The sequence below is a fragment of the Acinetobacter sp. NigerLNRRAM0016 genome, from assembly GCF_054112845.1.
Genome location: NZ_JBSYVT010000002.1, coordinates 115,344 through 227,704, shown reverse-complemented (window position 1 = coordinate 227,704; position 112,361 = coordinate 115,344). Strand labels below are relative to the sequence as shown.

The following is a 112,361-nucleotide window of genomic DNA, read 5'->3' as shown; positions in this document are numbered from 1 at the left end:
CTGTTGATGTCACTCCACTATCTACAGCCAAAGCCGCTGCAGATGACATAGGGCCATCATTAGGATTAATACCCATCTGCTGTGAAGGTGTTTGGCTGGCTGGTGGTACAGAATTCAACAAATCATCAAAGGCTGCTTCACTGCCATAATCACCATCAAAATAATTACCATTCGGTGCTGGTGGTGTATCTGGGCTGACTGGATTACCAGTTGCTGCACTGCCATAATCAAAGCCATTATTGTTTAATAAATTATCAGCATCCATTGATGGTTGATCATAAACAAAAGCTGTGCGACCTTGGTTATCCCCCTGTGGCGCATTTTCACGTGGGATATATTCACCAGTCAATGCACTATCTGAACTTGAGCCTGATTGTGATGGTGCTGATGGTAAATTAGGTGAACCTGATTGTTGTTGGCTATCTTGTGGCCCTGTGTCAGATCGACTATTCCACCAATCACCAGTTTTACCCGCACCACTGACTGTACCGCCCATTGCCATACCAGCCAAAGTACCCATGACTGCTGCATTTTCAACACCATCATGCCAAGGCTTATCTAATGCCAAGTTTTGTAAAATTTGCTCTGAAACGGATTGAGGTAATTCTTCTAAGAAGCCTTCTGAAATTGCACCTTTGATCACAGCAGTTGGAATTGCCCTCATCGGTGTCTTAGCAATTTCTTCACCCACTTGTTGCGTGGTTAAACGCCCTGTTTGCATGGCTGTATCAACATCTGATAAGCCCATTTTCTGAGCAAGACGACCACCAGCATAGCCAAACAAGCCACCAAGGGCACCAGTAGCCACACTTGCTAGAGACTGATCTGCGGTTAATCGTCCATCTACAGTTTCTTGGCGAATTTGTTCAGCTTGGCTACCTGCCATAGCAACACCTTCACCTACAGAACCAGCCACAACAGGATTGGCTATACCAGAGGCACGACCTAATAGGCCACCAACTAGCATTGAAGGTAAAGATTCAGCAACGGTATTTGTGATAAGTGATGGGTTGTTGATGGCATTTTTTGTTATATCAACAGCATTGTCGAATTTTTTACCAACCTTTGTTGCGAAGTCGTCCCCTTCCTCAATTTTTCGATTGCCAATATTTGCAGAATCTTTTAATTGTTGTTGGTATTGCTCAGACTGCCAACCTGTCATTACATTTTTGGCAGCTTTTGGGTCGTAACCAAGTTTTTCGGAAAGTATTTTACCTGTGGCGCCATCGGACATCATGTCACTTAGACCGACTGCTAACTCACCTACGGCTACCGTACCCTTGCCAAGAAAGGAAACTGCATGATCTTTTGCTTGACCAAGAAAACCTTTATCTTTCTTTTCTTTAGGTTGTGAAATTTGACCATTATCCCAATCTATCTGATTTGGTTCTTGAATAGTTCCTTTTTCCCAATCGATTTGGTTTTGATCTGACATGACGCACTCCTAATTTTATGCGTCTATCATGGTTTTTATTTAGAATTTGGTCGAACCTTACAGGGGATAAAAAACCACCCTAAGGTGGTTTGAGAAATTTAGTCTTTTAACTGTATATAACCACCGCTATAAAGATCTATATTCTTCAAGTCATGGCCACTCTTAGAAGACTTAGCTGGTTTATTTTTAGCACAGCCTTCAACCTTTAAAGGAGGTAATAACTTGTTTCGACTCAACATTTCCACCTCCTTCTGCACATGACTTAAATTCTTCATGATCAATCAATCCCATTTAAGAATGAAACGATATCGTCATTACTTATATTTTTAATACAGTAGTCAGTAACTCTCTGACTTGTATTGGAAGTTGTTTTCATAGCTGTAGATTTGCCATCAACACTAACTTCTAATACATATAAATTACCCTTTTTATCTGTTTTTTTCCATCTTTTTATATCATCACTACCAATTGTATATTCCCAATCCAAGAGGTTAGAGTCGATATCTGCGATAGCATTGATAACATCTAAAGCAGATTGAAATCTTTTAGTTTTATCTACATGCATACACTTATTAATAACTTTTCTTAACTTATCTGGAATGTGGGGAAGATATTTTTCCCTGTCAGGAAAGGTTCCATTTTTTAAAGATTTTATGAAATTTTCTTGTGAACCCAACATATCCCATTGTTTATAAAACTCCGCATCCCCACAACACATTCTATAAAGCGATACCCCGACTTGATAAATATCAAAAGTTCTATCAAAGCTTAAATCCCCTTTAGAATACCCATCTATAAACTCAGGAGGAATAATTCTTGTATAAACTGATGAGACCCATGCAACTCCATCATCATTTACTAACTGTGTCAGTCCAAAATCAGATACCATTGCTTCATTTCGATCTGAAAGCATTATATTATCTGGTTTAATATCAAAATGAATTAATCCCTTCGAATGTATATTATGCAAACCACTTAAAAACTCAACCGCATATTTAATCACTTCCCTAGCAGTTAATTGTTTTTTAGCTAATAGACTTTTAATAGTCCCATTTTTATAAAATGGCATTGCTATATAGATATTTCTATCATCTTCACAAGCATAATAAAGCTGTACAACATTTGGATGAGAGCTTTTAAATAATTTTCTTGCCTCATCATAAAAATCGTTTAGATCTACAATTGTCTCATCATCTTTTCGATATTCAATTTCTTTAATTACCACTTCCCCATCAATATTTTTATCATGGGCTAAATAAACTTTTGAATTCTTACCTTCAGCACCAATTTCTCTAGTTTTTTGAAATGATACTATTGCTTTTTGACATGGATACATCATAGTGCTGCTCCATAGCCTACTAATGCAGCTTCTTTACTTTCAGAATTGGTACATAAAGCCCATCTGTTAATTTTCGCATATTGAGATTTACTTTTTAATAAGTCTCTATAAAGTTCTTTATTAATATCAAGTTTTTTTGAAATTGACATTAGCTGACCTGTAAAATAACTATTAACACTACTACTAGAAAATGCTTCTTGAATAACACCCTCAATATGTAGCCGATTAATGTTTACGTTTTCAGAGACTGTTTCAGCAATTCTTATACCTGCAACTTGAATATCATATTCTCGAATAATATCAAGCACGGTATTTCGGACATATTTTAATTTAGCTGGAAAGTCTAAAGCTAATGGTATCTTTATAGTTTCGACGTTAAGTATATCAGCCTCACTATCTGTATAATCAATAACTACAAAAGTAACTTTTTTGGGTTCAACCCTAATGCCTAGAGAATTCATACGAATTTTTAAATCCTATAACTTATAAAGTATTACGTTAACTTCGTAATTTTTCACATAATATCACCCAAAAAAACATTAGCAATCTGATTTATGGGTGATGTTCAATATTGAACTAACTCTAGTTGCTTACCGATATTTCGCAGGAACTTTATTTTAGAGGGTAGAAAATACAAGATATCCTATCGGCTGTTAGTTGAGCAATTCATACTCAACACAGTCATTTCTATTGCTGAACCCAATTTTCACCATCCCAAACAGCAGTCTTACCACCTACCTTTGAAATTGTACCCACCGCTCGTTGTGGAGGATTCCCTTGTGGCGTATCAACAAATTGCCGTGTCTGAGTATCAAACAAACGTTGCGGTTGAGTGAGTGTTCCTCCAGCTTTGTCATCCCATTCCTGACCACCACCCACAGTCATATAACGGTCTTTACCAGTATCTGCTTTATTACCTGCATAACGATTAATTTTTTCCTGAATTGATTTACGATCTTCATCCGATTTCGCAGAATCATATTGTTCATACAATTTCTCTAATCGTGCTGAGTTACGAATGCCAAAACCTTTTTCAGTGGCATTAAGATTAAATTCTCGATTCGCTAAATCATTGGTTGCTTGGAATTTTTGTGCATCAAAGCCTAAATTTGCATTAAATCGGTTATTAGTACCTTGCTCACCTAGTTCCGTACGATAGTTCTGTCCAGCTTGTCCCATGGCTTCACGCTGTAAAGCAGCAACGTTGTTCGCATCGGTGGTATAACGCTGATTAGCACGATTATCTTCACCTTGTTGTAGATCGGATAAAGTACGGACTTGATTAGCCGTTAATCCTCTTGCCCCTGCAACCGGTGTAATTGCTGCACGAATTACAGCTTGACGTTCTGCTTCCTGCGCTTCATTACGTTGAGGTGCTTGTACTGGATTATTGCCATAACCTCGCATACCCAAGCCTAAATTCATTTCGCGTTGAGCAATTGCATTTTGAATCTGTTGTTCAGTTGGTCCCATTTCTTGAGTATTGGCAAATAAATTTGCTACCCCACGCGGGTCATTCGCTGGCTCAACTTTGAATCCTAGTCTTTCACCCTCTCTAATGCCATTTGCACGCGCTTGGGCTGCTGCACTAGGATTAGCATAGCTAAAGCTGTTTCCTTTTTGCTGAATAGCATAAGGATCAGAGTTCTGTACAGAGTTTGATGGAGTCTGAGCTTCAGGCTGTGTTTGTGTAGTAGGTGGTGTTTTATTATTACCAAATGGATTGTTTACAACAGTATTTGGCTTATTTTGTTTGGTATTAAATTCAGGTTGAGCTGCCTTTGCTTCACTTGCAATACGTTGTTTATCAGCATAAAAGCGTCCAGCTTGTCCAAAAGTTAAGGCATTACCCAAATCTGATGCATAACCTAATCCTCTGATACCGAAGTCTTTAGCAAATCCTTTTGCTGTACCTAAATCTTCAGGTGACTGATCACCAAAACCAAAACGTTCTCGATAATCCTCACTTGGTGTAGCAGCATTTGCAAATAGAGAGGATGCAGCACCTAAATAACCAACACCTTTTACAAGCTTGCTATTGTTGACAAAGTTTCTTATACCTCCGCCACCCCCCCCACCTTGTGTTGGTGCTGGATTACTTGGACTTGCCGATGGTGAGCTGGTTGTTGAAGGTGTAGTTGATGTTGCTGGAAGTTGACGATTAATTGGTGTTACATCACGCATTTGTGGCCCACCAACTCTATTTTGTTGTGCACGACGAATATCATCTGCACTTGGGTAGGCACTTGGTACCAGTCCACCATTTGCAAAAAATAACTCAGGTTTATTTTGACCAGGTTTAAAACCCAATTGAGGTTGATCAACAGGCATGTGCGTCTGATCCTTCATGGCATTAAGTGTTTGCACACCAACTGAATGAACTTGGTCAGGCGAGAGTTGGAACTCACCGTTACTGAGATTAACTGGTGTGGGACTCCCCATATTTTTTAAATTATTGGTACCAATCTGCTGAGTAGAATCAGCAGGCATAATATAGCTACCTGCTGGAACATTTTTTTTAATATCATCAGAAGTGCCAGTACCTGCACCTTGAATTAGTCCATTTTCATCTTGCTTTGAACGTTTTTTTAAGCCGTACATGACACTTATTCCAATATAAATATCATGTATATTTAATCAATACAGGCTGTAAGCGTTAGCCTTACAGGGTTAGTAGCTATAGTTGTGGCTTTCACTCTTGGATTCAGATTCACTTGCGCTATAAGACAATGAACTTGAACCGCTTCCGCTGATACTTGCCGACACGTGCATGGCTGACATGGCACCTGCGGCAAGCTGGGTATTGAACTGTGCAATGCCTTTCATGCTTTCCGCTGCAAGTTCTGCCTTCTTAATTGCGTGACTGAGATCAACTTCATATTTTTTGATCTGCATTTCAGCATATGCCAGGTTGGTGCGGATATTCATATCGGCATAACGTGCCTGGGTTTCAGCATTTGCAACACCTGTACGCATTTTCATGTCTGCAAATCTGGCTTGAGTATCCGCATAAGCCAGATTAGTACGCAAATTCAAGTCAGCATATTTAGCCTGGGTATCTGCATTGGCCAGGGCCACACGTGTACGAGATTCAATATAGCGGTTGTAAATGTCGCTGTTGGCAATCGTGGTGCGTAGTGACAGATCTGCATAGCGAGAATGCGCTTCGGATACCGCAATAGAAGTACGTGAGCGCATATCGGCAAATCGTGCCAGGGTATCTGAATTAGCAATCCCGACCCGGATTTTCATTTCAGCATACTTAGACAAGGCATCGGCCAGGGCAATCCGTGTGCGTGAATTGGATTCAACCAGATTACCTTGCGCATTCATCTTCTCAATGGACAATTGAATCTGTGACTTCATAGCGTCCAGGTTGGCTGAATACGCTTCGGTTTCAAGCTGCAGTTTTTTGGTCTGCGCTTCCATTGAAGCCCGGTAGGATTCGGTATTGGCCTGGAACTCTGTAATTTTGACCCGAGCTGCTTCCAGTTTCATATCGCCTTCTTTTAGCTTGATATTGGCTTTAGACGATAAACCTTCAATGGTCGACGCATAAGTACGTGCTAAAGATTCATAAGCCTGGACCTTGGTACCTTCGGCCTTAATCTGTGAATCAAACAGATCAACCTTGATTCGTTCTGCCCCGACCTGCTCACTGTAGGCTTGCACTTCGGTTTTATAAGCGTCAAAGTGACTTTTCACCAGGTCAGCACGTGCTGTGGCTCCCTGGATCAAGGCTTTATACACGTCGACGTTGGACATAACCGCATCAATCTTGGCCTTGAAGATTTCAACTGTCTGTTGGTTGATCTGACCAATCGCCACCTGTGCTTCCACCTGGGAACGGAATGCGGTGATTTTAGCAATGGTGCCTTCAATCTTAGTCTTGTATACATCGATCATCGACTTGAATGCGTCATTTCGTGCATTAAAGATCGAGATCTGTGCATTAAATAGACTGATTTTGCTTTCAACCTGGAACTTGGCTGCATCCATGACGTTACCGACATAGGCCAACCAGAGATCTTGCTTTAACCGTTCCAGGGCAATGCCTTGTTCGGTGAGGTAACGGATATGCTCAAGCTGCTTTTCAAACGACTGAATCATTATGTCCCGATTCAGATCAGCACTTTTTAAACGTGCATCATCCCGGATGGCATCGATCTGCTTCTGTGTCGATCCTTGTGGCAAGCTATAACCGCGACTAGCCCACTGATCAATCACTTCCTGTACGGCGCGTTCTGTTTCACGGCTATTGCGTTCACGTGCACGATTAAATAGTGCTGTTTCAATTTCGGCAGGTAATCCACTACCGGAAGCAGCACCTTTCATCCAGGCACGAATTTCAGCGACTAAAGGCTGAATTGCGCTGTCCTTGTTGTAACTTTGATAGTCCGTTGCGGCAATCGCCTGGGCCTGGTGCATAATGCTATCAATATCGCTAGGTAGCTCCACACTAAATTCAGGTGGCAATTCATCGAATACCGGTAAGGATTCTGGCTCATATACTGGTAATGTAATCGCTTGAAGCTCTCCAATTTCAGGCAACACAATTTCAGGTGCGTCAGGGATTTCTACACTGCCAATATCAATATCTGGTCGCACTGGCAAATCAAAATTATCCAGGCTTGGCAATGTTGGAAAGTTTAAGATCGGATTTTCAGGTGCTTCCGGTAAATTCAGATCAGATAGGTCCAGACCACCTAAAAGTTCTGACACATCCACTGACTGCGAATCACGATGTACATCCAGGCCACTTAAAGTCAGGGATGGTAAGGTGCCAATTTCGATATTGGTATCGATTTCAGGCAGGGTGAAATTGGTGAGTTCTGACGGAATCTCAATATCATTTTGCATGATCGGTGCATCAGGCAGATTGATTTCCAGATTAGGAATTGCCGGTGCAGTCATGGCTGTAGGTCTTTCAATATCCAGATCCAGGATATGCGGTACTGGTGCAGTGACATTCAGTTCAGGTGCGTCCGGTGTTTCAATGTTTAGAAATTCTGCATTCTCAGGACGTGGCAGATCCGGCACACTGTCCACGGCATCCACAGTGACACCGGCCAGGGTCGTCATGGCATTGCTCATTTCACCGAGTAACTGATTACTACGCCCCTCAAAATATTTCATCTTGTCTTGGACTTCGGAAATCGCCTGGTCAACGACATTCAGTGTTGGAATAATCATGGTTAAATTCTCCGTTTTGTTTTGGTAATGTTCACAACCATGTCGTTAATGTAGGCTGTAGATCCTTCAATATTGACTGAAAATTCAAAATGCCGACCACGTATGCCACGGCCAAAGACCACCCGACCATTGGTTAAGTAGTCGCTTGGTTCTTTTCTGAGGACATAGTTAAATGTTTGTTGGTAGCCTGTTTGAGTGGTTCCCACATCGACCGACAATTGACCGTCCAGGCTATATTCCAGGATCATACTTTCAGGATGGACTAAGCCACCATCGCCTAGATCTAATCTTGCTGTCTTGATCTGTGCAGCGACTACGCCGGAACCTTGTTTAAGTTCTTCAATACCGGTAGCGGTTACGCCATAAAGCTGGCCATCAATCACAATCAATTCTTCATAAGGGAAATCATAGTAGCGGCTCATGTTCCAACCATCGGCCGTTGTGGTCCATGCTCCGATAATTTCTCTACCGTCGTGGTATTCATCATCCAGGAATAACAACTCGGTCACACTTGAGGTTGCACGTTTAATGCCGTCAATGGATTCTGAAAAACTTAAACTGGATTCTGCCAGGCTTCGCACCATCCGTTGCCCCGATACCTGATCTGAAAACACCAGGCTTTCAACCACCAGTTCAATGGTGCCGGATAGCTTTTTAAACTCATCCGATATTCTGAATGAATCCTCAACCGTATCCCGAACAAGCCGCACAACGCTATCACGCAACTTGAAGCTGTCTGATACCTGACTATGCACAAGGTTATATTGCTCAAGCTCTTGGCCAAGACCTAAAGTTTCAACAATCAGGGTTTTTAATTTGTCACGTGTGCTATCTGACAGGACCAGGCTTTCTTCAATCAGATCACTGGAACGTGACAGGGCATGTAGGCTATCGCTTAATTTCAGCCGATCACTGATACTTTGGAATGCAGTTTTATAGGTGAAATGTGCATCAGCGACTTTAAACGGCTCAATATGCACCGCCTTATAGGTCGCTTTCTCAATTTCTCCCAGGCCAAGATCCTCAGTGATTAGTTCAGATTGTTTTACAAAACCATGATCAGCTAGGATAAAGACTTCTTCAATCAGTTGAAATTTTCGTACAGAGTGGATCACCTGATCAGCGAAACCAAGCTCACTGTCTAATCGTCCTTTACGGCGTGATAAATCCTCATCCCCAAGCCGGATGATTTCCTCTACATTATGTCGAACTTTGCTAAGTATGGTTTCAGTGAAAGAAAAGTTTTCAATATCACCCGACCTTACTTTTCCAAAAGCATCGGAACTTAATACGATTGTTTCCTGAGTATCATCACGATAATTACTCATTGATCACCCCGATAAAATGGTAAGCCTTGCTATGATTGACTAGGTTGGAATAGCCTGTGTATTTAAAAAAGCCGGATTCATTGGTTTCACTAATATTGGCATACTTAGCATCACCTAGAAAAACCTTACTACTTGTACGCTCCATACCATATCCAAGATCATCCGGTGAAGGTCGGAAGTAACGTGATTCTGGTGCTTTTGTAGATAGCGTGATAATGCGATCATTCACAACCCATTTAAGATTGCCTACACTTTCAGCATCCTTTCTAGTGGAGTTGCTATATTCATTGACTGTAGGTGGACCGCCACCACCGTCACTTTGCCAGGTATTCGCATCGGGATGAATCAGCCAGGTATAGTCTGCAGGTAAGCCGGTAATCCATGGACCATTATCAGCAAAGTCTGAATACTCAGTCGGGTTATATTCATGAATCTCTACCCAAACTGGGTTACCGTCTTTCGGATAGGGTACGCCAGTCTGCTTATGTAATGGCGTGTTCCAGGCAAAGACAAAATCATAAGTCCAGAATCTATAGAAGTTCGGATCAGTGACTGCACCCAGACTGAGAGATTCACCAAAATCCTTTTGACCTGTAACACCGGATCTAGCGTGAACGACACAGCTTGTATTAAACATCGGCACAAGTATGGCTAGTTCAAATGACCTATTAGATGTGGTTTCAGTCTTGGTTAAATGGGTGTAATAGCGGTTACGCCATAATGTTCCCTGCATAGCGAAATAGTGCAGAAAGGAGAAATAAGGCTGACTGTCATAGCCCTGGTCCATTCCCTTAATAGTGGTATATCGTTCTGTTGGTGCAACCTCATCACGATCATCAATATCGGTCAGATAGAAATTACCCTCAATCCTGGATTTCCCAAAGGTTTCGTTCATATACCAGGAACCCACCGTCATATATTCTTCAAAATCGGTTTCGACCTGCTTGGTAAATGTTTCTTCACGGTAAAAGTATTTCACCACTTTCAATGAATCATCATCGTAATAGGCATACATGATGGTGTCACAGTTGGCTGAAACACCTGGATGAAGCGGTGTGAAATCAAAGGATACACAAAGCCCTAAGCTGTATTCTGGAAATTTTATTTCAGGTTGATTGGCGCGTTTATTCGGGTGATATAGTTTCCCGGTATAGAGTTTATGCACACGTCCAGTATGTGCTGCAATAGGTTGGCATTGGTAGTCCTCCCAATAACTCACCTCTGCACTGGCATTGCCGCTATAGCTACGTGCTCTATCTAGTAATTCTGTTTGTGTGATGTTGCGCAGTTTAAAGCGTAATGATCTGGCCATTGAACTATCACCACGTAAACCACCAGTGATACCTGTTAGATAATTTCCTAAAAGCTGCTTATCTGAATCATTGAGTTCATCACTTAATTTTACGGCATCAACGCCATAGTGCTTATCTGTTCCAATCAGATTCAAAGACAGACGAAAGGTCGAGCACTCAATCAAGCCACGATCATCGTACCGGTATCCAGTATTGTAAGCCGCATTGCCACGACTGTTGAAAGACCAGCCGCAAGCAGTAAACATGGCAATATGAGAATGAAAATCCGCTGTATCGCATATCTCGATAATTACACCGGCACGTACCCATTGCTGAAATTCAACTGGATCTTCAGGAAAACTTTCTCCAGAAGGAAATGCCTTAAATGTTTCAAGAACCGCAATCAGCTCATTATCTGACACCTGGTTGTAAATATATTCGTGAAATACTGGATCAGCCGTTAAAGGGATGATAGGTAAAGGCATTACCCATACTTTACTATCTATCTGGATCAGCCACGGCTTACCTTCATTATCAAAAGCGACGTTATGACTTTTGGTCCATCTATAATCGTATTGAAAGGTTCCATCTGCAGGTGGCAAACCTGAATACCCAGGCAAGCGCACGTCTTTATATTTTTCCCATAACTCGAAGCGTAGCTTTTCAGGCAATGTAAAACTTATACGTTCAAGATCATCTTCCGGTAACTGGTCGAAGTCCTGACGACCATAACCACCGACAAACTGTATGACTTTGGCCATGTTGCCACGGTACCATCCTGGATTCTGGCCAAAGTATTGCGTGTATTTAGTGACTTCACCAGAAGATACAAACTCAGGAAACTTGTTGTTTGCCAAAATGGTGAAGCGTTCCAATTCAAGCGTCTTGGCAAGTTTACGTTCAAGCTGACGTTCGAGCCGGTTTTTACATTGTTCAGTGATCTGGATAGCAACTTTTTCACCACGACGTACAGCTGCTTTTTCAATCATCCCACTAAAGAACATCGGGATATATTCTTTTACCAGGCCATCATGGATAAACTTAAATTTTTCTGGCTCTTGTTTGTCTGCAATGACACGAAACAGACCGCCGACATGCTGAACAATGAAGTAGCCACCATCAGGAAGATCATAAACCTGCTTTAAGTTTTCGAGTTGAGCTGCTTCTTTATAGGTAAGAAAGCGATGAATCACTGAATTGATACGTGCAGTATCTTGATCAGTGAGTTCACCGCTGATTACATGCAGCCCATAAGGAATAGGGCCAGTCATGTTTTACACCGTTGCGCTTAGACGATAACCAATTTCATAAACGTCACCATTCTGGAAGGTACGCGCTACGGCATACTTACTTGCAGAAACGAGCGTACCAGTGGTGCCACCCTTGGTTGAGTTAGTCAGTAATGCCGCACCAGTCACAGTTAAGGTTCCTGATGTTGCAATGGTCAGTTGTGCTGCTGCTGCCATGTTATCAATTGAATTACCATTGGTGTCTACAGGCACCCATTCAGGACGTGTAGCATTGGTATACCCTTCGGTACCGCTAACAATTTCACTGGCTACTGCTGCAAAGTTTGCTGCTGTCCATGTTGGTGCAGGTGCAGTGCTACCACTAAATAAAGCCAGGTAGTATTTTGCAGTTTTTGCCTTAGCACCTAATGCCACATTCAGGATATGTGCAATCCCCTCATTGACTACCAGGTTTTCATTGCGCTGCCATTCACCACCATTGACACGATCAAAGTATTCCCCCTTAAAGCTGATACCACCTAGCTTATTGAAAGTAATCTGATTGCCTTCTTCGGTGTATTCACCACGTTCTAATGCACCTAACAGTGCAGCTTGATTAATTTTTTCCATTGTCATGACCGGATTAGTTAAACCAGTCCTTACTGTAGAACAGTGACAATTCGATCATCAAACCTTACAGACTGTCCACCTTTGGCGGTGATGCCTTTTAATGTGTTGGCATGTGCTTCAACCAGATTTCCAGATGGTGTACCAATGCAGTAACCATTTTCAGCCAACCACAATACTGATTCTAAACCTGCAGATAACTCTCCAAGCAAATCACTATTTACACGTAAAGCCGTACCAGGCACTGGTGACTTGGCTCCTGTTTGCACTAGGCGCAAATCTCTAACATCCGAGCCACTTAAAAAAATCACACTGTTAGATTGGCCAACCCAAATACCAGATTCTACCGGCTCCACAAAGGTCACACGTTGTGGTAAGGCAATATAATCATAACGCTCATCACATAAATGAAAGTTTAATGCCTGGGAAAAATACAGCATGTTTTTATCTGCGGTCAGCAAGCGTCCACGCCATAACTTTAAAAATTTACCGGTGCGCATCGGTGAAAGGTGTTGAAACTGTGCAGCACGTGTCAGGTCTTTATCACTGCTGATTGTGAAAGTAGCTGTATTGACAGCAACAGCACCCACCTTCAACAGCTCAGATCCGTTACGCTCAGTCATATAAATCACGATCTGGTCAGCATCTTCGCTATAGTTATACGGCAAGATCAACTCAATACCGCCTTCAACATTTAAACTTAGACTTGTTGATAGTCCTGATTCACGACCATCTTTAGACCAGGCAATTGCAACGGTGTATGTTCCATCCAGTAGTGATCCAGTAGATAAACGCGCTATTGGTTCTGGTGGGGTTTCAATCGTCAGCTTAATTACACTTGCACCGTCATATCTATATAGGGAAAGTGTATCGGAGATAATAATAAAATTATTCACGACCAGGTAATTTACACTTCCTTTTAATTCAATGTTTAGGCTTTCGTGTGACCAGTCCACCGGATTGATTTTGACCAACTCACCATTTAATGTGCCAAAGGTATCACCGTGTAATGGACTGACCCATAAATTTTTATATGGTATCTCTGTAGCAATTACACCAGTATCACGCAACTGCAGCCGACCACTTGAACTAATATTGACGTTCACAGCATCACGTAGCTTTACGAAAGGTTCACGACCGAAACTCGACATGCTTTCATCATCTGAAACATTATCAAGACCACGCAATGGAGTTAATCTTTTCATTTTGGAACACCTTTTCTATATTGATCTGAGTTTCCATCAGGTCGAATGTAATGTGTTTTCAAGCGAATATCTGGAACACCATAAACTGCTTGATTGAATGACTGTATTTCAATTGTTTTTGGTTCAATCACTTCAGCCTTCTTAACCAACACAACTTTCAGGCGACCACCAAAAGCACTTATATCCATATCCCCATTGAAACTATCAAAACCTTGCGCATTCACATCACGTACACGTAAACCGATCACTGTTTTTCCGAATACCGAAGCGTCATAACCTGCCGGGATAGTCGGCATTGGTTCGCCTACCCAAAGCCCCTTCGGTTTATATGCCTGGTCGCCATTCAGCTTGGTCCCTAATCGTGATACATCTTCACCGACTGGATATATTTTCCTATGGAAAAAATCGACTTTACTCGAACCGATTACGCTTGCATCAAACCCTCTTACTGACACATATTGAGGACCGCGATAAATCGCCTTGACTATCGCCCCACCAAAACTGGTCATTGGCTTTTCATTGAACTGTATAATCGTTTGCGGAGAACCATCAAGCAGCTGATGCCATCCCATACGAAAGGCATTGATGGATGACACATTGATATAGCGTAAACGTAAATCGACAGTTGGTTGGCCTATGGTTAGACCATTAAATCCATTCGGACGCGCAAAACGGTGTTTATTCGTGACTACTGGTGCACCGAATACTTCAAAACTATTTACATAGTGTCTTTCACCACGTACCGGATGGTTGTTTATCGCCTGCCCAGGTGCCTCCATGACCGCATAAATCGTATGTGGTGATAATCTTGGCATACCTTTGACCGAACTTTGATCACCTAGACTTTGTACCTTGACAGTTCTGTTGCGTAAAATTACTGATGGATTACCAAAGTAAAGATCAAAAATACCTGAATCCAGAATGATGCCATTAGATTGCGCATGATGCTCACCATAGAGCGAAGCGACAAAGCCTTGCGGGAAGATCACATTTCCCTTAAACATCGGTACCGGCACCTGTCGCTCAGGTGGTGCAATACCATCTGCCGTGTAGGTATCTGGCTGAACATCGTTATCGTTTTTCGATACCCAATCCAGGGTAATTATTTGCAAACTATAAGGCGGTGCACCGGTCTTGGTGGCTTTGGTTAAGCCGATACGCATAGTATCAATACCGGATACGGTAATTAATCGGTCACGGTAGCCTATAGAATGCCGGCCAAACAGATCAGACTTAAAGCCATCAATGAAGTAACTTTCTCGATCACGGCGTAAAGATGGGAAGCCAAATTCCTCAGTGACATTGCCACGTTGACGCAATTCCGGTGTGACGTTGCGTACAGCCGGATCACCGAAGTAATGGCGCAACGTCCATCGTGGCGTAATGATATTCCACTTGATGAACAAGGACGGCCCACCAAAACGCATTAAATCAAAGCCAATTGGCTCGATATAGCGCGTATGCAAATCAAATTTAGGCAATGGGATATAAGGTGGATTAATCGAGTAGCGGCTCTCAATATTAAGGTTTCGCACCTTAAACGCTACCATTGGTGTACCTGACCGGAAGGAATCAAACGCACCGACCCAACGGTATTCACGTCGATTGTTGACTACCGTCGCATTACCCCAGGCATCATGCCTTGCTGCAGCTGCCTTGATTACTGCTGCCTTGTTGCGCAGGTTGGCCCATGTGGAAATATGCGGTGCTTCTATTGATTCTGGTCGTACCTGTCGAATACGGTCTGCAATCATGTTTCGGCCAAACACCACATGATCACGACCAGGGACAAGTATTGGACGTGCCTTGTTCTCTGGAAGATGATTCCCGAACCGCTGTACATCAAAGGATTGAACCCTGATTAATCGGTTACGGTTATTAATCGTAGTCCAGTAGCCAAAGCCACCAGGATTCAGGCCGTCATTCGGATCAAAGACCTGATAAACATATTGCAGGCTGTTCCAGACCTTTGCGGTACCGTAGCGATCCGATGCCTGGCTGCCAAAACTGATAAATCCTAAAGGTCGGATCCATCGTTTAAATAGCTCGACCTGGGCCAAGCCGAACTCCTGACCTGATAAACCTAGCGGATATAGGGACTGTCTTTCTGGAATGATACGGCTACCAAATTGTGTCGCTACAAAACCTGCAGGTGCAAGGTGTTGTGTGCCACCAATCTGATGATTACTTTCAAACTCCCGATAGATGCTTGCCGTTACCAGGTAACGCACACGGAACCAGATTTGCGGAGAACCTAGCGCAGCATAATCCAATCCCTTGTGTAGCAATGACCGATTGCCGTGAGTAATTGTTGCAGCACCATATCTAGCCTGGTCCGCACCATTTGGTTTTAAGTTTCTGTAGCGGAACCAGGTACGTGCATCACCAAGGGCCAGATTATCCCGACCAACAGTAAAAATGTATCTACGCTTGTTACTGATAACCGCAGCACCGATCAGCATCGAATCAAATGCTTTAGGGTTTAATTCTGGTGACTTGCTGAACTGATGACGACCAAAGCGTTCCTGTTCCTGGTAGCCAAAGCCGCGAACATTTAAACGTCTTACTCTTTCAGCGATTAAGTGTGAACCAAAAGCCGCTACATCAAAGCCACCAGGAATAAGGGATGGTGTTTTATTACGAATTGCTGTTGATCCAGTCACCAGTGAATCAAAACCGGATAACTGGATATTGATCAGGTTGGAATACAGACTGGTCCAGTCGCTTAAACTGGATTGGTCTATACCAATAGGAGAAATAATGCGACGTGTATTGCGTATTGCAATATCACCAAAGATACCACCGCTGATCTGTCCGGCAAACAATACCTTTTGTGTTGGATCGTAGGCTTTAGGGTAGCCAGATACAAAGCCTTCCACCCAATCTGGTGTGATAAATCGAGGGCTATGCGAAATCCATGCTGTACCGTAGAGGTCATTAGTAAAACCTTTCGGGGATGGGTTACGCTGTACAATTGGATTACCGGCTGCAAAACCTAGTATACCTTTAGGTGCCAGAAAACGTGGAGATACGTTCGGCTGCGGTATTGACTGTGCAGATAAACCGATGGCCTGAACAAACTGGTTCGCTGTGGTATTGACGACCTTTGGTGCAGTAAAGCCACTGGCATTCAGGCCGATTACATTGACGTATTTCACCCCTCCAATTAGGAATGGCGTACCAAATTTTGCACTATCCAGACCATTATATTTTACATATTGGCGTAGGTTATAAATCTTAGCTGAACCAAATTGCTGCGATACAAAAGAGCCTGGAAAGATCTGGCGTGATTTGTTGACAATTGCTGCTGTGCCAAAGCCTTGCGCATTAAATCCAGATAGCCTGGCGACTTGGGTTTTGTTGTAAAGTGTTGCTTCACCAATAGCAGACTGATCAAATCCACCGGGCTTTAAGAACTGGTCGTACTTGAGCACCGTCTGACCAAATTCGGTCATGCGCTCACCGAATGGTGATGTGTGCTGTGTCGCCGGTGCGAAATAGCGATCTACTGTGGCAGCATTCGGATAGGTGGTACGTCCGGTGATGCGTGTTGCAGGTAGCGATTCGTAATCAAAGAACCTTGCCGTGATAGCGTTACTTGTAGGTATTTCAGGTTTAATCTTTTCAGATAAAAAACCTTGCGGCTTAACCAGGAAGTTTAGATGGCGAATCGCTGAAACACCTAAAGCACATCCGTCAAAACCTTCGACCAGGATATATTTTTCTTTAGGCTTGTCGTGCTTAACCGCAGGTGTGCTTAGATAAACAGTACTGGCTGTAATACGAACACTATTTAAACGCTGATAGTCCTCAAATTTTGCAGTTACAGAAGTACTTGCAGGTGCTTGAGCACCTATACCATCTAAAAAGAAACCCTTGGCTTGAACGACTTGTGCTGAATTGTAAATCTCGCCATTTTGACCAAATGATTCAGACGAGGATGGCTGAGATACTTTTATCTTCTTCCAACGAACATCACTGTTAAAAATCGCAGTAATCTGGGTAGAAGGTTTCGATACAGAGGAAGGCAATTCACCTGTAACACCTTCACTGTGTGGTGCAAAATAAATATCAGCCATTCATCGTTACTCAGGTTGCACCCAATCTACAACCACACTGTTTTCCATATCGTTATCAGCCTGAAATAGCACAGTAAGGGGTTCTGATGCCGTCAACAGCGGAAGCTCATAACGCCCATCTACGCCGGACACGGCTTGCCCTTGAATAGCCAAAGTTACACGATTGAGCGCAAAAACCTTACGCTGTACCGGCACATTTAAAGCATCTGTGATAGGTGTGGTATCCTCATTGGAAATTGTGCCACCGATGGGTGGAGAAAAGACAATTGCACCGGGATACCCTGCAGGAATATCAGTAAACACTGTTTTCGCCCAAGTCGTTGTGTCATACGACATGAGATATGGTGTTTGATAAGTACCAACTACCAATTTACTTCCGTCTGGTGAAAAACCACACGCATTTGCAGCATAGCCCGGGTTAGTCGGGATTGTAATTTTAGTCCAGTTGACAGTTTCAAAAACCGAAAGATATGGGTAACTATCATGTGCAACAGCAACCAATGACCCGTCGGGTGAGAAACGTACACAATAAGCTGTACCGAAACCTGTAGCACCCGCAGGTGACATTCGGCTCATATCACTGAGATTGAAAATATATAAACAAGGCGCCTTGTTTGTGGTTACTGCCAGTTTGGTTCCATCAGGAGAATATGCACAACTCTGTGCTGTATCAGCAAGAGCAGGCGATATAGCAGTTTTTTTTGACCAGTCGGTAGTATTGTAAAATGTAAGATAGGGTGTACCTAAATGTGAAACTGCCAATGTTGATCCATCTGGTGAAAAAGCAAGACCGAATGCTGAATTTGTAGGATTACCTCCAGGTAAGACTTTCTTAGACCAATCCCCTGTGTTATATACAGTGAGATAAGGACTACTATCATGCCCTACTGCTAAGTATGAACCGTCTGGAGAAAAAGCAACAGACCGACCAATACCGCTAGGAAAGCCACCTACAAGTGTGATTTTGCTCCAATCAGATGTTCTATAAACATTTATATACGGATACGCATAATTAGCCACAGCAAATAAACTACCATCAGGAGAAAATGCACCTGCCATGTTATTGGAAGCGAAACTTCCAGAATTGGTTAGACCGGCTTGTTGCATTCTCGCTTTAGTTTTCCAGTCATATATCGAAAGGAAATTTGTTGAAGTTGTGCCGCTGCTAGGCACAAATAAAAATGTTCGCTTCATTTCAATTCACCAAATACCGTTTCGTTGTTCCAATAGCCTTTTTTATCGTGCCATTCGCTATATTGATGAAAGAATGTTTGTTCACCATTAGAACGTGACTGATCCTGTACAAAACCAACAATCCATTCCATTACGTTTCCATGATCGCCATAACGACCTGCCGACATCTCCAAAGCAAACATTTGAAATTTGGGTATGTGAATTAGATCATGCCAGGGGATCTTAACTTCATCACTTGCATATACATCGGCTTTAAATCCTTCTACACCCACGGATTGAGTGGGTGGCTTTTGGTTGTTTTCCATACACCACCTAATAAATTAAACCTTAAAGATTTTATTTGTACCGTTATCCCAGGTCACAATAATGTCACCGCCGTTTGGCGTGATCGGTAAGCCGGTTGCGGTGTCAATATATGCAATCAGTGGACTGGTGGCTTCCACACCTGTATCGGCATAAATAATGATGGCTTCAATGGATGCACCTGTAACGGATGTAAAGGTCACATCGGCCGCATCAGCGGCACCACCAGTGGTTGCTTTTGATGTGAGCGTGACCGGACCTGCAATACGTGCTGATGTTGGAATATCAGATAAATATTGGTGTACAGATGTTTGTGGTGTATATGCACCTGTATCAACCAAGATGACCTTAATTGTGTCAGTCATCCAGTTAATCTGTGCTTCTAAAAAACGCTGACGTGCAAAGTCATAGAGTGTGTTTGCCATGTGCTTGAGTCTCCGTAGCTGAATCGGAAGCACTCATGCGCTCATGTTTAATTTCAATGTGATTATCTGCTTCAACACAAATTCGAGCCAATTGTCCTGATTTTTTGATCAATTGAACTTTGGCACCGCCAATGTAAAGCGTATCTTCGGTCTTTAAATCAATTGTACGTTTGCCCATCTTTGTGCATGATTAAATAAAATAAGTAAGATTATTATGTAAAAAACCCCTGAAAAGCTTTAGCCTTACAGGGGTGCTTATGTCACAAGCAAGTCATGGCATGAATGGAATAACGTTATGCGGTATATCCTCACGAGTAATGCGTCGCAAATCACTATCAGGGCGAATACCGAAATAATCTGTAAACTCCTGCTCTGCTAATGCTGAACGATTTGGATCAAAGAATTCCGCATCTGGCACCTTAAACGCTTGGTGTAGTACCCAGTGAATCAATTGAACATGGTGAATTTGGTTAATTTCTGGAACATCGGTATCATTTTTCATTGGCAACAATGGCACACGATAGCCTTCTAATTGCAATTCACCGTTTACATCAGGAATTGGAACAAGGCGAATACCTGTATCATCCTGAATAATGTGTTCAGGTTTACCCTGTTTCACTCGCCAATTCTCACCATCATAATAATGATCAAGTAATTCAGCTGACATTAAAGTCAAGTATTGTCCTTTTGCTCCATCACTCGGCTGGAACCACACTCGAGTCAATTCGTATAACGATTCATGCAACTGATAACGAGACGAACCAATTAATACATTAATCTTACAAACATCATTGTTTTGGGATTCATGCAATAAACGACCACGGATACACGCTTCACTTACGGCATCATTAAGCCAATCAATGACACTGGCATCATCAATAAAATATGGTTCTACTTTATCGTTGGCCAGTGTACGAAAACGGCTGATCAGGTCATTTAGCTGCATTACACAACCCCATATTGATGAATCATTTGAGTAACTGATTCTTTTAATTCATCAAGATTTTTTTGTGGGCTAAGTTTCTGCTCATACTTTTCTAAAGCATATTGAACCAAGCCAGCCTTTGTCATTTTTCCAATCGTTTCAATTTCATCAAGAATTTTATTTTCTTTATCAATTTCTTCTTGCTGTTTTTCTTTAGAGCGATTGAGAATACTTGACGTATCATCATCTAAGCCTTGCTCAGTAGATTCACCAGAAATGGATTCAGGCTCACCATCATAACGAGTAAACTCAGGATGTTTTAAAAACTTGGTTGCCAAATCACTTGGAATTGATCGCACTTGACCTTGTTCAAAGGTTAAAGCTGATTCGTATAAGTGGTCGGTATATAGAGATTTATTTCCAATATACTGAATTGACACACCAGCAGATTTTTGAACAACATTGGTTGGGGTGATTGTCGCTGTATTAATTGCGACATTCTTTTGATGCTCAACCTTTTGGCGTAGATTCACAACTTCCGCACTCAATGCCAAGTAATCTTCAGGATCAGGCAAGTGCTTAACCAAATGAACTGTTGTACGGAATAAATAATCCTTTGCCTTTTGTTCATCTGGTAATTCTTCATAAGGTAAAAAACATGGATGCTCTTTCTTTTCCGCATCCTTGACGTCACCATATTTCCAGCCTTCCGCCTCTTTTTGTTTATACCAGCTTTCATGTGACTGTTCTGGTGTTGCATCTGGATTTGCCAAATGCATTTCTACACCAGCAATCGCACTGTTACGCTGCCAATCTGGCGCATCATCCCATGTTGGTTGGCTGTCATCACCCATAGATTGGCAGTATGCTGCATTAATCGCATGGCACATCATCGCTATTGCAATCGTTTTCATCTTATCACCGTAATAAGTTAAAAAATAAAAAGAATGGTGTAGGCTGTCTAAAACCTACACCATCAAAACATTAACGAGGACCTGTCAATTCACCACTGACAATAACCTTGATGTCGCTTGCCTTGGCATTCGCTGCACCACCAGTGGTTAAAATCAATCGTGCAGCCTTAGGCAAGGTTACCAATTTACCTGTATTAGCACGTAATCGACCTGCTGTTGCAAGATCACCAGCATTGATAAAATATGCTGCATCTTGTGGTACTTCTGTACTATCACCATCAACATATTTAAAGCCAAGTGAACCAGTAACGGTGGCTGTCATACCTGTTTTAATCAGGATTTGAGCATCATCAAGGCGCATACCTTCTGGTAGTTCACCTAAATCGATAACATCACCACTTGCTACTGCAACAGTTGTGTCTGAATCAATTACGGCACCTGAAGCATTCGTGGCAAGAAAAAATGCTAACGATGTAACATTGCCATATGGTGAGAATCCACCAAACTGACCATAACCACTAGGCTTCTTCTTAATTGTCGCCATTTTAAAAATCTCCAAGGATTAGAATAAGATGAGGTATGCCCATAACTGGACATACCCAAAACAATTACTGATTAGCACCAATGATTGGCACAGCGGTATCGACAACAGTTACACCATAGTCGGTAAATTCTGTACGCTCACCAGTATCAACAGCGAAACGGATTTTTGATGTACCACGAATGGCACCGATCAATAATTCCCATTTATCGCCATGATCAAGGTCTTTTTCAGACCAGAAGAAAGGCACACCAGACTTATCACTTGCAGCCATTGCTTCCGCAATTGCTTGTCCACCCAAAATAATTGAACGGTCAACAGCGAAAGTGCTACCAAAACTTGATGGTACGATTAAATCTGATTCAGCTTCACTGTCATACGAAGCACAATATTTAATTGTGTCACCTGCATAGAAACGAATCGGACGTGGCATTTTTCGGATAATAAATCCGTTCCATAAACCCACATCACCTAAGAAAAGCGGATGTTGTTTTGCCTGACTTGCTCGCGCAAATGCAGATGATTGGAAAGAACGGAAACCTGGTTGGGCAGCAAATCTGTTGTACTGTGCTGGCGATACAAGCCATACACGTAATGGTGAATCTTCCGCAGCAACATCACCTTCAAACTTACAAATAGGTGGTGGTAAAGCAATTTGATCCAGAACAGTTTTCATTGAATCAACTGAATCCATTGTAAATAGATCAGTTGTTGCAATATCAAACTCACCTGCATTACTTTTAACGCTCTGCACACCAGAACCATCAACAACATAGTGACGGTTTTTAGTTGGTGCTTTAACACGGTTTACCATGATTTCATTGAAGTTTTTATGATTATCTTTAGGAATAACCCATTCAATGTTGTTATGAGAACCACGTGCACCAGCCATATGCACCAGTAATGACTGATCACAATAGCGATCCATCAAGTTCTGAGCGACTGGACGACCAAGTTTGCGCAAATCAGCTGGGCTACGAATCTGTGACATCACGTTACCCAAATCAACAGGGAAACGAGCTTGGTTCACACGTAGGCGATCTTCATTCAAAGACATCCCCACACCACGACCTTCAGCATACGCACTACCCATAATTGGATATGCACCGACTGGATTTAGTAAGTGGAATGTCACTTCATCACCACGCCCTTTTCCTAAGTCCTGAACACGAACAATAGGCATATGGGATGTGGTTTGTTTACGGAGAGTCGCTTCCGCACCTGCTTCGCCCTTAGGCATTTTCCCAGCCAATAGGTTTAAGGTGCTGTTACGATTCATGTGTGTAGCGAACAGACCTACCGCTTGGGTAACTAAATTGGTCTTATCGCCATAACTTGCGTTAGTTTTAGTAGTCATGTTTCAAATACTCTCATCACGTATGTTTAAACACGTCTATTGAGAAATTGCTCCACTTGGTCGGGTGTCCATCCTTGCATTTCCTCTGCAAGTTGCGCTGGCGACATTGCTGCCAAACGCTCATCACGAGAAACACCAGCAGGACTACCAGCAGGCAAATCACTCAGACTGTTCGGTGGTGGTGTTTGAGCCTGACTCACAGCTTTTTGCGCTACTGCCTTTACTGCATCATTGGCAGGTTGAGCAGCTTGTTGACCTGATTGGGTATTCGACTTATACAATCCTAGAAGTTCTACCACCTGAGCAGCTGAACCTTTATCCAAAACTGTTTCATACGCATCTTTCAGAAAACTTGGTTGTGCATTCTTCCAATCATTAAATTCTTTCGATTCAACAATAGATTCTGCATCTGGGTGTGCTGTAAAGATTTCGTTAAAATGGGCTTGCTCTACACTGACCTGCTGTTGTTGCTGAATTGGAGCTAAAGCAGTTTGTAATTGCTGTTGCACCAAAGTTGAAACCTGTGAATTAACAAGTTTCTGAATACCAGCAGCCAAATCTTTCTCGCTAAAATCCCCAAAGATTGCAGGGTCTACACCCTGATCAATCGCTTGTTGTGCGATATTTGCTTGGTTGTCCTGTGTAGTTGGAGCCTGTCCGTTATCTTTACGTTCCTGTGCATCAGCTTGAAGTTGTGCCAACTGTTGTTGAGCTTCATCAAACTTTTGCTTCCATTCCTTTTCACCGTTACGTGCTTCCACTAACTTGTCATAGGGAATGGTGTGTTTTCCGTCTTTAGCTAAGATCACAGCATTTTCAGCATTTAACTGGCTTTCATCGACCTGTTGTTGCTGTTGTGCTTGTTGTGTATCAGCTGGTTGTTGCGTACCGTCTTGACCTTCAACTTTTGGGGTATTTTCTTCTGTAACTTGGGTAGTTGCTGGCTGACTACCATTTTCCGCATTTGCGGTATCGCCATTTAACGCTTGCTCTAAAAGCTGCGCTGCAAGTTCAGGTGATGCTTTACCACCGTTAGCTTCAATCAACTCATTTTGTTGCTCTGTAATATCCATGTCTGTCCTATCACTTATCGCTGTGACCGCAAAGGCGAATGGCTAGAGTTATCTAGCGTTTAGCTGTTGATTGCTCAACATGAGACAAGTGTCTAGGATTTATATATGATGTCGTTAGCCTTACAGGGGGTAGGATTAATGGCAGAATATTGTGCTCAATGCGCCAAGCAATATGGAATGAGTAATGGGTTTATCAATGAATGTAAGCCGAACTATCTAGCAAATGTTATTTGTGAAGGTTGTGGTGTAATTCAGGTGAATCACAAAGGTGAATGTGTGAGCCATGATTGCGACAATGGAAATCATGCCGTTGAATGGAAAATTAAGAAATAAAAAACCAGCATATTGATGCTGGTTTAAAGGTCTCGAATTCGATAGGTTTAAATCAATTCATCTAATAATGCAGTCATTTTGGTTTCAGCTTTTTTGCGTAATTCTGCACTGATTTTATTATTAGACAGTAACTGTGCCACGAGAAAAGCGTTATCACGTTTGGCATTGAGTTGATAACCATTAGAACTAGCACTACCACATGCTTGGTTATCATTTGTAGGATCGGTGGATTTAACAGCATCACTATATTTAATTTCTAATTCAGGCAATTCAGAAACTATAGGGCTGTCTTGCAACTTCCCAACATCCACACCTTGGCTTGCAAAATGTTCTTGGATTTTAATTTGATGGTTTAATTTTTCTTTCAGCAAATAACCCTCAAGCATCCATACTTTGTTGCGAGCATTTTCAAAGGCAATTTTACGGCCAATCTCTGCATCAAAGTTTTCAGGACTTGCACAAGCTGATTCACCTGTGACTGTAAATCCATTTTTAAGAACTAATACGCAAAATGTTAGCGTACCAAGTACACTATGAAACCCCATAGCATCATAACCATTACAATTATTCCCAACGCCTTGCGCTGCTGTAAAGTAATATTCGTCAACAATAGTGGCATCAATATCAGCAGGCGTTAAACGTGGCGCATTTAAGTTTTTAGATTGAATTTCTTGCTCAATTTGCTGTTCAGTATTTGACATGAACATAATCCTCAATAAAAAGACAGTCGATTGACTGCCTTAGTATCTGTGAACAATTAAAATTACTCTTGCCTTACAGGGGGCATGTTGTCACTGATTCGTTGAGTTTCAATCCCTTGCATACCTGTTGAGCCTTGCTGTGGTACTGGTGGGTTCATTGGGCTGGTGTTCTGTTGCACCTCTGCTAGTCCTTCACTGCCTAACTGCGCCCCTTCACCTTCTAAATATGGTGAACGTACATCACGTGCTGCTGTCTGTTCTGCGGTTGGGAAGTTAGGATCATCACCCATCGGATTAGGACGCTGATAACCTGCACCTTTCATAATCTCGTCAGCAATTGGCGCAATCTGCGGCATCATTGCCACCTGTGAACCACCTTGCATTGCTGAATATGCAGCTTGCACACCAATTTGTACTGAACGTGCGTCTATTTCCTTAATTTCACTTACTGCTTTACGCTCTTTAAGTTCAAGCTCTCGACGTTTTAGATCAATACCAGCATCGGCAAGTGCTTTATCAACAGCTTCTTTAATTTGTTGTTCCACTTGTTCTGGTGTCGGTGCCTGTGTAGCTTGACGAATAGATTCAATAATATCTTTCTTGAATGGAATGTCAGTCAAGGCCATCACATAAGGCAATACTGCAACTTGAACCTCTTGAGGTAAGGATTTAACAATCTCAGACAAGGCATTAAGTTGTTGTTCTCGGAAAGTGCTGGTACTTGGAACATCATCAAGTACAACTTTCAAGCGTGTACGTTGAACATCATTACTAACATAAGGATAACCATGTTCATCAACCTCAGGTTTATTGATAACAACTGTACGATCCTCACGTACCGCATCACCTTCAATAATGATAGTCTGCTGCTGAGTACCCATATCCTCAACGATCATTGATAGTAGCATTTCTCCCATGAGGGTACGTCCCTCACGGAAATTATCCATCATCTTCATTAAAGTTTGATTGGATTGCTCAACTTGAATCTGCTCTTGTTTACCCGAAGTAGCATTACCTTTTTTACCTTGGAACCCAGAAGTAATATTGCTTACTTGCTCAATAGCAGCACGATTATCACTGATCAGTTGGAAATGTTGCTGTGATAATTCATAGTCACGTTTAACATCAAATCTTGCACCAGGTCTAGCCATATGTGCTGCATCCAATACAATATCAGCATCAGGACGTGCAACTTGACGACGTAATTGTTCGTCTGTCATCGCCACTGCACCTTTGGTACGCTCAACACGTGTAACACTCATGCCCCAACGTAGCTTTGAGATACCAGAGTTAATACTGTCTTGACTGTACTTCATGCCACGAACAAAGCCATACGGTATGCCAGTATTATCTTCACGAAACCCAAAAAAAGGCACATAAGGGAAATAATGGTGTGAATATGGCGAAGGACTATCATGTAAAAGGTGTGGTCCAAGCCAATATGAACGGCGCAATTTTGATATGGTAGCCTGCTCTACACGTGCAACACCTTGATAAATTGCTAAGTCATGAGCCATATTATTGGCATCATACTCAACGATACGACCATCACTGAACTTTAAAACTGGTACACGCACCCAACGACGGTACCAAACCTCAGTAACGTTTATCTCTTTAGATGTAGGGTTATACCAGTAGTTTTCACTTATCGTCCATGAACGTGCATCAAGCCAAGCATTTTGTAAGCCTGTACTTGCTCCACCATCCAGCACATCAGGTTGTTGCCACCATGAACCACCATAACGACCAACTGTTTGGATTAGCTCCTTGTGTTCTGGGAAAGCACTCATTAAACGCTTAGGATGAACCCAACGAGTACGACGTAACCAGCGTGCATCAGATAAGTCTGGTTCTGTAGACTTCATATCCCAATGAATTTCATTACGATGAACTACAACACAACGATAAGGATATTTGAATGGGTCTTGCTCACGCTTTACCTCAACCCATCCTAAACCACATGAAATTTGAGGACGAAAAGCATCACTACACGCTTTATCTGCTTTAGATAAGCGTTCAGCTTGATTTAATTTGTAGTTCAAGGCATCAGCAACATCATCACCGCCAGTTTCACCATTGGCTTTTACACGCCAATCAGTACGAGTCTGTAGCTCATAACCCATAATCGACAATAAAGCTGGACTAATTCTGTCCTCTACTGCAGGTGGAATACCGATCTGTTGCATACGGTTAAGCAAATCTGTATCTAATTGATTGCCATCTGCATAATCCATCTCTTTATCTGCGATGTGACGCCAATGAGGTTGTTCCTCAATTTCGTGCATGATCTCCGTTAATTCTTCCAGACTGAGCGTATCATCATCGCTAATCTGCTCACTTGTAGCTGTATCTTCTTGAGTAAACATAGCTTTTCCTTATAAACGCCAATCTGTCGGAGGTGCTTCGACATAACCATGTTGATTTTGATGTGTTGTACCTTGATTCATACCAGTAAGACTAGCCGTATAGACGTAATCACCAAGCAAACCTGCATCTTTAGCCTGTGCCCATTGTCTAAGTGCATCTGCACCTTCTGAGCAACCATTGGATTTATCAGGCTGATCAATAAACATATTGGCTTGTTGGTTAAATTTCTTTTTATAGCCTTCGATCCGTTCGATACCCAGTTTGCAACGTTCTTCATCAAACCAAGCATTCTTTAAATGTCTACGAGTCTGTTGAATACCAGTTGTGAGTAACGTAATACGTGGAATGACCACAAAATTATGACCAGGTAATAATTCCTCAAGCATTTCTAATACTGACTTGTTGTAATCACCAAGCCTTTGATGTGCTGCATCGTGCGGTAAATAATGAGTATGATAGATATAAGGTTTATCTTTAATCAGTTTCACGTAATGACGTAAATCTTGAAAATGATCTTCTTCATAATCAATAAAGCGATCTTGCTGATTCATCATTTGATGGAACCAAATTGCACAACCATCATGGTTGCCAATATCCCAAAACGTACACGTCGGTACATCTAAAACTTCAATTTGAGCAATACCACTACGTTTACGCAACTCAAGCATATCTTTTGCGTAGTAGTTCCCTTCTGTACTGACCTGAAATGCTTCGTCAGGAAATGAGGGATACTCTTGCCACATTAAAGCCTGATCACCAGATAGATCATTATCACGTGTTGATACATACCAAGCACGTTGATCAGGATCAATTTTGATCTTCTTGCCTAAGTTTCTGGATACAACAATTTCAATGTGATCAAAAATATTATGATCTTTTTTTGAAATAATGACTTCAGTTGAGTCAATACGGTACTTAGGTTCTTCCCACCAACCATAAAAATGTAGTCTGAAATCTTTTGGCGTAAGTTTTTTGCGTGAAGCAAAGTTCTTCTGTGCGATCTGAACCTTATCAAAGAAGTCACCACCACGACCTTCAGCAGTAGATTCAATGACACATATACCTGTTGTTGGAACTGCTGGTAATGAACCTGTACGAACCTCTTTCGCTTTACCAGGTGATTGAGCGCAAATCTTACCGTATTCAGAAATAAGTAAGCGGTGCATGGTACCGCCACGGAATGATGTGGCCACTGAAATTTTAGAACCATTATGGGCGAATTCCATCTCAGTTCCATTATTGGTTTTGAGTGGAAAGCGTTCTAATATTTCAGGTGGTAAGTTATCGTACGCAAATTTAATCTTATCGCTAAAAATATCACCAACAGTTTCAAGGTTCTGTGCAATAACACCGCAATGCTGATTGGCGTTAAATAAAGCGTGATCAAGCCATAAAATACAAATCAATGTGGTGAAACCTAACTGACGTGCTTTTAAAATAATATTGCGGTACCACAACCGATTTAAGAATTTCTTCTGTGCATCATTAGGCTGGAATGGTAATTCAAATGTTGGAGCTTCTTCTACTTGCCCCAACTCATTTACAAAGTCATCACCTTTAATTTTAATCTTATATAAACAGCCACTAAAAATACGCCAAACAGGGTCTGCCAAGCAGCGTTCAAGCTCCTCGGCATTTGTCGGTAGTGGCTGTAAGTTAGTGTTATAAATCAATTTTTACTCCATTTTGCACAACATTGGTGCATTTTTGAAGCGTGTACGTGAATGAAATTGTTTTGGTGTGGGTGATTAGTCGTTCCATTCACGTACATGCACTAATATTCAGGATCATCTGCAATTGGTTTGAACGCAGAACTATTTCCAGTGCTCACTCGTTCAAGTAATGCAGTCAGTGCATCGACAGGTTTATTGTTCTCATCATCAAGTCCAAACGCTTGACGTTCTAAAGCAATCAATGTTTTGAGTGTGTCGCTTAAATCTTTCATAGACTTCACACGACCAGGCATTGAGATGATCTTCATATAAAGGTCATTTACTTTGTCATTGCCTTTATCATCAGGTGACCACATGAGCTCACCCAACATTTCCAGCAATTTGACATTCTCTTGACCGACCATCATTTCGAGCTCATCAAATAGGCTCATAGCAATCTTGCGTGAACGTTGAATATCCTTACGATGTGCTAATCGAACTGACGCTACTTCATTGGCATTTGCATCGATAGTGTCTTTTTCTGAAATGGTCGTTTTCGTGCGCACACTGCTGCGCACACTCTCCTTGCGCACAATGTCATCTGCTTTAGCTTTAATTTTTTCAGATAGATCACGAACCCATTCGTATTGCTTTGCTCTACGTCTAATGCCTGATTCTGCAATATCATGCTCACCTGCAATTTGACGTAGAGACTTAATACCTGCTCGATAATCGAGTTCGATCTTTTCCCAATCAATTACTTTTTTTTCAGCCATGATCACCAAACCTCATATTGGTTTAATGATCATGTATATATGTGGGGGAGGTCTAACCTTAGAGGGGGGTGAAGCCGTTTTGATAAATTACAACAGCTCTCCTTGCTTGCCTATATCCAATAAATCCCCTACTTGCTTCGATAATTTACGTACTTGACCTGAAACTTCACTCTGAAGTATTGCCATATGATGACCCATCTCAATATTTGCATATTGCATCGCTTCAGCAACCATGAGATTGCCAAGGTTACGTGCTTCACGTGGCGTTAATGTCAAAATCTGATCATCACCAATTTCAATTTTAACGGTACCATCAGGTAAAACCATCTTGGACATAATACGAGATGGGCGATGTTTAGGGGCTGGAATGAATACACCACGCTGTACACGGATAATCTGGCCACTATCGACAAGATGGCTTAAACGATCATCAACGATAGATAATTTGAAGCCTGTCAATTGTGACAAAGTTTCTCTAGTAACGATTTGCTCTTGATTATGTAAATCCTCAATGGCTTCAAGGATTGTTTCAGCGTTAGACTTCATTGTCATACTCCCCTAAATCGTTCTTAAACTTCAACTACGTCAATATTGTGAATTAATTTCATCAATTTACGTTTGATGATGTAATCCGCAGTTTTATGACCTTTGGCATCTTCACAGATGAACTGATCATCTTTGGTCCAATAAACAAAGTCTGCTATGTAATCTGTGCCACGTACTTTCTCACCACAAATTTTCTGTGCCGGTATCAGGTTGTATCGAACCTGGGTCTGTAAATCCTTGATCTCACCTGCACGTTGTAAGACCTTTAAATCATTTAAACGACGATATTCATGCTGTGAATCAGCAACTTTTTCACCATCAACGACAACTTTATGATTCCCATACTTTGGCTGTTTAGGCTTGTTGTCACGTTGATGGACCAGTCTCTTAATTTGAGATTGTGATAAATAATTTGTCATGCTCTACCTGCATTAGAATTTTTATTAATACCCTTCACCTGAGCCATCAATTCAGGTGGACAGGTGGTGATTCTTCTCCCATCTTCCTTAGGTGCTTTTAATGCCCCAACTGGATCAGTGAATGCTTGAACATCTCCCATCAATTTCGCATTTGAAACGATACGGACGTACATATCCTTGAATGCTTTTGACTGTGATTCAGCACGAGGGTTTAACTCATCAAAACCTTTCTTAAATTCTTTAAGGGTTTTGAGCACATGCACACTGATTGAGATCGTCTGATTCGATTTCTCGTATGCTAATGCTTGTTGCCATGCTTCATTTTCAGTGAGCCAATGTGAACCTTGTAAACACCAAATCTTAAAATCTTGAATACATGGTGGCCATGGTTCATGGAGCATACGGTTATACCCATTTTCCAGCTGCTGAACTGTCAATCCTGAAAAGTCCTCAATCATTGCCTGTTCAAGATCAGCTTCATCAACTGCTGCCCAAAAATCTGTAAATTTCTTACCGTAACGAATACGCATTTTGTCAATTAAACGACGTGCTTCAGTAATGGTGAACTCACGCATGACCCACCTCCTCAATCAGAAAGTTCTTTGGGGGTTCAGGTACTACATCAATTATTGATGATTCCTGATGTTGTTCTTCACGGACTTTTTGACCATAACGCAACCAACGATTTACATTTTCCTGTTTAGCTTGGTATGCAGATGGTGTTTGGATAGGTTTATTTCGTCCTGATTGCTCAGTGACGCTATTTTTCGCCTTTCGGTTGATAAGTTTATGCTTGTTGTTGTTTACCCATGTCAGGAACGCTACAGCCCACTTCTGTGCTGTCTTGAAAGATTGCTTACCGTAATCATTCGGTGATGCAAACCAATCTCCAAATTCATCAAACAGGTTTTCAAGATCGTGTTGATCAAGATCAGGGTGTCTAGGTTTAGACAATTCGATGAAATCAGATTTCAATGTTGAATATTTCTGACCAAGTTCGATCACTGAGATTTTTGCAAGATCAAAATTGTGGTACTGAACAAATTGAACTGGCGGTTGTGAAATTTTTTCTTCGTGTGTATTACTACTACGTTCTATTGGTTGTTCTATTGGTTGTTCTTGGTAGTTAGTATGACCCTGCGTCACTGCTTTTTGCACCAGAGTCACTGGTTGTTGCGTGAGAGTCACTGGTTCACTGTCGTCAGAGTCACTGGTATTGTTATCAGAGTCACTGCTTTCATTGTCCGAGCTGTGACCCTGCGTCACTGCTTTTGTGAGACCTTCTACATCAAAACGGTAATAAGATCGACGACCATTTGAACGATCTACAACCAATATTCCTAAATTTTCGATGTGTTTAATGTGTAAGCCCACTGCTCGATTTGATAGTCCAGTATCATCCATGAGTGTTTGAATGGATGGAAAACATTCACCAGTTTCATAATCAGCGTATGTAGCCAAAGTGATTGCCACTAACTTAGTTGTTGGTGGCATGGAAATTTGACGTACAGCTTTAACAAAGTTGAAATTGCTCATGCAGCACCTCGGTATTTTTTCTCATGGCTAAAGTTAGCTTCCACCAAGGCTCGTGCAAGTTGAGGGCAAACTGAATTACCCACCATTCTTGTCTGCTCTGTTTTAGTTAACTTGATTTCATTGCCTGTCTCGTCCAGCCCTTTTTCAAAAATATAAGAATCTGGAAAACCTTGTGCTTTAAAAAGTTCAACTGGTTGCAACATGCGAAAACCAATATCTGCAATTTGATATTGTTGTTGGCCAACAGTTACCAATCCAAACCGGTCACGAGTTGGGATTGTGCGCAGCGGCTCCCCAATAGAGTTCCCATCTTTTTCATTTCCGTAAAATGCAGTGAGGAATGCGCGAACTTCAGCAAACTGGTTTACAGTGGTCATGGTGTGGATCGGTTCACTAAGTTCCTGCCCAATGCAGTTATTCTTCATCTTTGATAGATGACTAACGACAAGTGAGTTGTGGTCCTTTGCTGTAATCGTATGCACAGGCTCTTTTGCTGAACTGCCCAATACACCAGTGTAATTCTTAGCAAGAAATGCACTTAATAAACCGAATCTATTCTCTGTTGTTACTGTACGAGTGGGTTCTTTAAGTAAAAAACCTCGTGTCTCTTCACCTTGTTTTTTGCCGTAGTAGGTCGAAATAAAAGGTGCAATCAATGCATGATGTCCACCTTTAGTTTGCGCACAGATAGTCCGCAGCGGCTCATTAATTGGCATTGACCGTTTGTTCGATGCATTTGCACACTCAGTTAAAACTGGAGCCATGCCATTAATAATGAACGGATCTGGATTATCAAAAACAAACTTCTTAAGTCCACCTGCAATACGTTCAAGTGTTGCAGGTGCAAGCGGACGTGTACGTGTGAAAATACTCGGACATTCAATTGACCAGTCAATACATTCCGCAGCGGTACGCCAAGGTTTTAAATTTCCTTTTTGCACCTGTATAGAATCAGGATGACCATGCGTTGGTTGTGGCCATTGAATTTTTAAACCATCACGCCTAGCAATGAGAAAGAATCTCTTACGGATAGTTGGTGAGCCATAGTCACATGCTCGTAATTCTCGATAATCAACTTGGTAACCTTGTTTTTTAAGTGCGTTCACAAATGATTTGAAAGTACGACCTTTATTTTTAGGACATGGTTTCCCATCTGCAGCAAGATCACCCCATGTTTTAAACTCTTCAACATTCTCAAGCATAATGACGCGTGGGCGAGTTTTAGCTGCCCAACGTAGTGCCACCCAAGCCAAACCACGAATTTTCTTTTCAACAGGTTTACTACCTTTGGCTTTTGAAAAATGTTTACAGTCTGGAGAAAGCCAAACCAACCCTACTGGTTGATTACCTGTAACTTGAATTGGATCTATATCCCAAACAGACTCACAGTAATGCCTAGTCTCAGGATGATTCATTCGATGCATCGCTAAAGCTTTTGGATCATGATTAATTGCCACATCCACAGGGCGATTAAATGCTTGCTCTAAGCCTGTAGATGTGCCACCACCACCCGCAAAATTATCAATAATTAGTTCATGAGGAAGTAAATTAAAATTCACGCTGCCACCCCCAACCCATTACCAGTAAGAGATATCTGAACTGCTTTAAATTCGCGCTGGCATGCCACGTTCTTGAACGCAGAAAAGCAGGTCACAATGTATGGCTGCTTTACAATTTTGAATCCCGGTCCCGCAACTTCATGGAAATATTCATCCATTAACTTGTTGGCACCTTTCCAGCGAGTTTTGACACCACATTCAACGATGTAAATCGGCTCTTGATCTTCTTCACAACCATTCAAAAACTGTCCATATGTCATGCGTTCAGGTACAGCTATTTCAAAATCGAGCTGTATAGATCGGCCATCTGGATGATCTGCGTATATGTCACAACTGATATGGAAGCTTTGCTCCCTGTCGATTAAATCCTTACGCATGGCAATTACAAGTGTACCCTTGGTCAAAGTTAGCAAATGGGCTAACTCAGGCGCTTGATCCTCAGATTTCCCATTTGTTAATTGCCAAAGTTCGAGAATGCGATTTTCTTCAATCGCTTCCCCAATAAGCTGAAACTTGCGTACAGGATTTAAAGCAGGTTTATTGGGGTTGTATTTTTTATTGCGTTTTTTAATCACGCCACACCCCCTAATCGAATTAAAGCAGCCCCAAAAAGCATGAAAATGAACAACAAAGTTTTGTGGAGTTCTTTCATACGGCACCGCCAGTGATCTTTTTTAAAGTTAGATACACAGTGAACATTTTCCCTGCCGAGTAATCTGCGACTCGAACATCTGTGCATTCAACTAAATGACGATGCTCACCAAAATGCACACGACTTCCTGCACGCTCTAAGGTCACGCGGTGCCATCCCTCTGGTGCTGGATCACATGAAAAGTGCTTCACATATTTCTCATCACCGCACTGGATGGAGCAAAGAGGTTCAGCAACCCATAAAACTTGATTAAGAAACTTCTTCACAGACAAATTTTTATTACTGAATCCTTGCTTCATGCGCATGTTTACGCTGATTTTGCATGTGTCGTTATCACGAATTTTTTTAGCTTGGTTACGATCAACAATTAATTTGTTTTTCAAGCAGCACCTCGCATCAAAACCAATTGTTTTGCAGTAACGGTACGTGCTGAGATATCAGTACCAAATGACCAACGGAACTTGGCATACACATGCACAATTTCACAGTTATCAATGCGTATAGTTGAAGCAACGCGATAAGCCCAGCCATCCAATCTGACGATCTGACCATGCTTAAATCGAGAACGTGTTTTAGGGCGACGTAGGTTCATGCTGTCACCCCATTCGCTTTTTGCTTTTCTTCGCGCTGCTTGAACACACACTCAGCATGGATGACACGAAAACCTTTAGCGTCTTGGCGCTTTTCAAAATGCCCTGCACCTTTTGCAACAAAGTGCGTGCAGTAATAGCAATAACCACTAAAGCGATTTCTCATGACTGCACCCCTTTCACCACATACTTAATTTCACCATCCAAAATGGCTTGAATTAAGCGTTTATGCTGAGGTGCCCAATACAGTGATTTAACGTAAACGCGCAGCTTTCCATAATCATGCTGCTTGCGCTTAATAAAACCGTCAGCTTCTTGGCGCGTTAAGAAAACACCAACTTCAAACCACTCTGTTTTGAAGCAAGTTTTGTAAAGATGTAGGTCGTTATCTTCAGAAAAACTTTTTAAAACATCATCCTGATCACGCTTATCAAGATCACTGAAAAGCTCTGAATGTTCTTCAATTGCCAAGCCGTTCAGTGCATGCTTATCTTCTGCATCAAGTTCATCAAAGTAATGTTGAGAACTTTCAAATTCAGTACCTTCTTCACCGTCAATCCAGCATTCTTTATCTGAATATTCTGAGTTCAGCCCATAGACCTTTTTTTCTTCTTGGACATGGAAAATAGGGCTTGCAGTACCAGCATTAAATTCAGTCTGTGATGATTTAAGGTCAGCAACCAATTGCAACCATTCACCTAAGGTAAATTGACTCATGCTGCACCCCCTTCTTCCACGTCATCCAACCCAGAAACAAACAAAGCCACTGGAGCTTCACCTTCAATAATCAAACAGTGATGACACTGTTCCCCTTTAAACTCTGGACATTTGCCAGCGCACTTATGTTCTGTTAAATTACTCATGTTCATTTACCTGAATGTTGATGAATACTAGAAGCTCGACCTGCAACGTCGGGCTTTTTTAATGCCTGCCAAAAACTTTTCAAATTTCTGCATACATTCTTGAATACGCTTGTAGACGTTGTATTCTTTGATTTTTCTATGTGCTCAGATGATGATTGACCTGTCTCCAGTTCGATCTTTTTATCTATGGCATCTCTTAACCATTTCGCACGATCACTACCTTGGCTTATCGCCAATTCATCAATGATCTCTTGGACTTCCAGCGGTACACGTGTTGACATGGGTGCCAACAGTTTTTTGCTGAATACAAACATTATTTTTGTTTCCATAGGTTCACCTATTGAATTTGTTCAGGCTCTCTTAGTTCAATCCAAATGTCCTGATAATCTTCTGGGAAAAGGTCTTTACGTGTGCAGATTCCACGATCTTCCGCAATCACAGCTAGGCGGATTTTTCTGTCAGTTGGAATAGCTTTCCAACCACTCACTGAAGGTCCTGTAATACCTAAAAGCCGTGCAACTGCATTACATCCACCAAGGGCTTCTATAAGTTGGTTGTCATTCATGTTGCTCTCCTATAACAAAAGCAATTATTAGGTATTCCTTATAAATAATCAATAGGCACACCTAATTTTATTCATGTTAGGATTTCCTAATGATTTGAGAGTTACTTATGAAGACACTTGCTGAAAGACTAAAATATGCAATGGAAGTTTTACCACCTAAAAAAATTAAGGGTGTAGAACTTGCTCGTGCTGTTGGTGTTAAGCCACCATCTGTTAGTGACTGGCTTTCTGGTAAATCTAAAACAATGGAAGGGGAAAATCTTTTACGTGCAGCACATCGCTTGAATGTAAATCCTATTTGGCTAGCTACTGGGAAAGGCTCACCTAAACAAGATGGTGAAATTAATCCTCAATTCACCCAGGTAAATGAATGGGATACCAATACTCCAGTAGATGATGACGAAGTAGAAATCCCATTTTTCAAGGATTTTTCTTTTGCTTGTGGCGGTGGTTCATTCAATGAAGCTATTGCTAATGAAAGACGTAAATTAAGAATGTCCAAAGCGACTTTACGCAATTTAGCAATCACAGAATCTAATGCAGTTGCAGCAACTGCATCAGGCGACTCAATGACACCAACCATTAATGATGGCGATACAATCCACATTGATCTTGGTCGCAAAGAGGTTAAAGATGGTCGTATCTATGTGATTTGTATAGGTGGGCTTCATTACTGCAAGCGTTTATATAACCTACCCTTTGGTGGAATCCGATTGTTATCTGATAATTCAGAAGAATATAAAGAAATTGAACTAACAGCAGAAGAAAGAATCTCTCAGCAATTTGAAATTATTGGTTGGGTTTGGCAGATTGCGAAATTGGAAAAATGGTAACACCTGAAGGTATAAGTGTTTTAAGCCCAAACGAGTAAGAAAAAGTTAAATCATTATAATTTAGGTATTTAAGAATGCATGACTTTATATATAACTTGGGCATTATTGGTTTAATAATTATATTTTTTTATATCGTTTTTTGGCTTGATCGCAGAAATAAGCCAAGTGAACTTGATTTACTCAGAAATCATTTACAAAGAGTCACGCACCCCAATTTAACAGTTAAGGGTTTTGGTAATTATCATATCGAATATGTGATAAGAGGACACCAAACTTTTGAATATTTTAAATTTTCAAGTCAATATCAACAAAACTTAGAAATAATGAAAAAAGACCCATCTATAAAAATTTTGAATCATGGCTTAACAGGGTACCGTGACTGGGAGAAATGGGGTAATTAAGGTGACAAATTTGGTATTACAAGCATTTTGATGATCTAACAGTATATCAATAAACACCACTCAACCTGCTATATGCAGGTTTTCTTTTATCAAAAACAAAAAATTAGGCATTCCTAAAAATAAATTAGGAATACCTATTGACTAAATAATTAGGTTTACCTAATATTTATCTCACACACTAACCCAATGTGAGGTAAAAATGTCTACCAAACCAACCAACGCACAGCAATTTGTTGCTGACTTAGGTGCAGGAACCTTTGCTAACCAACTCGGTGCAGCTATCAGCATGGTTTCTCAAGGTGCTGTTCAGCACAACAAAAAAGGGCAAATCAAAATCACACTTGATATTGCTCGTATCGGTGATTCAAGCCAGGTCGAAATTGCACACACACTCGCTTTTGTTGAACCAACAGCAAAAGGTAAACGTGCAGAGGACACCACCTCAAAAACTCCAATGCATTTGAATGCTGGTGGTGATGTCACTTTGTTCGCTAACCATACAAGCCAATTATTCACCGAAGACGCTTAAACAGCCCCCTTCTCATTACAACAATTTTACCAACCATCCATAAGGTACTGAAAATGGAAAACTCTGCTAAAGAAATCGTTGAACTTGCGTTACCTGTAAATGATTTATCTCGTGGTCAACTTGTTGCCATTCATGAAAATTTCAATGTTCATGATTTAGAACAATTTCAAGCTGGTCGTAACCGTGCACGTGGTGTTTTAAAAACCCCATCTTTTGAAGATTTCAAAAGTTATGTTTCAAGTAATACACAGTCTGAAAATTCTGTTCCTGAAGTAAAAGTTTATGCACCTGTATTTGTTGACCACAAAAATGTATCAGCAACGGCAATTTTAAACTTCAAAGTTGTTGGATTGGTTCAAGGTCATTGTGACCATAAAGCAGTCTTACAGCTTGAACCAACTGTAGTTTGGGAAAAGCTCAATCAGCTTAAAGATAACAAACTTAATCAAAAGCGTTTTGCAACATTACTTGAAGATTGGGCAAGTGTATTCGCTGCAACAAGTGAAACTGGTGAAACGATCCATATTGCGGAAGCAATTAATGCAGTTCGCAACATGAAAGTTGGCTCATCTTCAACTACTGATTCGTCAGTATCAAACATGCAAGAAACTCGCTCAGTCTTTGACAAAGTTGAAGCTTCAAGCACAGCAGGGAAATTACCAAGTTATTTTGAAATCATTGATCCAGCTTATGTCGGTCTTGATGACAAAACTATTCGCTTGCGTCTTGTAGTAAATAGCTCAGATGGTGAGCCATCGTTTGCATTGCAAATCGTTAAAGAAGAACTCTTGCGTAATGAAATTGTTCAAGAATTCAAGGAAAAAGTGATTGCCTTGCTTCCTGAAAACCCTGTCCGTATTGGTACCTTTTCCGCTTAAAACTAAAAATTAAGCAATAAAAAGCCCCGAAATTTTGATCGAGGACGGGGCTTCTTTAGGGGGTATAGCAATCGCTATAAGGAGATTATGAACATGGTTTCATTAAATTTCAAATCAATTTTGTTGGGTTTTGGTGGTGCAGTAGCGATGACAGCAGTTTTAGCGTCTGTGCAAATGTATCAACCAGCCAAGCTACCTGTTGAAGAACAGCAGCAGATCACAGTGGCATCAGACATCTACAAGGTGGATGAGCTCGATTTAGGACCATACAACGACTGTCAACATGACTGTCATGCAACCTTATTGACAGCAAATGACCAGTATTACATCGAGGTGAATTTTGACTATTCAGGTTTCGATGATGGTAACGGCTTTAATCGTGCTGTAGGCATTCAGATTGATCGCTTAGAACCTGAATTGGTCGGTGATGAAGATGGCGAAATCAATGCATATCTTGATCGTTATGAAATCGACAAGATCAATGATGCCCTTGAAGACTCTATCGCAGTGAAACTTCAAAAGTTAGGAGGTTCTCATGGGTGAACTTATTGAGATTAAACATAGTCCTAAAGGTCAGCGAAATGAGCTGCAAGCACTGGTTTATAGAATGCTCTGCCCTGTTGTCCCTAAAGATTATAGCGAAATCAACATTGGTAAATCGACTGTTTACGTGTTGTTGGAAGGCTTCCCTTGGCAAACCATTAAAACACGCGACCCTTTAAATAGTCACCTCAATGGTGAGAAATGGGGGTGGAATCCACTCAAAGTCAAAAGTTCTGGTCGATTTGGTGGTGGATGGGCTTTCAAATTTGGCATCACTTCAAATGAAAATTTTCGTGAATTAGTTATTGACGTGGGAATTGGTTCAATTCGTTTGGAAATCATGAATTCACGTAGAGGATTTAGAGCATGAATACACAAGTTAATCGTGACCAATTTCTTGCAGGTCGTAAAAAAGGTATCGGTGGTTCAGACGTTGCTGCAATCCTTGGTTTTAGCCCATACAAATCACCATACCAATTGTGGTTGGACAAAACAGGTCGTAGTGAGCGTAAAGAATCACAAAATGAGTCTGCGCATTTCGGCAACCTACTTGAAGATGTTGTTGCAAAAGAGTTCTCACGTCGCTCAGGCATGAAAGTTCAACGTGTTACTCAGCAATTATCTCTTGAAAACATCGGAGAGTCTTGGGCTATCGGTAACATTGACCGTGCTGTTGTTAACCCTGATATCGCAGGACGTGTTTTCTTTAAAGATGGGAAACTAACTACAGACCAAGGCTTGGAATGTAAAACAGCTTCGGAATATTTGTCCAAGTTATTTGGTGAAGAAGGAACAGATCAAATTCCAGACTATTACCTTACTCAGTGTCTTTGGTACATGAAACTTACAGGCTTCCAAGTATGGCATCTTGCCGTTCTTATTGGTGGCAACAAGTTCCGTATGTATCGCATTGAACGTGATGACGATTTAATTGAATCAATCTTTAAACAAGTTAAAGCATTTTGGTTCAACCATGTCATTGCTGATGTGCCACCAGACCCTACTTGTTTTGATGATGTTTTACATCGCTGGTCAAACCATGTTGTAGGTAAACAAGTCGAAGCTGATTTTGAACATATCAAACTCGCTGAAGAACTTATCACTGTTCAAGGTCGTCTAAAAGCAGATAAGGCTCGTGAAGATGAAATCAAATTAAAGATTGTCTCAACGATGCAGGATGCGGAAATGATGATTAGCCAAGGCAAGTCTATCTGCACTTACAAAGAACAATCCTCTACTCGTATCGACAGTACGCTGTTGAAGAAAGAAGAACCTGATTTATTTGCGAAATATAGCAAAACATCAAGCACACGTGTTTTCCGTATTTCAAACAAATTTAAAGAAACAGTTTAAGGAATTTTATTATGAACGCATTAACAACCCCACAAAATGGTCAGATTGCCCACTTAACTGCTTTTGACATCATGATGAATCCTGAAATTATGGATCGTTTTGAGCGCATTGCAAGTGTCATGGCTTCATCAAAATTTGCAGTGCCGAAACATCTTCAGGGCAATACTGGAGATTGTTTAGCCATCATTATGCAATCAGCACAGTGGCAAATGGACCCTTTTGCTGTAGCTCAAAAAACTCATCAAATTAATGGTGTATTAGGGTATGAAGCGCAACTTGTGAATGCTGTGATTACCAATCGTGCACCTATCACAGGTCGTTTAAATTTTGAATGGTATGGTGATTGGGCAAAGATCAACGGCAAGGAAGATAAATCATGGGATAGAGGCATTAAAGTTTGGGCAACATTAAAGGGTGAAACTTCTCCACGTGAAATTGATATTTCTATGGGACAAGTAGGCTCAGTACGCAATTCACCTTTATGGGTAAGTGATCCACGCCAACAACTTGCGTATCTTGCTATTAAACGTTGGTCACGCTTATATACACCCGATGTAATTCTAGGTGTTTATACCCCAGATGAAATTGCTGAACGTGAAGAACTTGATGTTACCCCAGTTCAATCAACGGTAAAAAAACATCAAGGTGCGAGTGGGCTCAAAGCTCAAATGGCTGAACGTGCACAAGTTCAAGAAACTGTTATTGATATGGCATCCGAGTTCAACACAACAGCTCTAATTGCAGAAATTTATGCAACTGAGACACTGGAACAGCTAAAAGAAGTCAGTAGCACAGTACCTACTGATTTGGGTGAACCTGCTCAAACTGATATTAAAAACGCCCATGGCTGGCAGAAGTTCTATCTTCAGTTGATTGTTGATCTTGAAGATGCAGCAGATGTTGAAACCATCAATAAGATTATGGGTGAGCGTTTTGAGCCACACACTTCTGGCTTAACTGATATTCAAATTGACAAGATCAATTCGATTTACGAACGCAAAGCAGCTGAATTAACAGCATAACTCTGGCATGTGGTGCCCTCATCGATGAGGGTACCAATAGTGAGACCAAAGATGAATCCAACTATTGAACAACAACATGCCATTGATATGGCATTACATGGTCAGTCTTGTAAAGTGACCGCATACGCCGGTGCTGGTAAGACTTCTACCCTTAAACTGATTGGTAATGCAAAGCATCACCAACATGGAATGTATTTGGCATTTAACAAGGCTATTGCAACAGAAGCACAGTCTAAATTTAACCATAATGTTAAGTGCAAAACATTTCACAGCCTAGCTTATAACTCAGTTCCACGCTGGCTGACCAATAAATTAAAAAATCGTCGCTTGATGTCAAACCAATTGGCATCTCGCCATGATCTTGAGAATTATCAAGTACCAGTGGCATTGGTTAAACAACGTGGTGAGGATGACCAGAAGCGTTTATTTAATTCAAAACGTATGGCCACATCTATGATGAATGCCGTTGGTTATTTCTGCCGTTCTAATTACAGCGAAATTCAACTATCACAAGTTTACGCTGCTTTACCTGATTGGATGGATGATACATATCGTGCTGAATTGGCAAATATCCTTTTACCTAAGGCACATGATTACTGGAATGACATTTTAAATCCTGCTGGCATTAACCGTCTCGAACATGACCATTACCTAAAATATTGGGCATTGAGCAATCCAGTGATTAATGCTGACTTTATTTTATTTGATGAAGCACAAGATGCTGATCCAATCATGTTAAATGTCTTAAGTAAACAACGTGCTCAGGTAATTTATGTTGGTGATCGTCACCAGCAAATCTATGCGTTTCGTGGTGCTGTCAATGCGATGCAATCCCTAGATATTGCTGAAACACGTTTGAGTCAATCATTCCGTTTTGGTGAAACCATTGCTGATCTTGCGAATAAAATTTTGTTCAATGTTTTGGATGAAGAAATTCCATTACGTGGTTTTGAACAAATTGACTCCAATGTTGGTGAAGTCACCGATATGGTTGCAGATGCATTTATCTATCGTACCAATGCTGCTGCCCTTTCCAACATGGTTGAGTTGGTAAAAATTGGACGTGAACCACGTTTGGAAGTTGATACAGGTTCTTTATTAAAAAACATTGAAGATGCCAAAAAAGTTAAGTCTGGAATAAAAGTCCATGATGGAAGTGTGTTTGAAGGCTTTAGCAATTGGGAAGAAGTCATTGAATATACAAATGAAGTCTCTGGAAATGACTTAAAAGCACTTGTTAGCCTAATCAATAAAGTGGGTGAAGAAGCTCTAATCAGCTCATTACTAAAAAGTAATTCTAGTGATTATGACTGCATTGTGACCACAGCTCATAAGTCTAAAGGCTTGGAGTTTAACAAGGTCAAACTTGGTGGTGATTTCTTTTATAAAGAAGCTGCTGCACCTGGTGAAAAAATCCTAACCGAAGATGAAGCTCGACTTTTATATGTTGCTGCTACTCGAGCTAAAAAGCAGTTAGATATTTCTGCATTGAACCCACTATTTAAAAAGATTGGATATAACACTCAAGCTGAGGTAAATGCCTTATGCGTCCAATAGTAAAACAGAAAAACTTCTTAGGCTTCAAAATCTGGTTAGAAAAACTAGGGTATGAGGTAAAGCAATTAGATGGTGGTTTTGTGGCACGAGCAAAAAGCCGAGAAGCACAACGAGCATATAAAAAGTCACATCATTATGTGCGTGTTGGCTCAGACCTTTCAGGTAATCAAGCAGCTTATGAGCTTGGGGCTGAATTTGAAAACCATCTTCGTGCACCTGAACAGACTTGTACAGCAAAAGCAGAAAAGGAAATTCTGCATATTGTTAAAGGTGAATCACATGGAATGGGTTATCTGGTGGCTTGAAGTTATGTTGGTAGTGAACGGATTTGTATTTATTAACTTTGAATTATGGTGGCTGTGATGCTTGATTTAAATAAAGAGCGTGAAGCGTTTAATGAGAATTTTGGATTACCTGAGTCTGACGATTGTTTTTTAGGTGAAACTTCTCCTGAGCAAAACAAATTGATGTTGAAATGTCATTGGCTTGGATGGCAAAGATGTGCCGAAACTAAACAAGCAGAAATAGACCAACTCAAATCAAAATTAGCTGATGCGGAAAAAGCTGTTGCACATTATAAAGCTATGAATGAAGCAAGTGAGGTGGAATGATGGGAGTAGCTATCAATCGAAATGACCAAATCGACACATCAATGATGTTGATTCTGCGTTATAAAAGACCTGTTGTTGCCTTAAAAGATATTGTTGAAGATTACATGCCACATTTAGATATGGCAGCTGCAAAACAACGAGCAGCTAAATGTAAACTACCTTTCCCAGCATTTAAGGTAGATGGTAATAAATCTGAATACTTTGTAAACTTAACGGATGTTGCAGTTTGGTTGGATTCACTGCAAAAAGAGTCTCAAAGAAATTGGAGTGAGGTGAATTGATTTCACCTCATTTTTTACGCCAATTCTACGCCATACGCCACGCAAAAAACACTAAGATATTGATTCCAAATTATTATTATAAATAGTCTAACCCACCTGCCATAGGTGCGACGATTAAATTATTTGACAGTTGATAGGGACCAATATACATATATATTCATAACTTTTAATCACCAGCATAGTATACTGCATCTGCTCTATTTGCTCATCCTTTACCGATTGCCCCGAGACTATGAGAAAAACTGCTTTTCCTGCATCCCTAATTCAATCACTCAAACCATTAAGCGTATTAGCACTCTCATTCAGCCTTGCGGCGTGTGGGGATCATTCGTGGTGGAAAGATGATGAGCCAACTTTAGACAGTGATCAAATTAAGCGCGTTATTCCGTCCCGCGTGAACGATCGCAGCTCATGGGCAAAAGATATTTTTGACATTACTGAGCAACTCGGTATTCCGCAAAGCAAAGAAAATATTTGCAGTATTGTGGCTGTTGTGGATCAAGAATCGAATTTTGTAGCCGATCCAACAGTCCCAGGCTTGGGTGAAAAAGCAGTTAAGGAAGTCCAAGATCGTCTAACTGAAAAATTTACTGATAAATTAGGTGAAACGATTGGCGGTACAGTAGCTGGTTATTTTGAGGAAGTACTCAAAACCCAACCGATCCCTGAAGATAACTACTTAAGCCAAATGCGTCGTGTAAAAACTGAACGACAATTGGATGAGCTCTACCGTGAAATTTTCGACTATATGTCGCAACATTACCATGTCAGTGCATTAACAGGTGCAGCTAAACTGGTTGGGCAAGATGTCGGTGAAAAAATGAATCCGATTACCACTTTGGGCTCGATGCAAGTGCATATTGGCTATGCCAAAGCACATAAACGCCAAGGTGGCAGTATTGCCGAATTACGAACGGATTTATATAGTCAATATGGTGGTTTGTATTACGGCATACACCGTTTAATGATGTACCCAGCCGATTATGACAAAGCCATTTATCGCTTTGCAGATTACAACTCAGGCATGTATTCAAGTCGTAATGCGGCTTTCCAAAGCATGCTCAATGATTTGACCACTGCTGATCTTAGCCTTGATGGTGACTTGCTGCTTTATAATAAGGATGGCTCAATTCGTTCTGCGAAGAGCGAGTCTGAACGCGAGTTAATTAATGTATTCGCTCAGAATAATGTTTTAGTCACTCCACGCCAAATTCGCAGTGACTTGAAGAAAGAAAAAGAGAAAGATTTTGAAGACACGGCAACTTATCGTGCAGTCACAAAACTCTATGAAGAAAAATCAGGCAAAAAGGCATTCTATGCCATGATGCCTCAAGTGGTCATTTCAGGACCTAAATTAAGTCGTGATTATAATACCAACTGGTTTGCCAGCCGCGTGAATGGACGTTATGAAACATGTATGCAACGGGCGAAACGCATAAAAATCTAGCATTATTCGACTTTGATGGCACTTTGTGTAAAAAAGACAGTTTTACAGGCTTCATTTTTTACGCGCTGTCAAAGCGACATATTGTCAAACAGGGCTTGAAACTGCTGCCATGGATTCAAGCCTACTATTTGAATGTCTACCCTGCTCATGCCATGCGACCAAAACTGTTTTATGGCATGTTTAAAGACACGGATTATGCTGAAATCAGAAAGATTGCTGAGGAATATGCACAGCATCTGATTCAAGAATTGGACCCTAAATTCATGCAGCAGTTGCAACTGCATCAAGCACTTGGGCATGATGTGGTTTTGGTTTCAGCCTCCGTCAATTTATATCTAAAACCGCTGTGTCAATTATTGGGAATTGATCTAATTTGTACTGAAACAGAAGTTCGTGAAAGTCGACTTACAGGACATTATCAATCTGCCGACTGTAGCCGAATGGAAAAGAAAAAACGTATTTCTCAGCAATATCCTATAGCTGAATATGCAAGCATTTATGCTTATGGCAATAGTGAAGAAGATCTTGAAATGTTTAGCCTTGCCCAATACACCTATATGGTGGGACGAGACCAGAAACTCCCAGCTTTGCCAGCTCATTTAAAAATGGCTTAAGCTCTAAGATCAGTTTTAATTCTCAAGCATAAAAAAAAGCCAACTTCATGTTGGCTTTTTTACTGGCAGCAGAAACAAATTAAGCTTCTGGTGCTGGGCTGTATTGTTCAACTAAAGGCTTTAACTCACCTTTTTGGAACATATCAAGCATGATATCGCTACCACCGATTAACTCACCATTAATCCACAATTGCGGGAATGTCGGCCAGTTCGCAATACGCGGTAATGTTGCACGAATATCTGGATTTTCTAGAATATTAACGTAAGCAAACGGACGACCAATTTGACTGAGTGCTTCTACCGCACGAGCAGAAAAACCACACTGTGGAAATTGCGGAGTGCCTTTCATGTAAAGAAGAACTGCGTGTTTAGCAATCTGGTCACGAATTAACGCTTCTGTATCGCGTGTTTGTTCAGTCATTGATGAATCCTCAACTAATCTGCCTTGCATTATACCCAAAACACAACAAAACAGTATGCTTAAAGCAATATTTCCAGTTTTATTTACATTCAGGCTTTAATTCTAGATGAGATTTTGCTTATATAGGGTTTGTTTTGCCGTTCTGTCCAGAATTGGAAAACCAATCCACTATCGTCTCCCTACTTTCGGTAAGCCGATGCTAGTGAAGTCTATTATTTCTTTTCAAATACGAGTTAGTTATGAATACCTTTACTCAAGCCCCTATACAAACTGATCAACCATCTCATTTGATGCCTGTGTTTGGCCGTCAACCGATCAGCTTTGTCCGAGGACGAGGAGCGTATTTATATACCGCAGATGGCACAGAATATTTAGATGCCTTAACAGGAATTGCAGTTTGTGGTTTGGGACATTCACATCCTGAAATCACTCAAGCCATTGCTGAGCAAGCGGGTACTCTGATTCACACCAGCAACCTATTTGAAGTGCCTTGGCAAACAGCTGCTGCGCAAAAATTGGCGCAAGTTGCAGGCATGGAAGAAGTCTTCTTCTCCAATAGTGGTGCGGAATCGAATGAAGGTGCGATTAAAATTGCACGTAAATTCGCACATTTACAAGGGATTCGTACACCAAAAATTATCGTAGCCGATCACTCTTTCCATGGTCGTACCTTAGCGACGCTCTCTGCGACTGGCAATAAAAAAGTCCAAGAAGGCTTTGAACCGCTGGTTGAAGGTTTTATTCGCGTACCTTTTGGTGACATCGAAGCGATTGAAGAAGCAGCTATTCAACATCCAGATATTGTGGCTATTTTGGTTGAACCGATTCAAGGTGAAGGTGGTGTCAACACTGCACCACAAGGCTTTAGCTATTTAGAAGATATCCGTCGCCTATGTAACCAACACAACTGGTTAATGATGCTGGATGAAGTACAAACAGGAAATGGGCGTACAGGTCAGTTCTTTGCTTATCAACATACCAACATTGTGCCTGATGTACTGACTACAGCAAAAGGTTTGGGCAATGGCTTCCCGATTGGTGCTGTCATGACTCAAGGTCGTGCTGTGGGTGTCCTGACTGCGGGGAACCACGGTTCAACCTACAGCGGTACTGCGTTAGGTTCTCGTGTAGTTTACACAGTGATTAACGTCATTCAGAAAGAAAACCTAGTCGAAAATGCTGCGAAAATGGGGAACTATATTGTGCAGCAATTGGCGCAGAAATTATCAGATCAAAAAGTCGCCGTTCGTGGCTTTGGTTTGATGATCGGTATTGATTTACCAAAACCGTGTGCAGAATTGGTTCACATTGCACGTGATGAACATCAGTTGATTATTAATGTCACTGCGGGTTCTGTGGTTCGTTTATTACCACCGTTAAACATCACTCAAGAGCAAGCAGATCAATTGATTCAACGTTTAGTGACAATGATTCAAGCTTATCTCGCTTAATCATCCACCTACAAAAAAAGCCGCGTTTAGCGGCTTTTTTATTTCAGCTTTTTATGAAGCTTCTTGATATATCCTGCCACCGGGTAATTGGCAAAAATATTGTTTCAATGCATCTAAACAGCGGTGAATTTTCATCGGCTGTTGTTCACGCTTAGATGTAATTGCATATAAATAGAAATTAGGTAATTTCCACTCTGGTAAGACTTCTACCAATGCACCATTGACTAAATCTTTTTGAACATCAAGATATAAAATTCGAGAAATTCCATGTCCTTGCAGACATAAAGACTTGGCAACCAACACATTATTGGTGGTTAAACGCGAGTTCATTTCTATACTCACTGTTTCACCAGACATGCCATGTTGGAAAGCAAAACTTTCATAGTTTTTCATTAAGTTAACGGGAATCAGATCATGATTCTTTAAATCTTCAGGACGCGAAATGGGTGCCGTCTGATTTAAATAACTCGGTGAAGCAACTAACACTTGTTCAACGCGGGCCAGTGGAACCGCATATAAACTTTGATCTTCAATTTTCGGACTCATGCGTAAAGCAATATCAATTCGACCTTCAATCAAATCAATATAATGATTGTCCGCTTCCAAATGAACAGCTAAACCTCGATGGGCCGACATCCAATGTGATAATGCAGGAATAACGTGATTTGCACCTAACTCTGGTGTCGTTGCAATACGCAACTCCCCCACTAGGTCATCGCGTAATTCGTTAATACGAATTTTCCCACGCTCTGCAGCAGCTAGCATCTCTTGGCAGCTATGAAAAAAAGCTTGTCCAGCTTCAGTCAAACTCAACTTTCGTGTCGAACGATGCAGAAGGATCACTTCCATCTCTTGTTCTAAAGAACGAATCTGCTGGCTTACAGCACTTGTAGTAATTCCTAACTCTCGTGCGGCTCCGCTAAACGAACATTTTTCCACAACACAAGCAAACACTCCCATTGCTCGAAGTTGATCTAACATAAATTTCCCTCTAAACTTATGAGATGCTCCTACCTTTCGATAAAAGCAACTCATTGGATTATACGGTGAAATTTTTAAGTTGTAATGATCTTAATTTAATTTATTGGTAAAACATTAGTCGGATTGATTGGTTTACCATTTAAGCGTACCTGAAACTCAAGCATGGTGCGGCTTGTACCCGATGAACCCATCTCCGCAATTTTTTGACCGGCCGTTACATTTTCTCCGCTTTTCACCAGCATCTTGCTGTTATGCGCATACGCAGTGATATAGCCATCGATATGTTTCACGAGAATCAAGTTGCCATATTCTTTCAATCCATCCGCGGCATAGACCACCTGACCATTGGCAGCAGCATAAATTGCATCACCGACATTGCCTCCATAACGAATACCTTTGACATTATTGGTCAAATTGAAGTTTTCAATCACAGCACCATTCGACGGCTTCACCCAACGTAATGCACTGGCTTGTGTCGGAGTAACTGGGACTGGGGCTGTTTTGGTTGTGGTCGTCGTTGTTACTGGTGGAGGATTACTTGGTAAAGTAATCGCCTGACGTTGGATTGGTGCAGTTTGGGTCACTGCCTGCGTGGTTGCTGTACGTTTATTCCCAGAACCTCTTAGTTTAATTGACTGCCCGACATAGATACGATACGGCGGTGCAATATCATTCATATCGGCAATGCTGATATAACTCAGTCCGTAACGTGCCGCAATTCCACTTAAGGTATCCCCTGAACGAACAGTGTAATAGTCAGGTGCCGTCGCGTAACGGGTCGGATTATTAATTTGAGGTTTGGATGCACATCCACTTAAAATGGCAGTGGTAACAATAGCAGTTGAGATCACTAGGGTTTTCAACAATGCTGTTGGCGTAGCAAAGATCCGATTTTGCGACATCGCAGGCATTAATCTTCCTCTCTATATGTCTTTATTGGTTTTCATGCGCGTAAGAGTAGCAAAAATATTTTGAAAAAATCCGCATTCACGGACTTTTTCACAAAGTTACAACATTTACATGGCTTTTAGCGGCACTGTTCATGCAAACTCTGCAAGATTTCATAATTGGTCGCATCCATTTGAATGGGAGTAATACTGACAAAACCATTCGCGACTGCAAAAAAATCTGATTCAATGCCTGTCATGCCCTGTTTAGGTTCGGCTACAGCTTCTCCAGAAAGTCCGATCCAATAAACTTGGCGGCCACGCGGATCGACATGACTGGTAATTGGTTTAGATTGATGACGACGACCTTGATAAGTAATTTTCTGTCCCTGAAGTTCTGCAACATCTGGAATATTAATATTCAAAATATGACGTGGCGGTAATTCTGGTAGTCCTGCTTGAATAAAATCATGTACCCATTGTGCTGCCGCTGCATAATCATCAGGGTGATCATAGCTACGTACATTACTACCTGCCAAAGATACCGCAATTGCAGGCTGTTTCATGAGTCGACCTTCAAATGCGGCACCCACGGTACCCGAATACAACACGTCATCACCCAAGTTCGCACCGCTATTAATCCCGCTAACGACCAAATCAAACTCAAAATCAAACAGTCCATTCATAGACAGATAAACACAATCTGCTGGTGTGCCATTGACCGCCCAGACATCTGGCGCAATCGAGATGGGTCTTAATGGACGGTCTAAAGTCAAAGCACTGGAAAAACCACTTCGCTCACTTTCAGGCGCCACAATGACAACACGACCTAATGGTTTTAACGCTCGTGCTAAAGCTTGTATCCCAGGTGCAAAAACACCGTCATCATTGGCAATTAAAATATTCACTATAATCTACTTGAATCTATATTAGTCTAAAAAATCCTTTACACCCCTTTATTTATCTATTTCTTTAATCTATTTTAGTCGGTATTGGTTCGCACTAATCTGTCAAAAAAACGGGTACTGTAGCGGGTAACTTATTTAATTGAACGGGTAACTTAATGCTCTCAGATACCAAGATAAAATCTTTAAAGCCTAAAGAAAAAATGTACAGAGTGCTTGATGCAGAAAGGTTATACATTGAAGTAAGACCCTCTGGCAAGAAGATATGGCGCTTTAAATACACCCTGAATGGCAAAGAAGGAACTGTAAGTTTTGGTGAATACCCTATCGTTTCACTTGCCGAAGCGCGTAAAAAGAAAGATGAATCTAAGGCGCTATTAAAGGATGACATCGACCCGGTAGACGATAAGAAGAAAAAGAAGATTGAGGCTGTGACCGCCACGACCAATACTTTTAAGGCTGTGGCTGAAGAATACGCTTTGGAACAGATGAAATATAAAAGCGAGGACTACATAGAGCAGTTCAAGCGATCAATGCGAAAGGATATTTACAAAGTTATTGGCCATAAGCCTGTAAAGGATGTCAATTCCTCCGACGTGCTCACTATTATGAAAGACACTATGGTTAGGGTGAAGAAGCTTAGTCATTACGGCACAGGTGAAGCAGCAGCCAATCAGAACCGCAGATTTGTCAGCTTAGTAATGAAATATGCCATTGTTACCCTTAGAGCAGATAACGACCCAACATACGCTGTTAGAAGCGCCATAGAAGCACCTGAAATTGAGCATGCACGACCATTAAAGAAAGATGAGCGTATCAAGCTGAGAACGCGCCTGGAGTTGTATGGTGGTACAACGACGGTCAGAAACGCCTGCTTAGCAATGATGTATTCTATGTTGCGTGCATCTGAAATTAGACGCATGCAATGGTCCTTTGTAGACTTTAAGGAAAAAGTAATTGAGTTCCCTAAAGCATCAAGACGACGCAAACAGGAGCGCAGCAACAAAAAGAACCATATTCATTTAGTTCCAATGTCGGATCAGTTGTGTGCCTTACTCAAAGAGCAGTATGAAATTTCTCAAAATGAGACTTATGTTTTTTCAGCGCCATTTAAAAATGATGAAATGTTAGCGAGAACAACACTGAATAGAGCATTGGTTTTTATTGGATTGCCAGAAGTCACTACACATGATTTTAGGGCGACCGCTTCCACTTTGTTGAATGAGAAAGGTTATAAGCCTGATTGGATCAATAAGCAGTTAGCGCATGTTGAAGAAAATAAAACAAGAGCGACATACAATCATGCAAAATGGTTGGATGATCGTAGAAAAATGCTCCAAGACTGGGCTGATATTGTTGATAGTTGGAAGGAGTGAGAATGAAAGGCTGGCTCTACTTCCACATTGAACACACAATCAAATATGGTGAGCCATTTTATAAAGAGTCTGGTTGGTCTTTGGGTTTGAAGAATAATTATGTGGTTTTGAGTGAGGTGTGGAGTTAGCCCAACTCAAAAGTCAGGCTTTCTATTAATTATCCTGAGCGGCATACTTCAAATTATCAGCCACCCGATTAGTCCAGCCTTTTCCATACTCCTTAAATGTACTGAGTGAGGTGTAGAACTTTAGGCGCTCAGCGGTCAAGGTAAGCAACACATCATTTAAATCCATGGCATTGGTGGCTGCAATTGTTTTAGGACCAATCATGCCATCAGCATTTACACCAACTGCCTGCTGCAATTCTTTAACTGCTCGGCTCACACCTGCGTTAATGGCAAAGTCCCATAGCTGAAAAACAATAGCTGAATGCAGGCCATGACCGCCTAATTTATCCCACCAGTCGGTTTTATAAATCTTCTTGGCTTGCTCAAGCGTGATGTTTTTAATATCAAGTGTTGGGTAGGTATTTGCGGCTAAACCAAATTTGGTGCCTTTTAGCTCCCCCACTCCTACTCGCCCACCAGTCCAGTTTCCAGGATCTCGTTTATCGCTAGAGTATCCACCCTCATGACCAATCAGCCTTCGGAATGCTTCATCAAAAGTGATGGAGTCAGCAGGGATGCTTGCAAAACCTAGAATGGTTGGCTTGGGATGTAATTCAGGCTGATATTTCTTTTTCCCGATATAACCAAGTGCAGGCAAAATCAATGTCAGAATTGCCGCATGGTACTCAGTTGGAATGAGCTGTGTATCCATGCCTTGCTGTAGTAAAACAGGAAGTACGCCCAATAAAAAAGCTCCCCAAATTGGAAGCTTTACGGAAAGAAATTTAAGTGGATTATCTTCAATGTAACTCATTTATTATCCTCACGATGACTTTGCATAATTGCCATGTCTTGCTTAAGTTGGTTAATGGAATTGATGGTCCATGCACCACCTGAAATTGCCACACTCAGCACAACGCCTAAGCCCCATTTGAGCATTGCGATTGCTCCTTGTGCTTTGTGGTTTTGCTGTTCAAGTGCTTCTACTTTTATACGTTGCTGATCAAGGGCTTGGTGATAACCCTTGTTGATAGCGTTTGCCTCAATGAGCTGCTCAGACACTTTTTGCAGCCGATCAGACACTTCATTTAATTTCTTCCAAAGTGATGCGCTCGGCTCATTCACTGGTGCCCCCTATATTTTTTGGCATAAAAAAAAGCACCATAAGGCGCTGTGAAATATTGGAATTTATACACCAACCATTTGAGCAGAAAAAGCAGACCATCCTGGTGCGCTCTGATAAGCTGCTAAAGATCCAGATGGCACCTTAAATACACATCCAGCTTTAAGCTGCCCAAATACTTGCGTTGCCAATGTTGGTGGAGTAGCTCTCAAGCATACAATTTCATTGCAGGCTTTTAGCCCGTAAAAAGCATATTCACCGATACTACTAATTGATGCAGGGAGTATTAACGATGGCAGAGCCTCAAAACCATAAAATGCACTGCCGCTAATACTTGTTATTGCATTCGGTAATGTTAAAGATGTCACTTTCTTACAGTTAGAGAATGCAAACTCGCCAATACTTGTTACTGAATCAGGGATGGTTAAAGATAATAAATTCCCCCAACCACTAAACGCATCATTCATAATGGTTGTGAGTGTGCTTGGAAGAACAAGCGATGTTGCATTAATCCATCCGTAAAATGCGTACTGACCGATGCTTGTAACAGCGCCTTTTATATTTAAACCAGTGGATTTTTTAAAAATACTATCAGCATTATTTGCAGATTGCATAGCGTAGTTTGATATTTGCCCGCTTATGCTAGACTCTAAAGATATAATCCCAATATTCGCTGGGAAATTAACTAAATTACCACTAAAGGTAATAGACCCACCCCCAGTCACACTGGACGGAGCAAACAGTTCAATTGTTTTTGTCGCTGCATCTTTTTCTGCTGTAACTGTTACTTTTTGACCGCCTATGTAATTAGATGAAAAAGGCACCATAAAGTCCCCGTTTGCATCTGCTGTTCCGGTATAAATAGCCATTATTCATTTACCTCAATTGTTATGACAGCCCCTGCTGGAGCTTTACCGCTAATACTTGAGCCATCAAATCTCATATTTGCACTTAATGATTCATCTACAACAACATTGATATTTGCGGCTGGAACAGTATTCCCGACAACGCTCGATCCATTTGTTGTTGCAGTCAATATTAAACTTGCAGCCTCAATAAAGAATGAATGCTCAAATTTTTGATGTGACTCATAACCATCACGAACTGACCAAAGTTTTAATGTGTGCGGTTTATTTGGCTTTAATACAGATGCAAGAATTGTCGCGGTATTTGCTGCAATATTTGACTGAGAATCTAGAACCACATTTTCAGAAATCAACTCATAAGCATATGTGACACTACTTTCTACAGTTACATCTCCATCATACCAGCCAATAATCTCACCACCTGTTTGCTGCGCCCGGTTGCGATGTGCCCAGGTCAAAACAATGTTATTTGTTACGATTAATGTTTCTGGAAAATAAGTATCGTTAAATTTCACATTCGCCGGCAGGTATGGTCTGATTGCACGTGCTTTCATTTCAATCGCAATTGAACCTTTTTGCTCAAGTACGCCTGATGGTGTAGTTGTGAGTGCAGAAACTAATACCTCTTCACCGGAAATATATTCAGTTTGATCATAAGAAACATCATTTCCACAGAAGTACATTTTTGTGCCTTCTCCCCACCCTTGTGGTTGAGTGTCTAGAGCACCACGCTTGACTGTAATAATGCCTGTGTACGGATCGACACCTTGAAATACCATCCATTCACCAGGAGTTCCAAGCCAGTCTCGGCCACATTTTATGAGTGTACCCGCTGGGGCATTGGCAATTTTCTTCCAGTTCTTCACTGTAAAACTTGATGAGTTTTTTGAAATGATTTGGTCTAAATCAGCAGTTGTTGAATACTGAATTGATCCAGCACGTACCCACTCATCTCCGTTATTTGTCATCATGATTGCATAAAGCGAATTTTCTTGTGGTTTTTCAGCAACAGTGCCAACTAACCCAAAATTATTTTCATATGCCAATTCTTCATCAGCTTTGCGCTGACCTAATGCCATAACAGCCAAATAGTATGGCATCTCGAAAGGTTCATATTGACATGCTTGAGGCGGTAACGGTTTATCCATCGGCTCGTCAGCAACAATGGTTGTATTCATCATTCCAGTAGACGGAACAACTTCAACCCACTCAATCGAAACCTCATTAGATGTTGGCCCGCCAAGTTTGATGTTCATGATCCGAACCAAGATTGTCCCGGTCCAGCGCTTAGACCAAGGTAACCTGATTAAGTCATATCGATTCCATTTCCGTGCTTCACGCCATCCTGTTGTGAATGAACCCTTTAAAACGCCTGTAGAGAGAATTTTAAGTTTCCAGTTTCCCACAATCTCAGCATTTCGCATGTTCATGAAATAAGGGAAATCGACAGTTTCAGCATTGACTCGGCCAAGCGTCTGAATTAGACCGCTTTCAGAAATTGAGAATGATGAATTTTTGATATTTTTTCGATCGTAGTAATTTACATTGACTTGGTTGATGACCTCATCAGCATTGGTAATTTCATATTGCATACTGCCTTTTTTAATCTTACTTTCAGAAATCGTGTGAATTTCACTTTCCTCAAACCAATCATCACGAAATAAGACCATTTCATAAAGGCCGGTTTGACGGTTCACGCGAATTCCAGCTTCGATGTGATAACAAAGCTCGTTAATGGCATCCATGCAGGATTTTTCAGTAATAGACCATGAAATCCCCAAACCTTCATCGTAAATGCGATCAGCTGCTTTTATAAAATTTTCATTATTTACAGATGATTCAGGCTTGTTCATTGCCGTGTCATCTGTGAGTACTTCACGAATTTTATGGATCGGATTTATATCAATATAAGTGACATCAACAACTTCTTCTGATAATTTTAAATCATAAACAGAAAAACCAAGTCCTGCGGATGTTCCAGTACCAGTACTCCCCCATATTGCTTTACCTTTAGCTGATACTGTTGCAGCTATTGACTTTGTGGCTGATAATTTATACTTAGCTTCATAATTTACATAAGTTACCCCATTTTCATCAGTTTCTCTCAACACCTCTTTGAGATCAAGAAGTCCAGAATCTAGTTTTATTTCAAAGTTTGTCTCAGCACCTATAAACTCAAAGTTAAATGAAACTGTAGCAATACCGTTATACTTTCCGTTAATGTCTATTGATTTATAAATTGATCTGTCAAGATCACCAATATCTCCAGCGCTTACTTGACCATTCCTTGTCATTGATGATTGATAAAATACAGAGCCACCTAGATATGTGTGTTGTATATTGTTGCCGCCTTCACTTCCCTCTGCGATTAATTTATTTATTCCATAAATTTCAACCCCTGTTTTAATAAAGCCATTACCGAAATCCTGCTCTAATCTATAAGCCCCAATCTCACAAACTACAGCCCCATCCTCCCGCACTTCATACCACTGCCTGCGGCCATCATTTCTAATGCGAGTGCGTTTTGGCCAAAGCAGCATTTCTTTCATGTAGCCTGAGTTGCCAACGTAAAAGGCTTCATTCATGTAGCCTGCCAATGCACCAACCGCGCCATCTATCCAGCCATTACCCGTATTAACTTCACCTAACCCGGTAAAAGCCAAATAAGATTGATATGGGTATGCAGAAGCCTGTAGTTCTTTTGACTCCATGTAGTCTTTATAAAATGGCAAAACTTCTTGATTTTCTGTGCCATATTGCACATGGACCACACCAGCGACACCACCCTCATTTTCACCAAATAAACTCGGTGAATTGATAACACCTTGCGCTAAAGCATTGCCATTTTCATCAACAAAAGGTGATAACCAGCCGCGCTTATCGAAGTTAATGCCGAGCATTTTTTCAATCGGATTACCAATGAACAAAAGTAAATTTGTGAAATATCGATATCCTGTAACCTGTCCGCTACTTCCGCCCATTTTCCACCACCTCTACAATCTGCAAAGCCATTGCATCATTTGTTGATTTCACAATTTCAAGATCAATGCCGTTCTCGAGAAAGTCCTGCCAATCCCAACCTTGAGACAAAAAAAATGCCCGCGATCCGCGAGCACACATTTTTGATTTCCGTATATCTGACATATAAATTTTCATTTGCCACCTTTGGATTTGATTGGTGTGGTGGACTGCCCCCAAAGGTGCGTAATATTTCCATACATATGTGGACTGCCAGCAATATCGCTAAATGAGGTGCCTTCATCTGCAATCGTTCCGTCCAACTGGTTTGCATTTTGGCGGTTTTTCTTCTGCATTTTTCGCATTTGCACGTAGTTGTAGATACCAACAATAACGGCAAGCACAGCAGCAATAATTAATCCAACGCCCATTGCATCACCTATTTAATTAATTGATTCATCACTGGGTTTTCACTCGGCATATATGGATGCCCAGCAAATCTGGCAGCGTTATCAAATTTTGTATGGCAGGTATTCAGAGATTGATCACACCCGGGTGCCAGCTGAATTACATCACCAACTTTCACACCTACATGCTCGCGGTACAAGGTGACTGTATTTGCTGTATTGCCAACAACAAATGTAGAAACACCGAGTTTTTTAAACAGGCCACGATTGAGATAACCCGCAGCATAAGTTTTGGTTTCCATGACTGGATCACCATCTGTATAAGTCGGCTGTCCATTTCCGTCTAAGACTGGTTGCCCTAACTCATCCAGAACAGGAACCTGCTCAAAGACCAGATTGCCTTCTGCATCTTTGACTTGAGTTGGATTTACCGTGAATGTGATTGTCAAACCATTGATTGCTGTCACAGTGACATCGAAAGCCCAGTCTTCAAATTTCAATCCACACCAACGGTCATAAATGGAATTTGGACAGGTTTTCTGGAATTTGCGTGTCAGAATGGTCCGGTTTAAATAGGATTCACCAGTTGAACACACCAGCCTCATGGTATCTTCTGAGTCATTAAACTTGGGCTGAGTCACACGCCCCATAAACAAAACCAGCGTTTCATTCTGTTCAAGTTCAAGGATGGTGAGATAAACAGACTCAAAATAAATTTTGTTTAAGAAGATACTGGTGAAGTTATCGCCAACTTCATTCTTAAAGTTACCTTGTGGGAAGGTGACTTCAATCTCGCACTTATCAATGTCTGCATCCTCAATGGCATCCCGATCTAAGCCAGGTACTTTCTTGTAGGTGATGCCGTTGTGTGTGACATCTTTGCGATGATTGGTGAAGTACCATGCTTTATCCCCGTGCTTGAACTGATAAAGCTCTATTTTGATATCCATTAACTTTCTAACTCCAGAATTGGCACCGTGACCTGACTAATACCCGCACCTAAAAATTGAAACTCGATCTGGTCGGCATCGAAGCGATAAAGGCCCATATAACAAATCGTTTGAATGTTATTTCGCTGGGCATTGATGGCTGGTGAAACCGTTAATGACCCGCCTGTTTTGGCAGTGATTTGGTGCGCTGTCCAGGTGTCGTCTTTGCGCTTAACCGCAATGTAATTCCGGCCAGCTTCAATCAGGTATTTGGTATTGGTACTTAAGCTGGTGGTGATATTTCCAGTGTTTAAAATATTCAGATGTTGCTCATATAGCGGCAACCAGAATGGACGATAACGACCACCACGCCGAAACAGGAACCGGCGAAATTCCTGGAACTCATCCCAGCTTCGAATCAGGGACTTAAACGGCTTGGACTGCTTGGCTTTGGCATGATGGGTAAATGACTGAAATCCACCAATACTGTTATCCACCACGTTTTGATGCTGGCTCATGGTGATTTCGATAGAGTCGCCATCGAGTAGCAAGGGCTTGAAGTAAATGTCATTGCCTTTGTATTGATCTGGAATATCGCCAGAATGCTCTGGCAAATCTTCAGCCAATACACGAAAGACCATTGAAGCATTGGACCAGAAACCGCCGGCATTGATTGAAGCATCACCATCAATAATGCAGATTCGTAACGGCATCATCACAGCATTGGTTACCGTGATATTCGCTGAAAGTCGAAAGCCGTCTTGATATTCAGTTTCTAAAGGCTGAATCACTTCATTGGTTTCAGGATCTCGAATCTCCTCCTGAGTAATGATGTAACGCCCAATCTCAGTGATTTCGACCACCTGAACACCTTCAGCACTCTCTATAAAAGCAAAACCGACTTTTAAGTCGGCTTGAGTACTTGATGTATCCAGGATAATGAAATCATCATCAGCAATATCAGGAATGCCTCGTTTCACCTGTCGCAGCGGAATGCCCCAGTTCTTGCGTAAATTTGCATACAGCATATGGAACATATCACCCATAGCTTTCTGCATTTGCACGTACTTAAAGCTTAGAATCTGACGCGGTGCATCTCGCAAAGCATTGCGCTCTTCACTGCCATCAAAAGATTCATGCACTTCAGTTAAGAATTCAAGCCGTTCTGTAGATTCAAGCAGAGGGCAATTTGTTAATACATGCACCTCACCGTATTCGGTTTGTATTTTCATTTTGTCCTCAAATGTTAGGCAATAAAAAACCGTCCAATTGGACGGTTATGTAATCTAAATTATTACGCTTCTTTTAATGTCTGCTTCGCATGGATGTTATCAAGTTTTTCTATTAACTCTATAACTCTGTGCTTCTCAGTAGTCATCAATAAAACAGCATGCTTGGAAAAACTATCTTCGATACGATAATCGGCATGAACCCTTATATCGTGAAGTTGTTTAAGCTTCATTGCTAGTTTTTTAAAATCCTTATCATCGAACTTTTCAGCCAAAAGCTCACAAGTTGTTCTCAACGCTTGGTGAGTACCTCCACCCGCACATTCAGACATCTCATTGAACTTCATATGTAACCAAGCACAAACTATATGAAACAAATGATAATAATGTCTGCTGCAACACAGTCTATCAATGCATTCTTTCGTTATTCCATCTAGTTCACTATTCTCTAGATATGTAGCAATTTCGCCTAATTGAGAAATATTCATGATTTTCCTCTTTAAACAAAATTGAAATATACTGTTATACGATCTTGCTCAGATCCTAGTTGAATTCCATGCTGTTCATAGATTTCTATCATAATATCTTGCAAGTTATCATTCATTTCAATTGAAAGGCCTATAAAATCTTCACACAATTCTATATTAATATCAATAACTTGTGATAGATTATCAAAATCAAAATATGTCACATAATCCACTTCGGTAGGTAGGGTGAAATATTGAAAAAAAACCTTATCAAGTGAACTTCTAATATCTCTATAGAATTCAACTGGGATATCAAATCTATTCAAATGCTTTTTAATTTTATTGAAATCTCTAATATCTCTCTTTGGACCTTCAGGCATATCCTTAGTCACATAAGATAACTCTAAAATGTTATTTAATTCTTCACTAAAACAGAAATCTGAGAATCTCTTTACAACTTGTTTAAATAACTCAACGTTGTTTTTATTATCACGAATCAAATCTGTGTAGATTGGTATAGCTGTTTCAAAGTAGCCATAAACAAATAAGGCATTTGCGTAATGTATAGCCTCGCTTGCACTACGGTTAGACTTCTCATAAGCTAGCTTAAACTCATTCAATGATAGGTCTTTAAGGTTTTCATATATATAGATAATTCCAAGCCCAGTATGTGCCTCAATAGGCTTTTTACTTAATAAAGCTTGCATTGATCTTTTTAATTCTGCCTTCTTTTTACCAACAACACTAAATGCATTCAAATTTTTTAAGCCTGGTGCTCCAAAAAACTGAATAACCTCATTTAATTTTGATGCTGGATTTAAAGCTGACATAAATTAACCTAATGTTATTTATATTTTTGGTGAAGTATACGTTAAAAACTACAATCAGTTAAATATTCATTTATATGATTGTAGTTTTTGTAAGGTAAAACACGAAATCAAGGCTACCCTCTCGCATAGCCCGTTCGTTTCATGTGATAAAGAAAGGCTTTCTGACCGTCTGGACTATATAGAAGGTCTTTGGCTTCATCTTCATTTTTGACCATAATCACACGCAACTGATTATCGATGATCTGAGCCTGAGCCGCCTGAACCTTCGCATTCGCTTGAGCCTGACGTTCTGCCTGTAAATTAGCACCACTCTGAATAGCATCAAGCTGACCTTTAGCCATGCGGTTGGTGTCCTTCTGATCAGCCAAATATCGGGTTAAATCGGTATTCTGCTGAGGGTTCAAGACACGTTCACCACCATCTAAAAGCCAAGTACCTTCGCGTGGGATGTTGTCGATACCGTTGTGAGCCATGCCGACAGGTGCTGCAACCGAGCTAATAATAGACGCAATCTGCGCGCCCTGAGCAAAAGCTCCAGCAATCATAGGTATGTTCTGAGGAAAACCTAACTTTGATGCTTCAGCGATATTCTGCCCCATAGCAAGTGCAGCCTGAGCCACAGCAAATGCCTTTTCAACCGCAAAAGCTGCTGCATATGCTTTGGACTTTTCTCCAAAAATAGCACCCATCATGGTGGACATGCTGGATGCCATTTGCTCACCATAACTTAATTGAAGTTGCATTGAAGATATTTGGTAGTCACCTTCAATCGCTTTTAATCGCTCATGATGCTCAAACCAGATTTGCTCTCGTAAACGTGCAATTTCTTCCAAGTCAGCATTTGGATCTTTCTCCATTTGATCAACTGAAGACATCTTAGAATCAAACAACTCTTGCGACGCATCAGTGCGACTAAAACGATCTTGCTCTAAACGCCATTGCTCGGTAGTGCCATTCATATCAGCTTGAATGGCACCCCAGTTCTGAACAGTGCGGTTTAAGCGATTTCTAACTTCCTCTTGCTGCTTGGCACTACTTAAAGTGATTTCAAGTTGCTTTTGATCTTGACTCAACTTTGAGTTTCTAAGAATTTGCTCTCTTTCAAGACGATACCGCTCCTCCATTGCCGCGGTTTCAGAAATGAGAGCTTCACGCATTTGGAATAAGCGTTGCTCCTTAGAAAGTTGGATTAGTTTTGATTCTTCTTGATATTGCTCATCTAAAAATTTTAATTTTGCCTCTTTAACAACCCCACTAATTCTAGTGTCATTTTCGGCAATCTCCTTATCTTGCTGATAAGCATACTCAAGTTTCTTTTCCTCCGACCATTTGTATTGATTTAGCTCTAAATTTAGTGACTTAAAGTATTCTGCCCGCTCCGCCTCAAATCTTTGTTTAGCTAACCCCTCATATTTGGATTGATCTGCTGCTGAAAAACCAGCCCCACCTATACGCTTTAATTCATCACTTTCTGCAAAATTAATGTTTTCAAAGTCGGTTGCATATAGATTTGATATTTGCTCACGGTCTTGTTTCTGCTGGTCTAGTAGATTTTCAGCTTCCCGCTTAGCTTTTTTACTGGCGTCAGATTGAACTTTAGATCGCTTGCTAATACTACTCGCATAACGCTGCTCAGCTCTTGATCTTTCCTCGGTCAAAGCTACGCTACGCAAAGCCTGATCAATCTCTTCTTGCGTAAGAATAGCGCTCTCGCCTTTAGCTTTCTGCAACTCCAATATTGCTTTTGCTTGTGCTGGTGTTCTACCTTGATTCATTAAACCAGTAGTGTAAATATCATCAAAAGCTTGAGATTGAATGTTTTTCAAATAATCTTGATGTGCTTTTGCAGCATTGCTTGCCGCAGCCGCATTATCATCTAGCGCCTGCGTGTTCTGATCAATTTGAGGTGCTGCATTGGATGCTGCATTTCCAGATAAGGCAACCTTAATTCCATATACAGCCTGCGCATCAGCTGTCTTTTGGGTTTTGACTCGCTGCTCTTCATATTTCTGATTTAGATCGGTGATTTGATTGATTTGATCTGGTGTTACAAAGTAAAGTTTATTGATCTGCTTAATAGCCTCGTCTTGGCTAATAATTCCCTGTCGAACCTTATTGGAAATATCTCTGATTTTCTCCAAGGATTCATAGCTAACTTGGTTTTTAGCTGCATAATTTTGCAGAGAAATTACGGCACTATTAAACTGCTGGTTTAAGTCATTAAGTGCTTTATTTTGCGACTCAAATGCAGATGCCAGATCAGACTTTGCGCTTTGACGCTGAGCACCCTCTAAAGCCAATAGCTCTTCTTTTGTTTTACTAGCCACCTGCGCTTGCTCTTCGAGCTTTTCGTTTGCCTCAGCAGCTCGACTACTGAAATACATATAGCCAGCAGCCAGTGCTGTAACTCCAAGTGTAATCGCTCCAATAGGCCCACCGACCAATGCCAGCATTCTTGCACCAACTGCTCGACTGGCATTAAGTGTATTTTCAGCAGCAGTTTGAGCTGCGATTGCTACAGTGCTGTTCTTCACCGCAATATTGTGAGCTATCTCTGCTTGAGTTAAGCGCATGGTCGCTGCTGCACGTGCTTGTCGTGTTGTTGCAGAGTTGAATTCAGCGCGAGCTAAATTTATTTCGGTGAGCGCTTGTGCTGCTGCTAAGCGTGTACGCTGAACCTCGACAGCAGCCAATTGAGTTTGCATTTGCAAGTCAGCAGTCATAGCCAAGCGCTTCTCAATGGTTGCATTGATCGAAGCTTTTACCGCGACCGTTTGAGTCACAATAGCTCTGGTGAGTAGTGCTACACCGCCAAGCATCCCAATATTTGCAACTGCTTCTAGGTTTTGACCTAACATCGAAATTGACGAAGTGAGGATCTGTGCCGCACCAGAAGCTTGTCCCGCTTCACCTGTAAATTTAGTTACAGCATTATTCAGTTGAGATAATGATTGGCTGATTGTGATATCAGTCTTTCCAAATAACTCATCAACACTGTCTCCAGCCTTTAATAAAGCTTCAGTGATAACATCTCCAGTTAATTTTCCATCAAGCATCATTTGGCGCAGTTCACCGCGGGTTACCCCAAGCCCTGTTGCCATAGCATTTAATAAGCCACCCGCACCATCAACAAGTGAGTTGAATTCTTCCGCACGAAGTACTCCGCCATCAAGCGCCTGACCATACTGGAATAATGCAGCCGCAGCCGATTCGGCATTTGAACCACTAATCGCAACAGCTTTAGATGTGATTTCTGTGAGTCGTGCAGTTTGCTCTTGGTTTAAATTTAAGGTTTTGGCGTTAGACATGTATTTCGAATACACATCATTCACCGCACTCCAAGATGATGCCGATCGTTGCGCAATGGCAAATGTATCAGCCATTGCTTGGTTTAATTCTTCTTGGCTTTTAGTCACCAATTTAAGCTTATTGTTTATCCCTGTGTAGGCATCCATTTTGCTAATAGCAGAGCCGACAGTAACAAGCCCTGCCATATAACCTGCAAGATTGCGCACAGATACGGACATGCTATCCATAGACTTTGTGGCAAACTCACCCTTCTTTTCTATGCTTTCCAGTTCTTTGGCGAGTGCCTGAGCATTTTGCTTGGCATAAATTGAGTCAATCTCAATGACTAAGCGGCTTTTTTGTTCAGGCATTTTACTTTCCTTTAGGCAATAAAAAACCCCGCTTTCGCGAGGTTTGAGTGTTTAAAAGTTGATTAAAGTGTCTTGTATTCAATCATCATTTGATCAAAAGCATCTTTAAAATTGTCTAGCGGCTCTTCATCATCTTTATTGGATTGATAGGGCCATTCTTTAAATCTTGTGTATGCAATTTTTCCAGATTTCATTTGCTCGATGGCTTTCCGTGGATTCTTTATACTACCTTCCGTGCCATAAAGAGTCTCGTTGCTGTCAACTTTTAATGCACTATTTGAGCTTGGGAAGTGATTTGAACCAACTTTCACTAGATAATTGCCATTAATTACACTGACTGTAATCTGTCCACGAAGTCTATAAAGGGTGCATTGTTTTGCATTATTAAATTTATCTTTCTTGCAGCTACTAGACCAATTCCCAAGTAAAGATGGATCGTGCGAGATAATTTGCTCTATTGATTGATTTGGCTCTTTAGGTGGTTTTGCTGAAAAAATCGTAGCACCTGTTTCATCTTTTAAAACATACAGGTCTTGAGCTGCTGCCAAGGTTCCTGAGAGAGATAATATTAGTAATATCAGTAATTTCATAAGTATGCCTCACGACACCAGCCAAATAAATGCAACTAAAATCAAAAACCCAACAATGCCGCCTACAATCCAATCGGATAACGGGTACCCTAAGACATTTGAGTCATCTTTAGCTTGATAATTAATAGTATCTGTCTTTAGATAACTTGGTTCGGGATATTTTTTTTCCAGATCTTTTGTTTTAGGCTCAACATATATAACGCCCTGATATTTTTTATTTTTAGCCTCTCTCTCTTCAAAAAACTTTTTGTTTATCTCATCAGAATTTGTTTCTGGCATTGGGCGAATATCTTGGCTATCAGCACTTTCTAGCTCACCATCCTCTAGATTCGGCATCATAGGAAAATACACTTCAACAAAATCCCTAATAGAAATAAAATCATCTCCTTGTAAGTGATTAAGCAAACTCAGAAACCTATTGAAATCAGAATCTTTGTAGGCTCGATTAAAATATGCGTTAAGCTTTTTCTCAAGTGTAATTAAAGGGCGATTAGCAGAGTAATGTGTTTTGTAGGTGTAAGCCAAATGGCTTAAAGCGTTCTTGTGCTTGCCTTCTATCCTGAGAATATTCGCCATATCCTCATGCGGAACGGAATCTAAAACTAAGAATTGCAAAGGCTTCCAATTATTAGCAACCGCATGCTTTTGATAATAATGCTTCTGCTGATGTAGATAACCCCATGCTTCATCAAATTTTTTGTCTTTTATCGCTTGTTTTGCTAAATCTTTTTGTTCAGCAGCTTCACCAAGGTAACCCTCAAAATCTCCAAGTTTCATATCCTGCTCTATTGATTGTAATTTAACACACAATACTAATTCTTCGGTCAAAAATAAACCCACCGAAGTGGGTTCATTATTAGAAGTTATAACGCAAACCTGCTTTGTAGGTTACGCCCTCATAATCTCCAACCGTGTAATTGTAGTGATCTATGCCACCATTGTGAGAGCATGTGCCACTACCCACACTATTACTTTGCGTACCATTATTACAGGTAGTAGATGATGAAACATCCCAAGACCACTTATAGCCAATCCCGCCATATAAACCAAAAGATGGGGTAAAGGTGTATCCAACCTCAATTCCGACAGGGAGGGTAAAATATGATGAGGTGTCAAACCCATCGACATCTAACACACTAAAGCCCATGCCAAGCGTTCCAAGCGTATAAAATCCATTAATGCCAACCAAATTAAGCTGCCCACCGAATGAAAATTCGTAAGCCTCGCCATCGTATTCGCTATTTTCTTGATACTCGAACTTACCCCACATGCCACTTCTATGTGGCGAAGATGAAAGCCCTATACCAAAGCCCTTTAAATCCTCATTAATATCATTTGCAAATTCTCCATCTTGCGAAGAATATTCGGCAAAAAATGACATTCTAGGAGCAGATTCAACTCTATATCTGACTGGCTGAGTTGGCGCATAGTATTGTGATTCCGCTACAGGTGTTTGAATCCCCCGCATTGGTACTGGCTGCCCCTGTTGAATCACTAAAGGTTGATCCGCATTAGATAATGCAGAAGTGGCACTTAAAACCCCGACTAAAACTAATTTTTTCATGAAGCCCCCTTGTTATTTTCGTTACCGAATCTAACAAAAGCTTCACAAAAAATCCATTATTCATGAGCCTAATCAAAGAAACCAACCTAAGCTGATTTCCGCTTCAAATTCTTATAAACCCCATCCAAATACAGATTATCCAGAGCAAATACACACGAAACCAAAATGTGTAATTCGCATGGCGCTTCATGTAGATCTAGGTAAGACCTGATGTTGTCAGCATCAATCGCCAGTGGTGTACCTTGTTGGGTGTACGGGCGTGCACGCGCAATCACATTGAAAGCAGAAAGAACGGCATTCGCCACATAGTTATACTCGGGTGCATCATCCAATTTACGCCCAAGCTTTGCACGGATCTTCTTTTGATGGTCGGTTAATCCACCGTCTCCTGTGTGCCATCGGTAGAGCTGGATGACTTTCCCAATGTTTCAGCCTCTAGTTTGTCTGCTTCGATCTGAATCAATACCGATTGAGCTTTAATGAAGTTCCAGATCTGAATACCTGTTTTCCCCATGCTTAACAGCTTGGTTGCATTTTCTTTTGAACATGGCGGCTCAATCTCTTTGCCTTTTTCCAAGAACACTACATCCTGCCAATCAGCAATCAAATGACAGCCTGCCGCTTCCATTAGAAGATCATGCCAGAGCTTGTCTTCACCTGTTGCTGAAGCCACATCATAGCCTTTAGATGCGATTTGGTTTTGAGCACGCTCCAGTCCAACCAAATAAGCCTGATGATTGGCTCCATTGATTTTGAACTTTGCTAGCACCTCACCTGTTTCAGCATCTTTATAATCTTTCCAAGCGGCTACATTTTTACTTTCTTGAATCGCTACTTTTAAAGCCATTTTCTAATCCTAAAAATAAAGCCCCATTCGGGGCTTAAGTTATGCTGTTGTGCGTGTAATGGTTGGTGCTTCTTTCACGTGACGGAACTCCATCGCCAGTGTGTGGTCATCATTGGCATTGGTGTCTGATAGACCGTCGTTATCAAGTTCCAATTTAGTGAAGTCAAAGCCGTATGCGTTGCCTAGCGTGTCTTCAATACCAATCTCAGCCGTCATGGTCTCCCGTGTTTCCACATATGGAATCCATGCTTTTGACGTTGTGGTCAATGCAAGTGTCACACTTAACGTGATTGATACTTTTCCTTCTGTATAGCGATTCGGGATCAAGCTTTCATTGCCTAAACATGGTTTAGCGGTCAGGTTGTTATTGATCGTAATCGTGAAGGATTCAGCACATGCAGATCCAACTGTAGTGGCACCATTAATCTTAAAGGTGTTCACGTTGATCGATGACAAGAATGGTGTTGTTGTTGGTGCCAATGGTGAAACAACTGGTGTGACGGCTGGGCTTGCATAACCTGTAGCACTGATTGAAGCACTGCCTGTAATCTTCCCTTCAGTATCACCTTGAATGGTCAACTGACCAATACGACAGCCCGAGAATACTTGAATCAAGCCAACTTTCTTATCGTGCTTAACAATGGTGTAGGTTGGCAATGTATCACCACCAATTTCCAAAGTTGCTACACCAGGAGTGCCAGAATCAACAAACATATTGCCTGCAACGCCTTCGAAGAACATATCTTGGCTGAGTGCCGATAATTCATATTCAATGTTGCCGACAGCTTCTGCTGATGTTGCCAAAGAACCTTGTTCAAATCGAGTATCAATACATTCATCCGATTGAGTGACTGAAACCGCTTTCTTTAGTGAATCAGAAGTTCGACGCAAGGTATGCCATACAGGTGATGCAGGCAACGTATTGGGACTATCTTCTTTTGCAATGTGGATAACCACATCGGTGCCTTTAGACATGGCATTTGCTCCTTATGGGTGTAAAAAAACCGCCATATCGGCGGCGGTCTGAAAGTTAAATTATTTAGTTAATACTGAACTCGGCTCTAATAATCTTGGCATAAAAATCATCATCATCCATGTTCTGTGGCGCGTGGACCAAATAGATTTCCAAATCACCTACTGCATACGACTGCAAGTGATTCGCCCAACTCTCACACAAATTTGTCATTGTGATGGTACCCGTGTTTTTAGGTGTGAAGCATTGGATTGCAATAATGCCGTACTTCCGAATACAAGGCTGATTACCCATCCCTACAATGTTGCTATCTGCATATTGGATTGATACACGGCACCATGGTTTATCTTTTGGTGGTTCGTATGGTTCGCCATTGTCATTGGGTTGGTTTGCAAGTCGTATATCTCGCTTATCCAAGCCGACAAAGGCAAATTGATTAATCCTTTTTTTAATCTCGGTTTCGGCTTGGATTAGAGTCATTTCGAATTTCTCATATTTATGAAGGCGATTGAGTAAACACCATTTGGCGCTTGTTTAGAGTGTCCAATTTCCAATGCATATGCGTGGCTGGCATTGGTCTGAATGAAAGCTTTGTCACCTAGTTTGAACTTCACAATTTGAGCAAGACCTTTCGATATAGTGCTTGCCCCACCAAGGTCATTATGGTTTGGATCGAATTGATAATCTTCTTGGCCTATTGATACTTTATGACTGCCCCTATAGGTTCCATCCATTACAGGTGAACCAAACACCACTGATTGAATGCCTATTGTTAGAAGCCGCTTAGCACGTTCTTCACCCTGCTTTTCGATCTCATGAGTAAAGTTCGTCGGTTTGTTTTTCCAGCCCATCACCTACTCCCGATATTCTACTGTCACCGCTCCAAATAGGATTTCATGTGCTAAATCACCATTAATTGATACAGGTTTGCATTCAATGTCTGTCTTAATTCGAATCAGGAAACCCTTTTCTATATCAACATAGAAGGCATCGCGGATACGCTCACCATTCAAGTACACAGCTTTAATATTGGTCGCTCGTACATCCGCATGGAAGGCTTGGTCGCTGTCTGCTGCGCGCTGAATAAGTTTTGAATCATCTAGATAAATCACATTCACACCTTTCTCAATTGAATTGAATAGGCAGCACCTACAGGATCAGCACCAACATCCAAAACCTTAAAACTGCCTTTTATTGTTACCCAAACATCACCAATCTGTGGTACCTGAGTTGCTTCATTTTGCAGCACCGTGGCTTTACAGTCAGTCACCTGATAATCATCAGGCTTCACCAAATCTTTCGCATATGAGCCAAATAACACACCTCTGCCGCTATAGGCTTCAACGATGGTTGTTGGATATGTCTCTGTCTCGAAGTCAAACTCGCCAGACCGAATCTCTTTAGAGCAAGTAAATGCGCTTACAGCATCGCCTAGTTTCTTATTAAAGGCTTGGGCTACTTTGGATTGGACTTTATTCTTAATCATGAACTTCACTTTCCTCATACATATTGAATAGATCCAAAGCAATTCGCTGAATAGAATACGCTTCAAACTCTTTGCTTGGTTCTTTCTCACCCATCAAGGCTTTTACTCGCTGCCAAATATGCACAGCCTCATGCAGTAAAAGTGCATGATTTTCTAGCAAGGTCCGCTCACCAGATTCACTAAGCTGAACTATGCAGTATTTCCCATTGTCATAGTAATCAACCTGAGCATCAGCTCCAGCAGATAAGAACTTATCCGTATCATTCATGTCATCGAACAACAGGTCCATGTGAAGCTGATTACGTGCCAAGGTGTATTTAACATGCTCAAATGGAGTGATATACCATTCGGGTACATAGTTGGTATTAATCATCCCCGATACACCTCAAATGCATAACCTTTGGGTTTTAAATCCAGTGAATCAATATAAGCCTTGGCGATCTGCTCATATTCGGAAATTTCAACACTACCTTCAGCATAGGTTTCACTGACTTGTACTGTGTCAGCCTTTACACTTTCGCTTGTGGTTTGGCGTGCAATGCCTGAATAAATGACACCTGCCTGAATGCCTTTAATAATCTCGCATGCGGCATCTTTTAAAAGCGGATCAATTGGATCAGGAACAAAGCTAACTTCATTCTTCATCCATGTGTTTGCCAATTTAATCAATCGAGCTTTATCACCATCTTCGGCAAAGTCTGCCCCAAGGATTGATTCAGCTTCGGCAACAGTAATAAAGCTCATGGGTTATTCCTTAAAACAATGTGATGCGTTTTGTTAATACATCGTTGTATGCATCCATGTGCTTATGCTGCTCTTGCAACAAAGCCCATTGCTCATCATCGATAAATGCTGGTTAACCTTTATCAAGGAAATTTTCCAGCGCATCTAATTTTTCATTAAGCTCACGCTGCTCTAGGCGTACACGATCTTGTGGGGTTTGTGATTGGTGATAAGACTTTTCAAATACATCACGAGGCGACCATGAGATATAACCAGCATGGCGTTCGTCGTTAGGCTTTCCGCCATCCACATATTCGACCAAGTAGCCTTGTTCGGCTGGATCTTCATTTTCTGGAATCTGCCAACCGCGATAATCGTTGTATTCACCGCGCGTCATTGATGTTGCTAATACTGATTTGGTGCCAATGAAAGCCACCATTGATAATGCGATTAATTTTTTTGACATTTTTATTTACCTGTCCAACTTTTAAGAATTAGTGCCTGAATGATGATTTGCTCATCAGTTAGAATGACCGTTGCTTTATCACTGGCTTGAGTTGCGCATTGCCATTAGGATTCGATAGGCACGTCCACCTTTGTGAGTGCAGGCATTGAAACCATCATCACCCTTCACAATCACCTTTGAAATAAAACCATCTTTCAACAATAAATCTCTTCCTGATTTACTTGGAACATCCCCGTCATATAGCGGACCATGTTTAAATGCAGCCATTATGGTGTCCTGCTCACCGCTAGACATTTCTTGAACACGAATAATAAATTCGATATTGCTTTTGATTTCTTCCGCGGAATCTAAGGTGACATCACTATGAATGACATCAAGAAGCTGTTTAACATTCATGAGTTATTCTTCCGTTTTTACTGGTTGCTCAAGTAGCGAAATCAGAGTGTCTTTATTGTCCCGCGCCAGATACTTGATCTCTTTTTCATCAAGCAATGCGCGTAATTGATCTGCGGTCATTGAGCTGTAATCAGTCGGCTTTGGTGTATCTGCATCTGCTGGTTCAAGCTCTGCAATACGTGCTTTCATAGCGCCAACATCATTTTTAAATGCAATCTGCTCGCCTTGTGCAGTACTCAATTGCTCTTTCGTGTTGCTCAGGTCGAGTGCCACAGCATCAAACTGCTCTACTGGGACCAGTCCGCTCAAGTCAGCAGGCTCACCTTGTTCAAGGTTATTTTTTGCCACTTCCAGAACTTCTACTTCAATATTAATCGCCTCATAATCGGCTTTGATTTTTGGGTAGTCGCCATAAATTACAACTGACTTTGCTTTTACTACAGGCTTGTCGTAATAATCAGGATTGTGAATCTGACCGTCGTGCTGAATTTTTTCGCCATTTTTCGCATAAATAATTTTCATGTTCTTCTCACAAAAAGAATGGGGCTTTCGCCCCACTCAATTAAGGTGTACCTGAAAGGTCTAAGTAAGTACCAGCAGTCATCTTGTTGCTAGTTGCATGCTTCAGCCAGTTTGCAGAAGCACCAAGTTGTGCAAGTGTAGGGTTTTCGCCTTTGGTTACATCCCAAGAGTAGCCAAGCAAATCAATGTTAAACACGCCTTCTGCACGTGCACCGATCGCAAGGTTTTCTTCGCCATTAATGTCATACAGACGGAAACCCGGTGCTTGAGATTCAGTAATTTTCACCGCACCTGCTTGCAGACCAAATGCATCGTTGTCACCAACCAAGTCAGTTACCAACACTGGTTTTCCAAGCGTGCCCGGTAAACCACCGTAGACCACGATTTCTGATTCACCGTAAATTTGATTTGTCAGTGCTTCATCCACTAAATCAAAGTAGGTGTCAGAGTTCATAACCCACAATGCGATGCGTCCAAACTTGTCACCCATTGGGCGCATTGCTTTGGTAAGGGCTTTACGACCATCTACTGCAATCGTGCCTGTTGCAACCATGTCAGTATTGCCAGAGATTGCGGCTTTTACAGATGCCAAACCATATTGCAAACGACCAACCATAAGTGCATCCGCAAGATCTTGACCTACAAGCTCAGCAAATTCTTCTGGTGTGCGCGCACGACGTTTGAAGGCTTCTTCTGTAGAAGCATATGGACCATATTTGTACGGAGTTTTTACACCAACCATTTCACCTGAGCCAATTTTTGATGGAGTCACAGGATTGGTTGAGTTCACATCACGGTGTGCAATAGAGCCACCGATTTTATAAAACGATTCTTGACTAAAGTTGCCTTTAATCATTTCGCTTTTATAAACAATTGCACCATTTGATGCTTGGTTGAATACATTCAGGTTATCTTGAATGCGCTCTAAATACGCTGTCTCAGCAAGCGTATTATAAATTTTCATATCAGAATTGACTGTAGTCGTCATCTAGCAAACCCCTTATTTTGGTAAATCTAAAAATGCTTCTTGACCGTGTTTGGAAATAAACTCAGCCTTTTGACTTGCATTCATCTCCCCACGTTTAAGTGATGCACCACCCTGACCACCATTCCCTTGGAAACCACCACCAGAACCTTGACCACCTTTTAAAATGTAGTCTTTATTTGGATAGGCATTGACCAATGTTTGAATGGCTTCTTCAAAGCCCGCAGGTTCACCAAACTTTTCACGTGACAAGATTTTTTGACCATCTGTGCCATATGCCACCAACTTGCCATCTTCGACCTTAAATGCACTGCCGAATTGGGCTTGTAGTAGATCAACAGGGACAGAAATGTTTTCCTGAATGTACTTAGAGCGACTAAAACCACCGCCAATAAGCTCGCTGTTTAATGCGTTTTGCGCTGCGCCAAGCTGATCTTGGAGTTGTTTAATTTGTGGGTCATACGTGCATTTTAGCTGCTCAGTTAATTGCTGACGCACTTTGTCCACTTCGCCTGCATCGATCAGTTTTTTACTGTCAATGTCGCCAAGTTTCTGAATTGCTTCACGTGCTTTTGCAGCGTCCAGACCCTCAAAGTCCTTCAATTGGTTGAGTGCTTGTTCTTTTGCTTCACGATGCGTTTTAGCTTCCGCATTTAGGCTTGAAATCTTGCTTAATGCTTCGCCAGCATCAAATACAATTTCTTTGCCATCATCGCCTACATAAACAGGCTTACCATCTTGCAGAACTGCGTGACCATTCGCGTCTAATTTCAGTTTCATAAGTTTTCCAACTCTTTGTTTTAAAAGGCATCCGCCCGATTGCGTCTACAGCTTCCACTTTCGACAGGTAATAAAAAAGCACCCTGTTGGGTGCTTTAATTTGCTTATTAATTAATTAAAAATAACATCTGGATTTCTTGAATAGGCTTCTATTATTTTTGGGTAATCAAATAACTGTTGGTTGCTTTGTGCGGCTACTTTATTGATTCCCCACCCATTATCCTCAATACGCTCTAAAATCAATAACATTACACTCGTCACAATATCTTTGCCTCTAGGACATAAAATATTCTGATTGCCATTACCGTCAGCGTAAAAAGCGCACTCCTCTGGTAAGGCAATTTTTTCCAGAGAGCAAGGTATTATTTGCGCTCTTGAAAGCATGACGAGATGCCCTTCTTCTATATTGCGCACCTCAATGGTAAAGTTGGCCTGAGAGTCTGTATTGAATTCCGAGTTGGCATCAATTAATAAAGATTCAATTGAATAATCCATAATTGTTTTCCTTAAATAGGTTTGAAAACAAGTATGCCTAAACTTTAAATTAAATCAATAAAAATCTTGTATATACAAATAGTTAAGCTCCGAGCACAACTTTAAATGTCTCCGCATCATTCACCCTCAATTCCTCCAGCGTATAACCCCGCTTATTCAACGGATCGGCGAACTTATCCAAGCTATATTCACCTTTTTGGTACAATTCAAACTTCGATTTACCCAACCACTGACGCTGAAATGATTCATCCTGATCATCAAACCAAGTCTTAAATGATGTGTTTGCATCAACCTGACCAATGATGCCGTCACGCTGATCCTTTGGAATGTCTTTGACCTTTCGTGCATCAGCCACAAATGGCCTTAAACCTGCGACATTGCCATCCTTATCACATGGTGCATAAGTTGTGCGGTTATTTGGATGAACTGGAAAGCGTGGTCGTTTCGGATCATCAATTGCATATACAGTCCCATCAATGGATGCACAGTATTTGCACGTGCGACCATCCAAGGTGGCCACAACCTTCACATAGTCATAGCCAAGTGCTTTATATGTGTCGATGTAAGTCGCATTACTGATATGGCTTCGGGCGGTTCTGACTTGGCGTTCAATCGAGCTTCGGCTTGATTCAAGCAGACCATCCTTGTAATCATTCGCCTTGCGACCTTTAATCCGCTGAATAATCTGCTGATTAGTCTGCCCTTGTGAAATACCATCACGAATGACATATTCCACTTTTTTTCTGAGTGAAGCGGCAATATCAGCAAACAGGTATTCAACCAACTGACCGCCTGCAAATGGTGTGCTTCTGACGGTCTTGTAGATTTTCTCTGCATTAACAACCGCAGCAGATCCAGCAATCAACTTTGCAGAATATGAGGCTTCATAGACTGCCAATTGCAAAGCAGATTTATCGAACTGCTCAAACAATTCCACATCTAAAGATTTGAACCACTCATTCAGAATGGTTCGAATCTCTTCGATATTTTTGCTGGTCTTGGTCTTACTTGAAAAGTTGATGCTTTGCAGTGCTTTCCGCTCAGAATCCGACAATTCACCCAAAAGCTCACTGAGTCGCATCAATTGCGCATCAGACAACTTGTTAAATGCTGCTGTCAGCTCATTAATAACTTGAGACGATGCTCGATACAGATACGCTGAATGTTGGCTCAGCGCATCAACTAAGGCTTTCTGCGCTGAAGTGTTCATAATTACTCACCATCACCAGGTGGATTATTAATCCCACCGTCTGTTTGCTGTTCAAGTTTCTTCACCACATCTTCCCACTTGTCTTCAGGAAGCGTGCCTGTTTGCTCGTAGTGATACCAAACATACCAAGGGATACTTCCATTCAAGCACGCCTCATAAATCAATCGAGAGCGAACAGGATCGTATTTAGGCTTGTTGAAATCTTGGGAAATCGAAAAGGTTAAATCATCAGACGTCCATTCTTTGCTTGGCAAGGCAAAACGCGCACACCAAAGCAATGCCATCTGAAGCACTTCACTGGTATTTGAAACAACCAGGGATAATACCGAGTGCTGAACAGAATCTTCATTGTCCGCCTGAGTTGCAGTCTTGTTGGCAGAACCAACTTCAACCAAGCGAGCACCCATTTCTTTCATCTGTACCCATTTATCAGCGGCAAGCTGCTTCACAAAACTGTTTTCATCTGCTTGAGCAAACTTAACCTCAGTTGGAAAGCCTGAGCGTGAACCAATCTTAAGCTTGTCCTCTTTGATGACCTTGTATTGCTCCATCGTCACATTCGGCATGCATAAGACAGCCTGACCAGTGATAAAACCTGATTCTTCAACATCAGCGCTATTTCGGTAGTGCGACAGATTGATTTCAGCCAATTCAAGCAATGGCGCATTATCGATTTGATCCGAATTGTCAGTTGCACCACAAAAACTAAATGGAATGAAGTCCCATGTTTTACCGTGATAGTCTTTTGGGATAACTTCACTGGTTTTGGTATATTCCCCTTTTTCGCCAGCAGTCCAAACCTCAACCACATAAACGAAAGACTCATCCTGCGGAATTAAGCGTAATACTCGGTATTGGCTTTCATTCTTCTTGGAGAATCCATCTTCACTGACCTTGGCAACTGTTTCCTCAATCACGATCAATGAATATTTGCGCTGATTGCCGACAATAATATAATCCCAGTTGATTACCGATTTAGCCTCAAGCGTATGGATAATTGGATAAGCATTTTTTGTCTTATCTTCAGCCTTGTTTGCACTTGGTGCCACGCTCGGATAATCAACATAGATACCACAGCGATAATGCTTCATTAGCAAACGCACTATTCTTTGTGCAACTTGATAGATAGATCGTCCAGCACCATCGGCATTTCGTTCCAAATACTTAAAATCATCTGGTCTTTTAAAGTCAGGCAGTCTTTGGAATGCGGAGCCAATCAAACTTTTTAAAGTTCTTCCAGTCACGCCATAAAAGACTGCTCGATCCAAATACTCTTTGTATCGCTCTTTATCGCCATCACCAAAAGTAACAGGCACAGGCAAATACTCTTGACCAGCCGCCTTGATTGCCTTCTGACCTACACAAACATCATCAAGCATTTTCCATGTCTGAATATTGGCTGTGTAGTCGGCATGTTTTGTAGTTACACCTGTCATCTTCTGCTTCCAAAAATATCTATGTCTAGGCGAGTTACTGGCTTAATGATTGGGAATCTTTTTGCTATCGGATAACCACCAGCATCACCCACATGGTCCAGTCCTGACTTCTTATCAGGCATGCCAAAATCATCGTAAATTTGCTGTTCTAGGGTCTCGGTGAATCTCGGGCATTTGTTTGTATTGACCATCAATGTCCGCTCACCTTCACCATTTAAGATCAACGCATTCACCGCATTAATTCGTTCTTTAATCGCTGGATTGGTTCCGTCGACCTCAACTGTAAAACCTTTGTCCCTCAAAATCTGATGATCTGATTCGCTGCTATTCTTTGACGACTTAGCTTGACCCGCAGCATCAGGAATTACCGTCATTTCATGAAATGGAAAACGCTCAATCAATAACTGAGCCATGGTCGGTGTATCTCGAACTCCTACCAACTCATCCAATGCCAAAGGTTTTCCTTCCCGAATCACATAGACCACAGCAGCCATTTTCAGAACGTTAAAGTCCATGCCGATGATTAAAGGTTCATGCGGCTGAATTTCAGCATCAGTGTGATTAAGCTTGCGATCAAAGTCAGGATAAACAGCACCACTTGTCAGGTTTACGAATTGACCTTTCAAATAAGCCGAAATCAACTGAGGTGGATATGACTCAAATAATGATGAAATATAGTCTTCAGGTAGATTGTTTTCATTGTCATAAGTCGAAGCCTGAATCATTCCATATAAAGCACGTTTGGCTGGCGTTGAATTGGCTTCTTTCACAAACTGCTGGTAAGTGAATTTAAAGCCTTCAGGCGTAGTCGCCACATCAATACCATTGATCAAGCCTGCTTGCTTAAAACGCATACGAGCAATGATTTTCCGCCATGCCTGCTGTGCTTTCACTGTTGGCATCACATCCAGCTCATCAATCAGAGCATGCCCAATTTTAAAACCAACAATCGTTTGCGGTTTTTCCATGGAGCGGCAAATAATCGTGCTTCGATATTGCCGACCATAGTAAATATCCACTTCCTTGTTTGATTCGTAAATCTTGGTTTTTAACCCCCAATCAAATGCAACCTCATCAATTGTTGGGAAAAAGATGTCTCGGATCTGCGGATAGGTTGGAGCAAAGTAACCCAATGGCACTTTGGGAAATTCCCAAGACTTATCGCATAAGCTTGAGCACCCAACCCAAGTTTTACCACTACCAAATCCAGCCACAAACGCACGAAACTTATTTTTCAGCTGTAGAAAGTTAGCCTGAGGTATGTTCAGTGTCGGATTGATGTTCGGCATTTGCTTTACTCGCGTCTACAACTTGAATTGTGACTTTCACTGGAGTTGGATCATCACCCGCGCCATCTTCACCATCACGAATACGTTGAATTTCTAATTTCTTGATTTCTATATCCAAGAGCTGCGTGTCATGTCCTTGCATCTCATCCTTAACCTGCCTAATGATGCTTTGCTTCATGACTTTGTTTTTGCCCCAACTGTCATACATCTTTTGCAGCTCATTGAGGCGGACAGATTTATTGGCTAATGGAATGTCATACACACTGGCTTTAAATTCAGCCCTTGTACTTTCAAAAAGGTCTTTCAGTTTTTTACTTAAATTGCGACCAACGTACTTTGTTGGATCATATGCAGCCACCTGTTGACGGCTGACTTCTATTTTAAAATCCTGTTTTACAGCATCTGCCACTTGTTGAGGTGTTTCAAAGCAGGCAAGAGACTGGACTATAAAGATTTTTACAGGCTCTTTGAGTGCTGCCATAAACACCCCTTTGTAAAATGACGTAAAACTAAACAGGCAAAAAAATTTAAGCCAACTTCAATAAACACGTACCGCATGCATGAGCAATGTTTGATTTGGAAATTGTTGGGCCATTGTTTGATAAAGCCGCCATTCTTTGCACATCCACATTGCCGCCATAGCGCTCAACAACACCAAAGAACTCTTCGACATCATGACCACGCATTTGCAATATCGCGTGACCTGTTTGGCTGTCATAGCATGGCCCACCATTTGGACTAATCTTATGCTTGAGGTGATACAACTCATGCTCAACCAAAGCCATGAATGAAGAATCAGAACACTCCGAACAATACCGAGCGTCTAATGTGATTAAAGCTTTAGGTAGAAATCCAAACCATTTAATCAACTGTGCTTCTTGTCGGTACTTCTTCCAACCACTCACCTGAAATTGAATAATCTCAGCCTGACCCAAAACGACTCGACCTTGCTTTTCAAATCCACTCTCAGCCCAAAGAAAGCAAACACCAGAATGGTCTATCAAGTGTTCATGGTCTTTGTTGTATAGTTTGCTGTCTGGATTAAGAATGCATGTCTGTAGCCACTCATAAATCTCTTGTGCTGGCTCAAATATAAAATCTTCTGTCCAGTCTTTATCTATGAGGTGTTCAGGTGGGTATGGTCTTTTCATAATCATTAGCCAATAAAAAACCTCCCGAAGGAGGTCTTGGTTCATAAGGTGTAAGAATCACCAGTGTCTGGGTGGTAAAAGTATCCGTAACCATCCATTTCAACTACCTTGCCATCAATAACTACACCAATCAAATTTTCATATCCATGTGCTGGCTCATCTAAAGATGTGGATTTTCGCTTTTCGTAAATACCCTCAAAAATCTTTTTATTGCCTTTTAAATCTTGAAACTCTACTTCTTTCTTGAATCTCATTGCTCGTACTCAAATTATTCAATGAGTCATCATCGTATAGGATCAATATTCCCAGCACCATCTCAAATCTTCTGGAATAGTTAAGTGTACGCCTAACTGTGTCGCAGCAAAATCATGCACGTAATTCAAATATTCAGTCATCTGTTTCACTGTGGCTTTGGTTGTACTGGTCAGCTTAATAACATGCTCGCCGATTAGCTTGTATTCATCAGGCTCAGACTGTTTCACTCTTGCGATTGAGTCGCACATCTCTGCAAACTCTTGGTCATCACGCTTATAAATAAAGATCAGGTATTTCTTTTTGAACTCAAAGTGTAATGAGTCTTTATGCTGCCCTGTCTTGCGTTCAATCTGACCAAGCCACATCCAATACAGTCTGTTTTGAGCTGAACTGCGGTCATCCTGTTTTTGATCAATCACAACACGTAAAGGCTTACCGCTTTCAATCGCCTTGGTGTAATTGCTATGCATGAAGCTGATAGCTTTAGTGATGTCAGAATGGGTGTTAATTGGGAATACTGCTGGTTCCATCAAAACACCTCTTTACTTTCAACCTTAAGCATCCGATTAGTTTGCTCTAACCACTGCTCAAACATTGCCTCACTCTCTGCACGACCACCCAATTTAAATTGATCAAATGCGCTATGGCATGAATGGCACAATGGAATAGTGAACAGGTCTGAACTTTTGATTCCTCTACCCTTGCCATTCTTTGAGCTATTTGAATGTGCGGCTTGACTATCTGGATTGCCGCATCGGATACAAGGCAGATTTCGTATTGCTACCAGTCGCTTGTTATCGCGCATGACGTTTTATGTTTTCTTTGAGCGTTTCAATGTTGTGATCGATCTGACGCACTCGCTTATCACACTCGAATTTAAATGCGACAGTGGAATTTAAGTGGTTTAAGCTAATTATCTTTTCTTTATCTTCGTGCAATTTTTGGAGATTCTTCTTTGCTTCGACTATATCCATAGACCACCTATAAGAAATGAAAAACCCTGCCAATATCTAGAATTAAGCAGGGTTTTATATGCCGTAATACGTTCGGCAAAATTGCTAGCTATATGGCTAACAATGAGGGTGAAAAATAAAAGGTTAGCTATTTGGCTATTCGATCTCTTTCAAACATTCTCGACACACTTTGATTTCTTCATCGTCAATCGTGTAATCAAACTCTGTCGCGCCATGGAATCCAAACAAACACATCAATAATCGAAGCATGGTCTTTCTCCAAGCAACAAAAAAAGCCCATCGAATGATGAGCTTCATAATATGGGTGGCGCGCCATGCAGGATTCGAACCTGCGACCATCCGCTTAGAAGGCGGATGCTCTATCCAACTGAGCTAATGGCGCATTAGGTGGCGGCATTCAACTTAAACCACTACGAATAAGAGTGCCGCCATAGGTGCCCTGATATTGCTTACACAAAAAACATTTCTCAGGGCATAAAAAAAGCCCACAAATTGTATTGCAGGCTATTAAAATTTAAAAGATTAGTCAGGGAACTATCTGCTAAATCTGAAGCGAATTTTGCAGAAAATCTCAACTGATTGCAATACTGAAATGCATCCAAAATACACATTAATAAAAATTTCATATTTCAGAATGAAAAAAGCCCACCTTTCGGTGAGCTTTTAAAAATATGGCGTGGTAGTGGGGATTCGAACCCCATGACTTTGGTTAAAACTTTATAAGATTAATAACAGCAACTTCTTCGACAGGGATACCTAGCATCTACCACCAAAATCGCTAGAACCACACCCATACCGCATACGTAGTTAAACGCACTGAAATATTGATCCATCAATTTCTCCTTATAAAAACAGATTGTCGCCAAAGAAGATGCTATCTGGTATCCCAGTAAAAGAACGCTTGTGTATTTAAACCCTAATAAAGTGGTGCTCCAATCCAAACTCATGGAAACACCAGTCATAACTCGGTAAAAATTGTTTTGGTCTCGGTTGAACCGTAATACGACCAGTATAAGAAAACTATACCTGAGTTATCAGAATAATGATAGACCTATGCTCGTAATTCTTTGTAAGTATTTTTCTTATACTTCTCAATGGCTTCTGCAGCCTCATTGATAGCTGATTCAATTGCTAACGTCATAAGGTTTTCGTACTGCTTCCATGTCAGTCGGTATACGTTCGATGTCATTTGTTGGGTATTAAGTCCTGCATAATACAATCGCCCTTGAGCCGTAAAATACCCCTCAAGCTCAGGATTCAATGCAAAATCAATAACCATTCGAGCAACCAGCCAAGCCAAGTGATACATCGCAATATGCTCAGGCTCTCGCTTTTTATCCTTTTGAGCATTGGCCAACATGATTTGAGCCAAGTGATTTCGCACATATTCATAATCACTTTCAGACTTATGGCCAAACACAATCAATGATGTCACTGACTTTGCAAGCTGCGTATCCATTGAAGCAATAGCGCCAAGACGATCTTCGTAATTCAATGGTTTCTCTCCTGTGCCATGCACAACTGGTTCAAAGTTTGGAGAACTCGCAGTAATACCATGAGTTAACCATTCAAATTTTTCAAACTTCTCTGCTACTACTGCATTCATGTGACTACCCTCAAATATTTTCTAAATTTAAAATTGTCAAAGTTCCCCAATGAACTGCACCAGTATCAATCCAGTAGCAGTTATCTCGCTTGCATGGTTTTTGTGTGACTGTGTGCCCCATGATTACTGCGTCAACACCTGACACATGGGTGTATTGAGTGGCATCAGGATCAAGACGATCTCGACACCACATTGCTACCTCGGTAGGTAGTCGTTTTCGCTCAATGACGTATTTGGCTTTATCAAAATTATTGAGCTCATCTTTAAACTCACCCCAATTGTTTGACTCAATATGCCCGTGTACAAAACCGTATTTTTTACCCTTGTGATTCAACTCAAGTGCTATTGGTAGGGTTTTAAGTTTCTTGATGATTTCCTGTTGAACCGCATAATCCAACACGTAAAACCATTCACCACCATTGGAAATATGGCAGTTGTAAAATGATTGGTTTTCTACACCACGAATACACAATTCTTCATGATTCCCCATCACAGACGTAAACCAAGGCTTAGACAGCAACTCAATGCACTCTAAATTTTGTGTACCTCGATCCACCAAATCCCCAACAGCAACCAGCAAATCATTTTCAAAGTCGAAGCCAATTTCATTCAATCGATTCATAAGCAAGTTGTAGCAGCCGTGAATATCACCAACTGCATAGAGCTTGCCTTTGATTTCCTTGTCCCAAATTTTTACTAAGCTCATTTAGACCTCGCTAATCTCAATACCGTGAACACTCTTCATCAGATGCTTTTTAATCCGATATTCAGCCAATGACCGTGTTTGAACAGACTTCACATCCTCAACGATGAAAAGCCCTTCTTTTGTTGTGTAAGTAAAATCAGCAAAATAACGAAGTGCTGGCTTTGCTCGATCTTCATTTGCAAACTTGACCGACTCAGCCAGTACAAATTTGACCTGACATTCGAGTGAATGAATCTCACCCTCTTGCCGCATCAACCAAAGCAATTTGTATCGCTTGGCTTCTTTGATCGAATCGAACTTTTTCCCCATCAATTCGGTTTTCTTGTTTTGATACTTTGGATCTCTGCGATTACGACCACGCGCTTTGATTTTTGATTGAATCCGTAGACCTTCTGGAACTTTTGCGTTCATGATTTCACCCCAATCTATTTAATTTCAGAGCTTCATTTACATGAAGATCAGTGACTATTGTTGTTGGTGCAATATGATTTCTAATGTCGGATACATCGTCTGTGCGGTCATGGTCAGCAATTGCGGTGCGGAGGTCTGATAGCGGTTTCAATTCAGGCATATCGAAATACACCTCATCCCAAACATCAGAAATATCATCCCAGTAAATGACGTTGTTTGTTTTTTGGTAATAAGTGATTTCGCAATCTTCATCACTGTAATCTGTCGCACCAATAGGCGCACCATCCACAATTTCACGCATTCTCTCGATTGTTAAATTCATGATTTCACCCCAAATATGTTCTTAGCCTTATCGGTTGGTAAGTATCCAATTGGATATTCACCATCACCTTCTAGGTATCCTTGATCCTCTAATTGATGTAGATACCGCTGCGCTGAGCGAATATGAACCCCAGCTAAACTTGCAATTTCCTTAGACCAAATACGTCGATTGTTTTTCACAGCAAAACTTATGATCTGTACGTAACAATCAAATGCTGTAGCGAATTTTTTTGAATTAAATTTTGGTTGTGAGCTGCTCATGCGACCACCTCACTCAAGCAGCCTTCAGATAAGAACTCGAATGCGCTTTTAGCCACGATTGGAACTTGTCCATTCCCAATGGCTTTAAGTCTGTCCACCCGATGGGCCACCCCATTAGCCACTCGACCCAATTCGGGTTCAACACTCCACCACTTTGTCCACTCTTGACTGCACCCGCCAATCCGTTTTGGTGATGATTGCTCACTTTTCCGCGCTTGTTCCCATCTGAAGCTTTTGGCGTTGGATACATCTGCACGATCGCCCCAAGTGTTGGGCTTTTCCGCTTTAAGTCCCCTGGGTAACCATTTCTTTTCCAATCGCTCGCAACTGGCGTGGGCAACAATCCATATTCGGTCACGTTGATGGGGCGCTCCAAAGTTGGATGCTGAAAAACGTGCCCATTGCGTGTCATACCCCATTTTGGCAAGATCACTGATGACTCGGGTAAGTCCTCTGGAAACAAGCAATGGTGAGTTTTCCACCCACACTTCTCTAGGTCGTACTTCACCAATAATTCGTGCCATTTGGGACCACATGCCTGATCGAGCACCATCGATACCTGCGCCTTTTCCTGCCGAGCTAATGTCCTGGCATGGAAAACCTCCAGATATGACGTCAATAATTCCTTTCCATGGTTTTCCGTCAAAAGTTGTGATGTCAGACCAAATTGGGAAAGCCGGGAGAATTCCATCGTTTTGTCGTTGCGCCAAAACTTGTGCTGCGTAGGCATCACGTTCAACTGCGCAAACTGTTCTCCATCCAAGGAGGTGTGATGCGAGTATTCCGCCACCAGCGCCTGCGAAAAGAGCCAACTCATTTAAACCACCTGTATTTTGTAATTCTTGAAGCCAGTCGAGAGTTTTACTGTCATGTTGATCTTTCACACCCCACCCCCTACGCCTTGCTCATCTGTTCTAATTGATGCAAAACGGCAAATATCTAAACGATCCAAAATACGAACTACGCCTTTTTTGCCATGTCGGTTTTTGGCTACGATGACCTCAGTAACACCACTCGGAAGGTCGTCATCACTGTTCAAAATTGGATTTACCAAAAGGATTTGATCTGCATCTTGCTCGATCTGCCCTGATTCTTTTAAATCGGATGCCTTAGGGCGTTTCCCTTTCTCTGACTCACGATTCAACTGAGCTAATGCAATCACAGGGCAATCAAACTCTTTCGCCAACGCCTTTAAATCACGGCTGATTGAGCTGACTTCTTGATAGCGGTCTTTCTTGCTTGGATCTCTGACCAGTTGAAGGTAGTCGATGATGATGCAACCCAATTTTTTGTACTTGCGCTTTGCCTTGCGTGCATAAGAATGAATCTCTGCAATGGTTGGCTTCTGCTTGTCTTCAATGTGGATTGGTAGCCCTGCAAATCGATCCTGCGCTCCAGCGAACTCCATGAGCATGCCGTCGAAGATTTCAGCGTTATGGATGTTGTCATAAGGGATGCTGGTCAAAGCCGAAATACAGCGATTTGTGAAGGTTTCAACGTCCATTTCAGCAGATACCACTAAAACTGCTTCTCGGTACTGCATTGCAGTCTGAATCGATACCATTTGAGCTAATGTTGATTTACCAGAACCAGGGCGACCACCGATCACACAGAAATGCCCTTTCTGGATTGTTCCAACAAGGTTGTCCAAGTGAATCAGGTTGAATTTCACACCCGTGTACTGCTTATTTGCCTTTGCTTCAGCTTTCTCGATTAACTGTTTGCCAGCGCGTTTTAAGGCTTCTTCAAAGGTGAAACTAGACTTCTCAGCCTTATCGTTTGATGTCGATCCACCCAAGATATTTTCAGCAGCGTTATGGATATCAGGAACAGTTAAATCCTTTGCCACTTCCGAGATGCTCAAGCCAATTTTTTCAACTTCACGATGTGCTTTGAACTTGTTGAGTTCAGCGGTGTAAGACTCAAGGTTGTAAAAACTTGATGGAGCTTCATCCATCATATTTTTGAGATATTCCTCTAAATCAACACCATTGCCTTTGAGCTTTTGTTCAACCAAGAGTACGTCATACGGCTTGTTCTCGTTTGCCAGATCAGAGATACACTGGAAAATAAGCTTGTGTCTTTCAGGGAAGAAGCTGTTCACATCAAGATCATTGCTCACCACGTCAAATGAGTTTGAAACTGTCATCAATGCTGTGAGTACAGCTTGCTCCATTGGGATATTGTGAATATGTGACATTACCAATCCCCCATGTCTTCGGCTAGGTTTTGAGGGTTGGCTACTGCCTGTGGCTTCGCATTTTCCGCAAAAAGTTTTTCAACGAGTTTGTTATCACGCTTAACCCACTTCACGAAATTTGAATACATTTTGGTATCTGTAGCCAAACCACTTAAAATTTTGTCTTCGTAGTGCGGGTTGATCTCAAGCAAAATTTCCTCTGCTTGAACTTGATTAATTTTTGGTAGTCCAGAACGTTGCAGCCAAGAATTCAGAGAATGTAAATCTGGCGTCCAAATATTCAGAATCTCATCTGGTGCATTTCCCCTATTTGCGCTCTCTTTAATATTTTCTTTAATATTTTCTTTTATAGGGTCCCGTTCAATGGGGGTAGTCCCCTCCCGTTCAATGGGGGTAGTCCCCTCCCGTTCAATGGGGGTAGTCCCGTTTAATGGTAGTACCGTTTCATGGGATGGGTTTGGCAGAATTTTGATATGATTGGTTGTACCTGTTGCTCGGGTAACAGAGATTAATTTCAGTTGTTCGATCTCTCGAATACACTTGTAAACGGTGTCATCTTTTTTGATACCGCAGTACTTTTTAAAGGTTTCTGTTGCTATTGAAGTTGAGCTACGATTAAACCCAACAGTTTGGCGCAGAATGAGTGAATAGCACTTGTATGCCTTATCACTTAGCTGAGCCATGTACATGTCATCAATGATGAAATTAGGCATTCTGGAGTACTGCTCAGTCACAATGGTTGCCTTTTTTGCTAATTCCTCAAAATCAACACCGATATTCATACAACGCCCTCTTTCGAAAAATGACGATTTAAGACCGCAACAAAGTCAACTTTGACCGATTCAACGTAATGGTCTTTAACTGGGCGTTGCATCCGTTGTAGTGCTGCTCTGCGTTGATCTAGCAACTGTTGAAGTTGGCTAGGGTTTTGTGCTAAATTTGTTTTCATATTCAACTCCGCAAGTAGTTTGAATTACCTGAAAAAGCCTGATCTCAACCATCAGGCTTTTTCTTTGCCAAAATTCCCTTGAATCCCTTCCAATCCCTCTGGAAAGCTCACCTCAGTAGACAAGTCCCGCACTAAAGCCGCTAATCCCAAGCGCTCAAAAGATTTTGCTTGTAAATTAAGAACATGCCACTCACCCACGATTTCTTTTTCAAGCAAGAAAGCGAGGTATTGAGCAAGGTCTTTACCCTTAATTTCGGCGAGAGTTTTTGCTCTCTCATGGATCTCTGGAGACAAGCGAACATGCGTAGATTTTTTATCAAGACTCATAAGATCACCTATGCGGTTAAAGTCTGTAAATCAGCCTTAACCTTCCCTTTTGTTTTGATCTGCAATAAAGCTTGGGTTTCTAGAGATATACCCTTGCTTCGCCACTTACTAACAGCACCTTTGGTATATCCGACCTTCTGAGCAAGCTCGGAATCGGTTTTAACTCCGTAGTGAAGTTTCAACTCATCTACAGTCATGGTTTACCTTTATAAACTAACAGTTTCCATTAGTAAACCATAAGTTTATTCATATATCAAGGTGCTTGTTTACTATAGGAAACAAGTGATGAGGGATTTTGTATGACCAGTATTAGCGACCGTATAATTCAAAGAATGAAAGATCTTGGTCTTCGACAAACTGCAATAGTTGAGGCTACAGGAGCTACAAAGGGAGCTGTGTCTAAATGGGTAGCTGGAACAAACACGCCTAAAGCTGAATTTTTACCAGCATTAGCAACCGTCTTAAAAACTTCTCAAAATTGGTTGCTTACAGGTGAAGAAGAAAAGAAATTCAATAACTTCAATATGCAAGAATTTATGGATAAGCATAATTTGAGTGGCAAAAGTGACGCCTCTTTCAATGTGAATGAATTGCATAAGCCAACAGTTATTGATTATGAAACAGAAAATGGGTTTATTTGGATTGATGTTGTGGAAGCTAATTTTTCATGTGGTGTTGGTGAGTCCATAGAGTTTCACTTTGATGTAATTAATGGGAAATTCCCTTTCCCTCCATCATTTTTCCAAAGAAAACATGTCGACCCAAGCTGCATGAGAATTATTAAAGCCAAAGGCGATAGCATGTCTGACTTTATTCATGATGGTGACATGGTTGGTATTGATATTTCTCAAACCGAGATTGTAGATGGTGAAATATATGCTGTTTACTTTGAAGGCGAAGGAATGATTAAGCAGATATTCAAAGAGGAAGGTGGGAAGCTTACTCTGCATAGTCTTAATTCAAAATACAGGGATAGGGAAGTTTCAGAGCAAAATGGTTTAAATTTCAAAGTTATGGGTCGTCAATTCTGGCGTGCTGGCTGACCACTTAAGAAGTTTAAGTAAATAAGAAATACCTTATAGCTGCGAACCCGACGCAGCTCTTTAAAACAGATCGGGTGGAGAATAAAAGATGGTAGATAAAACAGAAATCAGTAAACCAATTGAAATTAAAGACAACTCCCTAGAGAGAGTTGCCTTTGATTTAATGGATAGAATTGCTACTTCTGAGGGCTATAACAATGAAGATGCATTTAGAAAGCCTAATTCAAGAGAATATTTCCTAAAACTATATAATCAGTGCCATAGAGTTGTTCACTCGAGAGCTGCAAATATTGATGAAATCCTAAAGGGCTAGTTGGCTTTAAATAGTTTTTCTTCAAGGTGTTTAATAATTGCCACAATGTTTGATGGATCTGTTACATTAGCATCAATAAGATCACGAACAAGTGCCAATTTTTCTTCATGAGTTAGCATAATAAACTCCAAACAACCCATCCCAGTGATGGGTTTTCTTTTGATTATTAAAGCACAAAAGTTTCCAATAATAAAAATATGTTTCTCTAAGTAAACTATTTTGTTGACAATAAAGTTTCCTTTGGTAAACTAAACCTCGTAAACACAAAAAAGCCCGCATCGACTGGACATCTGGCGGGCTTCACATACAACGAGGTCATTATGAATCAAACAATCAAACATAGTCAAATGCCAGAGTTCGTTAAGAACCCGAGCTGTACGTCTCAACATCTCCACCAGCACCCTACTGCTGAAAATACAGTGCAGTACAAATCAAAGTCGGGTTTGGTTCTTCCTTCAATCGTTGTTATCGCAATGTGTGCTGCTGGTTTATTGAGTTGCACAGCGGATCAACATGCAACTGCTGGTCAGGTAAAGGAGATGTCTAAATGAGTCTATCTAAATTCTCAGCGAATCTCGCTTACACATCTTCTGCTGGAATTGATTACACGGTCAATTTCACTCAAGGCAAGGACAACAAAGAGGCGGCTCAAGTGTTGATTGATACTGTCGAACACTTGGCTTGGATGGCTGCGATTGCGGGTCAATCCAATGCGGTTAAAGAAGCTCTAAATAGTGGCTTGGCTTTGGGTGATATGCGTCGAGCGGAATTAGACCAGAAAAAGTTTGAGGTGACTCCATGAACATGCTCTCAACCTACGCACCAGAAGCGAAAGCAAAATCAAGCCGACCAGTTCTAGGTGTTGATTATCAACAGTGCCCTTGCGGTTTGATGGCTTATAAAAAGATCCCTTTGCAAAACAAGAAAGGCTTCATGTGGATCTGCCGTGATGGACATTCTCAGAATGTTATCGATTGTTCGGTTAATTAAGGAGATTCAATTATGGCTCTTCAAATTATTTCTGCCGACCAGCCGCTTAATGTAAGTGCAATTATCACTTACATCTATGCGGATCCTGGTTTAGGTAAAACATCTCTTGGGTTTACTGGTGACAAAGCTATTTCTTTTGACTTTGACAAAGGCTCCCACCGTACTGGTGAATTAAGACGCGGAGCTGTTGTTCCAGTGCAACAGTGGACTGATGTAGCTAACTTAAACGCTCAGGATTTAGCGCCTTATAACACTATTGTTTTAGATACTGTTGGGGCAATGCTTGAATGCATTAAGTCTTACCTACTTTCAATCCCTTTGAATCGCCAAAAGGATGGAACACTTAAATTAAAAGCCCAAGGTTCAGCAAATGTCATGTTTAAGAACTATGTCCACATGCTGATTAGCATGGGTAAAGACGTTGTTTTCTTAGCTCATGCCTCAGAAGATCAGAACGGTGATCAAGTGATTTACCGTCCAGACCTGGGTGGTAAAAACCGAAATGAGTTATATCGAATTGCTGATGTTATGGGATATCTCACCACGGTAAGAACCCAAGATGGCAAGTCAGCTCGTGTTATTAATTTCAATCCATCTGACACTCATCATGCAAAAAATGCTGGTGCTTTAGGTGGTGATACTGGTGAGGTGTGGATTCCTGACTTAAAGGAAAATCCGTCATTTTTAGCTGAGTTGATTAAACAAGCTAAAGATCACATCAACACATTGACCCCTGCTCAGTTAGCTACAAATAAAGCTATTGATGAGTTTAATAACTTCACTCAAAGCTGTGAAGAAGCTCAATACGCAAGTGACTTAAATCAATTAACAGAGTCGTTAGATAAAGAGCACATGTATTACAACAACATGCGCCTTGCTCTTAAATCAAGAGCACAGCATCTAAATTGTGATTTTGATAAAGAGCGTAATTGCTGGGCTAATCCACCAGAATTCAATGCGATTTCTGATATCCAGCGTGATGAGTTGCTAGACCTAATAGCATCCTTAAATCTTGATACAAAAGCTGTATGTGAGCATCTTGGAATTGACGCACTAACTGAAATTGAGTTGAAGCATTTCAATGATGTGAAAGCTGAAATTATCAACACTGGAGCGCCATCATGACCACATATTTAGCAATCTTACCCAACGGTGAAAGTGTTGATGCAGTACGCATCGGCACTCACTTTGAGAGCTTAACTGGTGAACTGCTCGACCCTGTTTCATTAATCAACTTTGATCAGATTACACATGATCAATATGCGTTTGAGCAGGTTCATAAGTCATTCACTTTAAAGGGTGATTACTCAAAAGATGAGAGCCTTAAATACCGTAATTCATGGATGGAAGGCTCATATAGAACATGGCGTGTGGCAAGTGGTTTGCCTGTTGTAGATCCAGAGTACAAATCACTTGGTGTGATGGTTCAACTTCCTGAATCGCCAATTTATCCAGACTTCCGTCGTCGTCGTGGGGATTGATATGCGAGTAACTCTAATGACCGATGCTTCGCATTGCTCACAAAACATGGTTGGTGGTTTTGGTTTTTGGTGTGCCTCTGATCGTGGGAAATTGGCTGGCGGTAAACCCTTTCAAGGGAAAATTAAAGACAGCTACGAGGCTGAAATGAAGGCTGTAGCAAATGCTCTCAATATGAGTATTCGCTCTGGGCTTATCCAATCAGGCGATAAGGTTTTAATTCAGCTCGACAATCTTGGCGTGGTTCAGTGCATCACCAGAAAGAAACTTCCACGCCCCGATGTATCTCACGTGCTGGATTACATTTTTGACTATGCAAAAGATTTACTGCTTGAACTTCAATGCAGACACGTAAAGGGTCACAGCAAGAAAACAGAAAATCGGTTTACGTCAAATAAGCACTGTGACCGCATTGCAAAGCAACAAATGCGTATCGCTAGAAAAGAGGTGGCAGCATGAACGAAATAACAATGCCCGAAGTGCGCGAGCTTTTGAAATCCGTTGAAACTATTGCGGTTCGTACTGGTGAAGTAAACCAACGTGATTTGCTTTTAGCCCCTGCACTTTTCAAAAAATTAATGGAATGTCGTACTAATGGGTTAATTCAGATTCAAGTGCTTATTGATGGAAAGCCGGTTGAGATCGAAGCAACTTAAACCACTTACCTACTTTAATAACAAAGTAGGCTCTAAATTCGATGTAATTAACTAATTTAATAGATTATTGGGTGGAATGATGGATATTAAAAATATAGTTACTGAACAAAATACAGAAACACTTGATGCTGAAATTACAGCAATGACAGAAGCATTTACTGAAGAACATTATTTAAATAATGATGAAGCTGAGCACCTAGAGATGATCGTAGCTAAATCAATGGTGCTTGGTGAACTCTACGAGCGTGCGAAATGGCAAGCCAAATCCCAAGCGGTGCCTGAATGTGCTTGGGTAGAAAGCTATGATGGATCTATCTTTAAAAGCTCATGCGGACATACTTTCGAGTTGTCTAACGATGGAACGCTTGATGATAACAATATGAAGCATTGTTGTTTTTGTGGTGGAAAAATCGAAGAACAGGAGCAAAGTCATGAATCTGATTGAGCAATTAGGTGGGTATGAAAAAAGTAAGCGCGAACTGAAGTTGAAAGAAGAAAGTTCTATTCTTCAATGTTGTTCCTCTATTACAGCAGACATGATCCGTGATGCACTTTTAGACTACCGCCGCCAGCACAATATTTTTGAGGTTGGGGATAAGGTTAAAGCAAATGATGGTCAGTTTGGTTTCAATGAGTTATTTAAAATTGATGATTTTTTTGCAGATGACGATGGTATAAATCTGGCTGTTTTAGATGATGGTGACTGCTATCCTTTAAGCTGCTTGACGCACGCCACAGATGCTGAAATCAAAGCGGGTAAAAGATTGGAGATGACATGATGAATATTGATCGTCGCGTACGAGCGAAAGAATTTATGCAGCTCCTTTCAATTAAAAAGGATGCATTTTACAATAAAGTGAAGTTAGGTGAGATTGAGCAACCAGTGCGGATAAATAAGAAAGATGTCTTTTGGCATGAGTCTTATGTGAAGCGAAAAGTTGAAGAATTTAAACCGAAAGATTTAGCCTGCTCTTAGCAGGCTTTATTTTGTGTATTGATTCTATAAAAACGGGTAACTTAGCGGGTAATATTAACAATAAAATAAATACAATTTAATATAATCAATAACTTAAATAACAAATGTGTATTTGCAATTAGAATATTCACAAAAAACTCGCTTTTTAACGTGACTGACTAGAACATTTCATTGAATTATATGTGAAATTATATATATTAGCGCACAATATCTATCATTAAATGAGTGTCTTACAATGATTAAAACTTTATCATTTCGTCGTGTTTTGGGGTTAGGTTTCGCAGTTTTATTTGCTCAAGCAGTCAGTGCCAACGAAGGCTTAACTCAAGAAGAAGCCAACAGTATTGTCAAAGAAGATATTGCCTCTACCCAAATTATGGCTGAAGTATGCCCTGCTGTGATTGGGAAAAATGCCAAACTCGATGCCAATGTACAAACACTCACGAAGATGTATTTAAAAGAATATTCTGATGCATCGATGACTTTAGATAAATTACAAGCCGATCCAGAATACAAATCAATTTTGCAAGAAACACGCAAAGCCGCTCAAGAAACCAGTAAAGAAGAACAGCATGCTGTGTGTATGGATGTAGCTGAATATCAAGCTTAATCTAAAAATCTTACGAATGACTTGTACTTGAGTCATTCGTAAGCACAAAACCGACAATCACATCATTCATTTCTTCTCCATCCTTTCAACCATTTATATACATTTCCCCTCTTCCATTTCTGCTCAATCGGGTTAACCTAAGCTCAAGTCGATTTATCTTTTTTGAGTTTATTGTTTATGAAATTTGCCGCTTTAAAAACAACATCATTAGCTTTACTAACTGCTTTAACTTTTTCCCTCACACATGCTGAAGAAAGCAAAGACGAAAATATCGAAGTCACGCCAAACCAAACAGTTACTCAACAAGAACTGGCTGCGATTTATGTACTTTCAGAGATTTGCCCAAAGTTAGTTGACAATAAAGATGGCTTTGAACAAGGCTATAGCAAGTTGGCACAAGAACATCTTCCTGAAGAAAAAGATGCCGTAAGTGCTTTAATGAAATTGAGCAAATCTAAAAGTTTTAAACCGATTTTAGCCGAAGCAGAATCTGATGCTAAAAGTGCTGGCGACGATAAAAATAAAGAAATCTGTCAAGAATTGACCACCTATAGCAATTGAAACAAATTGGTTACAATACTTTTGAAATAAGCCGATTTCACAGGTAGAAGTCGGCTATGCTTTATCCTAGAATGCTAAGCTCTTTGTGCTTACATCAAGATATTGGAACCCGCTAGAAATGATCCGTAAAAGCGCCCTTGCTGCAACATTACTATTACCAAGTTTCTCTTTCGCAGCAACTGTCTTATCTACGCCACCAGAACTCAATAATAAATCTTATGTTTTGATGGACTATGAGACGGGGCAAATCCTCGCAGCAAAAAATGAAAATGAAAAGTTAGCACCTGCTTCAATGACAAAAATGATGACCAGTTACATCATTGAACAAAAACTGTTGAAGGGCGAGCTGACTGAAGATGAAAAAGTTCGTATGAACGAATCTGCATGGTGTCGTGGCAGTAGCACAGAATCATGTATGTATGTTCCTTTAAATGGTACTGCAACAGCTTTAGAAATGTTGCGCGGTATTATTATTCAGTCAGGTAACGATGCTTCTAAAGCAATGGCTGAACATATTGCAGGCAATGAAGGTACTTTCGCTTACATGATGAATGAAGAAGCGAAACGTATGGGGATGACCAACACCCACTTCATTAACTCAACAGGTATGCCTGCAGACGGTCACTATTCAACTGCTAAAGATATGGCAATGCTTGCGCAACATATCATTCATGACAGTTCAAAATACTACCCAATCTATTCTGAAAAAGAATTTACCTTCAATGGCATTAAACAAGGCAATCGTAATGCCCTGTTGTATACAGACCCAAGTGTTGACGGTTTAAAAACCGGTCATACCGAAGAAGCAGGTTACTGCGTCACGACGTCTTCAAAACGTGGTCCAATGCGTTTGATTTCTGTGGTATTTGGCACACCAACTATCCAAGAGCGTGCAACTCAAACACGTACCTTATTGGCGTGGGGCTTTGCAAACTTCGAAACTGTTAAAGTTCAACCTGCGAACCAAGTTTTAGCGAAAGCAAAAGTTTACTTTGGTAAAGAAAACGAAGTTCAAATTGGCTTGGCTGAAAACTTCAACGTGACAATGCCTAAAGGCAAAGCTGATGCCATCAAAACTCAATTGGTCGTTCAGCCTAAACTCACTGCACCATTACAAAAAGGTCAAGTAATTGGTAAATACGTTGCAAGCTTAGACGGTAAAGTGATTTCTGAAAAACCATTGGTTGCATTACAAGCGGTTGAAGAAGCGGGTTTCTTCTCTCGTTTAATCGACCATATTAAACAATTCTTCGCAAACTTATTTTAAGCCTTAACCGCTTAAACTAAAGTTAAAGCATTCGTATGCAAATACGAGTGCTTTTTTCTTTTATACTCAGATTAAATTGCTGAATGATGCTGTAACAACATGAAAAAAAATATCCGTCCTTATCTCGATAGCAAACCCAAAATTGATGCAAGCTGCTATGTGGATGATGCCTCAGTTGTTATCGGTGACGTTGTTCTGGCTGATCATGTTTCCGTGTGGCCTTTTGCCGTGATTCGAGGTGATGTAAATAGCATTCGCATTGGTAAATACAGCAATGTACAAGATCACTGTATGCTGCATGTCAGCCATAAAAATGATGCTAAACCGAATGGTTCTCCACTTATTATTGGTGAAGATGTTACCATTGGGCATCATGTCACTTTGCATGGTTGTACAATTGGCAATCGCGTTTTGGTTGGGATTAACACGATTGTATTGGATGATGTCATTATCGAAGATGATGTGATGATTGGTGCGGGTAGTCTTGTTCCACCGCGTAAACGACTGGAAAGTGGTTATCTGTATGTTGGCAGTCCAGTACAGCAGGCACGGCCTTTAACTGATAAAGAAAAAGAGTTTCTCACTTATTCTGCGCGCCATTATGTGAAAGTGGCGAATAATTACCGAGAACAAGATTAATTAAAAAGCCCCATAGTTTGGGGCTTTTTTAATCCTTTGTAGATAAACCATTATGTTTAAGAAAGAATACTCCAGAGGATTAAAATAGTGATTCTTTAGTATGAGTGCTCATTCACCTGAGAGCATTAGATGAATAAGCATTTATGAATGAGTTTGTCAGATTATAGTTTTACAACAACTCGACCTCTGACTTTTCCATCTAAAATGTCAGTTGAAAGATTGATAGCATCCGTTAACTGAATTTCAGTCGTTACTGTTTCCAATTTACTTTGATCTAATTCTGTAGCCAAACGCTGCCAAGCTTCTGTTCTTAATTCAATTGGGGCCATCACACTATCAATTCCATATAAGGTGATTCCTCTCAAAATAAAGGGAGCAACTGTAGCAGAAAAATCCATCCCCCCTGCCAAACCACACGCAGCAACAGCACCGCGATATTGGGTTCCAGCACATGCATTTGCCAAAGTATGGCTACCGACAGTATCAATCACACCAGCCCAAACTTCTTTGCTCAATGGCTTTCCTGGCGAAGATAATTCAATACGATCTATAATTTCACTCGCACCTAAGTAGGTTAAATATTCTGATTCTTGAGGTCGACCTGTTGAGGCGGTTATCTCATAACCCAGATGCTTCAAAAGCATAATGGCGATACTACCCACGCCGCCATTTGCACCCGTCACTAAAATTTTTCCATCACTCGGCTGGATAACGTGCTTTTGCAAAGCCATGACACATAGCATAGCGGTATAACCTGCTGTACCAATGATCATCGTATCTTTAAAAGAAAAAGCTGAAGGTTTTCTGATGAGCCAATCACCTGAAACCGTCACTTGCTCAGCCAGTCCTCCAGAATATTTTTCACCCACGCCCCAGCCATTCAGTACAACCTCATCCCCTTCTGTCCATGCTGGATGTGTTGATTCAATCACGACACCTGAAAAATCGATGCCTGGGGTCAACGGAAAGCTACGTACCACTGGAGCGCGCCCAGTAATCGCCAACGCATCTTTATAATTTAAGGTTGAATACTTTACCTCGACTCTAACCTCTCCTTCTTGCAAATGTTTTTCAACCATCTCTGTAATTTTTGAGCTGTAACCTGCATCATCTTTAGTGATTTGAATACCCTTGTACATAAAACTTCCTCTTTATTTAATTAGACTGCATGTCTAGAATTAAGTAAAAAATAAATGCGTACATCTGCATTTATTTTTTACTTAATTTTGAACACAATTTAGCTGTTCTACCCCGACCGCAAACAAGCGATAAAAGGCATCTAAAGGACTGGTAGATTTGACCAAACGTGCTCTCAGTACCGCACCTTCCCACCCAATCCAAAACTGATAAGCAGCTTCATCACAATCAACTACGCTATATTTTGCATCTGACTGATACAAACAATCTGAAACTAATTTCTCCCATACCTTAAAGATACTTTCGATTCGAGCGATAATCTCAGGTGGTAAATACGAAACTTCTTGCCCTAAGTTGCCTAAAATACAACCGCGTTTAAAATCGTATTTTTGCAGTTTTTCACCTGCATCTTTGACAAAATTTTGTAGCCTTTCCAATGGAGAAAGATCGGGTGGGCTTAAAAACTGCTTTAATCGCTTCACAAAATAAAGCTCATACGCATTTAAGACTTCTAAAATAAAAGCCTCTTTATTTGCAAAATAATGGTAGAAAGACCCTTTAGGCACTTGGACTGATTTCATCAGATCATCCAAGCTCATGGCATTCATACCACGTTCAGTCAGTAACTCGATCCCTCTGCGGATTAACACATCTTTCGTGTCTGCATAGTTCCCACCATGTTTGGTTGGTCTACCGCGAGGTCGTTTCGGTAAGGAAGAATAATTCATACAATGAAAATAGACTAAGCATCTAGAAATAGCAATAGCGTTAAATTCGAATAACTTTTCTAGTACATGTAAATTTGGTGAATATAACGCTAGTCACTTCCCCAAGAATCAATCACTTTTTCTTTCATAAATTTATTTTTAAAATCAATATCATATGTCGATTTAAGAGCTTTAAATTTCACACCCTAATATCTTTCAAAGAAAAAAACTCATAATTTTGCACATTGGCATGGCTTTTTAATTAACTAATTCACTGACTTGGATCCGAAAGTGGAGATACATTCCATACATCAAGAAGATCCCATATCTTAGCATCTATTTTTTTCCAATATTTTAGATTCTTCCTATTAACAACCCAATAAACTTCAACTCCCCCATAAACACTCTCTCTAGACTGAACAACCACCCTATTATTACTCATAAATGCAACCATCAAACCTGAAACCCTATTATTATCAGATTCACCAAAACACCAAATATTTTTAATGTCTTTTCTGGGGTAACAATACAACCCATACTCTATAAACATTTTTTCATCAAAAATATCTTTATTTTTTTTAAAAAAAATTTTATATATTTCACCTGTTGTTTTTTTTATATCTCGATTATTTACAATAACTTTAACTTGGTCTGGATGGTCCATACCATCTTGACTATAAATAGATTTATCTGTAGCAGTTCCGGTTGATCCATTCAGCATAAAGTTAAATTCAAGTTGATAGTTTGAATAAGGATTTGGCAGACTATTTGCTTCTAGCTTATTAATCTTAGAAAATTTTTCAGGAATATAATCTATAGGAAATTGCCCTAAAAAATGCTCTCTCTCTGGACGATAAAATTCAACCTCACATCGTCTACAATGTGTGTTAACTATATGTTTTCGTCTTTCACCTAATATAGCTTTAACAATCAAATGATCATTTTGTTTCCATGTCACAATATCTCCTTCTTTTGAAAGCACAGGTTTCTCTCGTTGGAAACATCCAGTGAGGAAAATCAAACATAAAGAAATCACTATCGTTTTTGGCATTATTCTTCTCTTTGATTAATCTTATTTTTTTAGTTTGAATCAATTTAGTTTTCTAAAATTAACACAATACCGCTTAAAAGAAATAAATCTTAAGATGAAAGAAATTGTGAAATAGCTACCCCAAAGAAAACTGCCTGTCAACATAGCCATCCCCCCCTAAATTTTGTAGAATACTCCTTTTATTCCATGGTACTTTTTTATGACCGCTTGGGCAGCTCATGTCACCGTAGCCACTGTCGTTGAAAAAGACGGAAAGTTTCTGTTTGTTGAAGAGCACAGTGAAGGCATTACACACACCGTGTTTAATCAACCAGCTGGGCATGTTGAATGTGGTGAAAGCATTATTCAAGCGGCTGTTCGTGAAACCATGGAAGAAACAGGTCATGCAGTTGAAGTGGATGCCTTGTTAGGCATTTATACTTACACCCCACCGATGTTCCCTGATCGTACTTATTTTAGATTTTGTTTTTTAGCGCATGTCTTAGAGTATTTTCCTGAAGCTGAACTCGATCGAGGAATTGTCGGTCCTAAATGGATGACATTGGACGAACTTCAAGAAACTGCTCGTGCACGTAGTCCTTTAGTCATTAAAGCGGTCAAAGATGCGCTTGCTGGGCAACAATACCCTTTATCGCTCATTTACGAGCACCAAAACTCTCCTTTTATCTCAAATCTGGATGCTTAATCCTATGCAACAACGTGTCATCGTCGGTATGTCTGGTGGTGTAGACTCTTCTGTATCTGCAGCACTTCTTCTTCAACAAGGATATCAAGTTGAAGGACTTTTCATGAAAAACTGGGAAGAAGATGACGGCACGGAATATTGTACAGCAATGGAAGATCTTGCCGATGCACAAGCTGTTTGCGATAAAATCGGAATTAAATTACACACCGCCAATTTCGCCATGGAATATTGGGATCGTGTATTTGAACACTTCCTTGCCGAATATGCCGCAGGCCGTACCCCAAACCCAGACATCCTGTGTAATAAAGAAATTAAATTCCGTGCTTTCCTCGACCATGCGGTAAATTTAGGTGCAGATTTTATTGCGACAGGTCATTATTGCCGTCGTGGTGAAACCATGACCAATTCTCGTGGAGAGGAATATGCTCCTCTGCTTCGTGGTTTAGACCAGAACAAAGACCAGACATATTTCTTACATGCCGTACATGGGCGTGAAATTAATAAAACCTTGTTCCCTGTGGGTGAAATTGAAAAACCAGAAGTTCGCCGTATTGCAGAAGAACTGGGTTTAGTCACCGCGAAGAAAAAAGACTCAACAGGCATTTGTTTTATTGGTGAACGTCGCTTTAATGACTTCTTGAAACAATACTTGCCCGCTCAACCTGGAAAAATTGTCCTCGATAACGGGAAAGAGGTTGGTGAACATCACGGCTTAATGTACTATACGCTCGGTCAACGCGGCGGTATTGGCATTGGTGGTATGAAAGGCGCTGAAGAAGGTGCTTGGTTCGTATTACACAAAGATATTGCAAATAACCGTCTCGTGGTTGGTCAAGGTCATGATCACCCACTCATGCAAAGCACTATGCTTTGGAGTGAAGCAATTGATTGGGTTGCAGGTGAACAAGACATTCCTGAAACAGGTTTCCGCTGTACGGCAAAGACCCGTTATCGCCAACCCGACCAAGCTTGCGTATTATATAAAGATGACACGATGCCAAATGGTGTTCGGGTTGAGTTTGATGAAGCGCAACGTGCTGTTACCCCTGGTCAAAGTGTTGTGTTTTATCTAGATGATGTGTGTTTAGGTGGTGGCGTGATTCATCACACCAATGCCCCTAAACCAGATTTTATTGAATAAAAGGATTGTTCGGTATGGTTGAGTTACCGTTTCAACAGCCTCAAACTTTAAGTCAACGTCAAAATCGAGCATTGGCGCTTGCGGCTGTGTTTCAAGCAACGCAACTCACCCATATGACCGCTATTTCTGGACGACAGAGCATCGGAGATAGCGGGAATTTCTATTTAGAGCAGCTCATTAAAGCCAGCCTGAATATTCGTCCGACCTCCAACCAGTCCTGCCAAACCCTAGATTTTTTCAATCAACTCGCTGATATCTCGCTTGGATTAAAAGCACTGGAAAGCAGCATTACTCAACCGTTTAATCCAGCACCCAAATCTCGTTTACCAAAACTTTCCAATGCCAAGCTGCCAATGTCCTATGCCATGGCGTTATTACAATTAGAAAAGAAAGTGTATAGCAACCCAAAATTTGTAGAAATCATTGAAAAATCACAACAAAAAATCTTAAAACAGCTCTCATTTTTCGATAATAACTATACGCATCCAAGCATTCTTGCCAACTTAGCCCAAACCTATGTCGATACCGCAGGACAAATCAATCCTCGGATTATGGTGCGTGGCAATGCAGAAGCATTTAAGGATGCAGCTCACACTAACCGAATTCGCGCTGCCCTCTTTACCGGTCTACAAATGGCTCATTTGTGGCGCCAGCTGGGTGGAAGTTCTTGGGGCATGATTTTTAGCAAACGCAAACTGCTCCAAGATATTCAAGATCTCGCTCGTTTACAATATCAGGTGGTCTAACCTGATGTTGCACGAAATTTTCGTTTTACGTTTTATTCCAAAGTTTAAGGAATCACCATGAACGCTTTAACTGCACTTTCTCCATTAGATGGACGTTACGCTAGCAAATGTGATGCTTTGCGTCCTTTCCTCTCTGAGTTTGGTTTAATCCACGCTCGTGTGACTGTTGAAGTGCGTTGGTTGCAAGCGCTTGCGAACCACCCTGAAATTGTTGAAGTTCCAGCATTTACTGCTGAAACAAATGCAGCTTTAGATGCTATCGTTGCTCAATTTTCTGAAGAAGATGCAAACCGCATTAAAGAAATTGAACGTACAACCAACCATGACGTAAAAGCGGTTGAATATTTCTTAAAAGAAAAAATTGCCCATATTGATGAACTTAAAAATGCAGGTGAATTCATTCACTTTGCTTGTACTTCCGAAGACATCAACAACTTATCTCATGCATTAATGTTGAAAAATGGTCGTGATGTATTGGTTGCTTCTATGCAGCAAATTATTGATGCGATTGTGGTATTGGCTGAAAAGCACGCTGATCAACCAATGCTTTCTCGTACCCACGGTCAAACGGCTAGCCCTACCACTTTAGGTAAAGAAATGGCGAACGTGGCTTACCGTCTAGCACGCCAAATCAAACAATTTCAAAATGTAGAATTACTAGGCAAAATCAATGGTGCTGTGGGTAACTACAACGCACACTTGTCAGCTTACCCAGACATCAACTGGCCTGCACATTCACAAGCATTTGTTGAATCTTTAGGTTTAGACTTTAACCCGTACACCACGCAAATTGAACCACATGACTACATGGCGGAACTTTTTGATGCGTTACGTCGTTACAACACCATTTTAATCGACTTTAACCGTGACGTATGGGGCTACATCTCTTTAGGTTTCTTCAAACAAAAACTTAAAGAAGGCGAAGTGGGTTCTTCAACCATGCCGCATAAAGTGAATCCAATTGACTTTGAAAACTCTGAAGGTAACTTGGGTATTGCGAATGCAGTATTGGCACACTTGGGCGAAAAATTACCAATTTCTCGTTGGCAGCGTGACTTAACTGACTCGACTGTACTTCGTAACATGGGTGTTGGTTTTGCACAAAGCTTAATTGCTTTTGAAGCTTGCTTAAAAGGTGTTGGTAAACTAGAACTGAATGCTGCTCGTATTCTTGAAGATTTAGACAATGCTCAAGAAGTACTTGCTGAACCAATTCAAACTGTTATGCGTCGTTACAACGTCGAAAAACCTTACGAAAAATTAAAAGCCCTTACTCGTGGTCAAGCAATGACGCGTGACATGATGGTTGACTTCGTCAATGGTACTGAACTTGAAGCTGTACCAGCTGCTGATCGTGCGCGTTTAGCTGAAATGACACCTGCAAGCTACACTGGTAATGCAGCAGACCAAGCAAAACAAATTAAAGATTTAATTGCTAAAATCTAATTAGCTGTTAATTTGAAAAGCGAAGCTTAGGCTTCGCTTTTTTATGCCCTGCTTGATCACAGATACGAATAGAACAACATGATTGAATATCAACTGACGTTTAAACACTGGACTTGTCTTGCACTGATTGCAGTCGCCGTCTTCATTGCCAGTATTCAACCTTTAGAGTTCGAATCTTATCTGTTACACCAAGCAGGCACTGTATTTATGCTGCTTGCACTGATCCTTACTTTAAAAAAAATTGGACTCGATTTTATTTCTTTTAGCCTCTATTTAGGCTTCTTGTTGGTTCATATTCTAGGGGCACATTATTTATATTCTTATGTACCTTATAACAAATGGATACTGCAACTTTTCAATTTTGATTTAAACCAATCTTTGGGTTGGACACGTAACATGTATGATCGATTGGTTCATTTGGTCTATGGACTATGCTTATACCCTTTTTTCTATCGCCTCTTTCAGGTTTGGTTACCCAAGCTCAAACCCTATGTACTGTTCTTATTGGTCATCCAGTTTGTAATGGCGACCAGTCTTATATATGAATGGGTGGAATGGTTGATTGCCATTCAACTTTCCCCTGAAGATGCAGAGAATTACAATGGGCAACAAGGTGATATTTGGGATGCACACATGGACATGCTGCTGGCAACAGTGGGTGCCATAATTACTGGTGGCATATATCTACGACAAGTGTTTAAAACTCATAACTGCTAATTGATTTTAGCACCCAATAGAATCAGTCACTCCCAACCTTAAGGCAAATATAAGAGTAATATTTTCTATTCATTAATCCATCTTAAAATTTTAGACTCCGCTAAATCTGAATATTTAAACTTATCCAAATATTCAAAACAGACATATTCCCCTTTAGATTTTCTGAGCAGTTTCTCATCAAATCTTAGATGTCTATTATATTTTGAATGTTCAAATTGGATGGCGATACGTTCAAAATGATCACGTTTAACCGCATAGGTTTTATAGAACTTCACCACACCGCAGGCTTGAGATAATTCTATTGGCTTATCTTCTTTTAAATAGGCAGCCAAAGCCAAAACAAGAACACCTGGAAGAAAAGCCAGAATGAATATAATCTTTTTCTTATCTTCGTTCCCTCCTTTTGCTTCCATATACAAAGCAAAATATGCAGGACAAATGATTAAAATTAAAAATCCGAGAAATCCTAAAAATATACTCATCTCTATGTAAATTATGCTGTGTTTTTATAAGTTAAAAGTACTATAACATTTCACATAAATTAAAAAGCCCACCGAAGTGAGCTTATCCATGCAGATTTTTCTATAATCTTATAATTTAGGGTCACGCATTTGTAAGAGATTCGCATTTGCCTTGCTGAGACTTTCCATTACTTTATGCATCACAGTTGGAACCAGCTGATCTGCAATATGCGCTGCCTGTAAGCCAATTTTCTCGCCCAACGTCGGTTTGCGGCGTGTTTGAATCACGTAGACATCATGTTGTGGCAATAAACCCAATAAATATTCATCTGAAGTCTGGAGCTTATCAACCAGATTCAAATCTAGCGCATCACGACCATACCAATGCTCGCCTGTAGCAACTTTTTCCATATTCAGTTGTGGGCGGTATTTCTCGACAAAGTGCTTAAACAATTCATGCGTTTGTTGCAGTTCTTCTTCAAACTTCGCTTTACCTTCAGGTGTATTTTCGCCAAACATGGTCACAGTACGTTTGAATTGACCAGCGGTATACAGTTCAAAATCGACATGATGTTCTTTCAATAAGCGATTAAAGTTCGGGACTTGTGCCACTACACCAATTGAACCAACCACCGCAAATGGCGCAGCGATAATTTCACTACCAATACACGCCATCATATAGCCACCACTTGCAGCCACTTTGTCGACGCAAATGGTCAATTGAAAGCCTGCATCGCGTAGACGCACTAATTGTGCAGCAGCAAGTCCATAACCATGCACCATGCCACCTGGGCTTTCCAAACGTACCACAACACGGTCACGCCCAGCCTTCGCAGTCGCTAAAATCAGGGTAATTTCTTCACGAATATTATCTACCGCAGAGGCCGCAGTATCACCTTTAAAGTCTAAGACATAGACTTTTTGATTGTTCTTTTTACGTGCGCGAGTTTCTTTCGCCAATTGTTGCGTGAGTTGTAAAAACTCTAATTTTGAAGCGGTGGTTTGCGCAATTTTCTTTCTTTGTTCATTTACGCGTGCGTTTAAGTGACTAACTCGTATTTCCGCAGGCAACTTCGGCAATTGAAATAACATATGTAAGTAATTCTCAATTTTGTTTGGACTGACTATAAGATGAGGCTTTTATCGCAAAAATTCAATGTTGTTTTTGCAAGAATATCACGATAAAAAATTGCCTTAAAATCATCCACTTTCTACATTTAAAGCCAGCACAAATCATTCAAGGCAAAAAAAACCGCAAATTCAAATTTGCGGTTAGCGTACAGTAGCTTTGATTAACCAAAACGACCTGTAATATACGCTTCTGTTAACTGATGATCAGGCTGAGTGAAAACTTTCTCAGTCGAGTTCACTTCAATCAAATCACCCAAATGGAAGTAAGCGGTACGGTCTGAAACACGCGCTGCTTGTTGCATTGAGTGAGTCACAATCGCAATGGTATATTGCGTTGAAAGCTCTGAAATCAATTCTTCTACTTTTGCCGTCGCAATTGGATCAAGTGCTGAACATGGTTCATCCATCAGAATCACTTCTGGACTCACAGCAATGGTACGTGCAATACATAAACGTTGTTGCTGACCACCTGATAAACCAGTACCCGGTTGGTTTAAACGATCTTTAACTTCATCCCAAAGACCCGCTTTACGCAAGCTGTTTTCAACAATTTCTTCCAAGTCATATTTATCACGTGCCAAGCCATGCAATTTTGGACCATAGGCAACGTTGTCAAAAATAGACTTTGGGAATGGGTTTGGCTTTTGGAACACCATACCCACTTGTGCACGTAGCAAAACCACATCGAGATTCGGATCGTAAATGTCTTGATTATCAAGCAAGACTTTGCCCGTCACACGACACGAATCAATGGTGTCATTCATTCGGTTTAAGGTACGCAAAAAGGTTGATTTACCGCAACCCGAAGGACCAATAAACGCGATCACTTCATTTTGGTAAATTTCTAAATCAATCCCTTTAATCGCTTCAGCTTCACCATAATAGACATGAACATCAGAAGTGCTGAGTTTTACTTTGGCGGTTTCGTTTTCTTTTTTTGCAGAAGCCTGCGTATCAAACTGTGAAATAAACGAAGTTTGGCGCTTGGAATCAGCTTCAGGAGATGTAAATTGAGTCTGTTGTGGATTCACTGACTTGTCCTGCTCTAAAGAGTTATTTACTACAGTATTCATATATTGCCCTCAATTACCAGCGGACTTCAAATTTCTTACGTAACCAAATTGCAAGACTGTTTAATCCAATCATTAATGCAAGAAGTACGATAATGGCTGCCGCAGTACGCCCTTCAAAGAAGTTACGTAACTCATTACCCTGCCATAAATAAACTTGTACAGGTAATGCTGTGGCTTGATCTAACGGTGTAGTTGGAATACTGGCAACAAAGGCGCTCATTCCAATTAATAATAGTGGAGCCGTTTCACCCAAGGCATGTGCAACACCAATGATTGAACCTGTCATGATCCCTGGGAGTGCTAAAGGAAGAACATGATGGAAAACTGTTTGAATGCGTGATGCACCTAAGCCCAATGCCGCTTGACGAATCGAGGGCGGTACAGCTTTTAAAGAAGCACGTGTGGTAATAATTACGGTAGGTAAAGTCATTAGACTTAACACTAAACCACCCACCAATGGTGCAGACAATGGTAATTGCATCCAACCGATAAAGATTGCTGCACCCAACAAACCAAATACAATCGAAGGAACAGCCGCAAGGTTGTTAATGTTGACTTCAATAATATCGGTAATGAGATTTTTTGGCGCAAATTCTTCAAGATAGATTGCTGATGCTACACCAATTGGAATCGAGATAAAGATCACAATCAACATCATGAACAGCGAGCCCATGAACGCACCCGCTAAACCTGAAGTTGCTGGCGCACTACGCGAGTCAGGATTGGTGAAAATATTGGTATTAAAGGTGTTTTCAATCACCCCTTTAGCCTCCATAGAATCCGCCAACTGACGAACTTCTGGGCTTAATTGTTGTTGATCATCTGGAAGATCACGATCAATGTTCCCTGCCAACCACACATCGACGTTAGCTTCTGTTAACAACTTAATGTCTTCAGTTTTACCAATCAACGTTGGATTAGCCAACACCATATCACGTAAACGATACGATTCGGAGTCAGTATAAATACTGGTTAACTCGTCACGATCAGTTGCCAGTGAAGGGTCTTTCTTAATCAGACCATTCACAATCAATGCATCCCAATCCACCATACCCATTTCAGTTTGCCAAGCCACATAACGCTCTTGAAACTGTGCTGGTGACTCATCTGCTCGTTGTACAGGTTTAGCACCTGCATTCACGATAGTTGGGTCAAAATACACAGGAACTGTCATGCTGGTTTGCCAAAAAGCAGGTAAACCTTTTGCCAAAATGCTGCCAAACAGTAAAACTACAAAGAACAAGCCAGAAATTACTGCTGCCAAGCCAAAACTACGAAAGATCTTTTCTTTGCGATGACGTTTAGACAAAGAGTTTTCAATGGTCTTCTTACGTTTTTCACGTAATGCAGCAGCCGATTGCGAATCAATTGATTGATCCATAGGAGAAGAATTTGATGTGCTCATTCGTATTGCTCGCGATATTTACGCACGATGTAGAGTGCAATAATGTTCAGACCCAAAGTAATCACAAATAAGGTCAGACCCAGTGCAAAAGCAACCAATGCTTGTGGACTCGCAAAATCTGTATCCCCTGTCAATTGCTTTACAATCGTTACGGTAACGGTAGACACTGCTTCAAGTGGATTCGCATGTAGTAATGGACTATTTCCTGCGGCTAAAACCACAATCATCGTTTCACCCACTGCGCGTGAAACTGCTAGTAAGAAGGCACCTGTAATACCAGGTAAAGCTGCAGGTAACACCACTTTGCGGATCGTTTCAGACTTGGTTGCTCCCAAACCTAAGGAGCCATCACGTAAAGCACGAGGTACCTGAGTAATGATGTCATCTGAAAGTGAAGATACGAAAGGAATAATCATAATCCCCATTACGAATCCTGCGGTCAGCGCACTGGTCGCATTAATGTTCACGCCAACTTGTTCACCGAGCATTCTGAAAAATGGACCAATGATCATCATCGCGAATACACCATAAACGATGGTCGGGATCCCTGCGAGGACTTCAATGGCAGGTTTTGCCCAAGAACGGAAACCTGAAGAAGCATACTCTGCTAAGTAAATGGCGATCATTAAACCCAAAGGTACTGCGACCAGTAGTGCAATACCACTGACCATCAAGGTTCCCCAAATTAATGGAAGTAAACCATAACTGCCTTCTGCATTGCCCGAGGTACTGAAACCAGGGTTCCATTCGGTTCCAAAGAAGAAATCCATTGGACTTACGAAACGGAAGAAGTGTACCGCTTCATTGAACATCGACATAACAATGCCGACTGTTGTCAAAATGGCAACACCTGAACACAATGCCAGACCGACATTGATAATTTTTTCAACTTGGTTACGTGCGCGGTACTGACCTTCAACACGTTTTTTCGCCCAAACTAAACCAGCCAAAGCCGCACAAATCACAACCGCCAGTTTTGCAAAAGAACCAATGCTTTCTACTTTTGCTAATTGTTGTGCAGCAGCTATTTCGTATGGTGCAGCTTGATCACTTACCCCAAACCCTGAAGCAATTGCCTGAACACGATCTAGGAGAACTTCAACACCAGCAGCATCTAAGCCACTCATCACATTTGCAGGAACATTATTCATCACAATGTGGCGCAAAATATTTGGCTCAACAATATTCCAAACAATCAAAATTAAAAAAGCAGGGATACCACACCACAGCGCAACCAATGCCCCATAATAACCTGGGCGCGAGTGCAACATTGCTGAGTTATTTCCCTTACCTGCTAAGTTACGACTTTTTGCGAGACCAATTTGGTAGGCTATCGCAATTAACGCCAGTAACACGCCTATAAGTAGCAGATTCATGTATTCTCCACCGTTTTTTCAATTTTCATTCTTTGAAAAAACTCACTAAGTACAAAAAGCCAATGGTGGGAGATCCCACCATTTGCCTAATTCACCGAATTACTTAACCGCTTTGCCTGCTTTAAAATCAGCAAGGATTTTTACACGCTCTTTGTCTGACATAGAGATCAAGCCTGCTTTTTCTAACTTAGAGCCTTTACCAGATACTTTCTTGCTCAAGAAGTATTCTGTGTATTGTTGTAGACCTTTGATTGACTGAAGGTGTTCGCCTTTCACGTAGAAGAACAATGGACGTGATACAGGGTAAGAACCATTCAGAATTGTTTTCTCAGATGGTGCTACGTTGTTTACTGTTGCTACACGTAATTTGTCACGGTTTTGGTCATAGAAACCTAAGCCGAATACACCTACAGCACTTGGAGAAGTTTTCAAGCGAGCTAAAGTTTCAGTATAATCACCTGCAATTTCAATTACTTTACCGTCTTTACGGAAAGCCGAACATGCTTTCTTCTGAGCATCTTTGTCTAACTTTTTGAAGTAATCGTAAGATTCACAACCCGCTTCAACCATTTTCTCTTGGAACACTTCACGTGTACCGTGGTTAGATGCAGGAATAACTAAAGTAATTGGTTCGTTTGGAAGAGTTTTGTCAATTTGATTCCAACGTGTATATGGGTTTGGAACTAATTTACCGTTAGAAGGTAATTTTTCAGCCAAAGCCGCAAATACATGGTATGGCTTTAATTTATAAGCTGATTTGTTTGCATTTGATGCAAATACAATACCGTCATAACCAATTTTAATTTCATGAATTTTGTTTACGCCTGCTTTTTTACAAGCAGCTAATTCTGTATCTTTAATTTTACGCGATGCATTTGCTACATCAATTGTATTATCACCTACACCCGCACAGAACTGTTTTAAACCACCAGAAGTACCACCAGAACCCACAACTGGAGTTTTGAATTGCGGGAATGTATTACCAAACTCTTCAGCCACAATACTTGCATATGGCAATACTGTTGAAGAACCAGCGATTTGGATTGTGTCACGTGCTGCATTTGCAGTTGTTGCTACAGCTGCCCCGGTTACTGCCAATGCAAGTGCGATGTGGTTTAAGCGCATGCTCATCTCTCTTAATGTGTGCAATGTGAAGTACGCCACTTTTTTATTCAGTTTTGTACTTTTTTCGATATGTGCATTTTGATTTTAAAATATGACAAATAAGTTACAGCAATATGACGCTTTTATGATATTTGAAGATTGATTGATGATTTATTTAAAATTCTTTTAGATTCAATATGTAACACAAAATATATTCTTATTTTTCTGATTTAGTTCCTAGCGCTAAAGTGTAACAATTCATCCTGATGTCATTTTAATACGCTATAAAGCGCTCCAGTCTGTGCGTTGCTATCGTATTAAAATCAGTCTTTCACCTCAAATACGTTGTATTTTAAGCCTGATTTTTTATATCAAAAATAGGCTTCCCTGTAGCAATGACTTCAACTTTTACTTTAACAAACTCCTCTTAAATGCAAAAAGGCTACCTCACTTTCGTTAGATAGCCTCAGAATTATGAAACTTCTAAGTATTTAATTGGATTGCGCTTCAGGCAATACCAACATTTTTTTCCGATATTTGAGCACATACAGAATGGCTAAAGCCACCATCCAGATTGGACCTAAAATCACAGCCAAACGCATGTCTGGTGTCAATGCCATGATAATCAAAATCATGCAGACAAAAGCGATGGTTAAGTAGTTTGTCCACGGACTTAAAATGCTTTGAAACTTGGTCTGACGGCCTTGTAATTTCATCGCTTTGCTAAATTTCAAATGTGTGACTGAAATCATCAACCAGTTAATCACCAATGCGGCAACCACCAGCATCATAAATAACTGGAAGGCTTGTCCTGGAATAAGATAATTCACCAATACACACACTGCAGTAATGCCTGCCGAAACCATCGCAGCAGTCACTGGAATACCGCGACTGTTCACCTTTTTCAAGATTGCAGGTGCATTACCCTGTTCTGCCAAGCCATGCAGCATACGGCTATTACAGTAAATACAGCTGTTATAAACTGAAATGGCGGCAATCAACACCACAAAGTTCAAGACATTGGCGACACCATTACTGTTT

The 112,361-nt window shown here is 40.9% G+C and carries 137 protein-coding genes, 1 tRNA gene and 3 pseudogenes (2 of these 141 cut by a window edge); 38 read left to right on the top strand and 103 right to left on the bottom strand.

What is annotated here, in order from left to right:
• From ACWQ4X_RS02865 to ACWQ4X_RS02770, 20 genes are all read right to left on the bottom strand, one after another.
• Window positions 1-1,435, bottom strand: partial view of a PLxRFG domain-containing protein gene (locus ACWQ4X_RS02865; protein WP_457902645.1) — the start only. It extends 8,840 nt beyond the left edge of the window; only the first 1,435 of its 10,275 coding nucleotides appear in the window; the start codon lies at window positions 1,433-1,435; its stop codon lies off the left edge, out of view.
• 98 nt (window positions 1,436-1,533) lie between these two features.
• Window positions 1,534-1,710 carry a hypothetical protein gene (locus tag ACWQ4X_RS02860; protein ID WP_457902644.1) on the bottom strand — a complete coding sequence of 59 codons (177 nt, stop codon included), beginning with the start codon at window positions 1,708-1,710 and terminating at the stop codon, window positions 1,534-1,536.
• Between the two features lie 2 nt (window positions 1,711-1,712).
• Window positions 1,713-2,774 (bottom strand): serine/threonine-protein kinase, encoded by a 1,062-nt coding sequence (locus ACWQ4X_RS02855; RefSeq protein ID WP_457902643.1) that lies wholly within the window; start codon window positions 2,772-2,774, stop codon window positions 1,713-1,715.
• Window positions 2,771-3,235: a hypothetical protein gene (locus ACWQ4X_RS02850; RefSeq protein WP_180176915.1), complete on the bottom strand. Its 465-nt coding sequence runs from the start codon at window positions 3,233-3,235 to the stop codon at window positions 2,771-2,773. Before ACWQ4X_RS02850 ends, ACWQ4X_RS02855 begins: the two co-directional genes overlap by 4 nt.
• Before the next feature lie 226 nt (window positions 3,236-3,461).
• Window positions 3,462-5,375, bottom strand: coding sequence for a hypothetical protein (locus ACWQ4X_RS02845; protein WP_457902642.1), 1,914 nt, complete (start codon window positions 5,373-5,375; stop codon window positions 3,462-3,464).
• Between the two features lie 69 nt (window positions 5,376-5,444).
• A complete protein-coding gene (locus ACWQ4X_RS02840; protein WP_457902641.1) occupies window positions 5,445-7,967 on the bottom strand; it encodes a hypothetical protein in 2,523 nt (840 codons plus the stop codon).
• Window positions 7,968-7,969: 2 nt separating this feature from the next.
• A complete protein-coding gene (locus ACWQ4X_RS02835; RefSeq protein WP_457902640.1) occupies window positions 7,970-9,295 on the bottom strand; it encodes a hypothetical protein in 1,326 nt (441 codons plus the stop codon).
• Complete coding sequence (locus tag ACWQ4X_RS02830; RefSeq protein WP_457902639.1) at window positions 9,288-11,858, bottom strand: hypothetical protein; 2,571 nt, start codon at window positions 11,856-11,858, stop codon at window positions 9,288-9,290. Before ACWQ4X_RS02830 ends, ACWQ4X_RS02835 begins: the two co-directional genes overlap by 8 nt.
• A gap of 3 nt (window positions 11,859-11,861) precedes the next feature.
• Window positions 11,862-12,446 (bottom strand): hypothetical protein, encoded by a 585-nt coding sequence (locus ACWQ4X_RS02825; protein WP_457902638.1) that lies wholly within the window; start codon window positions 12,444-12,446, stop codon window positions 11,862-11,864.
• Between the two features lie 29 nt (window positions 12,447-12,475).
• On the bottom strand, window positions 12,476-13,648 hold the full coding sequence (locus tag ACWQ4X_RS02820; RefSeq protein ID WP_457902637.1) for a hypothetical protein: 1,173 nt from the start codon (window positions 13,646-13,648) through the stop codon (window positions 12,476-12,478).
• Window positions 13,645-17,727 carry a hypothetical protein gene (locus tag ACWQ4X_RS02815; RefSeq protein ID WP_457902636.1) on the bottom strand — a complete coding sequence of 1,361 codons (4,083 nt, stop codon included), beginning with the start codon at window positions 17,725-17,727 and terminating at the stop codon, window positions 13,645-13,647. The genes ACWQ4X_RS02820 and ACWQ4X_RS02815 overlap by 4 nt, the downstream gene beginning before the upstream one ends.
• A 6-nt stretch (window positions 17,728-17,733) precedes the next feature.
• Window positions 17,734-18,921, bottom strand: coding sequence for a WD40 repeat domain-containing protein (locus tag ACWQ4X_RS02810; RefSeq protein WP_457902635.1), 1,188 nt, complete (start codon window positions 18,919-18,921; stop codon window positions 17,734-17,736).
• Window positions 18,918-19,226 (bottom strand): hypothetical protein, encoded by a 309-nt coding sequence (locus ACWQ4X_RS02805; RefSeq protein WP_005221940.1) that lies wholly within the window; start codon window positions 19,224-19,226, stop codon window positions 18,918-18,920. The genes ACWQ4X_RS02810 and ACWQ4X_RS02805 overlap by 4 nt, the downstream gene beginning before the upstream one ends.
• Before the next feature lie 15 nt (window positions 19,227-19,241).
• Complete coding sequence (locus ACWQ4X_RS02800) at window positions 19,242-19,649, bottom strand: hypothetical protein (protein WP_457902634.1); 408 nt, start codon at window positions 19,647-19,649, stop codon at window positions 19,242-19,244.
• Window positions 19,630-19,827 (bottom strand): hypothetical protein, encoded by a 198-nt coding sequence (locus ACWQ4X_RS02795; RefSeq protein ID WP_061517827.1) that lies wholly within the window; start codon window positions 19,825-19,827, stop codon window positions 19,630-19,632. Before ACWQ4X_RS02795 ends, ACWQ4X_RS02800 begins: the two co-directional genes overlap by 20 nt.
• A 93-nt stretch (window positions 19,828-19,920) precedes the next feature.
• Entirely contained in the window at window positions 19,921-20,595 is a 675-nt protein-coding gene (locus ACWQ4X_RS02790; protein ID WP_457902633.1) for a phage adaptor protein, read from the bottom strand.
• On the bottom strand, window positions 20,595-21,488 hold the full coding sequence (locus ACWQ4X_RS02785) for a RyR domain-containing protein (protein ID WP_457902632.1): 894 nt from the start codon (window positions 21,486-21,488) through the stop codon (window positions 20,595-20,597). Before ACWQ4X_RS02785 ends, ACWQ4X_RS02790 begins: the two co-directional genes overlap by 1 nt.
• Window positions 21,489-21,558: 70 nt before the next feature.
• On the bottom strand, window positions 21,559-22,032 hold the full coding sequence (locus ACWQ4X_RS02780) for a hypothetical protein (RefSeq protein WP_457902631.1): 474 nt from the start codon (window positions 22,030-22,032) through the stop codon (window positions 21,559-21,561).
• Between the two features lie 64 nt (window positions 22,033-22,096).
• Complete coding sequence (locus ACWQ4X_RS02775) at window positions 22,097-23,386, bottom strand: phage capsid family protein (protein WP_457902630.1); 1,290 nt, start codon at window positions 23,384-23,386, stop codon at window positions 22,097-22,099.
• Between the two features lie 26 nt (window positions 23,387-23,412).
• Window positions 23,413-24,459 carry a hypothetical protein gene (locus ACWQ4X_RS02770; protein WP_070152170.1) on the bottom strand — a complete coding sequence of 349 codons (1,047 nt, stop codon included), beginning with the start codon at window positions 24,457-24,459 and terminating at the stop codon, window positions 23,413-23,415.
• 105 nt (window positions 24,460-24,564) lie between these two features.
• On the opposite strand from ACWQ4X_RS02770, the gene ACWQ4X_RS02765 reads away from it, so the two are divergent.
• A complete protein-coding gene (locus tag ACWQ4X_RS02765) occupies window positions 24,565-24,792 on the top strand; it encodes a hypothetical protein (RefSeq protein ID WP_227515190.1) in 228 nt (75 codons plus the stop codon).
• A gap of 338 nt (window positions 24,793-25,130) precedes the next feature.
• Here ACWQ4X_RS02765 and ACWQ4X_RS02760 read toward each other — a convergent pair.
• From ACWQ4X_RS02760 to ACWQ4X_RS02680, 17 genes and pseudogenes are all read right to left on the bottom strand, one after another.
• A pseudogene (locus ACWQ4X_RS02760) lies at window positions 25,131-25,493 on the bottom strand (Gp49 family protein); the annotation flags it as partial.
• Between the two features lie 62 nt (window positions 25,494-25,555).
• Complete coding sequence (locus ACWQ4X_RS02755) at window positions 25,556-27,859, bottom strand: portal protein (RefSeq protein ID WP_457902629.1); 2,304 nt, start codon at window positions 27,857-27,859, stop codon at window positions 25,556-25,558.
• Window positions 27,860-27,868: 9 nt separating this feature from the next.
• On the bottom strand, window positions 27,869-29,533 hold the full coding sequence (locus ACWQ4X_RS02750; protein WP_168377803.1) for a terminase: 1,665 nt from the start codon (window positions 29,531-29,533) through the stop codon (window positions 27,869-27,871).
• 101 nt (window positions 29,534-29,634) lie between these two features.
• A complete protein-coding gene (locus ACWQ4X_RS02745) occupies window positions 29,635-30,288 on the bottom strand; it encodes a hypothetical protein (RefSeq protein WP_174498774.1) in 654 nt (217 codons plus the stop codon).
• Window positions 30,289-30,375: 87 nt separating this feature from the next.
• On the bottom strand, window positions 30,376-30,834 hold the full coding sequence (locus ACWQ4X_RS02740; RefSeq protein ID WP_010112825.1) for a hypothetical protein: 459 nt from the start codon (window positions 30,832-30,834) through the stop codon (window positions 30,376-30,378).
• A gap of 23 nt (window positions 30,835-30,857) precedes the next feature.
• Window positions 30,858-31,253 (bottom strand): DUF1064 domain-containing protein, encoded by a 396-nt coding sequence (locus tag ACWQ4X_RS02735; RefSeq protein WP_111883828.1) that lies wholly within the window; start codon window positions 31,251-31,253, stop codon window positions 30,858-30,860.
• Window positions 31,250-31,828, bottom strand: a complete 579-nt coding sequence (locus ACWQ4X_RS02730) for a hypothetical protein (RefSeq protein ID WP_457902628.1) — start codon at window positions 31,826-31,828, stop codon at window positions 31,250-31,252. The genes ACWQ4X_RS02735 and ACWQ4X_RS02730 overlap by 4 nt, the downstream gene beginning before the upstream one ends.
• Window positions 31,821-32,789 carry a helix-turn-helix domain-containing protein gene (locus ACWQ4X_RS02725; RefSeq protein WP_457902627.1) on the bottom strand — a complete coding sequence of 323 codons (969 nt, stop codon included), beginning with the start codon at window positions 32,787-32,789 and terminating at the stop codon, window positions 31,821-31,823. Before ACWQ4X_RS02725 ends, ACWQ4X_RS02730 begins: the two co-directional genes overlap by 8 nt.
• Window positions 32,786-34,348, bottom strand: a complete 1,563-nt coding sequence (locus ACWQ4X_RS02720) for a DNA cytosine methyltransferase (RefSeq protein ID WP_457902626.1) — start codon at window positions 34,346-34,348, stop codon at window positions 32,786-32,788. Before ACWQ4X_RS02720 ends, ACWQ4X_RS02725 begins: the two co-directional genes overlap by 4 nt.
• Window positions 34,345-34,923: a hypothetical protein gene (locus tag ACWQ4X_RS02715; protein ID WP_457902625.1), complete on the bottom strand. Its 579-nt coding sequence runs from the start codon at window positions 34,921-34,923 to the stop codon at window positions 34,345-34,347. Before ACWQ4X_RS02715 ends, ACWQ4X_RS02720 begins: the two co-directional genes overlap by 4 nt.
• Before the next feature lie 73 nt (window positions 34,924-34,996).
• Window positions 34,997-35,383, bottom strand: coding sequence for a hypothetical protein (locus ACWQ4X_RS02710; RefSeq protein WP_457902624.1), 387 nt, complete (start codon window positions 35,381-35,383; stop codon window positions 34,997-34,999).
• Entirely contained in the window at window positions 35,380-35,592 is a 213-nt protein-coding gene (locus ACWQ4X_RS02705; RefSeq protein WP_457902623.1) for a hypothetical protein, read from the bottom strand. Before ACWQ4X_RS02705 ends, ACWQ4X_RS02710 begins: the two co-directional genes overlap by 4 nt.
• On the bottom strand, window positions 35,589-35,756 hold the full coding sequence (locus ACWQ4X_RS02700) for a hypothetical protein (RefSeq protein ID WP_158654358.1): 168 nt from the start codon (window positions 35,754-35,756) through the stop codon (window positions 35,589-35,591). The genes ACWQ4X_RS02705 and ACWQ4X_RS02700 overlap by 4 nt, the downstream gene beginning before the upstream one ends.
• Complete coding sequence (locus tag ACWQ4X_RS02695; RefSeq protein WP_457902622.1) at window positions 35,753-36,307, bottom strand: hypothetical protein; 555 nt, start codon at window positions 36,305-36,307, stop codon at window positions 35,753-35,755. The genes ACWQ4X_RS02700 and ACWQ4X_RS02695 overlap by 4 nt, the downstream gene beginning before the upstream one ends.
• A complete protein-coding gene (locus tag ACWQ4X_RS02690) occupies window positions 36,304-36,453 on the bottom strand; it encodes a hypothetical protein (protein WP_334069726.1) in 150 nt (49 codons plus the stop codon). The genes ACWQ4X_RS02695 and ACWQ4X_RS02690 overlap by 4 nt, the downstream gene beginning before the upstream one ends.
• Window positions 36,454-36,455: 2 nt before the next feature.
• On the bottom strand, window positions 36,456-36,782 hold the full coding sequence (locus ACWQ4X_RS02685; RefSeq protein WP_457902621.1) for a hypothetical protein: 327 nt from the start codon (window positions 36,780-36,782) through the stop codon (window positions 36,456-36,458).
• Window positions 36,783-36,790: 8 nt separating this feature from the next.
• The gene (locus ACWQ4X_RS02680; RefSeq protein WP_004761406.1) at window positions 36,791-37,018 is read right to left on the bottom strand and encodes a Cro/CI family transcriptional regulator; all 228 of its coding nucleotides are present in this window, start codon (window positions 37,016-37,018) and stop codon (window positions 36,791-36,793) included.
• Window positions 37,019-37,125: 107 nt separating this feature from the next.
• Here ACWQ4X_RS02680 and ACWQ4X_RS02675 point away from each other — a divergent pair, with 107 nt between their 5' ends.
• The 12 genes from ACWQ4X_RS02675 to ACWQ4X_RS02620 all read left to right on the top strand — a co-directional run bounded on the left by ACWQ4X_RS02675 (window position 37,126) and on the right by ACWQ4X_RS02620 (window position 45,026).
• Window positions 37,126-37,851: a LexA family transcriptional regulator gene (locus ACWQ4X_RS02675; RefSeq protein WP_457902620.1), complete on the top strand. Its 726-nt coding sequence runs from the start codon at window positions 37,126-37,128 to the stop codon at window positions 37,849-37,851.
• 74 nt (window positions 37,852-37,925) lie between these two features.
• Window positions 37,926-38,252 (top strand): hypothetical protein, encoded by a 327-nt coding sequence (locus ACWQ4X_RS02670; protein ID WP_457902619.1) that lies wholly within the window; start codon window positions 37,926-37,928, stop codon window positions 38,250-38,252.
• Window positions 38,253-38,451: 199 nt separating this feature from the next.
• Window positions 38,452-38,781 carry a hypothetical protein gene (locus tag ACWQ4X_RS02665; protein WP_010112842.1) on the top strand — a complete coding sequence of 110 codons (330 nt, stop codon included), beginning with the start codon at window positions 38,452-38,454 and terminating at the stop codon, window positions 38,779-38,781.
• A 53-nt stretch (window positions 38,782-38,834) separates the two neighbouring features.
• Window positions 38,835-39,659 (top strand): DUF2303 family protein, encoded by an 825-nt coding sequence (locus ACWQ4X_RS02660; RefSeq protein ID WP_457902618.1) that lies wholly within the window; start codon window positions 38,835-38,837, stop codon window positions 39,657-39,659.
• 93 nt (window positions 39,660-39,752) lie between these two features.
• Complete coding sequence (locus ACWQ4X_RS02655; RefSeq protein WP_457902617.1) at window positions 39,753-40,202, top strand: hypothetical protein; 450 nt, start codon at window positions 39,753-39,755, stop codon at window positions 40,200-40,202.
• Window positions 40,195-40,572, top strand: a complete 378-nt coding sequence (locus ACWQ4X_RS02650; RefSeq protein WP_317097631.1) for a hypothetical protein — start codon at window positions 40,195-40,197, stop codon at window positions 40,570-40,572. The genes ACWQ4X_RS02655 and ACWQ4X_RS02650 overlap by 8 nt, the downstream gene beginning before the upstream one ends.
• Window positions 40,569-41,555 (top strand): YqaJ viral recombinase family nuclease, encoded by a 987-nt coding sequence (locus ACWQ4X_RS02645; RefSeq protein ID WP_457902616.1) that lies wholly within the window; start codon window positions 40,569-40,571, stop codon window positions 41,553-41,555. The genes ACWQ4X_RS02650 and ACWQ4X_RS02645 overlap by 4 nt, the downstream gene beginning before the upstream one ends.
• Window positions 41,556-41,566: 11 nt before the next feature.
• On the top strand, window positions 41,567-42,577 hold the full coding sequence (locus tag ACWQ4X_RS02640; protein WP_457902615.1) for a RecT family recombinase: 1,011 nt from the start codon (window positions 41,567-41,569) through the stop codon (window positions 42,575-42,577).
• Window positions 42,578-42,628: 51 nt separating this feature from the next.
• Window positions 42,629-44,134 (top strand): 3'-5' exonuclease, encoded by a 1,506-nt coding sequence (locus ACWQ4X_RS02635; protein ID WP_457902614.1) that lies wholly within the window; start codon window positions 42,629-42,631, stop codon window positions 44,132-44,134.
• Window positions 44,122-44,439: a hypothetical protein gene (locus ACWQ4X_RS02630; protein WP_130112726.1), complete on the top strand. Its 318-nt coding sequence runs from the start codon at window positions 44,122-44,124 to the stop codon at window positions 44,437-44,439. Before ACWQ4X_RS02635 ends, ACWQ4X_RS02630 begins: the two co-directional genes overlap by 13 nt.
• Before the next feature lie 57 nt (window positions 44,440-44,496).
• Window positions 44,497-44,745 (top strand): hypothetical protein, encoded by a 249-nt coding sequence (locus ACWQ4X_RS02625; RefSeq protein ID WP_155722690.1) that lies wholly within the window; start codon window positions 44,497-44,499, stop codon window positions 44,743-44,745.
• Window positions 44,745-45,026, top strand: coding sequence for a pyocin activator PrtN family protein (locus tag ACWQ4X_RS02620; protein ID WP_009586842.1), 282 nt, complete (start codon window positions 44,745-44,747; stop codon window positions 45,024-45,026). The genes ACWQ4X_RS02625 and ACWQ4X_RS02620 overlap by 1 nt, the downstream gene beginning before the upstream one ends.
• Before the next feature lie 85 nt (window positions 45,027-45,111).
• Here ACWQ4X_RS02620 and ACWQ4X_RS02615 read toward each other — a convergent pair.
• Window positions 45,112-45,177: pseudogene (locus tag ACWQ4X_RS02615) on the bottom strand (hypothetical protein); the annotation flags it as partial.
• Between the two features lie 81 nt (window positions 45,178-45,258).
• Between ACWQ4X_RS02615 and ACWQ4X_RS02610 the strand changes: the two are divergent.
• Window positions 45,259-46,473 (top strand): DUF1615 family protein, encoded by a 1,215-nt coding sequence (locus ACWQ4X_RS02610; protein WP_457902613.1) that lies wholly within the window; start codon window positions 45,259-45,261, stop codon window positions 46,471-46,473.
• Entirely contained in the window at window positions 46,440-47,087 is a 648-nt protein-coding gene (locus ACWQ4X_RS02605) for an HAD family hydrolase (protein ID WP_457902612.1), read from the top strand. The genes ACWQ4X_RS02610 and ACWQ4X_RS02605 overlap by 34 nt, the downstream gene beginning before the upstream one ends.
• A gap of 79 nt (window positions 47,088-47,166) precedes the next feature.
• Here the strand turns inward: ACWQ4X_RS02605 and grxD are convergent, their stop codons facing one another.
• Complete coding sequence (grxD, locus tag ACWQ4X_RS02600) at window positions 47,167-47,508, bottom strand: Grx4 family monothiol glutaredoxin (protein WP_016166729.1); 342 nt, start codon at window positions 47,506-47,508, stop codon at window positions 47,167-47,169.
• Window positions 47,509-47,747: 239 nt separating this feature from the next.
• Here grxD and ACWQ4X_RS02595 point away from each other — a divergent pair, with 239 nt between their 5' ends.
• Window positions 47,748-48,959, top strand: coding sequence for an acetylornithine/succinylornithine family transaminase (locus tag ACWQ4X_RS02595; protein WP_457902611.1), 1,212 nt, complete (start codon window positions 47,748-47,750; stop codon window positions 48,957-48,959).
• Window positions 48,960-49,010: 51 nt separating this feature from the next.
• Here the strand turns inward: ACWQ4X_RS02595 and ACWQ4X_RS02590 are convergent, their stop codons facing one another.
• The 3 genes from ACWQ4X_RS02590 to surE form a co-directional block, all read right to left on the bottom strand.
• Window positions 49,011-49,940: a LysR family transcriptional regulator gene (locus tag ACWQ4X_RS02590; protein WP_100242913.1), complete on the bottom strand. Its 930-nt coding sequence runs from the start codon at window positions 49,938-49,940 to the stop codon at window positions 49,011-49,013.
• 95 nt (window positions 49,941-50,035) lie between these two features.
• Window positions 50,036-50,851: a peptidoglycan DD-metalloendopeptidase family protein gene (locus ACWQ4X_RS02585; protein WP_142768257.1), complete on the bottom strand. Its 816-nt coding sequence runs from the start codon at window positions 50,849-50,851 to the stop codon at window positions 50,036-50,038.
• A 116-nt stretch (window positions 50,852-50,967) separates the two neighbouring features.
• Entirely contained in the window at window positions 50,968-51,735 is a 768-nt protein-coding gene (surE, locus tag ACWQ4X_RS02580; RefSeq protein ID WP_100242915.1) for a 5'/3'-nucleotidase SurE, read from the bottom strand.
• Between the two features lie 155 nt (window positions 51,736-51,890).
• Between surE and ACWQ4X_RS02575 the strand changes: the two genes are divergently transcribed.
• Window positions 51,891-53,108 carry a tyrosine-type recombinase/integrase gene (locus ACWQ4X_RS02575; protein ID WP_457902610.1) on the top strand — a complete coding sequence of 406 codons (1,218 nt, stop codon included), beginning with the start codon at window positions 51,891-51,893 and terminating at the stop codon, window positions 53,106-53,108.
• A gap of 2 nt (window positions 53,109-53,110) precedes the next feature.
• The gene (locus ACWQ4X_RS02570; RefSeq protein WP_457902609.1) at window positions 53,111-53,236 is read left to right on the top strand and encodes a hypothetical protein; all 126 of its coding nucleotides are present in this window, start codon (window positions 53,111-53,113) and stop codon (window positions 53,234-53,236) included.
• 25 nt (window positions 53,237-53,261) lie between these two features.
• Here ACWQ4X_RS02570 and ACWQ4X_RS02565 read toward each other — a convergent pair whose 3' ends face one another.
• From ACWQ4X_RS02565 to ACWQ4X_RS02320, 50 genes and pseudogenes are all read right to left on the bottom strand, one after another.
• The gene (locus ACWQ4X_RS02565; protein ID WP_457902675.1) at window positions 53,262-53,777 is read right to left on the bottom strand and encodes a glycoside hydrolase family 108 protein; all 516 of its coding nucleotides are present in this window, start codon (window positions 53,775-53,777) and stop codon (window positions 53,262-53,264) included.
• 248 nt (window positions 53,778-54,025) lie between these two features.
• Entirely contained in the window at window positions 54,026-54,340 is a 315-nt protein-coding gene (locus ACWQ4X_RS02560; protein WP_457902608.1) for a hypothetical protein, read from the bottom strand.
• A gap of 63 nt (window positions 54,341-54,403) precedes the next feature.
• Window positions 54,404-55,207 (bottom strand): leucine-rich repeat domain-containing protein, encoded by an 804-nt coding sequence (locus ACWQ4X_RS02555; protein ID WP_457902607.1) that lies wholly within the window; start codon window positions 55,205-55,207, stop codon window positions 54,404-54,406.
• Window positions 55,207-58,185, bottom strand: a complete 2,979-nt coding sequence (locus ACWQ4X_RS02550) for a phage tail protein (RefSeq protein WP_457902606.1) — start codon at window positions 58,183-58,185, stop codon at window positions 55,207-55,209. Before ACWQ4X_RS02550 ends, ACWQ4X_RS02555 begins: the two co-directional genes overlap by 1 nt.
• Window positions 58,172-58,360, bottom strand: coding sequence for a hypothetical protein (locus tag ACWQ4X_RS02545; RefSeq protein ID WP_457902605.1), 189 nt, complete (start codon window positions 58,358-58,360; stop codon window positions 58,172-58,174). The genes ACWQ4X_RS02550 and ACWQ4X_RS02545 overlap by 14 nt, the downstream gene beginning before the upstream one ends.
• Window positions 58,357-58,593: a hypothetical protein gene (locus ACWQ4X_RS02540; RefSeq protein WP_457902604.1), complete on the bottom strand. Its 237-nt coding sequence runs from the start codon at window positions 58,591-58,593 to the stop codon at window positions 58,357-58,359. Before ACWQ4X_RS02540 ends, ACWQ4X_RS02545 begins: the two co-directional genes overlap by 4 nt.
• An 8-nt stretch (window positions 58,594-58,601) precedes the next feature.
• Entirely contained in the window at window positions 58,602-59,519 is a 918-nt protein-coding gene (locus tag ACWQ4X_RS02535; protein WP_457902603.1) for a phage BR0599 family protein, read from the bottom strand.
• Window positions 59,519-60,730 (bottom strand): hypothetical protein, encoded by a 1,212-nt coding sequence (locus tag ACWQ4X_RS02530; RefSeq protein ID WP_457902602.1) that lies wholly within the window; start codon window positions 60,728-60,730, stop codon window positions 59,519-59,521. The genes ACWQ4X_RS02535 and ACWQ4X_RS02530 overlap by 1 nt, the downstream gene beginning before the upstream one ends.
• Before the next feature lie 62 nt (window positions 60,731-60,792).
• Window positions 60,793-61,215 (bottom strand): hypothetical protein, encoded by a 423-nt coding sequence (locus tag ACWQ4X_RS02525; protein ID WP_457902601.1) that lies wholly within the window; start codon window positions 61,213-61,215, stop codon window positions 60,793-60,795.
• A gap of 11 nt (window positions 61,216-61,226) precedes the next feature.
• Complete coding sequence (locus ACWQ4X_RS02520) at window positions 61,227-62,024, bottom strand: hypothetical protein (protein WP_457902600.1); 798 nt, start codon at window positions 62,022-62,024, stop codon at window positions 61,227-61,229.
• Window positions 62,025-62,137: 113 nt separating this feature from the next.
• Window positions 62,138-65,683 carry a tape measure protein gene (locus ACWQ4X_RS02515; RefSeq protein WP_457902599.1) on the bottom strand — a complete coding sequence of 1,182 codons (3,546 nt, stop codon included), beginning with the start codon at window positions 65,681-65,683 and terminating at the stop codon, window positions 62,138-62,140.
• 62 nt (window positions 65,684-65,745) lie between these two features.
• On the bottom strand, window positions 65,746-66,273 hold the full coding sequence (locus ACWQ4X_RS02510; RefSeq protein WP_457902598.1) for a hypothetical protein: 528 nt from the start codon (window positions 66,271-66,273) through the stop codon (window positions 65,746-65,748).
• A gap of 9 nt (window positions 66,274-66,282) precedes the next feature.
• Window positions 66,283-67,101 (bottom strand): hypothetical protein, encoded by an 819-nt coding sequence (locus tag ACWQ4X_RS02505; RefSeq protein ID WP_457902597.1) that lies wholly within the window; start codon window positions 67,099-67,101, stop codon window positions 66,283-66,285.
• Window positions 67,102-67,129: 28 nt separating this feature from the next.
• Entirely contained in the window at window positions 67,130-67,837 is a 708-nt protein-coding gene (locus ACWQ4X_RS02500; protein ID WP_457902596.1) for a hypothetical protein, read from the bottom strand.
• 86 nt (window positions 67,838-67,923) lie between these two features.
• Window positions 67,924-68,169 carry a hypothetical protein gene (locus tag ACWQ4X_RS02495; RefSeq protein WP_457902595.1) on the bottom strand — a complete coding sequence of 82 codons (246 nt, stop codon included), beginning with the start codon at window positions 68,167-68,169 and terminating at the stop codon, window positions 67,924-67,926.
• Between the two features lie 41 nt (window positions 68,170-68,210).
• Window positions 68,211-68,684 carry a hypothetical protein gene (locus ACWQ4X_RS02490; RefSeq protein WP_457902594.1) on the bottom strand — a complete coding sequence of 158 codons (474 nt, stop codon included), beginning with the start codon at window positions 68,682-68,684 and terminating at the stop codon, window positions 68,211-68,213.
• A 39-nt stretch (window positions 68,685-68,723) separates the two neighbouring features.
• Window positions 68,724-69,659, bottom strand: a complete 936-nt coding sequence (locus ACWQ4X_RS02485; protein WP_457902593.1) for a phage tail tube protein — start codon at window positions 69,657-69,659, stop codon at window positions 68,724-68,726.
• Between the two features lie 64 nt (window positions 69,660-69,723).
• A complete protein-coding gene (locus ACWQ4X_RS02480) occupies window positions 69,724-70,137 on the bottom strand; it encodes a hypothetical protein (protein ID WP_457902592.1) in 414 nt (137 codons plus the stop codon).
• Window positions 70,134-70,508 (bottom strand): hypothetical protein, encoded by a 375-nt coding sequence (locus ACWQ4X_RS02475; protein ID WP_457902591.1) that lies wholly within the window; start codon window positions 70,506-70,508, stop codon window positions 70,134-70,136. The genes ACWQ4X_RS02480 and ACWQ4X_RS02475 overlap by 4 nt, the downstream gene beginning before the upstream one ends.
• A gap of 3 nt (window positions 70,509-70,511) precedes the next feature.
• Window positions 70,512-70,769, bottom strand: a complete 258-nt coding sequence (locus ACWQ4X_RS02470) for a hypothetical protein (RefSeq protein ID WP_457902590.1) — start codon at window positions 70,767-70,769, stop codon at window positions 70,512-70,514.
• A 2-nt stretch (window positions 70,770-70,771) separates the two neighbouring features.
• Window positions 70,772-71,140, bottom strand: coding sequence for a glutamate 5-kinase (locus ACWQ4X_RS02465; protein WP_457902674.1), 369 nt, complete (start codon window positions 71,138-71,140; stop codon window positions 70,772-70,774).
• Entirely contained in the window at window positions 71,136-71,516 is a 381-nt protein-coding gene (locus ACWQ4X_RS02460) for a hypothetical protein (protein WP_457902589.1), read from the bottom strand. Before ACWQ4X_RS02460 ends, ACWQ4X_RS02465 begins: the two co-directional genes overlap by 5 nt.
• Window positions 71,513-71,887, bottom strand: coding sequence for a hypothetical protein (locus ACWQ4X_RS02455; protein WP_457902588.1), 375 nt, complete (start codon window positions 71,885-71,887; stop codon window positions 71,513-71,515). Before ACWQ4X_RS02455 ends, ACWQ4X_RS02460 begins: the two co-directional genes overlap by 4 nt.
• A 10-nt stretch (window positions 71,888-71,897) precedes the next feature.
• Window positions 71,898-71,990 (bottom strand): crAss001_48 related protein, encoded by a 93-nt coding sequence (locus ACWQ4X_RS02450; RefSeq protein ID WP_457902673.1) that lies wholly within the window; start codon window positions 71,988-71,990, stop codon window positions 71,898-71,900.
• Window positions 71,991-72,095: 105 nt separating this feature from the next.
• Window positions 72,096-72,263, bottom strand: a pseudogene (locus ACWQ4X_RS02445) (DUF2829 domain-containing protein); the annotation flags it as partial.
• Window positions 72,264-72,410: 147 nt separating this feature from the next.
• The gene (locus ACWQ4X_RS02440) at window positions 72,411-72,728 is read right to left on the bottom strand and encodes a hypothetical protein (RefSeq protein ID WP_457902587.1); all 318 of its coding nucleotides are present in this window, start codon (window positions 72,726-72,728) and stop codon (window positions 72,411-72,413) included.
• Window positions 72,729-72,731: 3 nt separating this feature from the next.
• Window positions 72,732-73,250 carry a HeH/LEM domain-containing protein gene (locus ACWQ4X_RS02435; protein WP_457902586.1) on the bottom strand — a complete coding sequence of 173 codons (519 nt, stop codon included), beginning with the start codon at window positions 73,248-73,250 and terminating at the stop codon, window positions 72,732-72,734.
• 40 nt (window positions 73,251-73,290) lie between these two features.
• Entirely contained in the window at window positions 73,291-74,238 is a 948-nt protein-coding gene (locus tag ACWQ4X_RS02430; RefSeq protein ID WP_457902585.1) for a major capsid protein, read from the bottom strand.
• A gap of 12 nt (window positions 74,239-74,250) precedes the next feature.
• Window positions 74,251-75,015, bottom strand: a complete 765-nt coding sequence (locus ACWQ4X_RS02425) for a DUF6651 domain-containing protein (RefSeq protein WP_457902584.1) — start codon at window positions 75,013-75,015, stop codon at window positions 74,251-74,253.
• A 111-nt stretch (window positions 75,016-75,126) separates the two neighbouring features.
• Window positions 75,127-75,510 (bottom strand): hypothetical protein, encoded by a 384-nt coding sequence (locus tag ACWQ4X_RS02420; RefSeq protein ID WP_457902583.1) that lies wholly within the window; start codon window positions 75,508-75,510, stop codon window positions 75,127-75,129.
• 82 nt (window positions 75,511-75,592) lie between these two features.
• Entirely contained in the window at window positions 75,593-76,720 is a 1,128-nt protein-coding gene (locus ACWQ4X_RS02415; protein ID WP_457902582.1) for a minor capsid protein, read from the bottom strand.
• A 2-nt stretch (window positions 76,721-76,722) separates the two neighbouring features.
• Window positions 76,723-78,156, bottom strand: a complete 1,434-nt coding sequence (locus ACWQ4X_RS02410) for a DUF4055 domain-containing protein (protein ID WP_457902581.1) — start codon at window positions 78,154-78,156, stop codon at window positions 76,723-76,725.
• Window positions 78,153-79,445 (bottom strand): terminase large subunit domain-containing protein, encoded by a 1,293-nt coding sequence (locus ACWQ4X_RS02405; protein ID WP_457902580.1) that lies wholly within the window; start codon window positions 79,443-79,445, stop codon window positions 78,153-78,155. Before ACWQ4X_RS02405 ends, ACWQ4X_RS02410 begins: the two co-directional genes overlap by 4 nt.
• Entirely contained in the window at window positions 79,405-79,926 is a 522-nt protein-coding gene (locus tag ACWQ4X_RS02400) for a DUF2280 domain-containing protein (RefSeq protein ID WP_457902579.1), read from the bottom strand. Before ACWQ4X_RS02400 ends, ACWQ4X_RS02405 begins: the two co-directional genes overlap by 41 nt.
• 46 nt (window positions 79,927-79,972) lie before the next feature.
• A complete protein-coding gene (locus tag ACWQ4X_RS02395) occupies window positions 79,973-80,596 on the bottom strand; it encodes a putative metallopeptidase (protein WP_457902578.1) in 624 nt (207 codons plus the stop codon).
• Between the two features lie 41 nt (window positions 80,597-80,637).
• On the bottom strand, window positions 80,638-80,850 hold the full coding sequence (locus tag ACWQ4X_RS02390; RefSeq protein WP_457902577.1) for a hypothetical protein: 213 nt from the start codon (window positions 80,848-80,850) through the stop codon (window positions 80,638-80,640).
• A 42-nt stretch (window positions 80,851-80,892) separates the two neighbouring features.
• Window positions 80,893-81,381, bottom strand: a complete 489-nt coding sequence (locus ACWQ4X_RS02385) for a recombination protein NinB (RefSeq protein WP_457902576.1) — start codon at window positions 81,379-81,381, stop codon at window positions 80,893-80,895.
• Window positions 81,381-81,656: a DUF968 domain-containing protein gene (locus ACWQ4X_RS02380; RefSeq protein ID WP_457902575.1), complete on the bottom strand. Its 276-nt coding sequence runs from the start codon at window positions 81,654-81,656 to the stop codon at window positions 81,381-81,383. Before ACWQ4X_RS02380 ends, ACWQ4X_RS02385 begins: the two co-directional genes overlap by 1 nt.
• A 474-nt stretch (window positions 81,657-82,130) precedes the next feature.
• A tRNA-Arg gene (locus tag ACWQ4X_RS02375) sits at window positions 82,131-82,207 on the bottom strand.
• 669 nt (window positions 82,208-82,876) lie between these two features.
• Window positions 82,877-83,431: a hypothetical protein gene (locus ACWQ4X_RS02370; protein ID WP_457902574.1), complete on the bottom strand. Its 555-nt coding sequence runs from the start codon at window positions 83,429-83,431 to the stop codon at window positions 82,877-82,879.
• A 10-nt stretch (window positions 83,432-83,441) separates the two neighbouring features.
• The gene (locus ACWQ4X_RS02365) at window positions 83,442-84,137 is read right to left on the bottom strand and encodes a metallophosphoesterase (protein ID WP_457902573.1); all 696 of its coding nucleotides are present in this window, start codon (window positions 84,135-84,137) and stop codon (window positions 83,442-83,444) included.
• Complete coding sequence (locus tag ACWQ4X_RS02360) at window positions 84,138-84,548, bottom strand: DUF1064 domain-containing protein (protein WP_457902572.1); 411 nt, start codon at window positions 84,546-84,548, stop codon at window positions 84,138-84,140.
• Between the two features lie 4 nt (window positions 84,549-84,552).
• A complete protein-coding gene (locus ACWQ4X_RS02355; RefSeq protein WP_457902571.1) occupies window positions 84,553-84,870 on the bottom strand; it encodes a hypothetical protein in 318 nt (105 codons plus the stop codon).
• Window positions 84,867-85,130, bottom strand: a complete 264-nt coding sequence (locus ACWQ4X_RS02350; protein WP_457902570.1) for a hypothetical protein — start codon at window positions 85,128-85,130, stop codon at window positions 84,867-84,869. The genes ACWQ4X_RS02355 and ACWQ4X_RS02350 overlap by 4 nt, the downstream gene beginning before the upstream one ends.
• Complete coding sequence (locus ACWQ4X_RS02345) at window positions 85,127-85,942, bottom strand: DNA cytosine methyltransferase (protein WP_457902672.1); 816 nt, start codon at window positions 85,940-85,942, stop codon at window positions 85,127-85,129. Before ACWQ4X_RS02345 ends, ACWQ4X_RS02350 begins: the two co-directional genes overlap by 4 nt.
• A gap of 68 nt (window positions 85,943-86,010) precedes the next feature.
• A complete protein-coding gene (locus ACWQ4X_RS02340) occupies window positions 86,011-87,330 on the bottom strand; it encodes a replicative DNA helicase (RefSeq protein WP_457902569.1) in 1,320 nt (439 codons plus the stop codon).
• The gene (locus ACWQ4X_RS02335; RefSeq protein WP_457902568.1) at window positions 87,330-88,112 is read right to left on the bottom strand and encodes a replication protein; all 783 of its coding nucleotides are present in this window, start codon (window positions 88,110-88,112) and stop codon (window positions 87,330-87,332) included. The genes ACWQ4X_RS02340 and ACWQ4X_RS02335 overlap by 1 nt, the downstream gene beginning before the upstream one ends.
• Complete coding sequence (locus tag ACWQ4X_RS02330) at window positions 88,109-88,279, bottom strand: hypothetical protein (RefSeq protein ID WP_457902567.1); 171 nt, start codon at window positions 88,277-88,279, stop codon at window positions 88,109-88,111. Before ACWQ4X_RS02330 ends, ACWQ4X_RS02335 begins: the two co-directional genes overlap by 4 nt.
• Window positions 88,280-88,330: 51 nt before the next feature.
• Window positions 88,331-88,606, bottom strand: a complete 276-nt coding sequence (locus ACWQ4X_RS02325) for a hypothetical protein (protein ID WP_457902566.1) — start codon at window positions 88,604-88,606, stop codon at window positions 88,331-88,333.
• Window positions 88,607-88,614: 8 nt separating this feature from the next.
• Window positions 88,615-88,803, bottom strand: coding sequence for a hypothetical protein (locus ACWQ4X_RS02320; protein WP_457902565.1), 189 nt, complete (start codon window positions 88,801-88,803; stop codon window positions 88,615-88,617).
• A 102-nt stretch (window positions 88,804-88,905) separates the two neighbouring features.
• On the opposite strand from ACWQ4X_RS02320, the gene ACWQ4X_RS02315 reads away from it, so the two are divergent.
• Both ACWQ4X_RS02315 and ACWQ4X_RS02310 read left to right on the top strand, forming a co-directional pair.
• Complete coding sequence (locus tag ACWQ4X_RS02315) at window positions 88,906-89,649, top strand: S24 family peptidase (RefSeq protein WP_457902564.1); 744 nt, start codon at window positions 88,906-88,908, stop codon at window positions 89,647-89,649.
• Window positions 89,650-89,737: 88 nt separating this feature from the next.
• Entirely contained in the window at window positions 89,738-89,962 is a 225-nt protein-coding gene (locus tag ACWQ4X_RS02310; RefSeq protein WP_457902563.1) for a hypothetical protein, read from the top strand.
• Here ACWQ4X_RS02310 and ACWQ4X_RS02305 read toward each other — a convergent pair.
• Window positions 89,959-90,081, bottom strand: a complete 123-nt coding sequence (locus tag ACWQ4X_RS02305; protein WP_457902562.1) for a hypothetical protein — start codon at window positions 90,079-90,081, stop codon at window positions 89,959-89,961. The genes ACWQ4X_RS02310 and ACWQ4X_RS02305 overlap by 4 nt on opposite strands.
• A 428-nt stretch (window positions 90,082-90,509) precedes the next feature.
• On the opposite strand from ACWQ4X_RS02305, the gene ACWQ4X_RS02300 reads away from it, so the two are divergent.
• The 13 genes from ACWQ4X_RS02300 to ACWQ4X_RS02240 all read left to right on the top strand — a co-directional run bounded on the left by ACWQ4X_RS02300 (window position 90,510) and on the right by ACWQ4X_RS02240 (window position 97,140).
• Window positions 90,510-90,764: a hypothetical protein gene (locus ACWQ4X_RS02300; protein ID WP_457902561.1), complete on the top strand. Its 255-nt coding sequence runs from the start codon at window positions 90,510-90,512 to the stop codon at window positions 90,762-90,764.
• Window positions 90,761-90,952 (top strand): hypothetical protein, encoded by a 192-nt coding sequence (locus ACWQ4X_RS02295; RefSeq protein ID WP_457902560.1) that lies wholly within the window; start codon window positions 90,761-90,763, stop codon window positions 90,950-90,952. Before ACWQ4X_RS02300 ends, ACWQ4X_RS02295 begins: the two co-directional genes overlap by 4 nt.
• 12 nt (window positions 90,953-90,964) lie before the next feature.
• Window positions 90,965-92,077, top strand: coding sequence for an ATP-binding protein (locus tag ACWQ4X_RS02290; RefSeq protein ID WP_457902559.1), 1,113 nt, complete (start codon window positions 90,965-90,967; stop codon window positions 92,075-92,077).
• Window positions 92,074-92,433 (top strand): acetyl esterase, encoded by a 360-nt coding sequence (locus ACWQ4X_RS02285; protein ID WP_457902558.1) that lies wholly within the window; start codon window positions 92,074-92,076, stop codon window positions 92,431-92,433. The genes ACWQ4X_RS02290 and ACWQ4X_RS02285 overlap by 4 nt, the downstream gene beginning before the upstream one ends.
• A 16-nt stretch (window positions 92,434-92,449) precedes the next feature.
• A complete protein-coding gene (locus ACWQ4X_RS02280; RefSeq protein ID WP_457902557.1) occupies window positions 92,450-92,890 on the top strand; it encodes an RNase H family protein in 441 nt (146 codons plus the stop codon).
• Entirely contained in the window at window positions 92,887-93,087 is a 201-nt protein-coding gene (locus tag ACWQ4X_RS02275; protein ID WP_457902556.1) for a hypothetical protein, read from the top strand. The genes ACWQ4X_RS02280 and ACWQ4X_RS02275 overlap by 4 nt, the downstream gene beginning before the upstream one ends.
• A gap of 79 nt (window positions 93,088-93,166) precedes the next feature.
• Window positions 93,167-93,532, top strand: a complete 366-nt coding sequence (locus ACWQ4X_RS02270; RefSeq protein ID WP_457902555.1) for a hypothetical protein — start codon at window positions 93,167-93,169, stop codon at window positions 93,530-93,532.
• Window positions 93,519-93,866 carry a hypothetical protein gene (locus ACWQ4X_RS02265; protein ID WP_457902554.1) on the top strand — a complete coding sequence of 116 codons (348 nt, stop codon included), beginning with the start codon at window positions 93,519-93,521 and terminating at the stop codon, window positions 93,864-93,866. The genes ACWQ4X_RS02270 and ACWQ4X_RS02265 overlap by 14 nt, the downstream gene beginning before the upstream one ends.
• Window positions 93,866-94,063, top strand: a complete 198-nt coding sequence (locus tag ACWQ4X_RS02260) for a helix-turn-helix transcriptional regulator (RefSeq protein ID WP_106405828.1) — start codon at window positions 93,866-93,868, stop codon at window positions 94,061-94,063. The genes ACWQ4X_RS02265 and ACWQ4X_RS02260 overlap by 1 nt, the downstream gene beginning before the upstream one ends.
• A 235-nt stretch (window positions 94,064-94,298) precedes the next feature.
• Window positions 94,299-94,673 (top strand): MCR_0457 family protein, encoded by a 375-nt coding sequence (locus tag ACWQ4X_RS02255; protein WP_100242916.1) that lies wholly within the window; start codon window positions 94,299-94,301, stop codon window positions 94,671-94,673.
• A 177-nt stretch (window positions 94,674-94,850) separates the two neighbouring features.
• Entirely contained in the window at window positions 94,851-95,234 is a 384-nt protein-coding gene (locus tag ACWQ4X_RS02250; protein WP_457902553.1) for an MCR_0457 family protein, read from the top strand.
• Between the two features lie 118 nt (window positions 95,235-95,352).
• Complete coding sequence (gene dacC / locus ACWQ4X_RS02245) at window positions 95,353-96,501, top strand: D-alanyl-D-alanine carboxypeptidase PBP5/6 (RefSeq protein ID WP_100242918.1); 1,149 nt, start codon at window positions 95,353-95,355, stop codon at window positions 96,499-96,501.
• A 99-nt stretch (window positions 96,502-96,600) separates the two neighbouring features.
• Window positions 96,601-97,140 carry a gamma carbonic anhydrase family protein gene (locus tag ACWQ4X_RS02240; protein WP_457902552.1) on the top strand — a complete coding sequence of 180 codons (540 nt, stop codon included), beginning with the start codon at window positions 96,601-96,603 and terminating at the stop codon, window positions 97,138-97,140.
• A gap of 161 nt (window positions 97,141-97,301) precedes the next feature.
• Here ACWQ4X_RS02240 and acuI read toward each other — a convergent pair whose 3' ends face one another.
• The 3 genes from acuI to ACWQ4X_RS02225 all read right to left on the bottom strand — a co-directional run bounded on the left by acuI (window position 97,302) and on the right by ACWQ4X_RS02225 (window position 100,035).
• Complete coding sequence (gene acuI, locus ACWQ4X_RS02235; RefSeq protein WP_457902551.1) at window positions 97,302-98,279, bottom strand: acrylyl-CoA reductase (NADPH); 978 nt, start codon at window positions 98,277-98,279, stop codon at window positions 97,302-97,304.
• Window positions 98,280-98,360: 81 nt separating this feature from the next.
• A complete protein-coding gene (locus ACWQ4X_RS02230; RefSeq protein WP_457902550.1) occupies window positions 98,361-99,005 on the bottom strand; it encodes a TetR family transcriptional regulator C-terminal domain-containing protein in 645 nt (214 codons plus the stop codon).
• 250 nt (window positions 99,006-99,255) lie between these two features.
• Window positions 99,256-100,035: a hypothetical protein gene (locus tag ACWQ4X_RS02225; RefSeq protein ID WP_457902549.1), complete on the bottom strand. Its 780-nt coding sequence runs from the start codon at window positions 100,033-100,035 to the stop codon at window positions 99,256-99,258.
• A gap of 199 nt (window positions 100,036-100,234) precedes the next feature.
• On the opposite strand from ACWQ4X_RS02225, the gene ACWQ4X_RS02220 reads away from it, so the two are divergent.
• The 5 genes from ACWQ4X_RS02220 (at window position 100,235) to ACWQ4X_RS02200 (ending at window position 104,770) form a co-directional block, all read left to right on the top strand.
• The gene (locus tag ACWQ4X_RS02220) at window positions 100,235-100,720 is read left to right on the top strand and encodes an NUDIX hydrolase (protein ID WP_100241278.1); all 486 of its coding nucleotides are present in this window, start codon (window positions 100,235-100,237) and stop codon (window positions 100,718-100,720) included.
• Window positions 100,721-100,724: 4 nt separating this feature from the next.
• Window positions 100,725-101,861, top strand: a complete 1,137-nt coding sequence (gene mnmA, locus ACWQ4X_RS02215) for a tRNA 2-thiouridine(34) synthase MnmA (RefSeq protein WP_457902548.1) — start codon at window positions 100,725-100,727, stop codon at window positions 101,859-101,861.
• Window positions 101,862-101,875: 14 nt separating this feature from the next.
• Complete coding sequence (gene hflD / locus ACWQ4X_RS02210) at window positions 101,876-102,607, top strand: high frequency lysogenization protein HflD (RefSeq protein WP_142768249.1); 732 nt, start codon at window positions 101,876-101,878, stop codon at window positions 102,605-102,607.
• A 57-nt stretch (window positions 102,608-102,664) separates the two neighbouring features.
• A complete protein-coding gene (purB, locus tag ACWQ4X_RS02205; RefSeq protein WP_457902547.1) occupies window positions 102,665-104,053 on the top strand; it encodes an adenylosuccinate lyase in 1,389 nt (462 codons plus the stop codon).
• A 78-nt stretch (window positions 104,054-104,131) separates the two neighbouring features.
• Window positions 104,132-104,770 carry a DUF2238 domain-containing protein gene (locus ACWQ4X_RS02200; RefSeq protein ID WP_457902546.1) on the top strand — a complete coding sequence of 213 codons (639 nt, stop codon included), beginning with the start codon at window positions 104,132-104,134 and terminating at the stop codon, window positions 104,768-104,770.
• Between the two features lie 65 nt (window positions 104,771-104,835).
• Here ACWQ4X_RS02200 and ACWQ4X_RS02195 read toward each other — a convergent pair whose 3' ends face one another.
• The 7 genes from ACWQ4X_RS02195 to ACWQ4X_RS02165 all read right to left on the bottom strand — a co-directional run.
• Window positions 104,836-105,252, bottom strand: a complete 417-nt coding sequence (locus tag ACWQ4X_RS02195; protein ID WP_457902545.1) for a hypothetical protein — start codon at window positions 105,250-105,252, stop codon at window positions 104,836-104,838.
• Between the two features lie 108 nt (window positions 105,253-105,360).
• The gene (gene sohB / locus ACWQ4X_RS02190; protein WP_457902544.1) at window positions 105,361-106,323 is read right to left on the bottom strand and encodes a protease SohB; all 963 of its coding nucleotides are present in this window, start codon (window positions 106,321-106,323) and stop codon (window positions 105,361-105,363) included.
• A gap of 200 nt (window positions 106,324-106,523) precedes the next feature.
• Window positions 106,524-107,435, bottom strand: coding sequence for a phosphate ABC transporter ATP-binding protein PstB (gene pstB / locus ACWQ4X_RS02185; protein ID WP_100241283.1), 912 nt, complete (start codon window positions 107,433-107,435; stop codon window positions 106,524-106,526).
• 13 nt (window positions 107,436-107,448) lie between these two features.
• The gene (gene pstA / locus ACWQ4X_RS02180) at window positions 107,449-108,840 is read right to left on the bottom strand and encodes a phosphate ABC transporter permease PstA (protein ID WP_457902543.1); all 1,392 of its coding nucleotides are present in this window, start codon (window positions 108,838-108,840) and stop codon (window positions 107,449-107,451) included.
• Window positions 108,837-110,216, bottom strand: a complete 1,380-nt coding sequence (gene pstC, locus ACWQ4X_RS02175; RefSeq protein ID WP_457902542.1) for a phosphate ABC transporter permease subunit PstC — start codon at window positions 110,214-110,216, stop codon at window positions 108,837-108,839. Before pstC ends, pstA begins: the two co-directional genes overlap by 4 nt.
• A gap of 99 nt (window positions 110,217-110,315) precedes the next feature.
• Window positions 110,316-111,341 (bottom strand): substrate-binding domain-containing protein, encoded by a 1,026-nt coding sequence (locus tag ACWQ4X_RS02170; RefSeq protein WP_457902541.1) that lies wholly within the window; start codon window positions 111,339-111,341, stop codon window positions 110,316-110,318.
• A 470-nt stretch (window positions 111,342-111,811) separates the two neighbouring features.
• Window positions 111,812-112,361, bottom strand: partial view of an amino acid permease gene (locus tag ACWQ4X_RS02165; protein ID WP_142768244.1) — the final stretch only. The gene runs 830 nt beyond the window's last position; only the last 550 of its 1,380 coding nucleotides appear in the window; the start codon falls outside the window, past its right edge; its stop codon occupies window positions 111,812-111,814.

Bases quoted from the DNA above. Each gene is read 5' to 3' on its own strand.
- ACWQ4X_RS02840 (WP_457902641.1), bottom strand. From the start codon at position 7,967: ATGATTATTCCAACACTGAATGTCGTTGACCAGGCGATTTCCGAAGTC.
- ACWQ4X_RS02685 (WP_457902621.1), bottom strand. From the start codon at position 36,782: ATGGAAACAAAAATAATGTTTGTATTCAGCAAAAAACTGTTGGCACCC.
- ACWQ4X_RS02635 (WP_457902614.1), top strand. From the start codon at position 42,629: ATGAATCCAACTATTGAACAACAACATGCCATTGATATGGCATTACAT.
- ACWQ4X_RS02240 (WP_457902552.1), top strand. From the start codon at position 96,601: ATGAAAAAAAATATCCGTCCTTATCTCGATAGCAAACCCAAAATTGAT.
- ACWQ4X_RS02355 (WP_457902571.1), bottom strand. From the start codon at position 84,870: ATGAATTTAACAATCGAGAGAATGCGTGAAATTGTGGATGGTGCGCCT.
- ACWQ4X_RS02785 (WP_457902632.1), bottom strand. From the start codon at position 21,488: ATGAAAACGATTGCAATAGCGATGATGTGCCATGCGATTAATGCAGCA.
- ACWQ4X_RS02725 (WP_457902627.1), bottom strand. From the start codon at position 32,789: ATGAGCAATTTCAACTTTGTTAAAGCTGTACGTCAAATTTCCATGCCA.
- ACWQ4X_RS02650 (WP_317097631.1), top strand. From the start codon at position 40,195: ATGGGTGAACTTATTGAGATTAAACATAGTCCTAAAGGTCAGCGAAAT.
- ACWQ4X_RS02700 (WP_158654358.1), bottom strand. From the start codon at position 35,756: ATGAGAAATCGCTTTAGTGGTTATTGCTATTACTGCACGCACTTTGTT.
- ACWQ4X_RS02625 (WP_155722690.1), top strand. From the start codon at position 44,497: ATGCTTGATTTAAATAAAGAGCGTGAAGCGTTTAATGAGAATTTTGGA.
- pstB (WP_100241283.1), bottom strand. From the start codon at position 107,435: ATGAATACTGTAGTAAATAACTCTTTAGAGCAGGACAAGTCAGTGAAT.
- purB (WP_457902547.1), top strand. From the start codon at position 102,665: ATGAACGCTTTAACTGCACTTTCTCCATTAGATGGACGTTACGCTAGC.
- ACWQ4X_RS02295 (WP_457902560.1), top strand. From the start codon at position 90,761: ATGAACATGCTCTCAACCTACGCACCAGAAGCGAAAGCAAAATCAAGC.
- dacC (WP_100242918.1), top strand. From the start codon at position 95,353: ATGATCCGTAAAAGCGCCCTTGCTGCAACATTACTATTACCAAGTTTC.
- ACWQ4X_RS02790 (WP_457902633.1), bottom strand. From the start codon at position 20,595: ATGCAGCTAAATGACCTGATCAGCCGTTTTCGTACACTGGCCAACGAT.
- ACWQ4X_RS02285 (WP_457902558.1), top strand. From the start codon at position 92,074: ATGACCACATATTTAGCAATCTTACCCAACGGTGAAAGTGTTGATGCA.
- ACWQ4X_RS02555 (WP_457902607.1), bottom strand. From the start codon at position 55,207: ATGGCTATTTATACCGGAACAGCAGATGCAAACGGGGACTTTATGGTG.
- ACWQ4X_RS02545 (WP_457902605.1), bottom strand. From the start codon at position 58,360: ATGAAAATTTATATGTCAGATATACGGAAATCAAAAATGTGTGCTCGC.
- ACWQ4X_RS02195 (WP_457902545.1), bottom strand. From the start codon at position 105,252: ATGAGTATATTTTTAGGATTTCTCGGATTTTTAATTTTAATCATTTGT.
- mnmA (WP_457902548.1), top strand. From the start codon at position 100,725: ATGCAACAACGTGTCATCGTCGGTATGTCTGGTGGTGTAGACTCTTCT.
- ACWQ4X_RS02270 (WP_457902555.1), top strand. From the start codon at position 93,167: ATGGATATTAAAAATATAGTTACTGAACAAAATACAGAAACACTTGAT.
- ACWQ4X_RS02620 (WP_009586842.1), top strand. From the start codon at position 44,745: ATGGGAGTAGCTATCAATCGAAATGACCAAATCGACACATCAATGATG.
- ACWQ4X_RS02460 (WP_457902589.1), bottom strand. From the start codon at position 71,516: ATGATTAATACCAACTATGTACCCGAATGGTATATCACTCCATTTGAG.
- ACWQ4X_RS02740 (WP_010112825.1), bottom strand. From the start codon at position 30,834: ATGAAGTCTAACGCTGAAACAATCCTTGAAGCCATTGAGGATTTACAT.
- ACWQ4X_RS02795 (WP_061517827.1), bottom strand. From the start codon at position 19,827: ATGGGCAAACGTACAATTGATTTAAAGACCGAAGATACGCTTTACATT.
- ACWQ4X_RS02640 (WP_457902615.1), top strand. From the start codon at position 41,567: ATGAACGCATTAACAACCCCACAAAATGGTCAGATTGCCCACTTAACT.
- ACWQ4X_RS02670 (WP_457902619.1), top strand. From the start codon at position 37,926: ATGCATGACTTTATATATAACTTGGGCATTATTGGTTTAATAATTATA.
- ACWQ4X_RS02385 (WP_457902576.1), bottom strand. From the start codon at position 81,381: ATGGAACCAGCAGTATTCCCAATTAACACCCATTCTGACATCACTAAA.
- pstA (WP_457902543.1), bottom strand. From the start codon at position 108,840: ATGAGCACATCAAATTCTTCTCCTATGGATCAATCAATTGATTCGCAA.
- ACWQ4X_RS02780 (WP_457902631.1), bottom strand. From the start codon at position 22,032: ATGGCGACAATTAAGAAGAAGCCTAGTGGTTATGGTCAGTTTGGTGGA.
- ACWQ4X_RS02730 (WP_457902628.1), bottom strand. From the start codon at position 31,828: ATGCGTGAGTTCACCATTACTGAAGCACGTCGTTTAATTGACAAAATG.
- ACWQ4X_RS02690 (WP_334069726.1), bottom strand. From the start codon at position 36,453: ATGAGTAATTTAACAGAACATAAGTGCGCTGGCAAATGTCCAGAGTTT.
- sohB (WP_457902544.1), bottom strand. From the start codon at position 106,323: ATGTTATTTCAATTGCCGAAGTTGCCTGCGGAAATACGAGTTAGTCAC.
- ACWQ4X_RS02695 (WP_457902622.1), bottom strand. From the start codon at position 36,307: ATGAGTCAATTTACCTTAGGTGAATGGTTGCAATTGGTTGCTGACCTT.
- ACWQ4X_RS02735 (WP_111883828.1), bottom strand. From the start codon at position 31,253: ATGACAAATTATTTATCACAATCTCAAATTAAGAGACTGGTCCATCAA.
- ACWQ4X_RS02850 (WP_180176915.1), bottom strand. From the start codon at position 3,235: ATGAATTCTCTAGGCATTAGGGTTGAACCCAAAAAAGTTACTTTTGTA.
- ACWQ4X_RS02660 (WP_457902618.1), top strand. From the start codon at position 38,835: ATGGAAAACTCTGCTAAAGAAATCGTTGAACTTGCGTTACCTGTAAAT.
- ACWQ4X_RS02585 (WP_142768257.1), bottom strand. From the start codon at position 50,851: ATGCCTGCGATGTCGCAAAATCGGATCTTTGCTACGCCAACAGCATTG.
- ACWQ4X_RS02485 (WP_457902593.1), bottom strand. From the start codon at position 69,659: ATGTCTAAAGGCACCGATGTGGTTATCCACATTGCAAAAGAAGATAGT.
- ACWQ4X_RS02655 (WP_457902617.1), top strand. From the start codon at position 39,753: ATGGTTTCATTAAATTTCAAATCAATTTTGTTGGGTTTTGGTGGTGCA.
- ACWQ4X_RS02815 (WP_457902636.1), bottom strand. From the start codon at position 17,727: ATGGCTGATATTTATTTTGCACCACACAGTGAAGGTGTTACAGGTGAA.
- ACWQ4X_RS02405 (WP_457902580.1), bottom strand. From the start codon at position 79,445: ATGCCGAACATCAATCCGACACTGAACATACCTCAGGCTAACTTTCTA.
- ACWQ4X_RS02550 (WP_457902606.1), bottom strand. From the start codon at position 58,185: ATGGGCGGAAGTAGCGGACAGGTTACAGGATATCGATATTTCACAAAT.
- ACWQ4X_RS02350 (WP_457902570.1), bottom strand. From the start codon at position 85,130: ATGAGCAGCTCACAACCAAAATTTAATTCAAAAAAATTCGCTACAGCA.
- ACWQ4X_RS02500 (WP_457902596.1), bottom strand. From the start codon at position 67,837: ATGAAAAAATTAGTTTTAGTCGGGGTTTTAAGTGCCACTTCTGCATTA.
- ACWQ4X_RS02525 (WP_457902601.1), bottom strand. From the start codon at position 61,215: ATGAATATTTCTCAATTAGGCGAAATTGCTACATATCTAGAGAATAGT.
- ACWQ4X_RS02390 (WP_457902577.1), bottom strand. From the start codon at position 80,850: ATGAGATTCAAGAAAGAAGTAGAGTTTCAAGATTTAAAAGGCAATAAA.
- ACWQ4X_RS02395 (WP_457902578.1), bottom strand. From the start codon at position 80,596: ATGAAAAGACCATACCCACCTGAACACCTCATAGATAAAGACTGGACA.
- ACWQ4X_RS02770 (WP_070152170.1), bottom strand. From the start codon at position 24,459: ATGGATATTACAGAGCAACAAAATGAGTTGATTGAAGCTAACGGTGGT.
- ACWQ4X_RS02225 (WP_457902549.1), bottom strand. From the start codon at position 100,035: ATGCCAAAAACGATAGTGATTTCTTTATGTTTGATTTTCCTCACTGGA.
- ACWQ4X_RS02400 (WP_457902579.1), bottom strand. From the start codon at position 79,926: ATGGCAGCACTCAAAGAGCCTGTAAAAATCTTTATAGTCCAGTCTCTT.
- ACWQ4X_RS02360 (WP_457902572.1), bottom strand. From the start codon at position 84,548: ATGAACGCAAAAGTTCCAGAAGGTCTACGGATTCAATCAAAAATCAAA.
- acuI (WP_457902551.1), bottom strand. From the start codon at position 98,279: ATGTACAAGGGTATTCAAATCACTAAAGATGATGCAGGTTACAGCTCA.
- ACWQ4X_RS02380 (WP_457902575.1), bottom strand. From the start codon at position 81,656: ATGCGCGATAACAAGCGACTGGTAGCAATACGAAATCTGCCTTGTATC.
- ACWQ4X_RS02775 (WP_457902630.1), bottom strand. From the start codon at position 23,386: ATGACTACTAAAACTAACGCAAGTTATGGCGATAAGACCAATTTAGTT.
- ACWQ4X_RS02440 (WP_457902587.1), bottom strand. From the start codon at position 72,728: ATGAATGTTAAACAGCTTCTTGATGTCATTCATAGTGATGTCACCTTA.
- ACWQ4X_RS02335 (WP_457902568.1), bottom strand. From the start codon at position 88,112: ATGAATATCGGTGTTGATTTTGAGGAATTAGCAAAAAAGGCAACCATT.
- hflD (WP_142768249.1), top strand. From the start codon at position 101,876: ATGGTTGAGTTACCGTTTCAACAGCCTCAAACTTTAAGTCAACGTCAA.
- ACWQ4X_RS02315 (WP_457902564.1), top strand. From the start codon at position 88,906: ATGACCAGTATTAGCGACCGTATAATTCAAAGAATGAAAGATCTTGGT.
- ACWQ4X_RS02275 (WP_457902556.1), top strand. From the start codon at position 92,887: ATGAACGAAATAACAATGCCCGAAGTGCGCGAGCTTTTGAAATCCGTT.
- ACWQ4X_RS02250 (WP_457902553.1), top strand. From the start codon at position 94,851: ATGAAATTTGCCGCTTTAAAAACAACATCATTAGCTTTACTAACTGCT.
- ACWQ4X_RS02610 (WP_457902613.1), top strand. From the start codon at position 45,259: ATGAGAAAAACTGCTTTTCCTGCATCCCTAATTCAATCACTCAAACCA.
- ACWQ4X_RS02820 (WP_457902637.1), bottom strand. From the start codon at position 13,648: ATGAAAAGATTAACTCCATTGCGTGGTCTTGATAATGTTTCAGATGAT.
- ACWQ4X_RS02510 (WP_457902598.1), bottom strand. From the start codon at position 66,273: ATGAAATTACTGATATTACTAATATTATCTCTCTCAGGAACCTTGGCA.
- ACWQ4X_RS02340 (WP_457902569.1), bottom strand. From the start codon at position 87,330: ATGTCACATATTCACAATATCCCAATGGAGCAAGCTGTACTCACAGCA.
- ACWQ4X_RS02425 (WP_457902584.1), bottom strand. From the start codon at position 75,015: ATGAAACTGAAATTAGACGCGAATGGTCACGCAGTTCTGCAAGATGGT.
- ACWQ4X_RS02680 (WP_004761406.1), bottom strand. From the start codon at position 37,018: ATGAATGACAACCAACTTATAGAAGCCCTTGGTGGATGTAATGCAGTT.
- ACWQ4X_RS02480 (WP_457902592.1), bottom strand. From the start codon at position 70,137: ATGACTCTAATCCAAGCCGAAACCGAGATTAAAAAAAGGATTAATCAA.
- ACWQ4X_RS02825 (WP_457902638.1), bottom strand. From the start codon at position 12,446: ATGGAAAAAATTAATCAAGCTGCACTGTTAGGTGCATTAGAACGTGGT.
- ACWQ4X_RS02835 (WP_457902640.1), bottom strand. From the start codon at position 9,295: ATGAGTAATTATCGTGATGATACTCAGGAAACAATCGTATTAAGTTCC.
- ACWQ4X_RS02855 (WP_457902643.1), bottom strand. From the start codon at position 2,774: ATGATGTATCCATGTCAAAAAGCAATAGTATCATTTCAAAAAACTAGA.
- ACWQ4X_RS02540 (WP_457902604.1), bottom strand. From the start codon at position 58,593: ATGGGCGTTGGATTAATTATTGCTGCTGTGCTTGCCGTTATTGTTGGT.
- ACWQ4X_RS02365 (WP_457902573.1), bottom strand. From the start codon at position 84,137: ATGAGCTTAGTAAAAATTTGGGACAAGGAAATCAAAGGCAAGCTCTAT.
- ACWQ4X_RS02665 (WP_010112842.1), top strand. From the start codon at position 38,452: ATGTCTACCAAACCAACCAACGCACAGCAATTTGTTGCTGACTTAGGT.
- ACWQ4X_RS02590 (WP_100242913.1), bottom strand. From the start codon at position 49,940: ATGTTAGATCAACTTCGAGCAATGGGAGTGTTTGCTTGTGTTGTGGAA.
- ACWQ4X_RS02675 (WP_457902620.1), top strand. From the start codon at position 37,126: ATGAAGACACTTGCTGAAAGACTAAAATATGCAATGGAAGTTTTACCA.
- ACWQ4X_RS02765 (WP_227515190.1), top strand. From the start codon at position 24,565: ATGATGTCGTTAGCCTTACAGGGGGTAGGATTAATGGCAGAATATTGT.
- ACWQ4X_RS02290 (WP_457902559.1), top strand. From the start codon at position 90,965: ATGGCTCTTCAAATTATTTCTGCCGACCAGCCGCTTAATGTAAGTGCA.
- ACWQ4X_RS02810 (WP_457902635.1), bottom strand. From the start codon at position 18,921: ATGAAGCGAACATTTTTATTTGTGCCTAGCAGCGGCACAACTTCAACA.
- ACWQ4X_RS02645 (WP_457902616.1), top strand. From the start codon at position 40,569: ATGAATACACAAGTTAATCGTGACCAATTTCTTGCAGGTCGTAAAAAA.
- ACWQ4X_RS02230 (WP_457902550.1), bottom strand. From the start codon at position 99,005: ATGAATTATTCTTCCTTACCGAAACGACCTCGCGGTAGACCAACCAAA.
- ACWQ4X_RS02200 (WP_457902546.1), top strand. From the start codon at position 104,132: ATGATTGAATATCAACTGACGTTTAAACACTGGACTTGTCTTGCACTG.
- ACWQ4X_RS02260 (WP_106405828.1), top strand. From the start codon at position 93,866: ATGAATATTGATCGTCGCGTACGAGCGAAAGAATTTATGCAGCTCCTT.
- ACWQ4X_RS02265 (WP_457902554.1), top strand. From the start codon at position 93,519: ATGAATCTGATTGAGCAATTAGGTGGGTATGAAAAAAGTAAGCGCGAA.
- ACWQ4X_RS02630 (WP_130112726.1), top strand. From the start codon at position 44,122: ATGCGTCCAATAGTAAAACAGAAAAACTTCTTAGGCTTCAAAATCTGG.
- ACWQ4X_RS02490 (WP_457902594.1), bottom strand. From the start codon at position 68,684: ATGGCTTTAAAAGTAGCGATTCAAGAAAGTAAAAATGTAGCCGCTTGG.
- ACWQ4X_RS02605 (WP_457902612.1), top strand. From the start codon at position 46,440: ATGTATGCAACGGGCGAAACGCATAAAAATCTAGCATTATTCGACTTT.
- ACWQ4X_RS02475 (WP_457902591.1), bottom strand. From the start codon at position 70,508: ATGGGCTGGAAAAACAAACCGACGAACTTTACTCATGAGATCGAAAAG.
- ACWQ4X_RS02595 (WP_457902611.1), top strand. From the start codon at position 47,748: ATGAATACCTTTACTCAAGCCCCTATACAAACTGATCAACCATCTCAT.
- ACWQ4X_RS02305 (WP_457902562.1), bottom strand. From the start codon at position 90,081: ATGCTAACTCATGAAGAAAAATTGGCACTTGTTCGTGATCTTATTGAT.
- ACWQ4X_RS02415 (WP_457902582.1), bottom strand. From the start codon at position 76,720: ATGAACACTTCAGCGCAGAAAGCCTTAGTTGATGCGCTGAGCCAACAT.
- ACWQ4X_RS02745 (WP_174498774.1), bottom strand. From the start codon at position 30,288: ATGGCTGAAAAAAAAGTAATTGATTGGGAAAAGATCGAACTCGATTAT.
- ACWQ4X_RS02310 (WP_457902563.1), top strand. From the start codon at position 89,738: ATGGTAGATAAAACAGAAATCAGTAAACCAATTGAAATTAAAGACAAC.
- ACWQ4X_RS02755 (WP_457902629.1), bottom strand. From the start codon at position 27,859: ATGTTTACTCAAGAAGATACAGCTACAAGTGAGCAGATTAGCGATGAT.
- ACWQ4X_RS02575 (WP_457902610.1), top strand. From the start codon at position 51,891: ATGCTCTCAGATACCAAGATAAAATCTTTAAAGCCTAAAGAAAAAATG.
- ACWQ4X_RS02520 (WP_457902600.1), bottom strand. From the start codon at position 62,024: ATGTCAGCTTTAAATCCAGCATCAAAATTAAATGAGGTTATTCAGTTT.
- ACWQ4X_RS02455 (WP_457902588.1), bottom strand. From the start codon at position 71,887: ATGAGCTTTATTACTGTTGCCGAAGCTGAATCAATCCTTGGGGCAGAC.
- ACWQ4X_RS02170 (WP_457902541.1), bottom strand. From the start codon at position 111,341: ATGCGCTTAAACCACATCGCACTTGCATTGGCAGTAACCGGGGCAGCT.
- ACWQ4X_RS02220 (WP_100241278.1), top strand. From the start codon at position 100,235: ATGACCGCTTGGGCAGCTCATGTCACCGTAGCCACTGTCGTTGAAAAA.
- ACWQ4X_RS02325 (WP_457902566.1), bottom strand. From the start codon at position 88,606: ATGAGTCTTGATAAAAAATCTACGCATGTTCGCTTGTCTCCAGAGATC.
- ACWQ4X_RS02800 (WP_457902634.1), bottom strand. From the start codon at position 19,649: ATGGCAAACACACTCTATGACTTTGCACGTCAGCGTTTTTTAGAAGCA.
- ACWQ4X_RS02535 (WP_457902603.1), bottom strand. From the start codon at position 59,519: ATGGATATCAAAATAGAGCTTTATCAGTTCAAGCACGGGGATAAAGCA.
- ACWQ4X_RS02515 (WP_457902599.1), bottom strand. From the start codon at position 65,683: ATGCCTGAACAAAAAAGCCGCTTAGTCATTGAGATTGACTCAATTTAT.
- ACWQ4X_RS02370 (WP_457902574.1), bottom strand. From the start codon at position 83,431: ATGAATGCAGTAGTAGCAGAGAAGTTTGAAAAATTTGAATGGTTAACT.
- ACWQ4X_RS02570 (WP_457902609.1), top strand. From the start codon at position 53,111: ATGAAAGGCTGGCTCTACTTCCACATTGAACACACAATCAAATATGGT.
- ACWQ4X_RS02410 (WP_457902581.1), bottom strand. From the start codon at position 78,156: ATGACAGGTGTAACTACAAAACATGCCGACTACACAGCCAATATTCAG.
- ACWQ4X_RS02530 (WP_457902602.1), bottom strand. From the start codon at position 60,730: ATGAAAATACAAACCGAATACGGTGAGGTGCATGTATTAACAAATTGC.
- ACWQ4X_RS02420 (WP_457902583.1), bottom strand. From the start codon at position 75,510: ATGGATTATTCAATTGAATCTTTATTAATTGATGCCAACTCGGAATTC.
- ACWQ4X_RS02845 (WP_457902642.1), bottom strand. From the start codon at position 5,375: ATGTACGGCTTAAAAAAACGTTCAAAGCAAGATGAAAATGGACTAATT.
- grxD (WP_016166729.1), bottom strand. From the start codon at position 47,508: ATGACTGAACAAACACGCGATACAGAAGCGTTAATTCGTGACCAGATT.
- ACWQ4X_RS02830 (WP_457902639.1), bottom strand. From the start codon at position 11,858: ATGACTGGCCCTATTCCTTATGGGCTGCATGTAATCAGCGGTGAACTC.
- ACWQ4X_RS02300 (WP_457902561.1), top strand. From the start codon at position 90,510: ATGAGTCTATCTAAATTCTCAGCGAATCTCGCTTACACATCTTCTGCT.
- ACWQ4X_RS02860 (WP_457902644.1), bottom strand. From the start codon at position 1,710: ATGAAGAATTTAAGTCATGTGCAGAAGGAGGTGGAAATGTTGAGTCGA.
- ACWQ4X_RS02255 (WP_100242916.1), top strand. From the start codon at position 94,299: ATGATTAAAACTTTATCATTTCGTCGTGTTTTGGGGTTAGGTTTCGCA.
- ACWQ4X_RS02435 (WP_457902586.1), bottom strand. From the start codon at position 73,250: ATGAAAATTATTTATGCGAAAAATGGCGAAAAAATTCAGCACGACGGT.
- ACWQ4X_RS02430 (WP_457902585.1), bottom strand. From the start codon at position 74,238: ATGACGACTACAGTCAATTCTGATATGAAAATTTATAATACGCTTGCT.
- ACWQ4X_RS02280 (WP_457902557.1), top strand. From the start codon at position 92,450: ATGACCGATGCTTCGCATTGCTCACAAAACATGGTTGGTGGTTTTGGT.
- ACWQ4X_RS02320 (WP_457902565.1), bottom strand. From the start codon at position 88,803: ATGACTGTAGATGAGTTGAAACTTCACTACGGAGTTAAAACCGATTCC.
- pstC (WP_457902542.1), bottom strand. From the start codon at position 110,216: ATGAATCTGCTACTTATAGGCGTGTTACTGGCGTTAATTGCGATAGCC.
- ACWQ4X_RS02805 (WP_005221940.1), bottom strand. From the start codon at position 19,226: ATGGAAAACAACCAAAAGCCACCCACTCAATCCGTGGGTGTAGAAGGA.
- ACWQ4X_RS02705 (WP_457902623.1), bottom strand. From the start codon at position 35,592: ATGAACCTACGTCGCCCTAAAACACGTTCTCGATTTAAGCATGGTCAG.
- ACWQ4X_RS02330 (WP_457902567.1), bottom strand. From the start codon at position 88,279: ATGAAAACAAATTTAGCACAAAACCCTAGCCAACTTCAACAGTTGCTA.